The organism is Neorhizobium sp. LMR1-1-1.1, assembly GCF_040675795.1.
In the GTDB taxonomy this organism is placed as follows: Bacteria; Pseudomonadota; Alphaproteobacteria; order Rhizobiales; family Rhizobiaceae; genus Neorhizobium; species Neorhizobium cellulosilyticum.
The window spans coordinates 794765-907465 of sequence record NZ_JBEGHE010000001.1 but is presented as its reverse complement, the minus strand read 5'-3'; the positions used below and the strand labels follow the sequence as shown (position 1 = coordinate 907465).

Sequence of the window (112701 nt, the reverse complement as noted above, 5' to 3'; positions counted from 1 at the left end):
GTCATAGGCCACCTTCTCGAAGCCGAGCGGCATGTAATAGGGCGGATCGCCGATCAGGATCACGCCTTCGGAACCCTTGCGCTTTGCCGCTTCGATCGCGATCCGCACCAACTCCCGGCCGATGCCCATGTTCTTGTGTGTCGGCCGCACGGCAAGCGGCCCGAGCATGTGACCCTTCACCGTGCCGGCCAGAACCGGGGTCATGCGAACGGAAGCAATCGTCTCGCCGTCATCGGCACAAATGAAGGAAAGCGACCGGTCATGCGGCCCCTGCTCGCGGATTCGCGCGGCGGCGCGCACATGACGGCCTGGCCCGAAAGCTTCCTCATTGATCAGCTCGATCGCCGCATCATGCGATGCGTCTTCCGTCAGATAGACGAGATCGTGCTTTGCCAGAGATTTCCGGGCGACAAGGTGCAGAGAGGCAGATGAAGACATGGGAGAACCGAAGCCGTAAAAATGAGCGGACAGGACATGCGAAATCGATGACGCCTCGTCTGGCGTCTTGGTCGATCTTCAGCGTCGTCGCAGTGCCCGTGCTTCGGTCATGTAATTGAGGTATCCCACAAAAATGTGAAAAGCCAACTAGCAGGATTTTTTTCACCCGTCCAATGCAAAAACGCACTGTTCGAAAAATTGCGTCTCGCAATCTCAAGCCCTTGCCGTATCTATCCGGGAAACAAGAAGGAGAGCGCCATGGGCAGGCTCGTTGACGGCAAATGGCAGGATGTCTGGTACGATACGAAGGCAACCAAGGGGCGTTTCGAGCGATCGCAATCGCAGTTTCGCAACTGGGTCACTGCGGATGGCGCAGCTGGCCCATCCGGTAAAGGCGGTTTCAAGGCCGAAGCCGGACGTTATCATCTCTACGTCTCATACGCCTGCCCCTGGGCACACCGCACGTTGATCTTCCGCAAGCTCAAGAAGCTGGAAGACCTCATATCCGTTTCGGTGGTCGATTACCTGATGCTGGAAAACGGCTGGGAATTCAAGAACCGCGACGGCGCAACCGGCGACGATCTCTTCGGCACCGATTATCTCTATCAGGTCTATCTCAAAGCCGATCCGCATTATTCCGGCCGCGTGACCGTACCAGTTCTGTGGGATAAGCAGCAGAATACCATCGTCTCGAATGAAAGCGCCGAAATCATCCGCATGATGAACAGCGCCTTCGATGGCCTGACCGGCTCGGACCTCGATTTCTATCCCGCCGACTTGCACGAGGAAATCGACTCACTCAACGCGATCGTCTACGACCGGGTCAATAACGGCGTCTACAAGGCGGGATTTGCGACGTCACAGGAAGCCTACGAGGAAGCCGCCAAGTCGCTGTTCGAAACGCTCGACACGCTGGATCGGCGCCTCGAAACAAGCCGCTATCTGTTCGGCGACAAGATTACCGAAGCCGACTGGCGCCTGTTCACCACGCTTTTGCGCTTCGATCCCGTCTATGTCGGCCACTTCAAGTGCAACATTCGCCGCATTGCCGATTATCCGAACCTTTCCGGATATTTAAGAGATCTTTATCAGCATCCCGGCATCGCCGAGACTTGCAACCTCGCCCATATCAAAGGCCACTACTACGGCAGCCACAAGACCATCAATCCGACCGGCATCGTTCCTATCGGACCAGCACTGGATCTCGAGGCAGCTCATGGTCGCGAGAGACTTGGGGGCTGAAACGCTCCGTAGTCTTCACCAACATCACCGACCGGTCGCCTGGCCGCGACAAAGATATTCGCCTTGAGAGACCGTCGGCATGGGCCGGGCCGCAAAACTGGATTGAATTTTACTAATTTAGAGATTTATTGACAATGCAAATGGCCGGTTCATAGTCCCCGATCGCAATTATGCACTTGGAGGCCCCAATGACCAATCGCACCATCATTCTTGCATCCTTTGCTCTGCTCGCCTCTGCAGCTTTCGTGACCCCGGCGTCCGCACTCACAATGAAGGAATGCAGCGTCAAGTATCAGGCCGCCAAGGCTGACGGTTCCGCCAAGGACGTCAAATGGAACGACTACCGCGCCAAGTTCTGCGGCGCAGACGCTGCCGCCGAAGACGCAGCCGACGACAAGGAAGTTGCCGCGACGACAGAGAAGGAGCCGGCAAAGGCAACAACCAAGGCCCCGAAGAGCGTCGTTTTCCCGAATGCGATCGACAAGAAATATTCGAGCGAGACGCCTGCCAAGGCCCGGCTCAAGACCTGCGTCGACACCTATCACAAGAACAAAGACGACGGCACGCTCGGCGACCTCAAGTGGATCCAGAAAGGTGGTGGTTACTGGAGCCTGTGCAATACGGCTCTGAAAAGCTGACGCCGATCGCAAGCCCACAACATCATCCCCCACCGTCTCGGACAACCGCTCCGAGGCGGCGGATAATCAGGCCCGTCACCAGAAATCCCCGCGCTCGGCCTCTCCGCTCAACTCTCGCAGCCGCCTGAGCGTCGCATCCGTCACGTCCTCCGGCAGCGCGTCCAGCGCAAAGAACCCGCTTTCGGCAATCTCCCGGTCGGGCAGACGCGGAGCCGTCTGCTCGACATTGACCCTGTAAAACAGCACATGGTCGCGCTTGCTGGCCCTGCGGTTGTAGTAGACGTTCAGGAGATCGGGCTTTTCGGTCATTACCAGATTGCCCTCTTCTCGCAATTCCTTGACCAAAGCCTCAAGCGCCGTTTCGCGATGTTCCATCCCGCCACCCGGCAGATACCAGCCCGGAACATAGGTATGACGCACCAGAAAGATCTCGCCCTGCGCGTTGAAGCAGGCTGCGCGAACACCCATCGTCATCCCGCGGGAAACAAGGAAAAAACGATGCAGCAGCCAGACCACGATACGCGTCCGCCATGTCCCGATCTCAGCTATGCCGGTAGCGCCCATCTGCTCTCCGCTCCGCTCGCGTAAATTTCATAACGAATTTCCGTTTCGTGCGTTATGTCTGGGCCATGTTCAAATTCGCCCATATTTCCGACATCCATCTGGGACCGCTGCCGAAACTGTCGGTTCGGGAACTCATGTCCAAGCGTATCACCGGCTTCATCAACTGGCATCGAAACCGGCGCAAGCATCTGTTCGTCAATACACTCGATCTTTTGCTGAGCGATCTCAAGACCCGCCATCCCGATCAGCTCTTCATTACCGGTGATCTGGTCAATCTTGCGACCAAGATCGAGACCCGACTGGCAAGGGAATGGCTGGACACAATCGGAGATCCTGAAGACACGACCGTCGTGCCCGGAAACCACGACGCTTACGTACCCGGTGCCCATGATAAATCGGTCGCGGCCTGGTACCCGTTCATCAAAAGCGATGATGACCCGGGCGAGTGGCCGAAAGACGACCATATATTCCCAACCTATCGCCAGCGCGGGCCGCTGGCTATCATTGGCTGTTCGACATCCAACGCCACACCTCCCTTCTCCGCGTCTGGCTTTTTCAGCCCGAGACAGGCCCGCGAGACAGTCAATCTTTTGAAAAAGGCCGGTGAGGAAGGTCTGTTCCGCGTCGTCCTGATCCATCATCCACCGATCCAGGGAGCTGCATCCTCGCATAAACGCATGATCGGCATCCGACGCTTTGCCGCGGCCATTTCGACCGGCGGCGCCGAACTGATCCTGCATGGGCATACACATCTCAACACCGTCTACTGGCTGAAGACCCATGATCGGCCGGTGCCTGTCGTCGGCATCGCCTCGGCCTCACAAGGTCCCGGCGGACACAAGCCGCGCGCCGCCTACAACCTCTTCAACCTGTCCGGCAAGGCGGGAGCATGGAACCTCAGTTGCGAGCGTTATGGACTGACCGAAAGCGGCGACAGCATCCATCTCGACGAGACCAAGATCTTTTACGGTGAGGCACCGTTACAGTTCTCGGTGGAGGAAGCGGCAAGAGTTCTGCAAGGTTAGGAGATGCTTGTTGCAGAATCGTCACAATCGATTCATAGTTAGTACCTTCAAGCATTCATTCGAATGAGAGCAAAAAGGCCATATTCCTCTGATGAATCCGCCAGCAGTTTCAACCGATATCCGTCGTGACCTTGTGGCTTTGCTGCCGCGGCTGCGGCGGTTCGCCCAGACGCTGACCGGAGATGCGAATGCAGCGGACACCCTCGTGCGCGAAGTCTCTGCCCGCGTCATTCTCAAAAGCCATCACTGGAAAGGCGAATGCCGGTTGGAAAGCTGGGTGTTCAATCAGATCAGGATCGGCTGGAGCGACGAGGTTCGCAAGCGCAACCGCCAGGAACCGCTCTCAAAGCAGAATGCCGAAGCAACTGGCGTTAGCGGCTGTGAATCCAAGGCGTTCCTCGGCATGCCTGAGGGTCTGGCAAGTACGCTTCTTCTCGTTGATGTCGAAGGTTTCGATTATTCTGAGGCAGCATCGATCCTCGGCGTCACACCGGAACTGGTCTCATCACGCCTTTGTGCCGCACGATTGGCACTTTCCTCCCAACCGCCTGGTTTTGCGGAAAAGAGAGCGTGACTATGGCAAATAAGGAGCCATCGGCGATGGAACGTCGTCTTTCCGCGTTTGTCGATAGCCAGGTGTCTGATACGGAGCGTCAGGATGTCGAATCCCTGCTCGTCAACGATCCGCATGCCCGCGCACTGCACGACGATTTGAAACGCGGCAGCCAGACCGGCCGACTTCTTCTCGAAGAAATGCTCAAGGAGCCGGTGCCGCTCGATCTCGTCCGCAGCATCAAGAACGCCCCCCTTCCCCGCAAGGCGGTACGGCTTCCAGGATCCTCCCGCCGCAACCGGGCCTTTCGTCCTTCGGGCCTGCAGGCTCTGTCGGCCTGCGCCCTGACGCTCTTGGTTGGCGGCAGCCTGGGCTACATGATCGGCGCTCGACCGGATGGCTCTCATGCGCCGCAAGCATTGGCAAGCCCGGCATTTCAGCAACGCGACTGGCTGGACGATATCGTTTCCCATTTCCGCCTCTACAGCCGCCAGCAGAACCGGCTGGTGGAAATCGGTGCGGACAGGCCGGCCGATATCCTCGAATGGCTGACCACCGGAACCGGCGTCGGCTTCCGCATTCCGGACCTCACCGATAGCGGGCTTGCCTTCGTCGGCGCACGTCTAGTCACCGCTGAAAACACCCCGACCGGCGTACTTTTTTATCGCCGCACCACCGGCGACAATGAAGGCGACATTCTGGCCTTGACCTTCTCAAGAGCGCGGCCAGAAACGACCAAGCCGATTGAGGACATCCGCCTCGACACCAGCCTCGTATCCTGGAGCACCCCGCTTGCGACTTATGTGATCGTCGCCCCGTCTTCGGCCGCCGATCTCGACGAGATCGCGGCAAAGGCTGCCGGTCTCATCTGACGACCATTCAAGCTCAACAAAAAAGCCGCTGCGGTTTCCCGCAGCGGCTTTTTGATTTAATGCGGAACGAGAGGCGCCTAGCGCGCCCTCTCCTCCAGAACCCGGTTTGCCGCGGAAACGATCGCATCGAGCGAGGCCGTGACGATATTCGTGTTGACGCCGGCACCGAACAGCTTGCCACCCGGATGCTGCATCTCGACATAGGCGATAGCCGAAGCGTTCGAGCCGTGCTGCAGCGAGTGTTCGGAATAATCATTCACCGACAGGTCGATGCCGAGATAGATCGACAGCGCATTGATGAACCCGTCGATCGGCCCGGTTCCCTTGCCTTCGATGCGCTTGGTCTCGCCATTGTCGATAATCTCCGCCGCAACGACCCGCACGCCCTTGTGGTGAGGCTCGGACGGATATGTGTGGTGATCGACGAACTTCAGACGCGCACCGGACTGCTCCACATAACGCTCCATGAAGCGCTCGTGGATGCGCTTCGAAGACAGTTCCTTGCCCTCTTCATCGGTGATCCGCTGGATGTCCTCGCGGAATTCCACCTGCAGGTTGCGCGGCAGGTTCAGGCCGTAATCCTGGCTCAGGATATAGGCAATCCCCCCCTTGCCCGATTGCGAGTTGATGCGGATGATCGCCTCATAGGAACGACCGACATCCTGCGGGTCGATTGGCAGGTATGGCACTTCCCATACAGGGTGGTTAGCGACCTTGATCGCCTTCATCCCCTTGTTGATCGCATCCTGATGTGAGCCGGAGAATGCGGTGTAGACCAACTCGCCAACGTAAGGATGGCGCTCGGGGATGACCATCTCGTTGGAATATTCGTAGACTTCCTTGATCCGCTCGATGTCGGAGCAATCCAGTTCCGGATCGATGCCCTGCGTGAACATGTTCAGCGCCAGCGTCACGACGTCGACATTGCCGGTGCGCTCGCCATTGCCGAACAGCGTGCCCTCGACGCGGTCCGCACCCGCCATCAATGCCAACTCGGTCGCGGCAATGCCGGTACCGCGGTCGTTATGCGGATGAACCGAGATGATGACGTTTTCGCGGTTGTCGATATTGCGGCACATCCATTCGATCTGGTCGGCATAGATGTTCGGTGTCGCCATTTCCACGGTCGACGGCAGGTTGAGGATCAGCTTGTTGTCGGCCGTCGGCTTCACCACCTCGATCACCGCGTTGCAGATCTCCAGAGCCACATCCAGCTCGGTACCGGTAAAGCTTTCCGGGGAATATTCAAAACGGTAACCGCCGCCGGCCTTCGCCGCCATGTCGGTGATCATCTTTGCGGCATCGACGGCAATCTGCTTGATACCGTGCACATCCTTGCCGAACACCACGCGGCGCTGCAGTTCGGACGTCGAGTTGTAGAAGTGGATGATCGGCTTGTGTGCGCCTTCCAGCGATTCGAACGTGCGGGTGATCAGCTCCGGACGGCACTGCACCAGCACCTGCAGCGATACATCTTCCGGCACGCCACCCTCTTCCACGCACCAGCGGGCGAAATCGAAATCGGTCTGCGATGCGGACGGGAAGCCGATCTCGATTTCCTTGAACCCCATGTCCAGAAGCAGCTTGAACATCCGCGCCTTGCGGTCATGGCCCATCGGGTTGACCAGCGACTGGTTGCCATCGCGCAGGTCGACCGAACACCAGATCGGCGCCTTCTCGATCGCCTTCGACGGCCAAGTGCGGTCCGGAATGTTGATCGTCGGATAGGCGCGATACTTCACGCCCGCGGACTGCATGCCTTTTGCCGATGCGGAAATCTTGTTGTCCATGTCTTCGTCCTTCACTCGCATCCGCAGGAGCATTTTGGCTCGATGCCGTTCTCGACCATCCGACTGCGGATTTTGGACCTCTTGTGGTCCGGTTTCATTATCTGGGATTTGATGCGAGGAGCACTTACGCCGGCTGGCTTTTCGGCCGCCGGGCGCTCCTCAACGGACCCGGCAACCGAGTGTAAGGTCGAGGCTAAGAAGCGAGAGAGGCGCGAAAACCGTCGCCCCGGCAGCGGTGCTGCGGGCGGCAAAACGGTCAAACATGATCGCGCCTGTCATGGTCATGGGGAGATGTATAGCGATACATCAGCCATCCGGCAAGAACGGCTTTCGCGCTTCCGGTACGCCTCCGGTCAGGCGGATTTCTTCATCACCTTAGAAAGGCCGATCATCACGGCACCGGCCACAAGCCCCCAGAAAGCCCCGGAAATCCCGGCAAATGTGGCGCCCGAAGCAGTGACGAGGAAGGTGATCGCAGCGGCTTCGCGGGTCTCGGGCTCGCGCCATGCAGCAAAGGCTGCATTCGAAAATGCGCCGATCAATCCGAGGCCCGCGACCGCCTGCAACAGAATCGGTGGTGCCATCGAGACGAAGGCGATAATCCCCCCGGCGATCAGCCCGAGCACCGTATAGGTCGCTCCGCCGATAACGGCTGCCCAATAGCGCCGCTTGGGGTCGGGATGCGCGTCCTCGCTGGCGCACATCGCCGCCGTGATTGCCGCAAGGTTCACCGGCACGCTACCGAAGAAAGCGATGATGGTCGAGAATATGCCGGTCGAGGCGAACAGCGGTCCCGGCGGCGGCTCATAGTGATGTGCCTTCAGGATCGCGATGCCCGGAATATTCTGCGATGCCATGGTGACGATGAACAGCGGCAACCCCACCGAGATAAATCCGTGCCAGGTGAAGAGAGGCGGCACCCAGATCAGGTTCGGATGGATCGCAGCGCCAATCTGGCCGAACACGTCATCGGGCAGATCGATGCCGAAGACCAGCACAAGCGCGAAGGCACCGAGCGCCGCCGGCACCGCCCAGAGCCGCCAGCGCGAGACCACGACCATCCAGGTCAGCACGATCGGCAGCCCGAGCGCGGCATTGAAGGCGACGGCATTCACCGGCGCAAGGCATAGGCTGAGAAGAATGCCCGCCAGCATCGCATTGGCAATCGGCGCCGGGATCTTGCGGATCATCTGCCCGAGCGGCCGGAACAGGCCGGAAAGCGTGATCATCACGCCGCAAAGCACGAACGCCCCGACCGCCGCAGGAAACCCGCCCTCGATCGCGCCGGTCGCCGCCAGAAGCGCACCGCCGGGCGTTGTCCAGGCCATCATGATCGGCATCCGGTGGCGAAGCGAAAAGAACACCGTGAGCACGCTTTGCGCAATGCAGACAGCCAGCAGCGCCGACGCAATCTCTTCAGGCGATGCGCCCATCGCCTGAAGGCCCTGCATGATGACGGCAAAGGAGCTGACGAAACCGACAAAGGCTGTCAGCAGCCCCATCGTCAGTGCCGAGGGAGAAAAGTCCTTGAGCATGGGTATCCGAAAAGCCTGGCAAGGGATGGAAATCTGATCCCTGCAGATCAAAATCCTCAGCTCCTTGCAAGCCTCGTCACGTCAAAACCGTTCGCCGAAGACAAACACGGTCAGAGAAGCCACTCGCTGGTTTGTGCAGCGGATCCGGCATTCGTTGCCTCTAGGTCATCGAGCGAATAGGCGCGGATATAGTCGATGTTCATTTCCGACCCGTCGGGCAGCCCATCCGAAGGTGTGCCCGCCATGCCGCCGATCGCCAGGTTGACGATCATGTACATCGGATCGTGCATGTCGTCGGGAGTATCCGTCTGCGCCACCGCTACATCGTCGAAATACCAGGTGATGTGATCCTCGTCCCACAACAGACCGTAGGTGTGAAACCCTTCCGTATCGGCCACCGCAACGTTGTTGATGACCGAAGTCTGCTTACCGGTTTCGTTCGAATGAGCCGAAAGGATCAAGGTATTCGGGTCCTGTCCGCGCATTTCGATCACGTCCAGTTCCGGCGGCCATGAACCGTCCTCGGGCAACAGCCAGAAGGCGGGCCATGCCCCCTGCTCGTCCGGCATGTCGGCGCGGATTTCGAAATAGCCGTAGGTCTGCGCGAAGGACGCATGGGTCGTCAGCATGCCAGACGTGTAGTCGTAACCTTCGACGTCGCCGGAAAGCGCATCGGGAGTCTGTTCTGCTCGGATCGTCAGCACGCCGTCTGTCACCGAGAACGGATTTGCCGACGCTGTCGGTCCGTATAGAGGATTGACGTACCATTGCTGCTCGCCATTGGTATGCAGCGACGCCCCCTTTTCCGGCGCCCACCAGTATTTCGCTTCCCACACACCGTCCTGACCATCGTACAGGGATAGCGAATTGAAGTCGTCGTTGAAGGTGAGCGTCAGGTTCGATCGATCGAGGTTGAGTTCGAACTGGTCGGCGCTGAGATCGTCAGCTGTCGTATTGGCCAAGACGACGCTTTCGCCATTGCCCAGATTGAGCCAGAGATTCGTCCCCTGCTGGGAGGATTGATTGATCAGTTGATCGAATGACGTGACGCCGTAACCATCGAGCCGGATCGTATCATCGCTGCTGAAGTCGGTAATGAGATCGGTCCCGTTGCCCTTGGAAATGATGAACGTATCGGCGCCACCGCCACCGATCAGCACATCGTTTCCTGCCCCGCCATCGATCGTCTGGCGGGTCGATCCGCCTCGGATGATATTGTCGGCGGAATTACCGAAAGCATAACGGTTGTCGCCGGTTACCCGCAGATTCTCGAAATTCTCCGGAAGAGTGTAACTCATCCAGGTATCAATCGTGTCCACACCTTCGCCAGGCTTTTCCTCAGCCCGATTGATGCTGGAATAGAGATAGTAGATGTCGTCACCGGTTCCACCCGTCATCGTGACGTTGACGGAACTGTCGCCCCACATGGAATCATTGCCTGCGGTCCCGTACTGGATCGGTCCGGAGCCCGTTGCGGAAAACCAGGCAGTCGAGCCTGCGCTGTAATAAAGTGCGACACCAAGCGCATTCGAAATGGAGTTCGTCATTGAAACTGCTCCTGTTTGAGTGGCTATCCTCCAAGTTCCTCCCACCCACAGCCTAACAGCCTCACCCGCTCAGATTTTCAATAACGCGTCATTTTCCCGGACAAACGGGCTACACAGTTAAGCCCGGCCTAACAGGCAGCCTTTTCTTATCGAATTGAAACACCTGTGCGCAATTGGAACAGCTGGCCGGCGCCGTGCGCCGCAATCGGCACACGGCGCCGTAAACGCCTGCATCCTCGTTTGCAGACGCCGGCCCGCCGGTCATCAGCGCTTCGCGATGATGACCTCAAGATAGTCACTGGGTACTACCATCGTCCCATCCTCAGCCCGATTGAAGCTTTCGATGAGGTCAAGCAGGTCTCTTTCCAGGACGGCCTGCTTCTCTGTTGGCAAGGCACTGAAAGCCTTGTGTACCGGCCCGTACCAGGTGCGGAACACCTCGACCCAGTGGCCTGGAGAACGGTAGCGGAAGACGAAAGTCTCCCGGCTTGCGGAAACGCCTGCCACAGAACCGAACAGTTCGTTCAATCGATCGGTTGTCCCCCAGAGCGACGGTGGGCGCAGGCCTGCCGGAGGCGGCACGTGCCGGCCGATCGTCTTGAACACCTGCCCGATAAAACTGTCCGGCGTCCAGTTCGCAAGACCAATACGCCCTCCCCTGCGGCATACCCTCAGCAATTCAGAAGCCGCTTTTTCCTGGTCCGGCGTGAACATCACTCCGAACGTGGAAAGCACGACATCGAAGTGATTATCGGCAAAGGGTAGCGCCTCGGCATCGGCCGTCTGAAAATTGACGCTGAGCCCTTCCGCCTCGGCGCGTCGCCTGCCTTGTTCCAGAAGCGTCGGCACGTAATCGGTCGAGCTGACAATGCACCAACGCCGTGCCGCTGCGAGCGTCGCATTGCCGTTTCCGGCAGCGACATCCAGCACCGTTTCGCCGGCCCTCAGATCAAGCGCCTCGCAAAGCCTCTCGCCGACGATCTGCAGGGTCGTGCCGACGACCGCGTAATTGCCCGAAGCCCAGGCGCCTTGCTGGCGCGCCTTGACCGCGTTGAAATCCGCTCCCGCTGGCGCGGCGGGATGCGCAAGGTCCAGATTTGCTGTCTGCATTGTCTTTCCTCCCATGTCGAAGAGCCCGATGACGCGGGCAATAATTGGAGGATGCTTCAGTCTATGCCGGTTGCTCCAGTGTAGAAAATGAACCGGACCCGATACAAAAAATGCACCGGATCAGCAGGTGGCAAAAGAACTGCGCACCATCCAGTCATCAATCCGCGAGGCGATGTCTGCGTCGCCGATCAATGAAATTCGCCCCTGTTCAATCTCCGCCTTCAGGCCCGAAAGCCCCATCCACGCCGCCGTCATCGCCTTCAGTTCGGCGGTGACATAAAGATCGACATCGTAACCCGGATCGATCAGGCAAAGGTCGATCGGCTGCCCCGGCTTGTTGACCAGCCAATAGTGACGTTCCTCCCGAGGCAACTCGGGGTAATTGAACTCGATGACGCTGCGCCTGCGCTTGGGCAGCGCTTCGGCATCGATCTTGCGGCGCATATTCCACATCAAAAGCCGCGCATCGAGATTTTCGAGCGTCACATCGGCGTCGACATTCCGGTGTGCCCAGCGACCAAGCTCCCGAACGATAGGGCCAAGCTCGTCTGCAATCCTGGTGGTGATATAGGTGATCTCGCCGGTTCGCTCGTTTGCCGAGCGGGTCACCAGCCCGCTCACCTCCATTTGCTTAAGTCGCTTGGACATCAGCGTCGGCGACATACCGGGCACGCCGCGGCGGATTTCGTTGAAATGCGTTGAGCCGGACCACATTTCGGAAAGCAGCAGCAATGTCCAGCGCGGCTCGATAAGTTCGCAGGCTTTGGCGATCGGGCAAAACTGATTGTATCCGTCGTCCTTCATCGCCAAACCTCCCGGCAGGAAAGTATGCGCCTCTGGGTTTGCACGGTCCAGTCCATAAACTGTAGCGCGCAGCGAAAAACAAAACACGGAATGGATGCAGACAATCACTGAAGCAATATTCAATCTACAGTAAAGTGACCATATTTCACGCCAAACGACGGTTAGAAAAGCATAATATTAAAGTTTCTCTGCAACTCTTTGCCATCATGAGACCGGAATATTCGATGGCTACTTTTTCTCATTCGGACAGATCGATGCGGCCGATCCAGAAGGCTTTTGGCCTGAGCTATTTTATTCCCGCAATCGTTGTCATTGCTGCAGTCGCCATCGGATTTGTTCAAGCGGACAACGAAGAGCATGAGCGCTTTCTGGCAGAACAGAGACTTGTTGCCTCCGAGCGCCTTGCGCAGGTTTCCTCTCGCCTGGAAACACAAATTCACGGCAACGTAAACCTCATTCAGGGACTTGTTGCAGCAATCGCCGCCAATCCGAATATGACCCAAGCGCAATTCAGCGCCCTGTCCGAACGTATCTTCAGTGTCCCGTCGCAATTGCGAAACGTAGTAGCGGCTCCAAACCTCGTGGTGCAGAACGTTTATCCATTCGATGAAAACAAGCAATTGATCGGGCAGGACTATAACGCCAACCCGAAACAGTCCGGCTCTGTTTTCGAAGCCATAAAACGGCGCAAGACCACAATTGCAGGTCCGGTGAAGCTCATGCAGGGCGGGCACGGCCTGCTGGCACGCTATCCGGTATTTTCTATTGGAAACGGTCATTTCTGGGGTGTTGTCTCGGCCGTGATCGATGCCGAGCGCTTGTATCGGGACAGCAATATAAACTCCGACCAACAGACGCTCAACATAGCTATCGCGCGCCGACCGCAACCCTCCATCAAGGATGTCTTTGTGGGCGATCCCGCAGTCTTCGTCGACGACGCGGTGCGTACGCGCATCGAACTCGGATACGACACATGGTACCTTGCCGCGGTCCCCAAAGGGGGATGGCTTCAGGAACCACCGGCAATTTTCGTATCCCGGATCTATGCCGCCATGGTTGCCATCGGCATCATTGCGCCGCTGATATGGGCTGGTTTGCTGATGAGGCAGCGGCACCGTAATCTCATCATACTGCAGCAGCGTGAGGAGGAACTGGAGGAAGTCTCACATCGCCTCGGCCTTGCCCTCGACTCCTCCGGCATTGGCGTGTGGGAATACCATCCCGAATCCGGAAAGCTTATCTGGGATCGCCGGATGCGCGAAATGTACTATGGCTCACCGGATCGGGACGCATTTTTCTATGAAGACTGGAAAAAAGCGATCCACCCGGACGATATTCGAGCCGCACAGGAAGAACTGCTCCAGACGGTGGCTGAAGGCGTTCCTTACATCACTCAATTCCGCATCGTGTCTCCGACCGGAGAGATAAGATACATCCGTGCAAATGGCAGGGTCTATAGCACGGCAGGCCGCGAAATGCGGATCGTTGGCGCGAATTGGGATGTGACCAAGGATATGCTGTTGCAAGCAGAATTGCGCGAGGCGCGTTCTCGGGCAGAAGAACAGAATACACAGCTCAGGGCGACGCGCCGGACGCTTGAACATCAATCTCTCCATGATGCCCTGACCGGCCTCCCCAACCGGCGATTTCTGGACCAGTTCATGGAAGCAGGTAGCGGAAAGGCGGAAAAGAGCCATCGATTGGCCTTCATCCACGTCGACCTCGACCGTTTCAAGGAAGTCAACGACACGTTCGGCCACGCCGCTGGCGACGAGGTTTTGAGGCAGACGACAGCACGCCTCCTCGACCTTGTCACACCGGACGAATTCGCCTCACGCGTAGGCGGCGACGAATTCGTCATCGCCACCAGCGGCCCTTGCGTCGAACGTCGCTCGCGCGAACTTGCGCAGGCAATCGTCAGGTCACTTGCCCGGCCGATAGAAATCGGCGGTCACAAGTGCCGTATCGGCTGCAGCGCAGGAATATCCTGCCAGACGGCATCGATGGAGGAGCCTCGCGAACTTCTCGTCAATGCGGACATTGCGCTCTACGAAGCCAAGAAACGCGGGCGCAACCGCTTCGAGATCTTTTCCGACGAACTGCGTATGGCTGCGGTGCTTCGCAAAACGATGTCGGACGAGTTCCTGACGGCACTGGAGCACGATCAGATCGTCCCGTATTTCCAACCCCAGTTTGATGCACGGACGTTGCAGATCGTCGGCGTCGAGGCACTCGCGCGATGGCAACACCCGCAGCGCGGCACTCTTGCACCTGATCGCTTTCTCGATATTGCCGAAAGCCTGAATCGCGCAGCCGATCTTGATGCCGTAATTCTTGAAAAGGCGCTTTTCCAGTCCGTTCGCTGGAAGGCGCTCGGTCTGGATGTGCCGCATCTTTCGGTCAACATATCGGCGCAGAGAATAAAGGACGGCCGCATGTTCGACCGGCTGACAGACCTGCAGTTTTCTCCGGGCAGCCTGTCTTTCGAGCTTCTGGAATCCATCTCATTCGATGACCACGATGAAGACCTGCGTACGGCAATCACTCGGCTTAAGTCGCTCGGTATCGACATCGAAATCGACGACTTTGGCACCGGTCACGCCTCGATCGTGAGCCTGATCGAGCTGGGGCCGAAGCGATTGAAGATAGACCGCAAATTGATCTCGCCGATCGAGGATTCTGCATCCCAGCGCAGACTTGTCGCCTCCATCATCGAAATCGGAAGGTCGCAGGATATCGAGATCGTTGCCGAGGGTGTGGAGACCGGCAAACATATTGAAATTCTGCGCGGCCTCGGATGCCACGTCTTGCAGGGTTACGCTTTTTCCAAGCCCCTTGCCGCTGCCGAGTTCATAACCTTCGTCGAAAACTGGCAAGCGCGGCAATGTGCCGACGGGTAACCGTGCAGGCAAGCCATTTGGGCGCCCTCCGGCTCCAATCTTGCAAGATGAAAGATTTGCAAACCTTGAACACAAAAGCCCCGCCAGCGGCAAGCTGGCGGGGCTTTCTGTTTCAATGATCCGAAGCGCTATCTCAGATTTCGCTCTGAGATGTGACGATCTTCGAGACCAGACCGTAGGAGACGGCTTCCTCTGCAGAGAGCCAGTAATCGCGGTCGATGTCCTTGGCGATCTTCTCTTCGGTCTGGCCGGTGGCCTTGGCAAAGATCTTGATCAGGCGCTCGTTCATCTTGACGATTTCGCGTGCCTGGATCTCGATATCGGATGCCATGCCGCGCGTGCCGCCGGACGGTTGATGGATGAGGAAGCGCGTGTTCGGCAGCGAGATACGGCGTTCCTTCGCCGCGGCTGCATAGATCAGCGCGCCTGCGGAAGCCACCCAGCCGGTTCCGATAACCCAGACCTTCGGCTTGATGAACTTGATCATGTCATGGATGGAATCGCCCGATTCGACGTGGCCGCCGGGGGAGTTCACATAGATGCGAATATCTTCGTCGCTGGCTGCGGAGAGCGCAACGAGCTGCGTATTGACCTTCTGCGCCAGTTCCTGGGTAATCGGACCGTAGATGAAGATCGAGCGCGACTTGAAAAGGTTCGCCTCTGTTTCCTTGCCGAGCGGCAATTCCTTGGTCTTGTCGTCGTTGTCGTCTTCGTCGTTCAGCACAGTCAGTGTCTCCTGCTGGGATTCATGACATCGGACATAATGTGTTCGCGGCCACAAAACAATGGAGAGTGGCCGCAAGCCACGACTAAGGCCGTCTATAAGGTGAATGACGTAGAAACCTTCGGCGACCAGCTGGCAATTGTGGTGGACATCGGAAAGCCCTGCGCCCTATCTTCCATCATATTTTTAAAGTCAGACAGAATCTGAGGGGACCATAATGTTTAGACGCCTTTCGCTCTCCGCCACCATTTTTGCCGCAGCGACAGCACCCGCCTTTGCCCATCTCAATCCGGAAGAGCACGGCTCATTCATGGCCGGCTTCTCGCACCCGCTTTTCGGCATGGACCACATCCTCGTCATGGTCGCGGTCGGACTTTGGGCTACCCAGATTTCTCAAGGTGGCAACAGGAAGGCGCTCTGGATCGTTCCCTCGACATTCGTCGGCACGATGGCGATCGGCTTTGCCCTCGCATTGTTGGGCATTGAACTTCCCTTCGTAGAACCCGCGATCTTGGCCTCCGTCATCGCCCTCGGCCTAGTTGTCGCCATCGCCGTTCGCCTGCCGACGGCCGTTTGTGCTGCAATCGTCGCCGTCTTCGCTCTTTTCCACGGCCATGCCCATGGCGGTGAACTCGGTTCTGCAGGCGCATTCCAGTTCGGCGCCGGCTTTGTCATCGCAACGGCGTTTTTGCACCTCGCCGGCATTGCCGCAGGCCTCGGCATCTCGCGTTTCAGCCCTTATGTCGCCCGCATTCTCGGCGGCATCACCGCGCTTCTCGGCCTGTCGCTCGCATTTGGGGGCTGAAGCAATTCCGGCAAAGGTTGAACCCTGTTCTGCCTTGGCAATCGCACCAAACAGAGAGTTGCGCATTACCGAGATTTAATCTTGCGGCGATTTGAAATGCCGCAATCGCCGCTTACCTCCTTGGACAGCCCAAATGCCCAAGGAGGCAAGAATGTCACCGGAAGAACGCCAGCTTCTCAATTCTCTGTTCGAACGCGTCCGTACCGCCTCGGCAACACCGCGGGATCGGGATGCGGAAGACTTGATCGATCAGGAAACCCGCAAACAGCCCTACGCGACCTATTACCTGGCCCAGGCGGTTGTCGTTCAGGAAAAGGGGCTGGAAGCGGCATCCAACCGTATCCGGGAGCTGGAAGACCGCGTCCATGAGCTGGAAGCCGCGCAGGGCGAAAATCGCCAGGCGGAACAGGGCGGTGGCTTCCTGAGCTCGATCTTCGGATCGCAGCAATCGCGCGCCCAGGCGCCGGTCCAGCAATCGTCCGCTCCAACCTCCGGTCCGTGGGGCGCCCGTCCGACATACGAGGGCCCTCGCGGTTATGACGACGGTTACCGCGCTCCTCCTCCACCCTATGGCGCACAGGCATCCGCCCCTCAACCATCCGGGCCATGGAGCAGCGGCCCCTCCCGCGGACCGTCAGCCGGCAGCAGCTTTCTCACCGGCGCACTCGGCACTGCAGCCGGGGTCGCCGGCGGCATGCTGCTTGCCAACTCGTTGTCAGGCATTTTCAGCAACCACATGGCGGGCGCAGGTCTCGGCAACCCGCTCGCCGGCGCCAGCTCCTTCGGTGCCTCCGAGCAGCCGGCAGTCGAGGAGACCGTCGTCAACAACTATTATGGCGACGACGCGATACGCGAGGCATCGGACAAGTCGGACGATGGCAACAACGACAATGACAACGACGCTTGGCAGCAGGCCGGCTATTCGAATGACGATGCCGATCAGGACAATGGCGACTTCGACAGTAACGACGATAGCTTCGACGTCTGATCGATAAAGCCACCAACGAGAAAGCGCCGGGCAGTGATGCTCCGGCGCTTTCTTATTCCGCCAATGCGGCAGCCTATCCCAGCCCCTCGCTTTGGCTCGGTGCGTTCGTCACTGCAATCGATTCACTGGATCGATTGCTCCGGCTGCGCCGGACCGTTCTTCACCCACGTCCGCGATAGGTCGGTACGCCCTGATCCGGCAGCCACACGCCTTCCGGCACGGCGCCCGTCTGCCAGAACACGTCGATCGGAATGCCACCGCGCGGATACCAGTAAGCGCCGATCCTCAGCCATTTCGGCTGAAGCAATTCGACCAGCCGCTTGGCGATATAGACCGAGCAATCCTCGTGGAAGGCGCCGTGATTGCGGAACGAGGTCAGAAACAGCTTCAGCGACTTGGATTCGACCAGATAGGCATCGGGAATATAGTCGATGACGATATGGGCGAAATCCGGCTGGCCGGTCATCGGGCAGAGCGAGGTGAATTCCGGCGCGGTGAAGCGCGTCACGTAATCCGTGCCCTGGTTGCTGTTCGGCACACGCTCCAGCACGGCCTCTTCCGGGCTCTTCGGTGCGTCTACCTGTTTTCCGAGCTGCGACAGCCCGCTGACATCCGTCATCGTCATTCGCCCATTCCTTCCAGGCTTGTATGTCCTTCGACTTCGACCTTCTGTCCATGGGCGCGCTCACCTTCGGGCTCCACATGAATGGCCAGTGTGGCGCCGGGAATAGCCTCTTTGATCGCATCTTCCAAGCGGTCGCAGATATCATGTGCCTCACCGACCGTCATCGAAGCCGGTACGACCAGATGAAAATCGATGAAGGCGGCCGCTCCTGCCCGCCGGGATCTGAGGTCATGAACCCCGAGCGCACCAGCCGAATGCGCCGTGATCGCATCGCGCACCGCCGCTTCTTCATCCGGCTCCAGCGCCTTGTCCATCAACCCGCCAAGTGAATGCGAGATCACCTTGTATCCCTGCCAGAGAATGTTGATCGCAACGAGAATGGCGAGCAGCGGATCGAGGATCGCATAACCGGTAAAAACCGCGAGGATCAGACCGATAAAGACACCCGCCGACGTCACCACGTCCGACATGATGTGATGACCATCAGCCGCCAGTGCTGGAGAACGATGTGCCGTCCCGACCCGGATTAGGATCGTCGCCCAGATGGCGTTGATGACGCCCGCGACGGCGTTGATCGCAAGCCCCAGCCATGGTGCCTGCATGGCTTCCGGCGAGAAGAGTGCACCCCAGGCCTCCTGAATGATCAGGATAGCAGCAACGATGATCAACACACCCTCGACAACCGCCGAGATATATTCCGCCTTATGATGGCCGAACTGGTGGTCGTGATCGGCCGGCCGCTGCGCGTATCGGATGACGAAATACGCAATGAATGCGGCCGTGACATTGACCAGCGATTCCATGCCGTCGGAAAGCAGTGCCACGGAACCCGTCACCCACCAAGCCAGCATCTTGAGCCCCATCACCCCGATCGAGATGGGAATACCCCAGAATGCGAGCCGCTCGACGATAGCTCGATCTTTGTTAAGCGCCGTGTTCACCGGTTTGTCCTTCATTCGCTGCGCCATGATCCAGACGCCTTTTTGCTGGTGAGAATGACTTGCAGAAGCCATGCCCTGAAACGACGAAACCGCCACGGCGAGCGGTCTCGCAGCAGCGGTTTCGGATGAGTGAGCATATGCCGCAGAGCGTCGGTTTTGTCAAAGCGCTTTCAGGATCAAATCTCCTTGCAAGGAAAACATAACCATTTATATAACGAGTTATATAATATTATGGAGAGGTACGCATGCCTCACGACATCGTCAAAGACTTCGGTTACCTTACCCTGGGAACGAGGCTTCGCCGCCTCGGGGAAATGGTGCAGGCCAATACCCAGCTGATCATGCAGCAGCATGGCATCGATCTGCCTGCAGCACATTATCCCTTTCTTGCAGCGATCGACCGCAACGGGCCGCTGACGGTCGGGGAACTTGCCGATGTCATCGGCATATCGCAGCCGGGCGCCACGCGCACGATCGGCCAGTTGGCGGAGGCAGGATTGCTCGACCTGTCCGTCAGCGATGGAGACCAGCGCCGCAAGCAGGTCTCGCTAACCAAGGCAGGACAGGAGCTCGTCGATTATTCCACCCGCGAAGTCTGGCCGGGCGTCGAAGCCGCCGTCAGAAACCTTTGCACCGATCTCGACGGCTCCTTCCTGGAGCAACTCGCATCCATCGAAGACGGCCTCAAGCACCGCCCGCTGATCGAGCGCATGAATAAAGACAAGGAAACGAAATGACCCACATCCTCGATCGCCCGGCCTGGAACGCGCTGGCCACCGTCCACTCGGCCTTCGCCGAAGGCACCCCGCACGCCAAACGTTATTCTCCCTCGATCGTGCCCTTCGCCGCGATGCAGGACGATACGGCAGAAAGCATCGCCGCAATCAAGGCCCTGCCGCTGACCGGCGAGACGATGGCGTTGGTCGAAGCGGGGCCGATCCCCGCCCTTCCCGGTTTCGAAACCATCATCGATGCCACGCTGGTGCAGATGCTGGCCGACAAGCCGTTCGACAGGATCGAAGAGCCTCGCATCGTAAAACTGGGCGAAGAGGACGCGGCGGATATGCTGGCGCTTGCAACACTCACCAAGCCCGGCCCTTTCACGCTGAAGGCGCAGTCACTCGGCACCTTCTGGGGTATCCGCATCGATGGCCGGCTCGTCGCCATGGGCGGCCAACGCATGCGCCAGCCGGGCTTTGCCGAATTGAGCGGCCTCTGCGTCCACCCGGATTGCCGGGGCAAAGGTCTCGGCAAGCTGATGCTGCGCTTCGTCGCCGGCGAAATTTCCGCCGGCAACGAGGCCGTCTATCTGCATGCCTACAAGCATAACGAGGGTGCTGTCGGCCTCTACCGCTCGCTCGGCTTTGCCATCCGCAGCGACATGAATTTCCGCGTCGTCAAGCGGGCGGAGTAGATCAGTCGAAAAGCAACGCCATCTTGACGCTGTCGATATAATGCCCGTCGATCTTCACCGCATGGCGGGCAATGCCTTCGTGCTCAAAACCGACCTTCTCATAAAGGGCGATGGCGCGAAGATTGTCCGCATGCGCATTGAGTTCGATCCTGCGCAGGCCTGCAGCCCTTGAGGCATCGAGCACGGCGGCAATCAGCCGCCTGCCGAGCCCCCGGTCGCGATAGCCGGGAATGATGCCCATGCCGAGCGTACCGCAATGCGCCTGCGCATCTCGGGCAGCACGCCTGATATCGCACCACGCGACGACCCTGCCATCCGCCACAGCCACCATATGCGGATGACCGCCGGCGATGTTATCGCGAACGTAGGCCAGCGATGCCTCGATCGGCGGCGCCTCAAGAAAGATCAGGTACTTCCGCTCACGCGCAACGATGTCGAGGGCCTCGCGAAATCCCTCGACATGATCTTCCCGTATCGGCTCGATACGGATTTCATCGGTCATATTATGCCGCCTTCGTCTCGCGCTTCCTTGCCAGATGCGCCACGACATTCTCGATCATCCGCATCCCGGCATCGCCGCCCAGCGTCATGATCGATTCCGGGTGAAACTGCACGGCCGCAATCGGCTCCTTGGCATGCTCGATACCCATGATCGTGCCATCCTCACTTTCGGCAGTAATGATGAAATCGCGGTCGAGCGTTGCCGGATCGGCGAAGATCGAATGATAACGGCCGACGGTCACTTCCTTGGAAAGTCCCGAGAAGACGATCCCCGGTTCCAGCACCCGGATACGCGACGGCTTGCCGTGCATCGGGATTGCCAGATGCCGAAGCTGCCCGCCATAAGCCTCGGCAAGAGCCTGCAGCCCGAGGCACACGCCGAAAATCGGCAGGTCCCTCGCCCGCGCCGCCTTGATCGTCGCCTTGCAGTCAAAATCCTTCGGATTGCCCGGTCCGGGCGACAGCACGACGAGATCGGGATCGATCCGGTCGAACACCTCGTCCGGCACCGGCGTGCGCACGGTGGAAACCGTCGCCCCCGTCTGGCGGAAGTAATTGGCCAGCGTATGAACAAAGCTGTCCTCGTGGTCGACGAGCAGGATCTTCACCCCCTCGCCCACACGGGCAACATCGCGGGAAACCTTGCCGGAATTGCCGGCACGCGCATCGCGAATAGCTGAAATCATGGCGGATGCTTTCAGTTCGGTTTCGGCCTCTTCCTCTTCCGGATTGCTGTCGTTGAGCAGCGTCGCCCCGGCGCGCACTTCGGCAATGCCGTCCTTGACGCGAATGGTCCTGAGCGTCAGGCCCGTATTCATGTCGCCGTTGAAGCCGACCATGCCGATCGCCCCGCCATACCATGCGCGCGGGCTGCGCTCATGGCTTTCGATGAATCGCATCGCCCAAAGTTTTGGCGCACCGGTCACTGTCACGGCCCAGGCGTGGGAGAGGAACCCGTCGAACGCATCCATGTCCGGCCGAAGGCGGCCCTCGATATGGTCAACCGTGTGGATGAGCCGCGAATACATCTCGATCTGCCGGCGTCCGATCACCTTCACCGAACCCGGCTCGCAGACGCGGCTCTTGTCGTTTCGGTCGACGTCGGAGCACATCGTCAGCTCCGACTCGTCCTTCTTCGAATTCAACAGCTTGAGGATCTGCTCGCTATCGGAAATCGCATCCTCGCCGCGCTTGATCGTGCCCGAGATCGGGCAGGTCTCGATCCGGCGGCCCGAAACGCGGACGAACATTTCCGGCGATGCGCCGATCAGATATTCCTGATTGCCGAGATTGATGAAGAAGGAATAGGGCGACGGATTGATCGCCTTCAGACGGTTGGAAATCTCCGAAGGCTTGCTGTCGCAACGCTCCATGAACTTCTGGCCGGGAACCACTTCGAACAGATCGCCGCGACGGAAACTCTCCTTCGCCTCGGTGACCAGCTTGGCATATTCGCCCGGCTTGTGATCGCCCTTCGGCGGCGTCACCGTCGTGCGCACGAACGGGTCTGGTGCGATGTCCTGGCCCTTGCCCTCGGTCGTCACTCCACCCTTGGCGAAATCGTAGCGGTCGATCCAGGCCTTGGCCGCATGGTGGTCGACGACGAGGATCTCTTCGGGAAGGAACAGAACCATGTCGCGCTGGTCTTCCGGCCGCTGCATGGCAAGCTTGATCGCGTCGAACTGGAAGGCAAGATCGTAGCCAAAGGCGCCGAACAGGCCGATCGCAGAGTCGGCTTCGGAATAGAAGAGATCGACGATTGCGCGCAAAACGGTAAACACCGTCGGCATCTTCGAACGTTCTTCCTCGGTAAACACGCGAGAGGGCTGGTTAACTGTGAGGTCGAGGCGGCGGGTTGTCCGCTCGCCAAGCGTCAGGTCCTCGACACCGGCGAGCCTGTCGGCAACGAAGCCGAGCAGGACTTCGCCACGCTCGTTATAGGCCTCGATCCACACCTTGCGGCCATTGCAGGTGATCCCGAGCGGCGGGTCGACGATCGCCGTGTCCCAGCGCGTGTAACGGCCCGGATATTCATAGTTCGACGAGAAGACAGCACCGCGGCGCTCGTCCAGCCTGTCGACATAAGACGAGATTGCCGTTGCATATTCCGCCGGACGGCGAGCCCGGCTGACGGTTATGCCGCCTCGCGTCTCGTAGGTCTCGGAACCGTCCTCGCGAATGATCGTCACCATTGTAATGCCCTTGCCTCTTCGATCTGGTTCGCCCGGTTCCCGCAAAGCGGCCAATAAAAAAGCCGCCTCGGTTCTCGGGCGGCTTGGTCTGGTCTTGTCGATGGACATGACTGGTCAAGGCCGCGTTAGCGTGCCCACCACCAGTTACCGTTGTTGTTCATCGAAATCGTCATGGGCGGAATTGTTAGCGTGGCAGGACATACCGCGCAAGCACAAAAATATTGTCCTGTGATGCGACCAAAACAGGTCGATCCGCGTTGCCCCTCTCGCCCGGCATCCGTTGCGCCGAAGCACAGTGCAGAACCGGTCCGGAGGACAGACAGGGAATGAAGCGGTCAACCTTACTCATCGCGCTTGCCGCACCTCTCATGCTTGGTGCAGCCTTGCCGCCCGAACGGCCGGCGCTGCCGGGCAGGAGCGCCGAAATCGTCGAGGTCAACGTCATCGACCGCTTCCTCAAGGATACCGGCATTCGCAAACAGTCTTCGACCAGGGAGAAGGCGAGAACCCGTAGCCGCAACACGTCGCGCAATGCCATCCCCAAACCGCCACCGCTCGCATCCGTTCCCTTACCCATTCAGAAACCGGCCGAAACCGCACACAAGGCGACGCCCGAGCCGCCTTTGGCTGCGGACAAACCGGGTGAGGCCGAAAACCGGAAGTCCGAAGAACAGGCAGCGACACCCGAGACGTATAGCGCTGAAAACAAACCGGCGCAGTCCGACCTCGCCAAGCCCGACGAGAAAGCCGCTTCTTCACCCGCAAAGCCGGAGACCGAAGACCAAACCAAGCCCCCAGTCGTCGAACAACCCTCGACCGCTACCGAACCGGCGCGCGAGGCCGAGGTTCCCACACCGCTTCCCAAGCCCGAAACCGACACTGCGGCCGCCAGATCGGACGGCGCCGAACGCGGATCACCGGAGAAGCCAGCAGAGAAACAACCCGCTCAGGCTGAAACAGAACCTGACGGCAAGCAGGATGAGGCAGGCGAAACGGAAAAGGCCGAGACGCCGCCTCCCCCGCCTCTCGTAAAAGAGGATCCACAGGAGCTGCAGGCCTGCCTGGCCGACCTGAAGGCGATCGGTGCAAAATTCGAAACAAACGATCCTATCGACGACGGCAATGGCTGCGGCATCGAGCATCCGATCGATGTGGCGGAAGTCTTGCCCGGCGTCGATCTCGGCGGCGCGACCATGCGCTGCAAGACGGCGCTTACCATGGCCCACTGGCTGAAAGACACGGTCCAGCCCGCCATGACCATCGCCATGCCGGGCCGCAAGATCGTCGGCCTCGTACCCGGCTCTACCTACCAGTGCCGTTTAAGAAACAGTGCATCGACCGGAAAGATTTCCGAACACGCTCGCGGCAACGCCTATGATGTTGCAGCCTTCAAGCTCGACAATGGCGAAAAGATCGAGATGAAACCGAGAACGGAAGATTCGACGCTGGAAGGCGCATTCCAGCGCACCGCCACTGCCGGAGCATGCCTGCACTTCACCACCGTCCTGTCACCAGGTAGCGACGCATCGCACGAAGACCATCTTCACTTGGACATCCTCGAGCGAAACGGTGGTTATCGCTATTGCCGGTAAAGGGGCTTACTGCTGCGTAACAGTGAAGGACGATCCATTGCCGGCATCGCCGCTCGAAGTGCCTCTCGTCGGAGCAGGCCTCAGATCGAGCACCGGTGAACATATGCGGACGATCCGCGAATATCCGGATTGCGTGACCTTCAACAGACCGCATTCCTCATTGGCATAAGCCGTGCGAACATAATGCCGCTGGCTTTTTGCCGCCGGTGGATAATAGCCCCGAACGAGATCGGCCGCACCGGCAGGCAATACAGCGGCAGCGCCAAACACCATGACTGCGGCGATGGACAGAGAATATTTCCCAAATACGATCGACATGAAACTCTCCGCACGAAATGAACGAGGATCGGTTTTGCCCATCCTGCGCATCATCAATTCCAAATTCAAGCTCAGGTTCCCGCGATGCTTTCCCACAGCTTGATATATTCGTTTCAAACGGCAATCGACCTGAACAATATTATCAGAACAGGCCCTCGATCTGCCCCTCGTCATTGAGAAAGATCCGTTCGGCGGATGGCGACCGCGGCAGACCGGGCATGGTCATGATTTCGCCGGTGATCGCCACGATAAAACCCGCACCGGCGGAAAGCCTCACCTCGCGAACATGCACGACATGCCCCTCCGGCGCGCCACGCAAACTCGGATCGGTAGAGAAGGAATACTGGGTCTTGGCGATGCAGACCGGCAGATTGCCATAACCCTGCTCCTCCCACGCCTTCAGTTGATCCCGCACCGGCTTGTCGGCAGTCACCTCGCCCGCATGATAGATTTTCGATGCGACCGTCTGAATCTTGTCGAAAAGCGGCGTCTCGTCCGGATAAAGCGGCTGGAACTTTGCCTGCCCGCCATCGGCAAGTTCGACCACCTTGTAGGCCAGTTCCTCGATACCCGCCGACCCTTCTGCCCAATGGCGGCAAACGATCGCATCGGCGCCTAGCCTGTCGACATAATCCTTGATCGCGGCGATCTCGGCATCCGTATCCGAAATGAAGTGATTGATAGCGACGACCACCGGTACGCCGAACTTGCGCACATTGGCGACATGGCGGCCGAGATTGGCGCACCCGCGCACCAGCGCCTCGACATTCTCGGCAGAAAGATCTTCCTTCTTCACCCCGCCGTTCATCTTCAGTGCCCGGATGGTCGCGACGATGACGGCTGCATCGGGTTTCAGCCCCGCCTGCCGGCACTTGATGTCGAAGAATTTTTCCGCCCCGAGATCCGCCCCGAATCCTGCTTCGGTGACCACATAATCGCCGAGCTTCAGCGCCGCCTTGGTGGCGATCACAGAGTTGCAGCCATGAGCGATATTGGCGAACGGACCGCCATGCACGAGTGCCGGATTGTTTTCCAGCGTCTGCACCATGTTCGGCTGCATCGCATCCTTCAGCAGCACCGCCATCGCCTTGTCAGCCTTCAGGTCACGCGCGTAGACCGGTGAGCGGTCGAAGCGATAACCGATGACGATCTGGCCGAGCCGGCGCTCGAGATCGCTGAGGTTTTCGGCAAGACACAGGATAGCCATGACTTCGGAGGCAACCGTGATGTCGAAGCCGCCTTCGCGCGGATACCCGTTTTTCGCACCGCCGAGCGACATGACGATTTCGCGCAGCGCCCGATCGTTCATGTCCATCACGCGCCGCCAGGTGATGCGACGGATATCGATATTGAGCTCGTTGCCCCAATAGACGTGATTGTCGATCATCGCCGAAAGCAGATTATGCGCAGACGTGATTGCATGGAAATCACCGGTGAAATGGAGATTGATATCCTCCATCGGCACGACCTGAGCATAGCCGCCGCCGGCCGCCCCGCCCTTGACGCCGAAACAGGGGCCGAGCGACGGCTCGCGCACGCAGATGACCGCCTTTTTTCCGATCCGGTTCAGTCCGTCGCCAAGACCAACTGTCGTCGTCGTTTTCCCCTCGCCCGCAGGCGTCGGGTTGATTGCGGTAACGAGGATCAACTTGCCGTCTCTTTTGCCCTCAAGTGAAGCAATGAAATCGGCGCTTATCTTCGCCTTGTCATGACCATACGGAATGAGATCGTCGGACGAAATCCCGAGCTTTTCGCCGATGACAATGATCGGCTGCTTTTTCGCCGCTCGGGCAATTTCGATATCCGATTTCACATCTGCCATCCGGCTTCCCTCTTGGCGACTGATAGGAACATTTTGTGTGGCATGCTTTACCGAAGCCCGCCCGCACTGTGAATAGCCGGTTTTCGGCGTCAACCGCCGATCCAAAAGAAAAAGGGCGATACGATCACTCGCACCGCCCTCGACTGGAGGCATTTAAAGAAACTGTGTTCAGAACCGCTGGGTCAGAGAGATTTTGAACGAACGGCCCGGCTCGGTGAAGTAGTCCTCGGCTCCCGGCGTAACGTTGGCATCCTTGGTGTTGAGCGCATCCCAGTATTTGCGGTCAAAGACGTTATAGATACCGGCGCGGATGCTCAGACCCTTGACCTGCTGCGGCTCCCACCATGCCGTAAGGTCGACCAGACCATAACCCGGAGCCTTGAAACTTGCCGTGGACTTGTCTGAGACGCCCTTTACCCCGGTCCACAAGGCATCGACGCCCCAGGTTTCGGTTGCATAACCAATGCCGACGATGGCCTTGAGCGGCGCAACCGAGTTGAGATACTGGTCCGTTTCCATGTTGACACCACGCGTAAAGGCCAGGCCGGCGCGGGTATTGAAACCATTTACGAAGCTCTTGTGGACGCTGAATTCTGCTCCGTAGATCTTCGCGCGAGCAATATTCTGGTAACCGGTGACGCCGAACGGAAAGTCAGCGGGATTATATCCGGCATCGGTGATCTCGTCGCTCGTGTAGGATCGGCTATCGATAAAGTTTCGGTAGCGATTGTAGAACAGGTTCACAGAACCACCGAAATCGTCGTCGCCAAGGCGAGCACCGACTTCGAACCCGTTGCTGGTTTCAGGTTCGAGATCCGGATTGCCGATCGACAGATAGCTGCCGACACCGCCATAGGTCAGGTACATTTCGTTGGAAGTCGGGGAACGGAAGCCCATTGCCCATTGACCAAACAGGGTAACGTCCTTGTTGAGTTGATACTCCGCGAGGATCTTGGGCGAGAACGCGCTGTCGCTCGAACCGTTGGGAAGCACCGGCGTTGCAGGATTGCTCAGATAAGCGGGCGTGTCTTTCGGAGAGTGGTCGTACCAGTCGAAACGGATACCAGGCGTCAACGAGAACCCGCTATCGCCGAACACCATCCGGTCTTGTGCGTAAACACTTACCTTCGAGCTATCGACGTCAGGCATATCCGACTGGTTAGTGTGCAGCATGCTGCAGGCGAACGGCGTCGGGATGATCGTGTCGCAAGAGTCAACGCCAGAGGAATACTGCTCCGCCTTGGAGAAGAACAGACTCGTCCCAAGCGTAACTGTATGATTGACCGATCCTGCTTCAAAGCCGCTGTCCAGGAAACCATTGAAGCCGAAGCCAGCCTCGGAGATTTCATTGTTTCGTATGAACGGGCCGGCAAGGCTTCCGAATCGGATCGAATCCTGGCTGGCTACGCGCTCCTGCTTCTGCCAATAGAGCGTTGCTTCGGCGGCGTCGATCAGACCGTCGGTACCGGGTGCCTCGTACTCGTAATCCAGCGACACCCGCGTACGCTCGTTGTCCTCCCCTGACGTATGCTTGCCTCCGGGCCGATAGTTGCCGGTCGCCGTCTGCGCCTGTTTCAGGTCGATATCCTTGTCGAAACGGAACCGTTCCGCCGTCAGCCCGAATCGGTGACCACCCTCGACGTCCTGACGCAGCTTGAACAGCATGTTATACTGATCATAGTCTGCCGGATTGGTTTTGGTACGGTCTCCTCCATAGCCGCCGACGCTACCGCGATTGTCCAGCTCGTGACCCTTTTTATAGCTTCCAAGGAACAGAACGGAGGTATTCTCGATCCGCTTTGCGATCGCCGCGCCGCCATACCAGCTGTGATCCGCGCTGTCGAAACCAGTCCCGACCTTGCCGCCCCAATCCTTGCCTTCGCTGATAAGATCGTCTGGTTCAAGCGTCCTGAACAGAAGCGCTCCGCCAAGCGCACCATCACCGATCCGGCTGCTATCTGCCCCCTTAACGACATTGACGGTGGCAAGGGAGAAGAAGTCTACACTGTCAGCTCCACCACTGGTTCCTCGGGCGTTGTCCCGCAGATAGCTGAGCGGAATGCCATCGACCAAGGTCGTGACGCGATTTCCTTCAAGTCCTCGGATATTTACCGAATTGGTTGCCCGGTTGAAGTTCACGCCAGGATCGATCGATCGGCCGAGATCAGTGATAGACTGAACCTGCTTCTTCTCAAGCTGGGCTTCGGTCGTTTCCGTAGCTGTGGGGGTGTTCTCAGCATCACCTGACTTGGCTACCCTTTTCCCTTTCAAGACAATGGGTTCAAGGGCCGTTCCGCTCTGCTCGGCCTGCTGCGCCGATGCTTCTGCAGCCATCGAAAGCAGCGCGAGAGCGGTGCAGGTGGTAAGGATCGATCGAAGACGCCGGCTGGCCATAGCTATCCCTTTATATGGCCGCACGTCATCACCCCTCGCACGAAAGCACGATGGAAACGGCGGACCAATTTAAAATCTGTCGAAAATGTGGCGGGCAGCTGAAATCTGCCTTATTCATGCCATTAGAAAACATGACTATCGTTGTCAATTATTAAAACATGACTCTATGAATCATGTTTCTGTGATCCACTCCAAGTGATTAAAATGCAACAAAGCACGGCGTATCCGGTCTTGCCGGAACTACCTCTGGCCTATTATGTGAAGCACCCCTGATTAAGCCGGAGCGCACTTGATGAAATCGCTGGAACTGCTGGTCGAGAAGATCATCCTCTCAAGCCGCTGGCTGCTGGTCGTCTTTTACATGGGCCTGGTCGCCGCGCTGGCCGTCTATGCGCTTTCCTTTGCCTTCAAGTTCTGGAAGGTCGCCCAGAACGTCTTCACGCTGGGCGAAGCCGAAATGATCCTCGCCATGCTCGGCCTTATCGACGCAGCGCTCGTCGCAAGTCTTATCGTCATGGTGATGATTTCGGGTTACGAGAACTTCGTCAGCCGCTTCGATGAGGCTGAAGCGGACGTTTCCTTCCTCGGTAAGCTCGATGCCGGTAGCCTCAAGATCAAGGTCGCATCCTCGATCGTCGCGATCTCCTCGATCCACCTGTTGCAGATCTTTCTCAATGCCGCTCAATACACCGATGGGCAGCTGATGTGGTATACGATCATCCATCTTGCCTTCGTCGTCTCCGCCGTTATGCTCGGCTGGCTGGAACGGATCATGGCCGCCACCAAGGCCGACAAGAACGAAGGCAAGCACGAAGCGCATCTTTAATGTACTTTCGCGGCCTTTCGCCACGGGCAGAAGTACCGCCGCAGGAGCAAAGTCTCGAACTGAATAATTGATTCGTAATCCATGTCGCTTATCCGATGCATAGACTGCACTGGAGAAAGACATGACGGTTGGCCGCGAGAATTTGCTTTCCATTAACGGGCTGCGATTGAAGCAGGGGGAAAGGATACTTCTCGTCGAGGATTCCGTCGCGCTCTCGACCTTGCTCACCCAAAGACTGGAAGAGGAAACAGGGGCCACCGTCACACGCTGCGGCTCCCTCTCGGCGGCCCGCAAGAACATCGCCGAAGGCACGTTCCTGCTTGCCCTGACCGGCCTCAACCTCCCCGATGCCCCCAATGGCGAAATCCTCGACATGTTGCTGCAAGAGGAAATCCCGACAATCGTCTTCACGGCAATGTTCGATGCGGACACAAGGGAGCGCTGCACCAGGAAAAAGATCGTCGACTATATCGTCAAGGACGGCACAAAAACGGTAGACAAGGTTGTGCAGACCGTCAGCCGTATCCTTGCCAACAGCGCCCATAAGATACTTGTTGTCGATGACGCCCGCGCCGCCCGTTCGGAACTCTTCGAAATCCTCAGCCGTCAGAATTTCCACGTTCTGGAAGCGCGCTCGGGCAGGCAGGCACTTGAAATTCTGACGAGCGACGAGACGATCGATCTCGTCATCACCGACCACCACATGGCAGACATGGACGGATACGAGCTGACCCGCCGTATTCGCCAGACGCGTAATTCCGAACAGTTGCGCATCATCGGCATTTCGTCCTCGTCGGATCGGCTTCTGTCTGCGAGCTTCCTGAAAGCCGGAGCGTCGGATTTCATCTATCGGCCTTTCGTCCATGAAGAGCTCAAATGCCGCATCGACAACAATGTCGAGACACTGACACAGCTCAATCATCTCCGGCGCCTGGCGGAACAGGATTATCTCACCGGCCTCGCCAACCGGCGCCATTTCTTCTCGACCATGCGCCAGCATGGCAGAGACGCCACGCAAGGCTCGATCGCCCTTCTCGATATCGACCACTTCAAGACCGTGAACGACACCTACGGCCATGATGCCGGCGACGCCGTCTTGCAGGCGATTTCGCTCGTCATGGCTGACATGTGCATTCCGGCAAAGCACATGCCTGCCCGCATCGGCGGCGAGGAATTCGCCATATGCCTGAGCCAGCTGGACGCGTTTCAGGCACACTCCTTCTGCGAAGAACTGCGCAAAAGGATCGAAGAGCGTGTGATCGAGGTCGGTAACCGTTCCATATCAGCGACAATATCCATCGGCGTCGTCGAATTCGAGCCGGGTGAAACCTTTGAGAACCAGCTCAATGCAGCCGACCAGCTTCTTTATCTGGCAAAGGCAAATGGAAGAAATCGGGTTTACTCCACGCTCACGATCCCGGAGGCGATCAATGCGATTGCTTCCGCGGGCGGCTAGGTTGACGTGGGACCGCATTGATCCCTTGGCCACGGGCATCGGCTTCTTGCGTGATGCCTTCCACACCTCATGCAGAATGCTCGATGCATTGCAGCAAGCCATCGCTTCAGAACACTCGGCGAAGCGCAGCTTTCCGGCTTTACGTTAAGAAAAGCGGCCGCGAGCTTATTTTGCCGTGCGCGGCATTTGCCCATAAGTGACTGAAATCAAATAAACAACATGACCACATGTCATAAAAGTTGTTAACTGGTGGGATTTAGACGACTTTCCGCTGGCTATTAAACGTAAGTAGTATATTTATTAACAATAACATAGCTCCTTTGAACCCGAAAAACTGATGATAACTCACGAACGGCAGTCGGTGCTGAGCAGCGAGATATCTGCGGCCCATTCGCAAGAAGGTCTATTCTTGGCCTTGCGACGGGTTACGCATGAATTCAGTTTGCAGCACATCACCTTGCTCTCGCTGAATAATCCCGACGAAAAGCTGCTGTCTCGTATGATTGTGCAAAGCAGCATTCCTGAGCCGTATTTTGCGGAATTCGACCGCAAGCGCCTGCTCGAAAAATGCGCTCTTGCCGATATCATCATCCAGTCGAAGTTACCGTTCTGCTGGTCTATTGGGGATCCGCTTCAATCTCGTCCCTTCCCTGTCGACAGCGCTATCGAAGATCTTCAGCGGCGCTACGGATTGATCACCAGTGTCGCAATGACACTTCATTCACTTGAAGGCGAGCGCTTCATCATGCGCTTTGATGGCGCCCGCCCTCGCCTCACCCAGGTCGAGCTCAACGAGATCGGCATGATCACCCTGCATTCGTTCGATATGTTCGAAAAGATCAGGCGCAACGAACGCAAGGCAACGCCCTCTCCCCTCACAGTTCGCGAACTCGAAGTGGTGCGCTGGACAGCTCAGGGCAAGACCTCGGTCGAGATCGGCCAAATACTCACCTTGTCCGATCACACGGTAAACGCCTACATGACCAACGCCATCAAAAAACTCGATTGTGTCAACCGCACCCAGCTTGTAGCGAAGGCTCTCAGACTTAGGCTTATTGCATAGATCAAAGCAGCCCCGGCTGGAGAAAAACTGAAATTGGCATCCTGGATCGAGCATTCGCGCAAACCTTACGAGGCCCAACACCAGCTTGTCGGCTTGAGCGATAGGGAAGTTCTGGAACTTGTCGGCTCGTTTCGCCTCTGCGGCTTCTGGCGCTTCAACGTCGACAGCGGCCATCTATTCGGCACGATCGAATACTGCCAGATTTTCGGAATTACGCATTGCGACGGACCACTTGATCTTGTCAGGCTCAGTGCGGCCATCCATCCCGATGACCTGACGGTGATGATGGAAACTTTTGAGCGCGCGAGCGCCTCGCAACTGACCTTCCACAATCTCTATCGAGTAAAGACAGACCCCACGAACTTCAAGTTCGTCCGCAGCGTCGGAAAATTCCGCGCAGACGGCGCAGGACAGGGTGACGTCATCGGCATGACATACGAACTCTTCCCACAGGCAAGTACGACGATCGGTTTCATCCCCGACGAAGATCTTCTCAGGGGCTGACCAACTTGCTTTACCTCGTGTCCTCCGAAAGTGTTCACCGCTTTCGGGAAAAAGACATGCGGTAAACGCAAAGAGCGAAACCATGGCAAGCGAATCTGGAAGATTCGCGACAAGCTTTAGCGGTCGAGCACCAGCCGGATCTCCACCAGATTGGAGCGGACCCGTAGGGTATAAAAGCCCATCACCGCAAGATGGGTCGGCATGATCCAGCCATCTTCGGCACCGTTTGAAATGATGGCCGGCTGGATGCGCAGCGCTGCCTGCATCTGTTTCAGCATGTCGGTCCACAACGGAGCGAGATTACGCTCGCGAATGACCTGCGAGAAATCAGCGCCAGCAGCAGACAGAATTGCATAATAGCCGTAAATCTGCCCATAGGCGAACCAGAAACGGTCATCCGCCCGCGTGTCGAACCAACCGCCGTTATAGTTTTCCGAACGCTCGCGAAGGATGGCAGACGTGCCGCCGAGATCGTTCGCCACACGGTCGATGAACTGCACGAGATTGTCGGCGCGGCTGTCGAATGTTGCCGAGCAGTTGCCCAGCTCGGTGTTGAACTTGTGCAGGCTGTTGATCGCCGCCCGATAATAGCTCGGCGTCGGCGTCTTCGGGCCAAACGGGCTCAATCCGAAATACCAGGAATATTCGTCGAACTGCAGATTGCTGCGCGCATCCTGAAGATTGGTATTGACGCCAGAAGTTCCCCGCATCCGCGCCAGCGTATCGACCAGCTCCACCGAGGTGCGGCGCACGGCCTGGTTCACGCCGCGCTGGAACGACGCCTTGTTATCGAGGAAAGGCGTATGGTCCCAGTCCATCCCGAAAAAGCCGAGACGGTAGAGAAGCATGGAGGATATCCACGCATTCTGGTTGACGTTCATGTCGGTGAGATCGGCCGCCGCATCCGCGATAGCGGATGTCTGGCATTGCTTGGCGGCAGCTATACCGGACGTGCCGGCAGTCTGCGCCTGCGCTTGAGCCTCGACACCGGGTACAGGTAACTCCTGGCCGGCAGGCATGTTGCGCTCGTTCCATCGATAGGTGTCAACGAAATTCGGATCGAAGCCGCGCCAGACCTGCGTCTGCCAGATGAAATAACCGTATAAGGCAACGAGCAGCACTGCGAAGATCGCAATCGGACCCTTCACCCAGAGACGGCGTCCCCGATACCAGCCATGCGCCGCCATCAGCGGCCAAATCAACCACGCGACCAATATCCGGACGCCACGCCCGATGGCAGCAGCCACGCCTTTGAAGAATCCGGTGATCTGGTCGCGCATCTAGTCCTCCTGGAAGCCGATCGGTCACCGCTGACATATGATGCCGATCCATCGAGTACAACACTTGCCATAGGCAGGACTGGAACAAATTCGAAAGGGATAACGTCGCACTCCCGTTTCGGAAGGTTTCGTAGCCGATATTTCACGCATCCTCGAAACGCTTGGCAAATGCGATATCGGTCCTCTGCCGGCTGCGATCGAGCCTCGCGCCCGGCAAAAGACCGTTTCCGAGGCGCCAGACCGGCCTGGAAAGGTGCGGATAGGCATCAGGCGAAAGGCTATGCGCCTCCCTTTCACGATCGAAGGAAAGCATGACCGAATAGAGATCGAGAAGGTTCTCGATATCGAAGCCAAGCTTCTGCAAAAGCAGGTTCAGATCGCGCACACCGCTATTAAAGGCACGCGAAACCGGATCGACCAGGCCAATCATGCTTTCGAAAGCCGGACCGTATTCGCTTGCGCCTTCATTCCCTTCGCCGAGCCTCGCTGACACTCCCGCCACGTCGCTCACCTTGAAAGCTGCGAGCATTGTCAGCGCGTCTTCAGCCGCTATCCGCTGGCCGATCACGGTCTGGCGATGCGTCTCGATAAGCCCCGCCAGCCTGTCCGCCCGGCCAAGGATCGTCCGCAACCGCTCGACCCCACCGGCTCTCGCTGCTCGCCTTTCGATCCGGCGGCGCATTGCCTTTCTGGAAAACAAGCCGAGAAACAGGTCACTCGCCAGCGGGGTTTCCCTGTCGTTGAAAATTGCCCGCTGCTCGTCGACGGCAGCGCCGATCTCTGCCACATGTGCCGCGAGTTCGGGATAGACGCTTTTCTGCAGCATAAGCAGTGCCAAGCGTCGCGCGCCAAGTTCGTCAAAAGCGTCGCCTTGCAGCAGCCGCGGCGTGCTCATCGGCCCGGGGATCACTGCCAGCAAATGCGTGCCGGCTTCAACGACAGCTTTCAGACCGGCGCGAATTTCGGCCACCGTGTCCTCGAAGCGAGTGGAACTCTCTACCTTCATCTCTTCCTCCCTACCCGGAGAAAGAAATAGGGCCGCTGCGCATTTTGACGACAGCGGCCCTGCAATAATAACTAGGTGATAAAAAGGGTAATGCTTAGGTGATGAAAAGTTCTGGTTTGAAAAACGGCAAGCTCAGAGACCGAGCTTTGCAATCTCGGCGTCGAGGCGTTCCTTTGCCTTCTTCGGCATCTTGGCGGCCTTGACTGCGTCAATGTTGGATGGTGCGTCACCGACGACAACGAGCGCAATCATGCCCATGCCGAAATGTGGCGTGCACTTGAAGACATAGGCCCCGGCCTGATCGACGGTCACAACCAGATCCTGGCTGATCTTGCCCTTGATATCGGCCACACCTTCCGGAACCAGACCTGGCATGGAAGCCGCATCGTGCCCCTTGTCGACAGAGACAAACTTGATCGTATCGCCCGGAGCGGCCTTCACGGCGGCCGGTTCGAAGACCATTGCCTGACCGTCAGAGCCCTTGTTGAGCATCTTGATCTCGATTTCGGCGGACAGTGCCGGCAAGGCCAGCAGAACCGCGCCAGCAGCCAGCGTGGCGGTCTTCAGTATCGTTCTGATCATCGAATTCTCCTGCGAGGGTCCGCGGCACGACCGCGATGAGTGCGTTTTACCGCTGCAGGACTTTGGCGCTTTGACATTGGTCAATAGAACGAAGCCTCCCCGTTTTTTTAGGGGGCTGGCGCCGAGGGCTTAGTCGCAGCGCATCTTTTCTTCCCAATGCCGCCGGCAAAGTGAAACGTATTTCTCATTGCCGCCCACCTCGACCTGAGCGCCCTCGCGGATCACCTCGCCTGCCCCGTCCACCCTGACGACCATCGTCGCCTTGCGGCCACAATGGCAAATGGTTCGGACTTCCCGCAACTCGTCGGCAATCGCCAGCAGTTCATACGACCCCGGAAACAGCTTGCCCTGAAAATCGGTGCGCAAACCATAGGCCATGACGGGAATACCGACCCGGTCCGAGACCCGCGCCAGTTGCCATACCTGCTCTGCCGAAAGAAACTGTGCCTCGTCGACGAAAACGCAGGCAATCGGTTCCTGAGTGTGCATGTCAGCGATGGCCGTAAAAAGATCATCGTTCTGGCCAAAGGGGATAGCTTCGGAAGAAAGCCCTATGCGTGAAGCGACCTTACCCTTGCCGGCTCGCTCATCCAGCGCAGCGATAAAGATCACCGTGCGCATGCCGCGTTCCCGATAATTGTAGGAGGCCTGCAAGAGCATCGTCGACTTGCCGGCGTTCATCGTCGCGTAATGGAAATAGAGCTTGGCCATGGCTGGCGTTTTCTTACCCTCCGGCGGCAAGCGGAAGACAGGCCGCCGGATAACCACAGATTTTTGCGGGTGGCTCGCGGCCGTTTAGCCGAACAGCGTCACGATATGATAGGTCAGATAGGAGATCAGGGCCGCAGCCGGCATGGTCACGATCCAGGCGATCACGATATTGCCGGCAAGCCCCCAGCGCACCGCTGAGACGCGCCGCGCAGCACCGACACCGACGATCGCGCCGGTGATCGTGTGGGTGGTCGAAACCGGAATGCCAAGCCAGGTCGCACCGAACAGGGTCAGCGCGCCACCCGTCTCGGCGCAAAAGCCCTGCATCGGGTTCAGCCGCGTGATCTTGGATCCCATCGTGTGAACGATCCGCCAGCCGCCGAACAGCGTGCCGAGCGCCATGGCCGACTGGCAGGTGATGACCACCCAGAAGGGCACGTAGAACTCCGACCCCAGATAACCCTGGCTAAACAGCAGCACTGCGATGATCCCCATCGTCTTCTGCGCATCATTGCCGCCATGGCCGAGCGAATAGAGCGAGGCGGAAACGAACTGCATGATGCGAAAGGTCCGGTCGACCGCAAACGGCGTCTGGCGCACGAAAATCCAGGAGACGGTAAGAACCAGCACCAGCGCCAGGAAAAACCCGATTGCCGGCGACAGGAAGATCGCACCCGCGGTTTTCAGGAAGCCACCCCAGACGATCGAGGAAATCCCCACCTTTGCAAGCCCGGCGCCGATCAGACCGCCGACCAGTGCATGCGAAGAACTGGACGGGATCCCGAATATCCAGGTGACGATATTCCAGATGATCGCTCCCATCAGCGCCGCAAAGATGACCGCAGGCGAGACGATGCCCGGATCGATGATGCCGGTTCCAAGCGTTTCGGCCACATGCAGGCCGAAGAACATGAAGGCGATGAAATTGAAAAAGGCGGCCCAGGCCACCGCATATTGCGGCTTCAGCACGCGGGTCGAGACAATCGTCGCGATCGAGTTTGCCGCATCATGCAGGCCATTGAGAAAATCGAAGAACAGCGCGATGCCGATCAATCCGACCAGCAGCGGAAAGGCGAGTGTCAGGTCCATCAAACGTTCTCGATCACGATACCGCTGATCTCATTGGCGACATCCTCGAAGCGGTCGACGACCTTTTCGAGTTCGCCGTAGATCTCGCTGCCGATCATGTAGGCCATGGCATTGCCGGAAGCGCCGTGCCGCTGGAACAGATCCTTGAGACCCTGGTCATGCAGATCATCGGAGCGACCCTCGACCCGCATCACCTCTTCCGCAATCGCGCTGAGCCGCTGCGCATTGGCGCCGAGCTTATCGAGCAGCGGGATGGCTTCCGCAACGAGATGCGCCGCCTTGACGACCTCTTCGCCCATCTGCCGCATCAAGGGATCGAACTCCGACTGCTCGAACAGTCGAATGGTCTTCACCGTCTTGTGCATCATGTCGATCGCATCATCCATCGACTGGATCAGATCCTTGATGTCGCCGCGATCGAAAGGGGTGATGAAGCTGCGACGAACCGCAAGCAGTACGTCGCGGGTAATGTCGTCCGCACGATCCTCGAGTGTGACGATGCGCTCGCAATTCGCCTCGACATCCTTTCCGTTGAGAAGCTCGCCAAGCGCTTCGGCCGCCTCCACGACGGTCCGCGAATGTTCGGAAAACATGTCGAAGAACTTGTCTTCGCGCGGCATCAACTTCCGGAAAATACTCATCATGGCAATAATCCCTGCTGCGGCACCAACATCAGGGCCGTCACAAAACCGTCATAAAAGCCATCGGACGGCTGGAATCAACCGCAAAAATCGGCATTTAAACGAGCATGAAACCTGTCAACAAAGACAAGAAGTCGCAAAACACCAAACAGAGCCCGAAGCCGCGGACACTGTTGCAGCAACTCGCACAGATGCCGGAGAAGCTTTTCAGCGGTGAGTTTCGCCAGCAATACGGCGCGCTCTGCTTTCGCTGGGCGGGTGATGGCAACGCCATCGAGATACTTGTCATCACCTCGCGGGACAGCGGTCGCTGGGTAATTCCCAAGGGCTGGCCGATGAAGAAGAAACAGCCGCATGAGGCAGCAGAGATCGAAGCCTGGCAGGAAGCAGGTGTGCGCGGGGGAGCGCGAAAAAAGCCGGTCGGCCGTTACACCTATCTCAAATGGCTGGACAATGGCGATGTTGCGCCCTGTGTCGTCGACGTTTTTCAAGTCGAAGTGGCGGAGGTGGAGAAGGACTTCAAGGAACGTGGCCAGCGTGAGATTGTCTGGCTTTCACCCAGTGAAGCCGCATATCGCGTCCGTGAAGTCGAACTCAAATCGCTGATCATCGACTTCAAGCCGAAGAAGAAATAGCGCCGCTCAACCCAGAGCGGAAAGGACGAAATCGGCACGCTCGACAACAGAGACCTTCGGCAGGATCATCACCTCATAGCCGAGTTTGGGATAAGCTGCGGCAAGGCGTTCATATTCCGCAACCGCATCATCAAGCGAATGCAGCCGCTCGGCGTCCCCTTCATAGATTTCCGGCCACGGCGGTGTCATGAAAACCGTCGGATGATACGGATGGATCTCATTCAATCGCTCGACCATAGGCTCTCCGGTCACCTGTTCCAATGCGACGGCGGCATCGACCAGCCCGCGATCGAAGAACGTCCAGCCTGTATTCCCGGCAGCAGCCTGCCTGTCGGCAACCGCCATATCGATCGCCAGCCGCGCAAAGGCGGCAAGATCCACCCAGGGCAGCGCTCTCCCCTCGCCTTGCATCTCCTGCCTGACGATCCGTCGTCCCGGCTCCTCGACCACGGAAAATCCACGAGCACCGAGTTCTTCAAGAAGCGTCGACTTGCCTCCACCGGAACATCCGGAAATCACCACGAACCGGTTCATGCATATCCTCCACATGTTGTCGCGACAGCCGTTGCTGGCTAGCATATTTTCGAATGCGGAAAGCCAACGCCTTCCATTTTGGCTTTTCTGAAAAAAGCGACCCTACTTCCCCAAGGACAAAGCAATGCGTTCATCCAAGATCATCCACATCGTCACCTGTCACGCGGAAGGCGAAGTCGGTGATGTCATCGTCGGTGGTGTCGCACCGCCTCCGGGCGATACGATCTGGGAACAGTCGCGCTTTATCGCAAAAGACCAGACCTTGCGGAATTTCGTTCTCAACGAACCGCGCGGCGGCGTCTTCCGCCACGTCAACCTTCTCGTGCCGCCAAAGAACCCGAAAGCCCAGATGGGCTGGATCATCATGGAGCCGGAAGACACGCCGCCTATGTCAGGATCGAACTCCATCTGCGTCTCCACCGTCCTTCTCGACAGCGGCATCATCCCGATGACCGAACCCGTGACGAAAATGGTTCTGGAAGCTCCGGTGGGATTGGTCGAGGTCGAGGCCGAATGCAGGAACGGCAAGGCCGAGCGGATCACCGTCACCAACGTCAAGAGCTTTGCCCAGAAGCTCAGCGCATCGCTCGATGTCCCGGGCCTCGGAACCATCACGGTCGATACCGCCTATGGCGGCGACAGTTTTGTTGTCATCGATCCCGACGAGATCGGCATCGATCTCATTCCAGAAAATGCCCGGCTGATCGCCGAAACCGGCATCAGGATCACCAATGAGGCAAACCGGCAGTTGGGCTTTTCGCATCCGGAAGACATCGGCTGGAACCACATCTCCTTCTGCCTGTTTGCCGGCAAAACATATCATGAGGACGGCGAACTCACGGCGAAATCCGTCGTCGCCATCCAGCCCGGCAAGATCGACCGCTCTCCGACCGGCACTGCCGTCTCGGCACGCATGGCCCTGCTTCACGCACGCGGCCAGATGAAGGAAGGCGAAACCTTGACCGGCATCTCTATCATTGGCACACGCTTCGTCGGAAAGATCGTCAGGGAAACGGAAATCGCCGGAAACAAGGCCATCATCCCCTCGATCACCGGCCGTGCCTGGATAAGCGGCACCTCTCAACTGATGCTCGATCCCTCCGACCCCTTCCCCGGCGGCTACAAGCTTTCCGATACCTGGCCGATGCTCACATAGGTAATCGTCCTCACTCCACCTCACCCAGATGATGGCGAACCCACTTCATTTCCTCAGACGCGGTGCGTCCGAAATGTCGCCGGAAATCTCTCGCAAATTGCGAGGTGCTCGCGTATCCGACCGATGTGGCCACGTCGGTGATCTTGCCGCGGCGCGCAATCATCAGCCTCGCCTCGTGCAACCGCATCGCCTTGACATATTGTATCGGGCTACTGCCGGTCAGCTCCTTGAAATGACTGTGGTAGGACGGCACGCTCATCCCGGCATTGCTCGCCAAGTCTACGACAGAGATGCCTGCGCCGTAGTTCTCCCTGAGAAATTTGAGGCTTCGGACAACGCGTCCTGCTGCCCCGTCCTGCTGCAGAGCCGCGATCATCGCGCCGCCCTGCGGGCCGACAAGCACCCGGTAATGAAGCTCGCGAAGAATGCCGCTCCCCAGAACGGTAACCTCGATGGGATCGCCAAGCGCCGTCAGCAATCGCAGCAACACGTCCGCAATACCGGCATCCATCCGGCTTGAGATCAGGCTTCGCGGTTGGCCTGCTCCGATATCGCCATGCGCCGTAACCAGCGCTGCAATTTCGGCTGCAAGCGCCATGTCGAACTCGACATAGACGGCCAGAAGCGGACGCTCGCTGCTGGCAATCGACCCCATCCTGAACGGCACCGGCATGGAGACGGCAAGATAATGCTCCTCGTCATACAGGTAGACCTGGTCATCGAGCATTCCCTGCTTGCGTCCCTGCAGCACGAACACCGCTCCGGGCCTGTAGAGAACCGGCACGTCATTGAGCACGGTCTCACTCCTCAGCAGCCTCACGCTCTCAAGCCGCGTGGCATTGTAGCCATGGCGGGGAGCAAGCCCAGCGGCAAGTCCGACCAATTTCTCCCGCTCAGAGAGACCCTCATGCTCATTCATAGGAATTGACAATATTATTAGAGAATTCACCGTCGAACTTAGCTTCTCACCATATTATTTGCCAAGTCCACGATCAATCGAGGACGCATCCCATGAGCAACAGGACATTTTTCATCACCGGAGCCAATTCGGGTTTCGGTCTCGCCATTGCAACCGCCGCCCGCGCCGCAGGCCACACCGTCATCGGCACAGTCAGGTCCGAAGCTTCGAGGGCAGACCTTGCCGCGCAGCTGCCGGACATTCACACCGCACTCTGCGACGTCACCGATTTCGACCGCATACCCGCGATCGTCGAACAGGTCGAAAAAGATCACGGCCCCGTGGATGTTCTCATCAACAATGCCGGTTACGGCCACGAAGGCGTGCTGGAGGAATCGCCGATCGAAGAGATGCGGCGCCAGTTCGACGTCAACGTCTTCGGCGCAGTAGCCGTCGCCAAAGCCTTCCTGCCCCGCTTTCGTCGGAGACGCCGTGGTTTCATCGTCAATGTCACCTCCATGGGCGGCATGATCACAATGCCCGGCATAGGCTATTATTGCGGCAGCAAGTTCGCCCTCCAGGGCATTTCGGAAGTCATGCGTGCGGAAATGGCGCCCTTCGGCGTGCATGTCACCACACTTTGCCCCGGCTCCTTCCGTACCGATTGGGCAGGACGCTCGATGAGACGCACCGCAAGGTCGATTGATGACTATGACGCACTGTTCGACCCGATCCGCCAGGCCCGGCAGGAAAAAAGCGGCAGGCAACTGGGTGACCCGGCCAAGCTTGCTGCTGCCGTCCTGACCGTGATCCAGTCCGATGCACCACCACCGCAATTATTGCTCGGCAGCGATGCGCTGAAATTTGTCTCCGAGAGGATCACCCGTCTGCAGCAGGAGATCGATGACTGGAAGGCCGTGACGATCTCGACAGATGGCTGATCGGCCCTGACCGTCTCCGCGTCAGTGAAACGCGCGAACCTCGACCGGCGCCCTGCAGGCAATAGCGGCCTTGCGTCCCCATTCGAGCGCTTCATCCATGTCGGCCGCCTCAAGCACCCAGAAGCCGCCGACATGTTCGCGTGTCTTCAGATAAGGCCCGTCGGTAATCTCGACCTCGCCGCCCGGCCCCGCTTTCACTGATTTGGCAACCGCGACCGGATGCAGGCCGCCGACGAAAAGCCGGATGCCTGCCGCAATCATCTCCTCGTTGAGCACGTCGATATCGCGATGCATCGCCTCGTCTTCGAAGGCGGCGGGATCGTAATCGTCGGGGTGGTGAATGGCGACCAGATAGCGTGTCATGATTTTCTCCTCCAGCAGAGCGGAAGGCATTCTGCCTTCCTTTCACGCGGAGGACGAGCGGCCGGATAAAAATCCGACACGCTGCCTTATAAATCTGGACGTCAGGCCGTCCGGAGCGAGCCCTGATGCACGACGATACGGGCATGGTAGGGAACGCGGGTATAGAGGTCGAGAATATCCTGGTTGACGAAGCGCACGCAACCGGATGATGCCGCCGTGCCGATCGACTTCCATTCCGGCGAACCGTGCAGGCGATAAAGCGTGTCCTGGCCATCCTTGAAGATATAGAGCGCGCGCGCACCGAGCGGGTTCTTGATGCCGGGCTCCATGCCGCCGGCCTTGACCGAATAGCGCGCCAGCGACGGCTGGCGGGCAACCATCTCGTCCGGCACCTTCCACCGCGGCCAGGGCTGCCGCCACTGGATGACGCCCTCGCCTTCCCACATAAAACCATCGCGGCCGATGCTGACGCCATAACGCATCGCCGTACCACCCGGCTCTACGACATAGAGGAATCGGTTGGGGGTATCGACGACGATCGTGTTCGGCTTTTCGCCTGTCGGATCGATAACTCGCTGCCGGTAATATTTCGGGTCGATCTGCTGATACGGTATGGCCGGAAGCTGGTATCCACCGTCTTCCACAGCCGCATAACGCGCCTGCAGCTCTGCCTCATCGGGAGGACCGATCGGCCGTTGCGCTGCGACCGGAACGACATTCGGCTGGCTCGTGGTGCTGCAGCCGGCCAGTGCCGCCGTCATGGATACGGAACCAAGCACGAAGCTTCGCCGCGACAGGGAAAAAGAAGTGGGCATCAATGTTGTTTCCGGGATTGAGCAGATAACGATCAGCTTCTATCCGCCCTGACATGAGTTAGATCAAGTCACAACCGGGGCATCGGGCTTAGCAAGCGCCTCATCGTGACAATTTTGCCGATACCGGACTGAATGTCGCAAATGACCTGTGTCCTGCGGCGTAAACGCGCATGCTTGCTTGCAACAGGAAGTTATTGATAATGGCCGGGAACAAGAAAGAACGGGAGCACTTCATGCGCATCCATAAATCGCTGGCCTTCACCGTCGCCGTCTCTGCCGCTCTATCCGGTTTTGCCGCCAGCGCATCCGCTGCCGAGCCGGCCGCCTGTGGCACCGTCCGCTTCTCCGATGTCGGCTGGACAGACATCACGGCAACCACCGCAACCGCCTCCGTTCTCCTGAAGGCACTGGGCTACCAGACAGACATCAAGGTCCTGTCCGTGCCCGTCACCTATTCGTCGCTGAAGAACAAGGATATCGATGTCTTCCTCGGCAACTGGATGCCGACGCAGGAAGCCGACGTCCGTCCGTTCCTGACCGAAAAGTCGGTCGAATCTTTCGGGCCTAATCTGACCGGCGCGAAATATACGCTTGCCACCAATGCCAAAGGCGCCGAACTCGGCATCAAGGATTTCAAGGATATCGCCGCTCATGCAGACGCTCTCGGCGGCAAGATCTACGGCATCGAGCCGGGCAATGACGGCAACCGCCTGATCCTTGGCATGATCGAGAAGGACACGTTCGGCCTGAAGAAGCTGGAAGTGGTGGAATCCTCCGAGCAGGGCATGCTCGCGCAGGTCGCCCGTGCCGACAAGGCCGGCGATCCGGTCGTCTTCCTCGGCTGGGAACCGCATCCGATGAACGCCAATTTCAAGCTGACCTATCTGACCGGCGGCGATGACGTGTTCGGCCCGAATTTCGGCGGTGCGGAAGTCTACACCAACGTGCGCTCCGGCTTCACCGAGGAATGCCCCAATGTCGGCACCTTCATCAAGAACCTGAAATTCTCGCTGCCGATGGAAAACGAGATCATGGGCGGCATCCTGAATGACGCAGAAGAGCCGGAAGTCGCTGCGACCGACTGGCTGAAGGCCAATGGCGCAGCGATCGAGCCATGGCTGGCCGGCGTCACCACCAAGGACGGCAAGCCGGGCCTTGATGCCGTCAAGGCAGAACTCGGTCTCTGATCGTTCGACTGCAAGGGCCGGTTCTCCGGCCCTTGTCCCCTGCCCGTTTAATATTTTGAGGTGGTACCGGACGTGAACTGGCTACCCGACTGGCTCGTTGACTCGAGTGGAAAGCTGCGCCTGGGCAATTGGGCGAAAAATGCCGTCGACTGGCTGACGGGCAATGCAAGCTGGTTTTTCGACTGGCTGTCGCATATTCTGTCGAAGGTGATCGACGCGCTTCTGGCGGTGCTGCAATATCCGCACCCGTTTCTGCTCATCGCGATCTTCACCGCCCTTGCCTACGGCCTGCGCCGCTCATTCGGCGTCGCAGCCTTCACCTGTCTCGGCTTGTTGCTGATCTACAATCTCGGCTACTGGAAGGAAACGACCGAGACGCTGGCGCTCGTGCTGGCGGCCACCGTAGTCAGCATGGCGATCGGCATACCGCTCGGCATCGCAGCGGCACGGCGTGAATGGATTTATCAGGGCATGCGCCCGGTCCTCGACCTGATGCAGACCATCCCGACCTTCGTCTATCTCATCCCCGCACTCATCCTTTTCGGCCTCGGCATGGTGCCGGGCCTGATTGCCACCGTCATCTTCGCCATTCCCGCACCGATCCGGCTTACCCGCCTCGGCATCATTTCCACGCCGGGGGCGCTCACCGAAGCAGCCGTCGCATTCGGCGCCACATCGGGCCAGGTGCTGCGCAAGGTGGAACTCCCCTACGCGATGCCGCAGATCATGGCGGGCTTGACCCAGACCATCATGCTGTCCCTGTCCATGGTCGTCATTTCCGCGCTTGTCGGTGCAAATGGCTTGGGCGTGCCGGTCGTGCGGGCGCTCAACACGGTCAACATCGCCCGTGGCTTCGAAGCCGGGCTCTGCATCGTCATCCTCGCCATCATCCTCGATCGCCTGTTCAAGAGCGGAAAGGCAGATGCGCCATGACCGTCACCTCGACCCGAGACTGCGTCACATTCAGTAATGTCGACATCGTGTTCGGCAACGAGCCGAAAGCCGCGCTGCCGCTGCTCGATGCTGGCCGAAGCCGCGACGAGATCAGTGCTCAGACCGGCATCGTCGTCGGCGTCTCCAATGCCTCCCTGTCTATCCGCGAAGGAGAAATCCTCGTCCTGATGGGGCTTTCCGGCTCTGGCAAGTCCACGCTTCTGCGCGCAGTCAATGGCCTTGCTCCCGTGGTGCGCGGCAACGTCAGCGTCGCTACACCCGCCGGCCCGGTCGATCCCTACAGGGCCAACGCCCGAACACTGCGCGAACTGCGCATGCACACGGTCTCCATGGTCTTCCAGCAGTTCGGACTTCTGCCGTGGCGGTCGGTTGCCGAAAATGTCGGCTTCGGCCTCGAACTTGCGGGTGTATCGGAAACGGAGCGCAAGCGGCGGGTAGGCGAACAGCTTGAACTGGTCGGCCTCAGCCAATGGGCGGACCGGCGCGTCGGAGAGCTTTCAGGCGGCATGCAGCAGCGAGTCGGCCTGGCCCGTGCCTTCGCCACGGGCGCGCCTATCCTGCTGATGGACGAGCCCTTTTCGGCACTCGACCCGCTGATCCGCACAAAACTTCAGGATGAATTGCTGGAATTCCAGCACAGGTTGAAAAAGACCATCCTCTTCGTCAGCCACGACCTCGACGAAGCCTTCCGCATCGGCAATCGCATCGCCATCATGGAAGGCGGCCAGATCATCCAGTGCGGCACGCCGCAGGAAATCGTCCGCGATCCGGCTGATGATTACGTCGCCGATTTCGTCCGCCACATGAACCCGATCAGCATGCTGACTGCCGGCGACATTATGACGAAAGGCGTCTCGGCCGCGACAAGCGCGGTCCCGATCTCCGCTTCCGCCTCTCCGGATACGCCTCTCGTCGATATCATGGATGGGCTGGCTCGTCAGCGCGGCACCATCGCCATCGTTGATAACGGCAGCGTGGTCGGCTCGATAACCGCCGATGACGTCGTAACCGGCCTCACACGGCATCGGCTGCGCGACAACCGTGGATAGATGAACGTTAACCGCAAGTAGATGGTGCGCAAACTTGACGCGGCAAGGCCTCTTTTGCGGCAGTGAATTAAATGATATGAAAATAAAGCATTATCAAAATTCAAACCTCGAAATTCAACCAGAGAGTGACGGATGGCCGAACAGGCCCAGTTATTGCGCCCGACAGATGACGAGGCACGCGAGCTTGCTCGCACGCTTCTGCGCAGTGCACGCTACATGTCACTCGGTGTTCTTGATCCGGTAACCGGCTTTCCATCCGTGAGCAGGGCATTGACGGCCATCGATCTCGATGGTGTTCCGGTCGTGCTCGTTTCTGCCCTCTCGGGCCATACCAAAGGCCTGAAGGATGATTCTCGTTGCTCGCTGCTTGCAGGCGAACCGGGTAAGGGTGATCCGCTGGCCCATGCCCGTATTACCGTTTTCTGCGAGGCCCAGCCGGTTGGCCGGGACAGCGCAATCCATCAAAGGATTCGCGCGCGTTTCCTGAGACGCCATGCCAAGGCGCAACTTTACGTCGATTTTCCTGATTTCAGGTTTTACCGATTGGTTCCCGTTCAAGCGTCGCTGAACGGAGGCTTCGGGCGCGCCTATGCATTGGGTGGCGAAGATTTGCTTTTTCCGCTCTCGGCAGACGAATCATCGTGGCTGAAACTGCAGAACGAACTGGCAGAAAAGCCTTTGGAAGCTGCGAATTTTGCGCATCGCCTAGGGCTTGGAGACAAGAATTGGAGATTCGGATTGGTTGATCCCGCCGGGATTGACCTCGTTTCGAGCGATGTACTCGTCCGGCACGAGTTTCAGCATCGACTAGACTTGCCGGAAGACGTCATACATTATATCTGCAAATAAACTAAAATGTAGCTTGAACTACCCGAAATTTAGGGGATGTACAAATTCCGCCTGTGCCGCCTAACATCACCGGATAAGAATATTTGGTGAATTGCGCGGCCACTTTGGAGACGAGGTGAAGAGAACTTATGGATAAGGTAGCACTTTCTGAGCATTCAAACGCAGCAGCGGGCCTGCTGTCGGCAATGGCCAACCCCAAGCGGCTGATGATTCTCTGCTGCCTGGTTAAGGGAGAGGTGGCAGTGGGTGCACTGGCGACGCGCGTCGGCTTGAGCCAGTCTGCCTTGTCACAGCATCTCTCAAAGCTTCGCGCACAAAAGCTGGTAAAGACCAGGCGCGACGCACAGACGATCTATTATTCCAGCTCTTCGGAATCGGTGCTGAAGATCCTCGACAGTCTTGAGGACATCTACATTGCCGCCGAGCGGAAAACCTCCGCAGCTGCATAATCCTTTTGGATCGGTCTAAAAAGATGCCCGGGCAACACCCGGGCTTTTTTGCTTTTGTGCATCAAGATCGCACAACAAGGGGTTGTCTGATTGATATCGAATACACCGGGCATCGCTTGATCTCCCGCGTCGCTTCGTGGCGAGATCCAACAGCGCCCTGCGAGTAGTGCTGAATTTGCAGACGCAGGTCATCCCCACATCTCTTCAACCTCGCCTTGAAATATCCCCACCGAAGTGTCGCAGTTTCGGTTATCTTCTTGCGCGACGGCCTCAAGATTTCTACAAAAATTGCTGCCGGATGCGCGAGCCAAACATGGCCGCGCTGAGGCCGAGGTTTTGTACGTCCAATCCTGCACGCCGCGTTTGCGGCTGCGGCAGGACGCGCCGAACGTCGTGAACGGCGGCCAGGGAGGCCCGCCAAAGAATTCTGCCGATGCCCCAAGGAGACAGACATGACATTGAAGACAATCACGGCAGCACTTGCTGCCTCGCTGGCCTTTGCGCCGATAGCTCATGCCGACATCACCATCGGCCTCATCGCACCGCTGACCGGCCCGGTCGCCGCTTACGGTGATCAGGTCAAGAATGGCGCGCAGACGGCCGTTGACGACATCAACAAGGCAGGCGGCATTCTTGGCGAAAAGGTCGTGCTGAAACTCGCCGACGACGCCGGCGAACCGAAGCAGGGCGTCTCCGCCGCCAACCAGATCGTCGGCGAAGGCATTCACTTCGTCGTCGGCCCGGTCACCTCGGGCGTTTCCATTCCCGTTTCCGACGTCCTTGCCGAAAACGGCATACTCATGGTCACCCCGACCGCAACCGCGCCGGATCTCACCAAGCGTGACCTCGCAAACGTTCTGCGCACCTGCGGCCGCGATGACCAGCAGGCCGAAGTTGCCGCCAAATACGTGCTCGACAAGCTCAAGGACAAGCGCGTCGCCATCATCAACGACAAGGGCGCTTACGGTAAGGGCCTCGCAGACGCCTTCAAGGCAACCCTGAACGCCGGCGGCACCACCGAAGTGGTCAACGAAGCCGTTACCCCCGGCGACAAGGATTTCGGCGCGCTGACCGCCCGCCTGAAGTCGGAAAAAGTCGATGTGATCTATTTTGGCGGCTACCATCCGGAAGGCGGACTTCTGGCCCGTCAGCTGCGTGATCTCTCGCTCAATGCCCAGATCATCGGCGGCGACGGCCTGTCGAACTCCGAATACTGGACGATCGGCAACGAAGCGGCAGCCGGCACGCTCTTCACCAACGCATCCGACGCCCTGAAGAGCCCGGATTCGAAGGCCGCAGCAGATTCGCTCGCCGCCAAGAACATCCCGGCCGAAGCCTTCACGCTGAATGCCTACGCCGCTGTCCAGGTCATCAAGGCCGGCATCGAAAAGGCAAAGACCGCCGAAGACGCAGAAGCCGTGACCGCAGCCCTGAAGGACGGCTCCGCCATCCCGACCGCCATCGGCCAGCTCACCTACGGCGAAACTGGCGACCTCACCTCGCAGAGCTTCTCGCTCTACAAGTGGGAAGGCGGCAAGATCGTCGCCGCCAAGTAATCGGATCCAAAAAAACACTCAGCGGGCGCCTTCGGGCGCCCGTTTTCGTTTGGGGTTCATCACCGCCACAGGGAAACCCATCAGCCCCCTGCGACATCACTCCACCGGCACGACCAGCCCGCGTTTCAGCGTCTTCAGCACCACGCTGGTGGTGAATTTGCGGATATTCGGATTGAGCTCCATCATCCGGTCGGCCAGCGCATCGAAGTGATCCACCGACTGAGCAAGAATCACAAGCGTATAATCCCCTCGCCCGGACGTGCCCCAAGCCTCCTGCACCTCCGGCGTCTCCGCCACCCAGCGCTGGAAAGGCGGCAGAAGCTCGGGCCGGTCACGCTCCAGTTCCACCTCGACCAGCATCGAGACAGCGCCGCCGACTTTCTTCGGATCGACAATCGAAACATCGCGCAGGATCACCTTGTCCTCGCGCAGCTTCTGCAGCCGCCTCTGTGCCGAGGACGGCGACAGTCCCACCTGCTCGGCGAGCTCGCTCAGCGTGATGGTAGCGTCCTGCTGCATCAGCCTGAGGATATTACGGTCCGCCTTGGTCAACGCCATGGGTAATTTTCCCATCTCAAATCGCTAATCGGGAGATATTTCCGCATACTCCGATATCTTTAGGAATAACGCCAGCTTTTCCTTGCCATGCTTTTGAAATGACTCAACAACAGCTCGCTCCCTCCGCCGACGGCATTCTGGCCGCCTCCCGCGCCATTGATCCGGTTTTTACCAAAAGCCCGCTAATCCAACAGCAGACGGCCAATGACGAACTCGGCCTGCGGCTGTTCGCCAAGGTGGAAACGCTCAACCCTATCCGCTCCTTCAAGGGCCGCGGCACCGACTGGTGGATGCAGAACGAGCAGCCTAGCGATCATCCGGTCGTTTCCGCCTCGGCCGGCAATTTCGGCCAGGGCCTCGCCTATACAGGCCGGGCGCAGGGCCGCAAGGTGGTGATCTTCTCCGCCACCACTGCCAATCCCGGCAAGGTGGAGGCTATGCGCCGGCTCGGAGCGGAGGTGAGGCTCGAAGGCGATGATTTCGATGCAGCCAAAGCTGCCGCCCGCGCCTATGCCGAGATCAACGGCTGCCCCTTTGTCGAAGACGGCGCCCTGCGCACCATCGCCGAAGGTGCCGGCACGATCGCGCTGGAAATCACCGAACGCCTGTCGCAAGAGGGCGTCGCCCTCGACGCCATCATCGTCCCGCTCGGCAATGGCGCACTGCTGACCGGCATCGGCACATGGATCAGAGGCAAGGCGCCAGCCTGCAAAGTGATCGGCGTCGTGGCCGCCAATGCGCCAGCGATGAAACACTCGTGGGAAACCGGCCGAGTGATCTCGACGGAGACGGCAGATACTGCCGCCGACGGCATCGCCGTGCGCGAATGCGTTTCCTATGCGCTGGATTGCATGAAGACGACCGTCGATGAGATCTGGGCAGTCAGCGAGGAGGCGATCCGCAGCGCGCGAGATTTCTCTCTCACCCATTACGGCCTCGTCGTCGAAGAGGCAGGCGTTGCCGGCCTTGCAGGCCTGATCGAGAACGGCGTCAGCCTCAAGGGAAAGACCGTCGCCACGATACTCTGCGGCGGCAATGTCAGGGTCACTGCGCCATAAACAGGGTATTTCCGGTTCCCTCTCCCCGTTTTCACATTGAAGGGCTAAGTAGGGGGAATCGAAACTGCCAGGAGCCCCCCCATGACCACGCGTCTCGAAACCCTCATAGATCAGGGCACCGGCCGCGAGCCCGCGGATATCGTGCTGAAAGGCGGCAAATTCTTCGATCTCGTCACCGGTGAGCTTGTCGCCTCAGACATCGCCATCTGCGGCGATCGTATTGTCGGCACTTGCGGCGATTACACCGGCAAGACCGAGATCGACATTTCCGGAAAGATCGTCGTCCCCGGCTTCATCGATACGCATCTGCATATCGAAAGCTCTCTCGTCACGCCCCACGAATTCGACCGCTGCGTCCTGCCCTATGGCGTGACGACCGCGATCTGCGACCCGCACGAGATCGCCAATGTCATCGGTGAAGAAGGCATCCGCTATTTCCTCGATTCATCTCTCGAAACGATCATGGATATCCGCGTCCAGCTTTCCTCCTGCGTGCCAGCCACGCATCTGGAGACGGCCGGCGCCGATCTGCCGATCGAAAAGCTCCTGCCCTTCCGCGATCATCCAAAAGTCATCGGCCTTGCCGAGTTCATGAATTTTCCGGGCGTCATCCATAAGGATCCAATCTGCCTCGCCAAGCTCGATGCCTTTTACGGCGATCACATCGACGGCCACGCCCCGCTGCTGCGTGGAAATGATCTGAACGGCTATCTTGCCGCCGGCATCCGCACCGAACACGAAAGCACCACCGCCGAAGAAGCGCTCGAAAAGATCCGCAAAGGCATGCACGTGCTTGTCCGCGAAGGCTCGGTCTCCAAGGATCTCGAAGCCCTGATGCCGATCATCACCGAGCGCTTGTCGCCCTATCTGGCGCTTTGCACCGACGACCGCAATCCGCTCGATATCGCCGAACAGGGCCATCTCGACTACATGATCCGCACAGCGATCAAGGCGGGCGTCGAACCGCTCGCAATCTATCGCGCCGCCTCGATCTCGGCAGCAAAAGCCTTTGGCCTCACCGATCGCGGCCTCGTCGCGCCCGGCTGGCGCGCCGATCTCGTCATTGTCGACACGCTCGAAAACTGCAAGGCAGAAATCGTTTTCTCCGCCGGCCGCCGCGTGACCGACGAGCTCTTCGCCACCCGCAAGCCGATCGCCCCAGTCGGCCTCGACAGCGTCAAGGCGCGTCCCGTACAGGCCATGCAGTTCGGCGTCCCCTATTCCGAAGCCGAAACCCCGGTCATCGGCGTTATGCCTGGAAAGATCATCACCGAACACCGCCGCTACCGCCTTCCCGCCGCCGGCAACCAGGCGGGCGTCGATCTTGACCGCGACATCATCAAGGTCGCCGTCATCGAGCGCCACGGCAAGAACGGCAACCACGCCAACGGCTTCGTCCAGGGCTTTGGCCTGAAGAAGGGCGCGATCGCCTCCACAGTCGGCCATGACAGCCACAATATCTGCGTCGTCGGCGTATCCGAAGACGACATGGCGCTCGCCGCCAACCGGCTGGGAGAAATCAACGGCGGCTTCGTCGTCGTCGAGGACGGCAGGGTCACCGGCGAGATCGCACTCCCAATTGCCGGCCTGATGAGCCTCGAACCGTATGAGTGGGTTCGCGACACGCTGCACGACTTGAGAAAACACGCCTATGCTCTTGGAACGACTCTGGAAGAACCTTTCCTGCAGGTGGCGTTTTTGCCCTTGCCCGTGATCCCGCACCTGAAGATTTCGGACAGGGGCATGGTCGATGTCGACAAGTTCCAGCTGATTTAAGGGGCCCAAATTCGCCTCACCCAAAGCCCCTCATCCGCCTGCCGGCACCTTCTCCCCGCAAGCGGGGAGAAGGACACCAGCCGCAACCTCAGTGCCGAAATCGGCCACGTCCCCTCTCCCCGTCATTACGGGGAGAGGGTTAGGGTGAGGGGCAAACCACAGCAGCGTCCGCCTACCCCATAAAAAACGCCAGCAGATCGGCATTGATGATATCCGCATGGGTCGTCGCCATACCATGCGGCAGCCCGTCATAGACTTTCAGCACCCCGTTCTTCAGAAGCTTGGACGAGAGCGGCGCGGAATCCTCGAACGGCACGATCTGGTCATCCGTCCCGTGCATGACCAGCACCGGAACATCGATCACCTTGAGGTCTTCCGTAAAATCCGTCTCCGAAAACGCCTTGATGCAGTCGTAATGGGCCTTGGTGCCACCCATCATGCCTTGCCGCCACCAGTTGCGGATCACCCCTTCGGAAACTTCAGCACCCGGCCGGTTGTAGCCGTAGAAAGGCCCGGTCGGAATATCGAGAAAGAACTGCGCCCGGTTGGCGGCCTGCGCCGCGCGAAACCCGTCGAACACCTCGAGCGGCAATCCGCCGGGGTTCTTCTCGCTCTTGACCATGATCGGTGGCACCGCCCCGATCAGTACCGCCTTGGCAACACGCCCCTGCGGCTGGCCGAACTTGGCGACATAGCGCGTCACCTCCCCGCCTCCAGTCGAATGGCCGACATGGATTGCGCCCTTCAAGTCGAGATGCGCCGCAAGTTCCGCCATGTCGGCGGCATAGGTGTCCATCTCGTTACCGGTTTCCGTCTGGCTGGAACGCCCGTGCCCGCGCCGGTCATGCGCGATCACTCTATATCCGTCGTGAAGGAAGAACAGCATCTGCGCATCCCAGTCATCGGCGGACAACGGCCAGCCATGATGGAAGACGATCGGCTGGGCGTCCTTCGATCCCCAGTCCTTGTAAAAGATCTGCGTGCCGTCCTTGGTGGTGATGAAACTGCTGCTCATGATTTTCCCTCAAGTTGATCTGGCAAAATGCATGCGAAGTCTTTTATTGCGGCACGTGGCTGTCCCAGCCCCCGGCGCGGCGTCACGATATGACGGCTTGTCGCGTTTGGGAATTGGTACGAAGGGCTGAAATGCGAACTCAGTTCCTCTACTTCGCAAATATTAAACCAATCGGTTGACAATCAAAATAAAGAGGTACACATTCAACCACATGGTTGAATTATACACCCACAAGATCGACACCGTCTTCCATGCGCTGAGCGACGCCACCCGTCGCCATATGCTGCGCGAGTTGACGCGAGGCGAACGCACGGTCGGGCAGCTGGCAGAACCGCACGCCATGTCGCTTGCGGCCGCATCGAAACATATCAAGGTGCTGGAAGGCGCCGGTCTGGTGCGGCGGGAAATCCAGGGCCGCATCCATCTCTGCCGGCTTGATCCCGGTCCGCTCGCCACCGCACATGAATGGCTCTCTTTCTACGAACATTTCTGGACGACTCGTCTGGATGCGCTGGAGCACCTGCTGAAGCAGGACGACGCTCGCAAGGCCGATCAAAACGCCAAGATGCCCCCATCGAAACCTGGAAATGACACCTGAATCAAAACTGGGAGAAGACCGATGAACAGCATGAATCTATTGGAAAAATATGGAACCTTGACGGCACCTGCCGAGATCACCATTCAGCGCAAGCTGCCCGGCCCAATCGAGCGGATCTGGGATTACCTGACCGATAGCGACCTGCGCCGCCAATGGCTTGCCTCCGGCATCATGCCGGAAACACCCGGCGGCACATTCGAACTCGTCTGGCGTAACGATGAATTGACCGATGGAGCGGAGGCACGCCCGGAAGGTTTTCCGGAAGAACAGCGGATGACCAGCGATATCCTCCTCTTCGACGCCCCCCACCGCTTGGCCTTCACCTGGCCGCCCCGCGGCGAAGTAGCGATCGAGTTGAAGGCGATAGGTTCGGACGTCCTTCTCACCCTCGTCCACAAGCGCATTTCCGACCGCAAAAACATGACCATGGTCGGCGCCGGCTGGCACATGCATCTCGATATTCTTGCTGCCAAGGCCTCCGGCCGCAAACCGGAACCTTTCTGGCAGGGCTGGCTGAAACTGCGGGAGGAATACGAACGGCTTATCCCCGAATGAAACGTAGAAACTCGAAAACACCACGCCCCGCAGCCTCGCTGCGGGGCTTTTCTTTACCCCGAAAAGCCAAGGGGTCTTGAAGATGTCATCTACGTCAGGCAATAGGCCCCTTCAAGTTTTAGAAGAACCGTAAGAAGGCCGATCACGCGAAATGCTGCAGACTCCCTACTACCTCATCGACAAGTCCAAGCTGCTCCAGAACATGGAACGGATTGCCACTGTGCGTGAGAAGTCGGGCGCCAAGGCATTGCTGGCGCTGAAATGCTTCGCCACCTGGTCCGTCTTCGATTTCATGCGCGACTACATGGACGGCACGACCTCCTCGTCGCTCAACGAAGTCCGCCTCGGCCATGAGCGTTTCGGCAAGGAAACCCACGCCTATTCGGTCGCCTATGCCGATTACGAGATCGACGAGGTCGTGTCCCACGCCGACAAGATCATCTTCAACTCGATCGGCCAGCTGCAGCGGTTCGAGAGCCAGTCCTCCGGCATCACCCGCGGCCTGCGCCTCAACCCCGGCGTATCCTCTTCCAGCTTCGACCTCGCCGACCCGGCCCGCCCCTTCTCGCGTCTCGGCGAATGGGATCTCGCCAAGGTCGAACCGGTCATGGACATGATCACCGGCTTCATGATCCACAACAACTGCGAGAACAAGGATTTTGCCCTGTTCGACCGCATGCTCGGCGATATCGAACAGAAGTTCGCACCGCTGCTGAAGAAGGCCGAATGGGTCTCGCTCGGCGGCGGCATCCATTTCACCGGCGATGATTACCCGGTCGACCAGTTTGCCGAGCGCCTCAAGCGTTTCTCCGGCGAATATGGCGTGCAGGTCTATCTCGAGCCGGGCGAAGCCTCGATCACCAAATCGACGACGCTGGAAACCACCGTCCTCGACACGCTTTACAACGGCAAGAACCTTGTCGTGGTGGATAGTTCCATCGAAGCGCACATGCTGGATCTCCTGATCTATCGTGAGAATGCCAAGGTTCACCCCAACCAGGGACCCCATCGTGCGATGGTCTGCGGCAAGTCATGCCTTGCCGGAGACATCTTCGGAGAATTCGACTTCCCCGAAGAGGTAAAGGTCGGCGACCGCATCTCGTTCCAGGATGCTGCCGGCTACACGATGGTCAAGAAAAACTGGTTTAACGGCGTGAAAATGCCGGCAATCGCCATCCGGGAACTGGATGGCAGCCTCAGGACGGTCCGTGAGTTTGACTACACGGACTACGAACAGAGCCTTTCCTGACCAGAAAGGGCCAAAGGGCCCACAGGACAAGACTTTCTGACGATTGGACGCAAGGAGTGGTCCCCAGAATGAAAAAGAACGTGCTCATCATCGGCGCCGGCGGCGTCGCACAGGTCGTTGCCCACAAGTGTGCGCAGAACAACGATGTCCTCGGTGATATCCATATCGCATCGCGCACCAAGTCCAAGTGCGACGCCATCATCGCTTCGGTTCACGAAAAGAAGGCGATGAAGCAGGAAGGCGTGCTCGAAGGTCACGCGCTCGACGCGCTCGACATCGAAGCCACCAAGGCCTTGATCACCAAGACCGGCAGCCAGATCGTCATCAACGTCGGCACCGCTTTCTTGAACATGTCGGTGCTGCGCGCCTGCATGGATACCGGCGTCGCCTATATCGACACCGCCATCCACGAAGAGCCGAACAAAATCTGCGAGACCCCGCCGTGGTACGGTAACTACGAGTGGAAGCGCGCCGCCGAATGCGAGGAAAAGGGCATCACCGCCATCCTCGGCGCCGGTTTCGATCCGGGCGTCGTCAACGCCTATGCGCGTCTCGCCAAGGACGAGTACCTTGACACCGTCACCGACGTCGACATCGTCGACATCAATGCCGGCAGCCACGGCAAGTATTTCGCCACCAACTTCGACCCGGAAATCAACTTCCGCGAATTCACGGGCGTCGTTTATTCTTGGCAGGGCGGCGAATGGAACGTCAACAAGATGTTCGAAATCGGCAAGGACTACGACCTGCCGGTCGTCGGCACCCGCCGCGCCTATCTCTGCGGCCATGACGAAGTCCATTCGCTGGCCAAGAACATGGACGGCGCCGACGTGCGCTTCTGGATGGGCTTTGGTGATCACTACATCAACGTCTTCACCGTCCTGAAGAACATCGGCCTTCTCTCCGAGCAGCCGGTGAAGCTGGCGAACGGCGATGAAGTCGTGCCGCTCAAGGTCGTAAAAGCCTGCCTGCCCGACCCGTCCTCGCTCGCGCCGGAATACGAAGGCAAGACCTGCATCGGTGACTTCGTCAAGGGCATCAAGGACGGCAAGGAACGCACGGTGTTTATCTACAACGTCGCCGACCACAAGGAAGCCTTCAACGAAGTGGGCTCCCAGGGCATTTCCTACACCGCCGGCGTTCCCCCGGTCGCAGCAGCAATGCTAGTCGCCACCGGCGAATGGGATGTGAAGAAGATGGCCAATGTCGAAGAACTGGCGCCGCGCCCGTTCCTCAACATCTTGAACAAGATCGGCCTGCAGACCTGCATCCGCGACGAACAGGGCGAGCGCGAACTGCATTTCGACTGAGATGCGGCGATTGCCTGAATGATAGAATAACAAAGGCCCGCGATCGCTCGCGGGCCTTTCCATTTGATAGGTCGTCATCCTCGGGCTTGTCCCGAGGATCTACTGCCGTTTCGGTTCTGGCGATGTGCTCAGATCCTCGGGACAAGCCCGAGGATGACGAGCGGGGCAAACTGGCGCGCCTTCCAAGTTAGCCTTCACACCCGCGCACAAAACACATCAACCGCATCCAGCACCACCGCATCATTCTCCAGCCGCGAGACGAACCCCGGCATGTCCAGTGGCGTCACAAAAGCGAACCGCTCAGGCAGCGTGAACTTCTGCTTCTCTCGCGTCAGGTTGAACACGAACAGCAGCCGCTCCCCGTCCTTCTCCCGTGTGAAGGCCAGCAGATTCTGGTTGGTCTCGATGAATGCCATGTCGCCATCGACGAGCGAGGCATGCGCCTTGCGGAAGGCGAGCGTCGCCCGATAGTGAGCGAGCACGGATGTCGCCAGCCTCTCCTGCACATCGACCGCGCGGGCGGCATGCTCATTCGGCACCGGCAACCATGTCGTGGAACCCTCGGTAAAGCCCGCATGAGGAGCCTTTGCCTCCCACACCATCGGCGTACGGCATCCGTCGCGGCCCTTGAAGGCCGGCCAGAAGCGGATGCCATAGGGATCGCGCAGATCCTCGAAGGCAAGCTCCGCTTCGGTCAGCCCCAGTTCCTCGCCCTGATATAGGCAGATCGAACCGCGCAAGACCGAAATCAGGCTGATCGACAGCTTGGCGACCCGATCCTGTTCCTCAGACGTCTCGATGAAACGGGTGACGTGACGGATGACATCGTGATTGGAAAAAGCCCAGCAGACCCAGCCTTCGCTCACCGTGTCCGCCACCGTCGTCATGATCTTGCGGATGTAACCCGCATCGAAGGCAGGGCCCAGAAAGTCGAACGTGTAGCACATATGCAGCTTGTCGCTGCCGGTCGTATATTCCGCAAGGGTTTTCAGCGAGCGCGGTCCATCACCCACCTCACCCACGGTCATCCGGTCATCATAGGTATCGAGCAATGCCCGAAGCCGCTTCAGGAAAGCGATATTTTCCGGCTGCGTCTTGTCGTAGAGATGGTTCTGCATCGAATACGGATTGGTATCGGTCTCCATGCCCGCGCCATCGGTGTCATAGACCATCGGCGGGTTGTTCCGCAGTTGCTTGTCGTGGAAATAATAGTTCACCGTATCGAGCCGGAACCCGTCCACCCGACGATCGAGCCAGAATTTCACCGTATCCAGCAGCGCGTCCTGAACTTCGGGATTGTGGAAGTTGAGATCCGGCTGCGAAATCAGGAAATTATGCATGTAATATTGCTTGCGCACCCCATCCCATTCCCAGCCCGGCCCGCCGAAGATGGAGAGCCAGTTGGTCGGCGCGGTCCCATCCGGCTTCGGGTCGGCCCAGACGAACCAGTCGGCTTTGGGATTGGTGCGACTGGTGCGGCTTTCGATGAACCACGGATGCCGGTCGGATGTGTGGGAGATTACCTGGTCGATGATGACCTTGAGGCCCAGCCGGTGCGCCTCGTCCATCATCTCGTCGAAATCGGCAAGCGTGCCGAACATCGGGTCGACATTGCAATAATCGGAAACGTCATAGCCCATATCGGCCATCGGCGAGGTGAAGAAGGGCGACAGCCAGATTGCATCGACGCCGAGCGAGGCGACATGGGCCAGACGCCGGGTAATGCCCTTGATATCGCCCAGTCCGTCGCCGGTCGTGTCCTGGAATGAACGCGGATAGATCTGGTAGATCACCGCCCCGCGCCACCAGTCCGTGCCTGCGCCTACGGCTTTCTTCTGCACTTCCGTCGCCATACGATCATGCTCCCTTATGCGATGTTCCAGCCCCAACCTAGAGCCCCTGCGACAAAAGACAACGCGTATTGAGCCCCCCGCACGGACTTGTCAGACACGGTGCGAAAGCTTATGCGACCACAGGACTTTACCGGAGGGACGATATTTTGGCAGGCAGACTTCTTTCTATTGGCGAATGCATGGTGGAACTGTCGCAGGCGGGTGAAGGCCTGCTGCGTAAGGGCTTTGCCGGCGATACGTTGAACACGGCCTGGTATGCCCGCGCCTGCTTCCCTTCAGACTGGTCGATCGACTATTTCACCGCAGTCGGCGATGATCCGATGTCGAATGAAATGCTCGCCATGATGGACGGCGCCGGTATCGGCACCAGCCAGATCCTGCGCATTGCCGGCAAGACGCCCGGTCTCTACCTCATCACATTGAAGGACGGAGAGCGCACCTTCAGCTACTGGCGCGACACGGCTGCAGCAAAGAAGCTGGCCGACGACGCCGATCACCTGCGTGCCGCGATGGAGAGTGCTCAGATCATCTATTTCTCCGGCATCACGCTTGGCATTCTGGCAGCGGAAGCAGTAGATACGCTTCTCGCAGAAGCCCGCCGTGCCAAGGCATCCGGCAAGACGGTCGTCTTCGACCCGAACATTCGCCCGCGCCTGTGGCCAAACAAGAACTATATGCTGAAGACGATCGAAGACGGCGCCCGCGCCTCGACGCTCGTATTGCCGAGCTTCGACGATGAAGCCGTTCATTTCGGCGACAAGGATGTGGCCGCAACGATTGCCCGCTACAAGGCACTGGGTGTCGAGAACGTCGTGGTCAAAGATGGCCCAGGTGGTGTTACGCTGGCATTCGGTTCCACGCCCGTCGACCACGTCCCGTCGGTCAAGGTCGACAAGGTCGTCGACACGACAAGCGCCGGCGACAGCTTCAACGGCGGTTTTCTGGCCAGTCTCGCCAAGGGCGGCACGCCGTCAGAAGCAGCCGCTTACGGTGCCGCTGTCGCATCCACCGTCATCTGCCATCACGGCGCACTGATCAGCCCTGACCTGCTGCCGAAGTAACAAAGAACATTAGAAGAGAAGAGACGGTCAGAAGCCGATCGTCTCTTCGAACTCGTCCCAGGACTGGTACATCGCATAACGGCCGATGCCACGGATCGGAATATGCCCGTAATAGGGTGAAAGCTGCAGTTCGGAGAAAAGCTCGCTACGCTTGGCAACCGCACCGACATAGATCGCCGATGCAAGCCCGGTGCGGTTGGCGCCATGTTCGCAGTGTATCAGGATCGGCTTTTCTGCCGTCCTCATGATTTCGGCCAGCCGTTCGCTCTGCTCGACCGGCACGAATCTTCCGGAGCTTAGCGGAAAATCGATCAGCGTTACGCCGTTCTCTTCGGCCGACGCCTTCTCTTCCTCATACCAATCCCCGCGGCGCTCATTGCGCAGGTTTATGATCGTCTTGACGCCGTATCGCGTCACCGCTTTATCAATCTGCGCGTCACCCGGCTGGCCTGAGCGGTAAAGCTCGCCCGGAATGACTTCATGGAAATTACCGATCATCTGGTTGACGCCCATATGGATGCCGATAGCGGCAATCGGGGCGATAAGAACGGCAGCGGCAATCTTGATCAAACGCAGGGTCACTAAAGTCACTCACAACATCATATGCCGCTGAGATAAGACTTCACCTGCCGCACTGCAAACACGAAATGACGGTGCGTGTCGTTTAACCAGATGAGAAGGCGATGAGGAGCGCCATGCAACGACCTTCAGGGCATGCTTCATCCGCCTGTCATGAACTTTGCCGATAGAGGGCTGTAACCGCATCCTTTCGCGCGAGTCGCCAAGGAAGCGACCACCAGATCGGCAACGAGGCTTTGGGCCACGCATGACCAGAATTACCATCGTGACAGATGCGTGGTACCCACAGGTAAACGGCGTCGTCCGCTCGATCGAGAACACCAACCGCGAACTGCATTGTGGAACCAGCGGACAAAAGCCTGCATCCAGCGGATCGGAACCGGAAAGCGGGCTGCCACATATTCGGGAAAGCGGGTGTGGTAGCTGGTCGAAAAGGGCATGCCATTCTTCAGGCACCAGCGGCGGGCCATCAGTCCGAGCGGCCCCTCGGTCGCGATATGCACGGCGGTCGGCAGGGTCTTTTCGATTGCGCCAGCGACCTGCGCAAAGGTGGTGACCGAAAGCCGGATTTCTGGATAGGTGGGGCAGGGGATATTGTGAAAATCCTTCGGCGTGACCATGACCACCTCTACGCCCATGCGGGTCGCGACCGCAAGCCTCGAGCGTGAACTTTCGAGGATAGGCATCCGCAATCTCCTGCGCTGGAGCCGTGGCATCGACCAGACCACGTTTCACCCGATGAACCTCGAGGAACGTCCCTTCGACCTCCCTCGCCCTATTTTCCTGACCGTCGGCCGCGTTGCGGTCGAGAAAAACCTTCCCGCCTTCCTCGATCTCGACCTGCCCGGCTCGAAGGTCGTGGTCGGTGATGGCCCAGCCCTGGCTGAACTGAAGAAACGTTATCCGAACGTCCTTTCTTTACCGGCATGAAGACCGGTGAGGATCTCGCCCGCGCCTATGCCCAGGCGGACGTGTTCGTTTTCCCGTCCAGGACCGATACGTTTGGCAACACCATTCTCGAAGCGCTGGCGAGCGGCGTTCCCGTCGCAGCCTATCCGGTCATGGGACCGGTCGACATTATCGAGCAAGGTTCCGGCGCAGGTGCGCTGGATGACGATCTCAAGGCCGCATGCCTGAGAGCACTCGGTTGCCGTCGCGAGGACGCAAGCCGGCTTGCCCGCAGCTACACCTGGGAAGCGGCCTCGAAACAGTTTCTCGGCAATGTCCTCAAAGCCCAGGCCAACCGTGCGTTGCCCGCAGCGGAATGAACTGCCATCATCGCAGATGCGATAGGCACTTCAACGAGTTTCAGGATTACAGCGGTTCAGCCGCCATTCCCGTCACGCTGGCGAAAATAGAAAACACTGCCGACACCAAGACAGATAGCCGCGACGAGACCCACTGCAATCATGATGACCCTCCCGATCATGAATCGGCGCTGCAAGGCAGCCCGATCGAAATCCGGCTTGCAGGTCCTCCAACCGCACAAGCCAGAGATGCAGTGCATCACGATTTACTAAAAAGTGCAAGCTGACGCCCTGATGGTTGACCTCAGCGATATCGGGAGCGGTTCAGATCCGCCAGTGAAGAAGCTTAGCGCTTCTTCCTGCGGTTCTCGAACGGGTTGTCACCTGCCTTGAAATGGATGCGGATCGGTACGCCCGGCATCTGGAAATCATTGCGCAATCCGTTGATCATGTAGCGGATATAGCTTTCCGGCAACGCATCTGGACGTGTGCAGGACACCATGAAGGCCGGCGGGCGCGCCTTAACCTGGGTCATGTATTTCAGCTTCAGACGGCGGCCGGACACTGCCGGTGGCGGATGCTGGACCTGCGTTCCTTCCAGCCATTTATTGAGCTTGGCCGTCGAGATGCGCTTGTTCCAAACCTTGTCGGTGGCGACGATTTCCTGCATCAGCTTGTCGAGGCCATAGCCCGTCTGGCCGGAAATCGGCACAGCACGTAGGCCGCGCGCCTGCGGCAAGAGCCGTTCGGTCTTTTCGCGCAACTCGGCCAGAACCGCCTGCGGATCTTCGATCAGGTCCCACTTGTTGAAGGCGAGCACGGCAGCGCGACCTTCACGCAACACGAGGTCGGCCAGCTGCAGATCCTGCTTCTCGAACGGGATCGTCGCATCGAAGACGATGACGACGGTTTCGGCAAAGCGGATCGACCGAAGCGAATCCGCGACCGAGAGCTTTTCGAGTTTTTCAGTCACCCGCGCCTTGCGACGCATCCCGGCGGTATCGAACATCTTGATCGTGCGACCGCGCCAGTCCCATTCGACCGAGATCGAATCGCGGGTAATCCCCGCTTCCGGCCCGGTCAGAAGCCGGTCTTCGCCGAGGAACCGGTTGATCAGCGTCGACTTTCCGGCATTCGGGCGGCCGATAATGGCGACGCGCAGCGGCTTGGTCTCGTCATATTCGGCATCATCGTCAGCCTCGTCGCCGAGAACGGAATCCCTGACGTCGACATCCGTGATCGCCTCGTCGCCGTCACCGTCTTCCGGGAACGCTCTTTCCCGGCCGATCGCCTCGACGATTGCGTCGCGCAGGTCGATCATGCCCTGGCCGTGTTCGGCGGAAATCGGAACCGGCTCGCCAAGGCCCAGCGTGAAGGCATCGTAGAAGCCGCCATCCGATCCCTTGGCTTCGGACTTGTTGGCAACCAGCACGACCGGCTTGCCGGAGCGGCGCAAAAGCTCGCCGAAAGTCTTGTCGAGCGGTGTCAGTCCGGACTTGGCATCGACGACGAACAGCGTCAGATCCGCCTCGTCGATCGCGGCTTCCGTCTGGGCGCGCATACGGCCTTCGAGCGTATCGGCACCGGCCTCTTCCAGACCGGCCGTATCGATGATGGTGAAACGCAGGTCAACGAGCTTCGCATCGCCCGGACGACGGTCGCGGGTAACACCCGGCGTGTCATCGACAAGCGCCAGCTTCTTGCCAACCAGACGGTTGAAAAGCGTGGACTTGCCGACATTCGGACGTCCGACGATGGCGACGGTGAAGCTCATAGTGTTTTCCTCAAGCCCTTATCCGCAACGGAATTAGGGCGCCTTGCCGGTGGCGGCGATATTGTCGAGCATGATTTGCGCGCGGTTGACAACATTGCGAGGCGCGCCCGCATCGTTTACGATTTGCTGGAACCACTGCTTGGCCTGCGGCATGTTTCCGGCCTTGTAGGCGGAAAGGCCGAGCGCTTCGCGTGCGGAATTGGCCAGAACATGGCCCTGCGCCGAAAGGATTTCCGCTTCGGCCGCAACCTGCTCGTAAGTGCCGGTATCGACCAGAATGAAGGCGGCGCGCATCTTGGCGAGATCGCGGACAGCCTGTGGCGCTGCATTGTCGTTTCCAACTTGGCGGTAGATCTCGACGGCAGCAGCCGCATCACCCTTGGCCTGCTGCACGGAAGCTGCGCGCATCTTTGCGAGTACCGGATAGGCGCCCGTGCCATCCTTCTCGATTGCAGCGAGGGCTGAAAGCGCCTCGTCGTTCTTGCCTTCCGAAGCAAGCGTCAGAGCCGCGATGAAGCGGTCGCCAGACTGCGAAGAGGCATGGTTGTCCCAATATTCATAACCGCGCCAGGCGGCCGTACCGATGACGATCGCCACCGCGACACCAATCGCGATCCGGCCGTAACGCCTCCAGGCGTTCTTCAGCTGGTCTGAGCGAAGCTCTTCGTTCACTTCACGGAAAAAACTGTCGTCGTTATGCGCCATCGAAGTCTCCGGCCCGCGTCAAGGGGCCAATCCTGGGTCGGTCGTCCGGCCAAAGCTCCGCCTGAGGCAAACAATTGGTCGGGAAAGCGCCTTCTAGCCTATTTTCCTTAGGATGTAAGGCCCCCCATGCAAAACGAGGAAGCTTATTGAAGCAACGCACTGATAAAGCTCGAAACCCACCGATCACGGACGCGTTACTCTGCCCCTTGCCGCCACAATCAATTAGCGTATGCTTTCGAAGGCGAAATTTCGCGCAATGACATGCATCTCTGGACATGACGGCCAGTGTTTAGCTCTTATTGCCGCCTTCGTGCCGACAGACTGCATCTCGTCATTGCGATCGCTCAGAGGAGACTCGGGAGGTCGGCTCGATGCAAAGAGTTTACGCAGCTCTGGCTTTTGCCACACTGGCTATGTTTATGTGTCCACTATCTGCAGAGGCCGGCGATTGGTTAGATTGGCAGTGGTACGGCATCACCGGCCCCTGTGACGATAAGTGTGCCGTTATGGTTTTCGGGGGCAAGTTTGTCGAAACACCCATGGAGGACATCTTTCTCCGAGGTGATCTCTCCCCTTTCAACTGGGATTACGGCGACAGCGGTTTCATCGGCCTGTCCGCATCCCGTACGGTCGCGAGCTTCTGGCGGGAACGTTTTGCGATCGAAACCGAACTCGGTGTCGGCAAGCGGTTTGGCAGCATGCACGAATCCGAAGTGTGGGCGGCCCTGTTTCTCCGCTACAGCGATTTCCCCTGGAATGATTACATCTACACGACCATAGCTGCCTCCACCGGCCTCAACTACGCCAGCGGTATTTCGCAGGAGGAAAAGGCCCGCGCAGGCAATGATCGCGGCGACCGGCTGCTGCATTATCTCGCCCCGGAAATCACCTTCGCATTACCTGAGAACAAGTCGAGAGAGCTTGTCATCCGCTTCCATCATCGGTCCGGTGGCTATGGTTTGGTCAGCGATGCAGATGGTGGCGTCCAGTATTTGACGATAGGGCTTCGGCTGCGGTTCTGATGCCGTCGATTGCAGATAAGCGGCATCCACTGTGTAGGCAATCAAAGCTTCGCCTTATTCGCTGGTCAAGAGCACTCGGATATTGCCAGTTCATTCGTAGAATCAGGAAATAGTGATGCGTCTTCGACCCTTGGCCACCCTGCTTGCCGCACTCACCTTATCGACAGGTGCAATGGCGCAAGATGTGGGGCAAAGGCCAAAGCAGTTGCTGATGATCTCCTTTGACGGTGCGGGCTCGAATGCCCTTTGGCAGCGTAGCCGCGATTTTGCCCGCAACAACAACGCCCATTTCACCTATTTTCTTTCCTGCACACTGGTCATCCCACGCGCCGACAAGGCCCGGTATCAGGGGCCGGACAAAAAAGCCGGCCGCTCCAATATCGGTTTTGCCCAAGATATTCCCGAGGCCAAGGAACGTCTCGGCCATATCTGGCAGGCGCATCAGGAAGGCCACGACATATCGAGCCATACCTGCGGCCATTTCGACGGCAAGGACTGGTCCGAGGCCGAATGGCGGCAGGAAATGGCGAGCTTTCACGATGTGATGACCAATGCCTGGAAGGCGATCGGCGCATCGTCCGACGAGCCGCAGGGCTGGCGCGAGTTCATCGACAACGACATTCGCGGTTTCCGCGCGCCCTATTTCTCCACCAGCGCCGGCATGACGGAGGCTGAGAAGAAGACGGGCTTCCAGTATGACGCAAGCCTCGTCACCAAGGGACCAATGATGCCGGAGACCAAAGGCGACCTTATCCGCTTCGGCCTGCCGCTGATCCCCGAAGGTCCGCAACAGCGGCCGATCATCGCCATGGACTACAATCTCTTCGTCCGCCACTCGGCCGGCATCGACAATCCCAGCCGCTCGGCGGAATTCGAGGAACGTGCCTATTCCGCCTTCCGCGCCGCATTCGACAAGCAGTATGACGGAGATCGCATTCCCATGCAGATCGGCCTGCATTTCGTCGAGATGAATGCCGGCGCCTATTGGCGGGCGATGGAACGGCTCGCCTCGGAAGTCTGCAACAAGGCCGATGTCGCCTGCGTCAGCTATACGGAAGCGATCCGTATGCTGGGTGAGCGCCATTCGTCACCGGCAAACGCCAGCAATTCCGCCGGATAATCGCTATTTGCTGCACTGCCGCAAAATTGCCGCTCACGCGATATTTATCTCTTGTCCCTAGTCTCGGTAGCTTACGCCGCTTCCGACCATCTCCTGCGCACGGTATTACAATTTCATGACACGATTGATGACGTCACGCCTGATCAAGCTTCTGCCATGGCTGGCGCTCGCGGCCATCATCTTTGCAACGGTCTCGCCGATACGCCTGCGCCCGCAGGATTTCGCCTCGGTGGACATCGATCGCGCTGGTGCATTTGCCGCCATGGCGCTGCTTTTCATGCTGGCCTACCCGCGGCAATGGCTGCTTTGCGGCATCCTCGTCATCCTCGGCGCCGGAGGCATCGAATTGCTGCAATACCTGTCGCCGACCCGGCATGCCCATCTCGACGATGCAGTGGTCAAGGCCGCAGGCGCTGCTATCGGCTGCCTGATGGGCTGGGCGTTCAACCGCATGATCGCCCGTTTTCGCGCCCCCGTCGCGGCCTGACCGATCTTCTACCCAATCGTGGACAAATGCCGCAATCAGGCGTTCCGGCATTCCAGATTTCAACAACTTACATATTTTTCATCCCCGCCCCGTCCCCGCCCCCCCAAACCCGCGCGATAATCGGCGCGTCATCGGATGGGAAACCGGCTACGCGAACCGGCCTCCTCAACGGGTTCGAAGAGCCAGGTTCCGGTGATGGTCGCAGACGGTGTGAGCGGAGAGCCTGACAAGTCCTCCATAATTCATCCGAAGCGGTCGGGGCAGGCAAAACCTGAACCACAAAATGCAATCGAATATCCGCCTGCCTCATTCCCGAAAGGGTCAGATCGCACCGGCCATCCCCCCATGATGCGGCCGCGCGATCCCCTCAAAACGCAGAACCGCGCCGGATCGACAAATCCGGCGCGGCCAAAACTGCGTGGTCTCTCCGACTTGGATCAGGTCGGCTTGTTCGCCGCCATCTCGCCACCTTCGGCTTCGCGCTGAAGATAACGCTGGTCGATATCCGGCAGCGGACCACCGTCGATCGCAGCCTCGAATGCCTTCAGGCGCTTGTGGATCGAAAGCAGCTCGATGATCGTCGTCCAGGAATTGACCAGATACTGGAACGAATTCGTCACCTGGCCGAAGGCCGTGGCGATCTGCTGGTAGATACCGTAGGTGATCTTGCCCGCAACGATCGTCGGAACCAGCATCAGGAGCAGGAAGACGGCGTCCGCCTGAATGTAGAAATAACGAGCGACGTTGAAATAGAGGTAATGCCAGTACATGCGGAAATAGTTCTTCCGCACATTGCCATAGAGCTCTTTCACCGTCAGCGGCTGGGCGCGATCCGCATGATCTTCGCCATAGACCAGCTCCTTACGATAGGCGGCCTCGACGCGCTGATTGCGAAAGTTGAGCCCCGGCAGCTTGATGCCGACGGTCGCCAATAGAACGGTACCGAAAACAGACCAGATGATAGCCAGCCAGAACAGGGCATGCGGCACCTCGCCGATGATCGGCAGTTCGGAGACGTAGCTCGACAAGCCAAACAGAATCGGCAGGAAGACGACAAGCGTCATAACCGAGTTGATCAGCGTGATGCCGAGGCCTTCCAGAGTAGCCGAGAAGCGCATCGTATCTTCCTGAACACGCTGCGAGGCACCTTCGATATGCCTGAGTTTTTCCCATTTCGACATATAGAAGTCGTTCATCGCCGTGCGCCAACGGAAGATGTAATGGCTGGTAAAGAAGTCGGTCAGGATGGAAACGCCCATGCTGAGGAAAGCGATCTTGGCGAAGATGATCTGCAACTCGTAAAAGTCCCAAGCCGTGATGCCTGGCTGTTTTGACAACGCGTTTTGCAGGAGATCACCGAATGGACGCCGGAAGTTGTTGATGACGACAGAAATTTGAACACCGAAATACGTGACCGCGATGATCAGCAGCGATCCCCATATCGACCAGTACCGCCACGGATTATCTTTGGCGATCAGGGTCCAGACGGCACCGAATAACACGAGGCAGGACGCCATATAGGCGTAGAAAAACAGATTGGCCGGCACCAGGAAATAGGTGAGGTCGTAAGGCTCCTGTTCCGGCATGACGTAGCCGAAGGAAGCCCCCAGACCTTCAAAGATGAAATACCAGGCGAGAATGGCCACGAAAGCAAAAACTACCGCGGAAATGAAGAAAAATTTCGGGCGGGGAAAGAAGGAATGGAACACGGAGCGGGTGCTTTCCTGAGTTCGGAGCTGCGGGGTGCGGTGTTAGGGCGCGAAATTATGGCAATCGCGTGGATGCGGCAATGGCCGCACCGCTTTGTTACGCATTTGTAACCACGTTCCTACTCAAGGAATACGTTTCGCCACGATTGCCGCCAGCACGACGCAGACGATGAGCACGCCCGTCGCGATCAGCGTCGGAAGCGCGAAACTGCCGCTCTTCTCAGCAGCCCAGCCTGCCACCAGCGGGCCGACGATCTGCCCGACGCCAAAAGCCGCCGTCATTGCGGCAAGCGCCCGGCGCGGGCTTTCAGGCGCAAGCTTGCCGCCCAGCTGCAACCCGTAGGCGGTAATCACCATGAAGGTTGCGCCGAGCAGCAATCCGCCAAACAGCGCACCGGCGGTCGGTGGCAGAAGAACCGAACAGACAACACCGATAGCAAGCACCGTCATCGCCACCGTGTAGGATCTGGCAAGCCCGGCACGGACTGCCAGCGGATGCCAGACGAGAAGTGACACGGCAGCCGCGCAGCCGGTCACGAACCATGCGAGAAATTCGATCACCGGCCCCGCATCCCCCTGCCTTGCGATCGTCACCAGGAATGTCGCGGTAATCACATAACCGAAGCCGAACAGGCCATAGGATGTCGTCAGCAGCACCAGCGGCAGTTTCCATCTGAGCGCAGGCTCCACCCGACGCTCCGTCATGCCATGCGGGCGCGGCAGCATCCATTGCACGACAAGCACCGCCGCAAGTGTGATCGCGGCACCCGCCAGCCAGTTGATCCGCCAGCCATGCGCCGCATCACCCGCCGATGTATTGACGACCAGCGCCAGCGCCGAGGATAGCGCGATCCCCGCCCCCACGCCGCCGAAATGCAGGAAATTCACGACATGCCCTCGGCTGCCGCAGTTTCGTGCAAAGGGAAGCACGATAGACGAGGTCAGGATCATCGCCAGCGCGCTCGCCAGGCCTGCGAGGAAGCGAATCGCCACGAATGCCGGCACGGAGGTGGTGAGCGCCATCGCCGCCAGCAGGATCGCGGTCGCCATCAGCGAGGACAAAGCGATCATTCTTTCACGCCCGGCCGCCCAGCCCTGCCCCGCCAAAATCGCGCCGGCCAGATATCCGGCAAAATTGCCCGCGGCGATATAACCCGCATCGGCCGACGAAATCGGAATGCCTGCAATCATGCCCGGCAGGACCGGCGTGTAGAAGAAGCGGCCGAAGCCCATGGCCGCAGCCATGGCGATTGCGCCGGAAAGGCCGACGAGACGAAGGTTCAAGCGAGCGGTCGTGTCCATGGCATGCTTATGGCAGCGCAACATAGGCCGCACAAATCAGCATTATTCATCGTTGTCGGAATATTTTGAATGATTCTACGCGAAAAGCAGGTGCAGTAACGAATTGGTGCGCCGCATGCGGTCATTTGTCTTGTTGTTGACACGAATGATCGTCATTGTCTGCTTCGTGCCAAATCAACAGACGGGAGGCGCAAAATGGATCGTGACCTGACCGTATCGGAAGTGCTGGTGGACCCGCTGATCGCGCAGCTGCGCAAGGCGGACCTGATCGGCAATGCCGCATTCGCTCAACTGATGGAAAGTGCCGCTCGCATTCATGCGCGCCGCTCGATCGATACTCTAGGCGAAGAGCGTGTGAGCGCCTTCTATTGCGCTATCGAGGCGGCCAATCGCGCCGAATCCTGCGTTCGCTAAAAACGTTTCCGGTCGCCGCTTTCGCCGCGACCGGCTTATGACAATCCTTAATTCGCCAATGTCAGGATAAGCGGCCCGCTCTTGGTCGCGACGATCGTGTGTTCGTATTGCACGGTCGGTGCGTTCGGGTCGCTGTAGAGCGTCCACGGATCGTCATTGTCGCCATCTTCCGCCCATGTGCCGCCGAGCGAAAGAAACGGCTCGACGGTAAAGACAAGGCCCTCCTCCATGATCCGGCGCTCGCTCTTTTCCGGCCAGGTCGGAATTTCCTTCGGCTCGTCATGCAGGGTCAGGCCGATGCCGTGGCTGGAAAGATTGGTGATCAGCGTATAGCGGTTCTTCTTGGCAAACGCGCCGATCGCATTGCCGATACCTGCGATCTTGTTGCCGGCCTTGACCTGCTGCAACCCGGTCCAGAGCGCGCGCTTGCCGTCGCGGCAAAGCTTTTCGATCTCGCGGCGAACCGGCGGCACCGCATAGGATGCGCCGCAATCGCCGAAGAAACCGTCCTTCACGGCAGAAACGTCGATATTGACGAGATCACCTGCCTTGATCACCCTGCCGCCCGGAATGCCATGCGCAACCTCTTCGTTGACGCTGATGCAGGTCGCACCGGGAAACTGGTAGCAGGTCTCGGGCGCCGATTGCGCGCCGTTATCCTCAAGCAGCTTGCGGCCGATATCGTCCAGTTCCTTGGTGGTGATCCCAGGCTCCAGTGACTTCGCCATCGTCTCCATCGCCTGGGCGCAGAGCCGGCCGATCGCTTTCAGCTTGTCGAGTTCATCTTCACTGGAGATTACCATTGCGGGTCGTTTCCTTGTCTTCGTCTTTTTAGTTCGCCTGCGATGTGGCCCGCTCAGCCGATCCGGTCAATTCCTTTCTGACGATCGGCGCCACCTTCGTGCCGTAAAGCTCGATGCCGCGCATGATCTGGTCGTGCGGCATAAGCCCGATCGCCATCTGCAGCAGGAACCGGTCCATCTTGAACACGCTGTGGGCGGCAATGATCTTTTCGGCCACCAGTTCCGGCTCGCCGACGAAAAGATTGCCAAGCGCAGAGCGAGCCTGATCGAAATGTGCCCGGCTCGTCGGGCCCCAGCCCCGTTCGCGGCCAAGCCGGTTCATCACCTCGGACTGCGGACCGTAGAACTGGTCTGCCGCGGCCTGCGTCGTATCGGCAATGAAACCGTGGACATTGATGCTCGTCTTCAGCTTCGCCGGATCGTGGCCGGCATTCTCGCCTGCTTCGCGATAGAGATCGGCAAACGGCTTGAAGCGCGGATATTCCCCGCCGATGATCGCGATCGCCAGAGGCAGGCCGAGCGAACCGGCACGCACCACCGATTGCGGTGTGCCACCAACGGCGATCCAGACCGGTAACTGCTCCTGCAACGGCCGCGGATAGACACCGTGCCTGTTGATCGGCGCGCGCATCTGTCCCTTCCAGCTGACGATCTCCTCGTCGCGAAGTTTTAGCAGCAGATCCAGCTTTTCGGTGAAGAGTTCGTCATAATCTCCCAGATCGTAGCCAAACAGCGGGAAGGACTCGATGAACGACCCGCGCCCGGCCATGATCTCGGCGCGCCCGCCGGAAATCAGGTCGACGGTCGAAAACTGCTGGAATACCCGAACCGGATCGTCGGAACTCAGCACCGTGACGGAACTGGTCAGCCGGATATTCCTGGTGATCGCGGCCGCTGCAGCAAGCACCGTCGAAGGCGAAGAGATCACGTAATCGGAACGGTGATGTTCACCCAGCCCGAAGACGTCGAGCCCCACCTCATCGGCAAGCTTGATCTCCTCAAGAAGATTTTTAAGCCGCCTTGCGCCCTCGACACCCTTGTCGAGAGCGGCCGCGTCCATATCGCCGAATGTATGAAGCCCGAGTTCCATGGAAGATCCTGTCATCTGGACAAAAGGATAAATTGGGATGTTTCCATGCTTCAGATAGAGACCCGCGGCCTCAAGCGCAAACCGCAAACAATCGAACTTACCGTTCGACAAATTCGATAGCTGGCCTAAGTTCCGCTGACAGATCACTGACAATCATCAAGTTCCAAACGGATCCCTGTTCGCTCAGTCGGGAGATGACATGAGCTTCTTCGAAAGCCTTCTCGTCCTGATCCTCGTAGCGATCATGCTCCTGCAGGTGTCGCGGCGGCTGAGGATGCCTTATCCCTCGATGCTGGCGCTGGCGGGCGCGGCCGTGGCGCTCATTCCGGGCACGCCGGTGATCAACATCGACCCGGCAACCGCACTCGCCTTGTTCATTGCCCCCGCCCTTCTCGATGCAGCCTTCGACTTCCCGCTCGGCACGGCCAAGCGCTTCTGGCTGCCGCTTGTCGCCTTCGCCATCGGTGGCGTCATCGTTACCGCCGCATCCGTCGCCTGGGTCGGTTCCACCTTTGCCGGCCTGCCGATTGCGGCGGCCGTGGTGCTCGGCGCGATCGTCGCCCCGCCGGATGCGGCAGCGGCAACAGCAATGCTCTCCGCCGTGTCCATTCCACGCGAAACCGACACGATCCTGCGCGGCGAAAGCCTGTTCAACGATGCCGCCGCCCTGCTGATCTTTGATGCGGCGCTGGCGATCCAGTCGGCTGGTCATCTCGATACCGAAGTCGGGCTGCATCTGGCGCTCGCGGTCCCCGGCGGCATCATCTTCGGCATTCTCGCCGCCCGCCTGATCCGCCGCCTCACTCGGTCCGTCAGCGGCACGCTCGGCGGCAATGTCATGCAATTTGCCCAGACCTTTCTGCTCTGGATCATAGCGACACGGCTGCATCTCTCCGCCGTTCTCGCCGTCGTCGCCTGCGGCATGACGCTGGCACAGATGTCGGAGGCGCGTTCGTCGGCCCGCATGCGGGTCCAGTCCTATGCGGTCTGGAGCGCCGCCGTCTTCGTGCTCAACGTCATGGCCTTCCTGCTGATGGGCATGCAGGCGCGCGCCATCCTGTCCGACATGGAGCCCGGCCATCTGGGCGATGCCATAACCTTCGCCGGTCTTGTCGTCGTCACCGTCATCGTCGTCAGACTGATCGTCTGCATCGGCTTCAACCGCATCCACGCCTATTACGCCCGTCGCGCCGGCCGGCCCGAACCGGCCACCATGAAACAGGCGGTGCTTGCCGGCTGGTGCGGCATGCGCGGCCTCGTCACGCTCGCCACAGCCTTTGCCCTGCCGGCAGACTTCCCCCAGCGTGACATGGTCGTACTCGCCGCCTTCGCCGTCGTTCTTGCAACGCTCGTGGCGCAGGGACTGACACTCATCCCGCTGATAAAATGGCTTGGCCTCGACCGCACGGCAGACAGCCTGCGCGAGGTGACGAAACTGCGCGCCCATATCGCCCGGGCCGGTTTCATGAAGCTCGAAACCGCCACCGGCCCGGAAGCCGAGATGCTGCGCAACAATTTCAAGCTGGAAAAGCACGGCAACCTGCATGCGGAAGGCGCGACCGCGCTCGCCACCTATCGCCGGCTGGCGCTCGATGCGATCAATGCCCAGCGCGAAGTCCTCGAACAATTGCGCGAGGACAACAAGCTCACCGTCGACGAATACAATCTCTTCCTCGAGGAGATCGACTGGCGCGAGCTTTCCGTCCTGCCGGAAGAGGATCGCCGGATCCAGGAAATCTGAGGCGAACCCGGCGACTGAATCATTTTATCAGCCTGCCGGGATATCCATTTGAAACGACTCCGAATTCCTCAGATCATTTTCGCCACCTCAGCCATCTGATCAGCAACGATCCCCCAGCCTTCTTCGAAGCCCATTTGCTGATGCGCCTTCATGTCCTCTTCGTTCCAGTGAACCGCAGTCGCGGTATAGGCATCGGTGAACACCAGCTTGCGGCCCGGCACAATCTCCAGATAGACGCCCGGATTGGGGATTTTCTCGCCGTTCGGACCTTCCATCAGCACGAAACTTTCGCCGCCCGGTCGAAGGTCCGAGCGCGCTTCGGTGACTTTCCAGGGAAGCGGGCAGAACCACTCGCCGAACCGCTCCGGCGTCGTCCACACCTTGAAGAGCTTTTCGGCGGATACGTCGAATTCGCGGGTAAGCTGCAGCGCATAGCTGGCGGTCATGGTTCTGTCTCCCTTCTGAAATCCTGTTCATCGCATCGGATGGTGAACCTAGGACGAAGGAGAAGACAGGAAACCGACAGGTCGGGAGATTTTTTCTCCGGCCCTCAATGACTATCGCAGATAATGGATATGCGGTCGCGCGTGATGCGGCGAAGTCTCCACCCGTGCATCGACCGAGAAGACGTCGCGCAGCAGTTCCTGCGTCAGGATCTCTTCCGGCGCACCCGACGCGACGATCCTGCCCTTTTGCATGACGATCAGCCGGTCGCAGAACATCGCTGCGTGGTTGAGGTCATGCAGCGCGATGATGCTCGTCACCGGCAGACTGGAAACCAGCCGCATAAGGCTGATCTGGTGCTGGATGTCGAGATGGTTGGTCGGCTCGTCGAGAATGAGCTCCTGCGGCGATTGCGCCAGCGCACGGGCGATATGTGCCCGCTGCTTCTCGCCACCGGAAAGGCTCTGCCAACGGTCGTGGCGCTTCTCGATCATGCCGGCACGCTCCAATGCCTGCGCTACCGCATCGTCATCCGCCTTCGACCAGCCGGAAAACATCGAGCGATGCGGAAACCGCCCGAGCTTCACCACATCGATGACCTTGAGATTGGAATTGGTCGTCGCATGCTGTTCGACGAAGGCGACACGCTGCGCCATCGCGCGGCGGCCGATGCTTTTGATATCCCGGCCTTCGAGCGTGACGCTGCCCGAATGCGGCTTCTTCAGCCCTGCAAGCAGCCGTAGAAGCGAAGTTTTGCCGGAACCGTTCGGCCCCAGAAGCCCGAGCATCTGGCCGGGCTGCGCTTCGAAGGAGACGCTGTCGAGAATGGTCTTGGCACCGATCTTCCAGGTGAGATTTTCGGTCCTGATGCTCATGACACCCTCTGGAAACGATAGAGGATAACCGCAAAGAACGGCACGCCGACGAGTGCGGTGACGACACCGATCGGCAGGACCTGCTGCGGGATCAGCGCCCTTGAGGCGATATCAGCCAGCACCATGAAGATCGCCCCGACGACCGCACAGGCCGGCAGCAGCCGGATATGCAGCGGCCCGACGACGAACCGCGCCGCATGCGGCACGACAAGGCCGACGAAACCGATCGTGCCGACCATAGAGACGATCGTCGCCGTCATCATGGCGGTGAGCGCAAAAAGAATGATCCGCGCCCAGGCGACATTGACGCCGAGCGAGGCTGCCGCCTCATCCCCGAAGGCAAAGGCATCGAGCACCCGCGCATAACACAGGCAGACGATCAGACAGATACCGACGACAACCGAGACCAGCATGAATTCCGGCCAGCGCACGCCGCCGAAACTGCCGAGCAGCCAGAACATCACGTCGCGCGCCTGCTGCGCATTGCCGGATGTCGTGACGATATAGGAAGTTGCAGCATTGAAAAGCTGCGAGGCTGCGACACCGGCAAGAATGGTGCGATCCGCCCCGCCCCGCGTGCCGTTGGACAACAGCGCCACGAAGAAGAAGGCAGCAAAGGCGCCCGCGAATGCACCGGCAGACAACGACACCGTACCGGCACCCAGCCCGAGAATGACGATCGCCACCGCCCCTGTCGAGGCGCCGGCGGAAATGCCAAGCACATAGGGCTCCGCCAGTGGATTGCGCAGCAGCGACTGCATGATCGCGCCGGACAGAGCCAGTCCCGCGCCGCAGAAAGCCGCGACCAGCGCGCGGCTGAGACGGTAATCCCAGATCACCGTCTCATGGATGCGGTTGAGTTCGATCGCCGTCCAGCCCAGCCGATTGCTTATCGCCGCGTAGGTGGTCGACAGCGGGATCGGCAGATCGCCTATCCCGACACTGACACCGACGACCAGCGCGATCGCCGCAAGCGAGACCAGCAACAGTGCCGAAAACACGACGAACTGCTGGCCCTGGGAATGTATCGAACGGCGATCCTCGCTCACTTCAGGAGACCAAGTGCCTTGAGCTGTTCGGCCACCTGTTCAGCTCCATAAATGGTGCGCACGGTCGGGTTCATCGCCTGACCGTCCATCACAACCAAAGCCTTATTCTTGACGGCCTGGATCTGGCTGACGGCCGGATCGGTGGTCAGGAACTTGATCTTGGCTTCCGGCTTGTCGAGTTCCCAGCGGTTGCGGTCGAGATTGGCAACGACGATGACGTCGGGATTGGTGGCAATGATGCTTTCCCAGCCGAGCGTCGGCCATTCCGCTTCGGTCTTGATCGCACTTTCGCCGCCAAGCAAATCGGCGATGAAACCGGACGCACCGTTCTTGCCGCCGAGATAGGCGTCAGCGGTCGGCGACGGGCTGGAGAACCAGAAGACGTAGGAGAGCTTCTTGCCGTCCTTGGAAACGCTGGCGCGCAAGTCGGCCTCGCGCTTCTTGAAATCGTCGATCAGGGCCTGGCCGCGATCCGTAACGTCAAAGATCTGCGAAAGCTCGGAGATTTCCTTGTAGAGCAGGTCCATGTTCCACAGATGCTCTCGGCTGCCATATTCGTTCTTCACTTTTTCGGTGGAGAGGCATGTGCTCGGCGAGATGTAGGACGGCACGCCGACCTTGTCGAAATCCTCGCGCTTGGCAACCTTGCTAGTCGGACCGATCAAACTCGGCAGCGCGGCGGCGACGAAATCCGGGTTCTGCGCCAGAATGCTCTCGAAGGTCGGGAATTCGACGGTCAGAAGCTTGACCTTCGCATTGGCGGCCTCAAGCTGCGGCAGCACCTTGCTCGGCCAGAATGCCGTGCCGACCATCTTGTCCTCGAGGCCGAGCAGCAGCAGGATTTCCGCGCTGTTCTGGCCCAGACCGACTGCCCGCTCCGGAGCCTTGTTGAAGGTAACCGATGCACCGCAATTGTCGATCGTCAGTGGATAGGTAGTGGCGGCATTGGCCGGGCTCATGGCAAGCAGGCTCAGACCCGCGCAGAAGCCGGATACGGCCAGAATGGACTTGGATACAGTCACGACGGTGTTTCCTGAGTTAGTGGCGCGACAATGCGCCCCCGCGCTATATCCACGAGCCGGAATTGAAACAAGACAGTTTTCATCATCTTTTTTACTGCGACACTGCGCCATCCTGACAAAATGCCGCATCGCCCACTTGTCGCTAAAACATATTTCCCTTATTCACCGCGCCGGGAGGAGCAACAAACAGTTTTGAGGTTCCCGTTGCCTTCCAGCAAGAACACCCCATCCAAAGCCTCTGCAAGCGGTCTCAACCTGAGCCGTCGCCAGCTTCTCGGTTCAGCAGCCGGCGGTGCGGCCGTCGTCAGCACCACTGCAATCCCCGCCTGGGCACAGGCAAGCTCCGACAAGACGGTCGACGTCCTTCTCGTCGGCGGCGGCATCATGAGCGCCACGCTCGGCGTGCTTCTCTCCGAACTTGAGCCGACCTGGCAGATCGAAATGATCGAGCGCCTCGACAACGTGGCGATGGAAAGCTCCAACGGCTGGAACAATGCCGGCACCGGCCACTCCGCTCTTGCCGAGTTGAACTACACGCCGGAAGATTCGAACGGCAACGTCCAGATCGCCCGCGCCGTCGGCATCAACGAGCAGTTCCAGATCACCCGCCAGTTCCTGGCGCACCAGATCGATGCCGGCGTTCTGAAGGACCCGCGCTCCTTCATCAACTCCACCCCGCACATGAGCTTTGTCTGGGGTGACGAGAATATCGAATTTCTCGGCAAGCGCTTCGAAGCGCTGAAGGCGAGCCCGCTGTTTGCCGGCATGCAGTTCTCGACCGATCAGGCAGAGATTGCCAAATGGGTTCCGCTAATGATCGAAGGCCGCGACCCGGCCCAGAAGCTCGCCGCCACCTGGAGCCCGCTCGGCACCGACGTCAACTTCGGCGAGATCACCACGCAATATGTCGCATCGCTGAAAAGCCGCGACACGTTCAAACTGCACACCAACTCGGAAGTCACCGCGATCGAGAAGAATGAGGACGGCACCTGGACCGTCTTCTTCGACGATACCAAGAGCGGTTCGGCCGGTTCGATCAAGGCGAAGTTCGTCTTCCTCGGCGCAGGCGGCGGCGCGCTTCCGCTGCTGCAGATGTCCGGCATTCCGGAAGGCGACGATTATGCCGGTTTCCCGGTCGGCGGCTCCTTCCTCGTCTGCGACAATCCGGAAATCGTCAACCAGCACCTCGCCAAGGCCTATGGCCAGGCGGAAACCGGTGCTCCGCCGATGTCGGTCCCGCATCTCGATACCCGCGTCTTCGACGGCAAGCGCCACATCCTGTTCGGACCTTTCGCCACCTTCTCGACCAAATTCCTCAAGGACGGTTCGCTGTTCGACCTGCCCTCGACGATCACGCTCGACAACATCTGGCCGATGGCCAAAGTAGGCACCGACGAGTTTGCGCTGGTCCAGTATCTCGCCGGCCAGCTGATGATGTCCGACGACGACCGTCTGGCCGAACTGCGCAAGTATTTCCCGAACGCCAAGGCTGAAGATTGGCGCTTCTGGCAGGCCGGTCAGCGCGTCCAGATCATCAAGAAGGATGCAGAAAAGGGCGGCGTGCTGAAGCTCGGCACAGAGATCGTCGCTGCCGAAGACGGCACGATTGCGGCCCTGCTCGGCGCATCTCCGGGTGCTTCGACCGCAGCGCCGATCATGCTCGACGTGCTGAAGAAGGTCTTTGCCGAAAAGCTCAAGACCCAGGAATGGCAGGACAAGCTGCACACGATCGTTCCGAGCTACGGCAAGAAGCTCAACGAGAACCCGGACATGCTGGTCCGCGAATGGGCAGCGACCGAAGAGCGCCTGCAGCTCGCCATCAAGGCCCCAACGATCGACCCGGCAGCCTACGGCCAGCCGGCAGCGACCGCCCCGGCCGGCGAAGTCAAGAAGGTTCCCGATATCGCCCTCTAAGCTGTGGAATATCTCGAAAGAGACTGGAAACGGCTCCGCTCACGCGGGGCCGTTTTGCTTTCTGGCTCCACAACACTACCTTTCACCGCCAGAGACCGATGAACGACGCAAGGCGGCCCATGAAGGCGATCCAGTTCGAAGCCGAGGTCATCCACTGGCGTGGCCCCGCCCCTTTTTTCTTCGCCCCGCTCCCGAAGTATGAGGCCGACGAAATCGCCCGCCTGTCAAAGCTCCTCACCTATGGCTGGGGCATGATCCCGGTAGACGTTAAGATCTCCGGTACCGAATTCTACACGGCACTCTTCGTCAAGCAGGGCACCTATTTCCTGCCCTTGAAGGATGCCGTGCGCAAGAAGACCGGCATTACCGCCGGCGACATCATCTCGGTCGTGATGACGCTGCGTCCGCCGAAGCGCTGAACATCCCACACAGAACCTTTCCGTCGAAGGGACCTTTCGTACAGCTCTGGCACCTTATTCGCCTGCTAAGGTCGTGCCCTCGCGAAGAATTTGTCGATGTCTTTCGCCCGCGCTTCCATCCATCTCCAAATCCAGACCATCGCCAGCATTGTGAAAAGCCAGCCGAAGACGACATCTGAAAGGAAATGGGCGCCGAAGAGAACGCGATTAAATGCAATAAACAAAAGACACGGCGTCAGAGCAATCGCCGCGATCCGGCGCAGCTTTGCAGGAACGAGCACCAGAAGAGAAAGCGCAGCAGCAGCAGCAGCAGCCTCTCCGGATGGGAAGGAGCAGTTACGAACACATGCGGCGGAAAACTGTAATACTGGCGTAAAGTCCGCGTTCCCGCCGAATTCGACCAAATCTCGAGGACGCGCTCGACCGATTAAGACTTTCAGGATTTCAACAACGATGATCGGGCCAACGAAAAAGCTCAGGAGAACGAAGAGTGGTTTGTGGGGTTGGCAGAACCGGTATCGTCTTGGCAGGAAGATGTGCAAGCCGATAAGTAGCAGCATTGCAATGATAATGCAGATCAGGCTCTGGCGGCTGAAATCCCTCAGCCCTTTCAAAACCGGTTGTTCCGTCAGAACGAAGACCGCGCCATTGGCAAACCAGCGCGACACAGCCAGATCGATCGTCGGAAATATCATGAAAACAAAGCTAACGCAGATTATCGACCTGGCGATGACGGTCAACGCTCGATTGACGCCTGTTTGGGGGGCGTACCGCCACAGGTCATCGGACGCTACGGACAAGTAGCTGTTTTCTGTTCTTCGCATGCCGGTCTCTCCTGACTGTGGGACAGCGGCTAGGTGGAACCCGAGTGTCAAGAAACGGCGAAGATCGGATCAAGGACCTGTCCGGAATCGGTTATCCGTCCGTCTGAGGATTGTCCGCAATTACGGAAGCCCATATTGTCCGACGTATTGGCGGCGCAATGTAAAATAGATGAATGGCCGCAAGGCGTTAAAATGAATAACAATCTTGTTCTCATCGTCGAGGATGAGCCGGCAATAGCAAAGATAATTGAAGGATATCTGCTGCGTGAGGGCTTCAGAACCGTGCAGGCCGCTGACGGTGAAACCGCCCTGCAGCATCACGCACTTCTGAAGCCAGACATTGTATTGCTAGACGTACGCATTCCCAGAATAGACGGGTTTGGTGTGCTGGCCCGCCTTCGACAAACGAGTTCCACGCCGGTCATCATGGTCACGGCTCTTGCAGACGACATTGATCGCTTGAGCGGATTACATTTGGGTGCCGACGATTACGTTGTGAAACCGTTCAACCCGCAGGAAGTCGTTGCGCGGGTCAAGGCTGTTCTGCGGCGAGTTTTGGGAGAGCGGCAGGACGCCATTCGCCGTTTCCGTACGATAGAGGTAGATTTCGGCAGCTACGCGGTCTTCATCAACCGGGGCGGGCAGCGTGTCCCCTTGTCCCTCACGCTCAGCGAATTCCGGATTCTCGCACACATGATCCGTCACCCGACCCAGGCATTCGGACGTGCCGATATCCTTGACGCATGCTTGCCTGAAAGTGACGCGCTTGTGCGGACTGTAGACACCCATATTTCCAACCTTCGACGCAAGTTGGAAGAGATCGGAGAAACTGGTTTCTTCCCTGCCGTGCGCGGTGTCGGCTATCGTTTATCCGATCCCCAATGAATATAAGAAAATACAGCGCCCTGCCGCTCGCCACCCTTACTGCGATCGTGATTGCAACAATGCTCATGCTGAGCGTCGGCATCGCCTATCTCGGCGTCACATCGTATTCCAAATACCTAGACGAGAGCATTAACGACGGTCTTCCGCCGGAAGCAGCGGCCGCATACAGGATATTGAATGAGGGTCGGGTTCCGGATGAGGCCTCCCTCAAGACCCTTGTTGAATATTTTGACGCGCAGGCAGCTCCGGCGGATTTCAAAATTCAGATTGCAGCTCTGATATGCGGCCTGCTTTCGGCCCTGGTCTGCGCCGTTATCGGCATCTTTCTGGCGAGACGGATCGCACGCCCACTGGAAGATCTGACGATTGCCGCCGAAGCCCTCAAGTCTGGCGATTTTTCAGCTCGCGTCTCTGCGTCATCGAGCGGGACTTCCGAAGTATCAAGCCTTGTCGAGACATTCAACGCGCTGGCGACAAGCCTCGAAAGGATGGAAGAAAGACTGCATTTCAACAACATGGCGGTTGCGCACGAGCTGCGTACACCGCTTACCATCCTGCAAGGCGCGTTGCAGGGCATGCTCGACGGCGTTTTTCCATTGGATCGAAAAATCTTGGCCGATCTTCTGCTTCAGGTGGAAGGTCTGGGGAAGATTGTGGAAGACTTGCGCACCCTGTCGCTGGCTATCGGTCAGCAACTCGTGATGCAACGCCAGATTCTCGATGTGGCGGAAATCGTGGAGAACGTTCTCTCGGCGGCCAAGCCCATGCTTGACGCCAGCAGGTTGGAGGTCGAAACAGGCCTGCACCCCGCCCCCATATCCGCAGACCCCTCACGGATTCGTCAGGCCGTTCTGGCGCTCATGGAAAACGTAAGCCGCTATGCTGAAACCGGCGGTTGGCTGCGTTGTGAGACAGAGCGACTGCCGGACGAAAGCGTAATCATCCGCGTGCTTGATCGCGGCCCCGGTTTTCCCGAGGATATGGAGGCGGTTGCCGTCAATCCATTTTGGAGAGGTGATCCGTCCCGGTCACGCGAAACGGGCGGCACGGGGCTGGGTCTTTCAGTTGTAAAAGCCATTGCAGTTGCTCACGGCGGGCATCTGGAACTCGAAAATCGGCAAGGCGGAGGGGCTATGGTTACCATCCACCTGCGTCCTTAATAGAGAGCGGATCGTGGGCCTGCACCGTTCAACGATCGAGCGCAGGTTTCAACGAATCTAATTTCGTCAGCTCAGTGTGACGGTAAAACTCTCGACTAGACGGTCTGAGTCATCGGCGTGTTCAGCTTGTCCAGTTGCTGGCGAATATGGGCGCATTCGGCCGGCGAATTGGCGAGCGTGATCGCCCGGTCGAAGGCAATTCGCGCCTCCCCACTCTTGCCTGTCTGCATCAGCAAGGCGCCGCGCACACCGTGGAAATAAAAATATCCGTCGAGCTTCTCCGCAAGCGGTTCGATCAGGTCCAGCGCCGCATCCGGCCCCTTGAGCTTGGACAGGGCAACGGCCCGGTTGAGTGTTATGACAGGTGATGGCGCGAGCTTTTCCAAAAGTTCGTAAAGCAGCGTGATCTCACCCCAGTCGGTCTCCTCCGGGTGGCTAGCGCGCGCATGCAGCGCCGATATCGCCGCCTGGACCTGATAAGGTCCGGGCTTGCGATGGCGGATCGCCTTGTCGAGCATGGCGAGTGCTTCCGTGATCAGTTGCCTGTCCCAGCGGCTGCGGTCCTGATCTTCGAGCAGCACGATCTGGCCCTCGTCGTCGAACCGGGCCCCGGCACGCGAATGCTGCAGCAGCATCAGTGCGGTCAGCCCCATGACCTCCGGCTCGGCTGGAAAGATCCGCAGCAGCAGCCGAACAAGTCTTATCGCCTCATCACAGAAGGCAGCGCTCTCCGGATTGGTGATGCCGGCGGAATACCCTTCGTTGAAGACCAGATAAATCATCGACGTGACGGTCTTCAGCCGTTCGGCGCGCTCATGTACATCCGGTGTTTCGAAGGCGACGCCGGCCTTGGCGACGCGCCCCTTGGCGCGGGTAATCCGCTGCTCCATGGCGCTCTCGGACACTAGGAAAGCGCGGGCGATCTGCGGCACCGTCAGCCCCGAGACGATCCGAAGCGCGAGCGCGATCTGCTGAGTATTCGGCAGGTCCGGATGGCAGCAGATGAACATCAGTCGCAAGATATCGTCTCGGTAATGCGCATTATCGAGACGGTCGGCGATATTTTCTTCCGCATCGGAGAGATCGGAAAACGCCGCCTCTTCCGGCAGCGGCTCATTCTTGGCCCGTTTGCGGATCTGGTCAACGCCGCTATTGCGCCCGACAAAGATCAGCCAGGCGGCGGGATCACGTGGCGGCCCCTTGTCGGGCCATGTGCGGATTGCGCGAAGGCAGGCCTCCTGAAACGCTTCCTCCGCCATATCCAGATCACGGAAATAGCGCAAAAGCGCCCCGAGTGCCTGCGGCCGCGCCGCCGTCAGCGCCAGTTCGATATAGGCGAGATCCGTCATGACGATCCGCCTTCCGCCGTTTTGATCTCGTTCGGATGGAATACATAGAAGGGCCGGATTTCGTAGGAACTCGAACCGGGATTGACCGCTGACAGCTCTTTCGAAAAGGCCACCGCTTCATCGAGACTGTCGAACTCGGCGGTATAAAAACCGAGCAGCACCTCCTTCGTTTCGGCAAACGGGCCGTCGAGCACCAACGGTTCGTCCTTGCCCTTCCTGACCGTGGTTGCCGCCGTCGTCGGCATCAGCCGCCCGACCGGGCCAAGCTTGCCGGCCTTCGCCAGCGGCTCCTGCACCGCATGAAGCCTCTCCATGACGGAAGCCTCCTCTTCCTTCGACCAGGCAAAAACGGTTTCCTCATGGGCGTAGCACAGGATGGCATACAGCATATTTCTCTCCTTCTCCCTTGGAAGACGAGAAGGTAACCACCGATCCGACAGTGTGCATCAGAAAAACTGGATGTCGCATTTATTGGCAATATCTGCGACAATAGAGATTACGACGAAAGGACAGGCAATGGCGTCGGAAAGCATTCACGTCCGTGTAACGGGCAAGCTTCAGGATCATATTCGCCAGCAGACAGGCGAAAATGGACTTTATGAAAATGCCAGCGAGTATATTCGCGCGCTGATCCGCAAGGATATCCAGAAAAACGACGATGCCTGGGACTGGCTGAAACAACATATCGAACCCGGATTGCGGGCCGACGAAAGCGAGTTCAGAGAGGTATCTGCGGCAGACGTCATTCGCCGTAACAAGCGAGCCTAAATTGGATGGCCGCCTATCTTTTCTACACTACGGCAGACGCGGCTCAGGACCAAATTTGGCAGGATACGGTCTCGACCTGGGGAGAGGCACAAGCCGAAACCTATATCATCGGCCTGCATCGCCATCTCGAAAGAATCTCCCGACAGAAGTCCCTCTGGCGTCGCCTGCCGTCATCGCTGTCCGCTCCCAAAGATCTCACTATCGACGTCTGGTTCAGCCGCTACAAGCATCACTATATTATCTTCCGCCAACTCTCGGGCGGTCGCATCGGTGTCATCAGCATTCTGCATGAACGAATGGATTTGCCGGTGAGATTGGCAGAGGATTTATTACGCATCTCCCCTCAGGACACGAATGAGTCTTGAAGCTCGAATGACATGTGAGGAAACTGCCCATGACCGATCTTTCCGCCTTCCCCATCACCTCCAAATGGCCGCCAAAGGATAAGGGCGTGCTGCAGCTTTATTCGACCCCGACGCCGAACGGCGTGAAAGTGTCGATCATGCTGGAGGAAACCGGGCTGGCCTATGAGCCGCATTTCATCAATATCGGCGCCGACGAGACTTGGGAGCCAGAATATCTGTCGCTCAATCCCAACGGCAAGATCCCGGCCATTCTCGATCCGAACGGTCCGGACGGCAAACCGCTGGCGCTATTCGAAAGTGGTGCGATCCTGATCTATCTGGCGGAAAAGACCGGTAAGCTTCTGCCTGCAGATCCGGCAAAACGCTACGAGACGATCCAGTGGGTGATGTTCCAGATGGGTGGCATCGGCCCGATGTTCGGCCAGCTCGGCTTCTTCCACAAATTCGCCGGTAAGGATTTTGAGGACAAGCGCCCGCGCGACCGCTACGCCAAGGAAAGCGCCCGGCTGATCCGTGTGCTCGAAACGCGGCTGGAAGGTCGCGACTGGGTCATGGGTGACGAATACACGATCGCCGACATTTCCATGCTCGGCTGGGTGCGTAACCTGATCGGTTTCTACGGCGCCGGTGAGCTTATCGCTTATGACGAGCTGAAGAACGTGCCGAAATGGCTGGAACGTGGGCTTTCTCGTCCGGCCGTGCAGCGTGGCCTGGAAATCCCGAAACGCCCCGCCTGATATCCTCTGAGAACGGCTGACTTCACAACCGCCCTGCGCTATCTCCTTCACCCAAGATGGAGGAGATAGCCATGCCACAGATGAAACTGCCCGCCGAAGGCTCCTGCCGCTGCGGCAAGGTGCGTGTGAAGATCACTGCCCCGCCAATGATCACCATGGCCTGCCATTGCAGGGGCTGCCAGAAGATGAGCGCCAGTGCCTTCTCCTGCTCGGCAGCAATCCCCACCGCCGGTTTCGAAGTGATCGCCGGCGAACCGGTAATCGGCGGTGCGCATGGCGATGACATCCACCACTACCACTGCCCGCGCTGCAAGAGCTGGATCTTCACCCGCATGGTCGGCATGGACTTTTTCGTCAACTTGCGTCCAACCATGCTCGACGATGCCTCATGGTTCGCCCCCTTCGTTGAAACCTACACCTCGACGAAATTCCCCTGGGCACAGAGCGGTGCGGTGCACGGTTACCCGGAATTCCCGCCGCTCGATGCCTTCGAAGGGCTGATGACGGAATTCGCACAATGGAACAATGCAGACGGCAGCAAGGCAGAAATATGACAATGTTTATGGATATATATTAAGCCTAATATTCAGTAACTCGTCAGAAACCAAGCCCTAATATTTGCCTGCAGGCCCGGCACGTTATTCACGAGTTTGTAAATTATCGGACGTGAATATCCTCCACGATTTGATGGGGGCATTCATGATCTGGCGTCGGTTTCAGGCTTTCCGTGCGGATGCGCGCGGAAACGTGGGCATGATCTTTGGCTTGGCTATGGTGCCGCTGATCGCACTCGGCGGAGCGGGCGTCGATGTCGCCCGTTATGAGACGATCCGCGTCGAGCTTCAGGATGGGCTAGATCGGGGCGTGCTCGCAGCCGCATCGCTGACGCAGACCCGCGAGGCCAAGGCCGTGCTTCAAGACTACCTGAAGAACCTGAGCTATGCCAATGAAGTCAATCTCGATTTCGAGCGGCAGAACAGCCTCAACCAGCGCATCGTCAAGGCCTCCGCCAGCTATACGATCGACACGTCCTTCATCAAGCTCGTCGGCGTTGACAAGCTGACGGTGAGTGCCGTCTCGACTGCGCAGGAAGCCAAGCAGAATATCGAAATGTCGCTGATGCTCGATATGTCCGGCTCGATGATCAGCAACAACCGGATCAAGAACCTGAGAACGGCGGCAAAAGCCTTCATCGACCAGATGCTGACCGACGACACCAAGGAATACACGACGATCAGCATCGTGCCTTACGCCGGCCATGTGAATGTCGGTGCAGCGGTGTTCGACAAGCTGGGCGGCAAGCGCGACCACTCCAACTCCTCCTGCTTCGAGCTTGGCGAGACGAATGCCGCCTATGGCGCCGACCCGATGGTCTTCAAGAGCGCCGCCCAGGTGCCGCATTTCACCCACTGGAATTTCGGCAGAACCGACATGCGCCCCTGGTGGTGTCCGATGGAAAGCACCTCGATCACTTATCTTTCCAATGATGCAACCGCACTGAAGACCAAGATCGACGCACTCGAAATGCATGACGGCACCGGCACCCAGAATGCCATGCAATGGGGCTATACGCTGCTCAACCCCTCAGCCAAGAGCGTCTTTGCAGCGGTGCTGGCGGCCGGAAAGATGGACAGCAAGTTCTCCGATCGACCCGCCGCCTTCAATGATGCGGATACGATGAAGGTTATCGTGCTGATGACCGATGGAGCGATTACCGAGCAGTTTCGGCCGAAGGATTATAGCCGCCCGGTAACCCAGAAGCCGGACAACAAGGAAATATCCTCCTCCTCCACTAACGCGACGCGCCTTGCCAATGTCTGCACCACGGCCAAGTCGAAAGGTGTCACCATCTTCACCATCGGTTTTGAAGTGTCAGGCAATGCGACAACGCAGATGACCAACTGCGCCACCAGCCCCGCGCACTACTACCCGACATCCGGCTCAAACATCACCGATGCCTTCAAATCGATCTCCATTTCGATCAAGAAGCTGAGACTGACCCAGTGACCCGCCGGCTTCGCCTTCATCTGGCCGACAGGAGCGGCAGTGCCGCCGTCGAATTCGCGCTGCTGGTACCGCTCGTTCTCGCTCTCCTGTTTTCCGTGCTTGAGGCCGGCTGGATCATGACGCAGTCGATCATGCTCGACCGTGGTCTCAGCCGCGCATCGCGCGCCGTGCAGATCGGCACGACCGCGATGAGCTACACCCAGTACAAGCAAAAGGTCTGTGACGAAGCCTTCATCCTGGCCAATTGCGAGAAAGCGTTGCGGCTGGAACTGACGCCGATCGATACAGCAGCGGACTTCCCCACCTCGGACACGCCTTGCGTCGACCGAAGCGTAGCGATCGATCCGGTCACCACCTATCATGCGGGGCAGACCTCGCAGCTTGTCTTCGCCCGTGCCTGTTTTGTCGTCGATCCGATGATTCCGGGGATCGGCTACGGGCTTTCCGTGCCGAAAGACAATACCGGCGCCATGCGCCTCACCTCAAGCTTCGCCTTCGTCAACGAGCCGATATGACCAGACAGTTTTACGCAAAGCGCCTCCTGTCGAACGAGGCCGGCACGTCCGGCATCGAATTCGCCCTGACCGTTCCGATCATCATCCTGCTGTTTCTAGGCGCACCGACGCTCTATGACCTGCTGCGCTCCTATAACCGGATCGTCGAGGCAAATGGCATCGTGGCGGATATCGTTGCGCGCCAGATGACGATGGACGATACCTTCTTCACCAAGACCTATGGCACCTTTGCCGCGTTGCAGGCAGACAAGTCCATGCCGAACGCGCTGCGCATCACCAGCGTCATCTGGAAGAATGGAAAATACACCGCTGACTGGACGAAAAAGGCAGGCACGACAGCTCTGCTGCCCACACAGAAGCTGGACACGACCACCTTGCCAACCATCCCTTCCGGTGACTCGATCATTTTCGTTGAGGGCATAACGCAATATACCGCGCTCTCCGCCCTGTTCGGCTTCGGAACCATCACCTATTCGGAAAACGCCTTCACACGGCCTCGCTTCACCGCTGTCGTCAAAGGCTCCTGATCGGCATCACAATCACTGGCAACGACTGCGCGAAAACGCTTGCCGCAATTACGAATGCGCATAATTTACATATAAAAACAATAAATTACCATCTTCCACACAAACTGCGGTCACCCCTTTGTGACCGCACGCATCATCGAATTGACACACAAATTAACCTCTCGCTAACCGTGGAAGCCTTGTATGGCCTCTCAATTTGCTAGGCCCATCTCCCGGGTCTGTTCGTGTTTTTTTGTGGAGATATCATGCGCACCAAAACTGCAGCTCTTGCACTCGCCCTCACCCTCGTCTCGGCAGCCGCCGCCAGTGCGGCACAGCCCACCCGAATCAAGCAGTTCGAAGCCTGGGGCGTATATTCCTATAGCAACAATGGCCGCACCAGCTGTTATGCCCTGTCGGTTCCAACCAGTTCCGCACCCTCCAGCGTCAATCACGGCGACAATTTCTTCCTGATCTCCCCGCAGGGCCAATCCTACATGCCGCAGGCGATCATGGGTTATGCGCTGAGACAGGGTTCGGATGTCACGGTTGCCGTGGATAGCGAGAGGTTCGATCTTGCTCCTCGCGACAACACGGCATGGGTGCGCGACCAGAGCCGTGAGCCGGTATTGGTCAATGCGATGCGTGGCGGAAGCCGGATGACGGTACAGGCAACCTCCGGCCGAGGCACCGCCACCAACTACACCTATTCGCTCAGCGGCGTGACCGCTGCGCTGCAGGAAGTGAGCAAGTGCCGCTGATGACACCGGCTTGAGCATCAGCAGAACGGAGCTGCACGCCAGTATGACACGGACAGGAATTCGCCGCGGCCTTGTCGCCGTCACGCTGGCGGCTGCGCTCTGCCTTCCTCTTTCAGCCAGGATAGAAGCCAGCGAAGTACAGTCTGCAATTGCGGCCGGCAGTCTTGGTGCAGGGTTCAGAACCGGCAGGGTGACGGGTTACCCCGTCCCCCGCTTTGCATCGATCAAATCCGCAAATGCCCATATGCGCGTCGGCCCGTCGACGGATTATGCGACCAACTGGGTCTATTCGGCCCGTGGATTGCCGCTCGAGATCATCGAGGAATATGGCAACTGGCGGCAGGTCAGGGATCAGGACGGAACCAGCGGCTGGATGTTTGCGCCTCTCCTGTCAGGCAGACGCACGGCCGTGGTCGGCCCGTGGATGGCAAAATCCGTCAAACTGCATGACGCACCTCGCCCGTCGGCTTCGGTGATCGCCGAACTCGCCCCATCCGTGCGATTGAACATCCGCAACTGCGACGGTTCATGGTGCGATGTGTCGCTGCAGACACGTCGCCTGTCAGGTTACGTCGCCCAAGCGGATCTCTGGGGCGTCTATCCGCACGAGCGGGTGGAGTAACCTGCTAGCGCACGACGAAGCAGTCGATTGACCGGTTCTGCAGAACCGAGCAGGCTCGCGCGGCAGCGTCTCGATCGACAAATCCTGTCAGGCGGGCGCGAAAAACTTCACGGCCACCCGAACTCGATCCCTGGACGCTTGGTGCGATCTGGCCGAAATCGGCAAGCAGCGGCAATGCCGAATTCAGCGCACCCGTGGCTGCGGCCTGGCTTCCGGCCGCCGCGATCTGGATATCCCAAAGCGGCCCGCCCTGCTGGATGACGTTTTGTACTGGTGCAGCCTGCGGAACCGTGACGTAAGGCGTAACGCTTGCAGCGTTCGCCGTTGTCCCGCCAAGAATGATTTCGGTGCGCGGTCGAGGTGTCGGCGCATTGGAGGTGAAGGCCGCAACGCCCTCGGCAGGACGTTTCTGCTGGCCCGAAGTCGCGACAGCAACACCCGGAAGACCGCCGCCCGGCAAAGCCTGATCGAGCAGTTCCGCCATGCGGTTGTCGCGCTGGCGCGCCGTATTGCCACCAAGCACGACGCCGATATAACGCCGCCCGTTGACCACGACGGCGCTGGCGAGATTGTAGCCCGATGCGTTGACGAAGCCGGTCTTGATGCCATCCATGCCCGGATAGCGATACATCAGGTTGTTATGCCCTTTGATCGTGCGCCCGCGAAAGCTGAAGGAGCGCTGCGAGAAGATCTTGTATTCCCGCGGGTAATCACGGATGAGCGACAGCGCCAGCACCGCCATGTCGCGCGCCGTCGTCACCTGTGCGTTGTCCGGCAGACCCGATGCATTTCGAAAAACCGTATTACGCATGCCGAGCTGACGCGCCTTTTTCGTCATCAGTACGCCGAAACGCTCTTCTGAACCGCCGAGATGATCGCCCATGGCGGCAGCCGCGTCATTGGCGGAGCGGATTGCCATGCCATAGACCGCCTCGCGCACGGTAATCGTCTGGCCTGCCGGTACGCCGAGTTTAAAGGGAATTTTCGACGCTGCATTCTTCGTCATGACGATCCTGTCGTCCCAGCGAAGACGGCCGGTGCGCAAAGCCTCGAAGGTCAGATAGAGGGTCATCATCTTCGTCAGCGAGGCCGGATGATTGATGGTCTCCGCATTCTGCGAGGCAAGCACCTTCCCGCTCTGCACATCATAGATGTAATGCGCATAACCGGCCTCGGCCGTCCGGCTGATTGAAAGAAAGGCGCCTGCCATAAACACGAACGCCATGATCCGCCGGATTAGAAGCATTTGCTCCCCCTCGTTACTGCGGCCCATGAATACTGACCCAACATGGTGCGAAAATGACCTGATCCGAAATTAAATCAAGTTCTTGACCTATGGTTAATTTGCTCGCCCACAACTCGTTTCAGCCGCAAAATACTGATCCCGTATCATAATACGACAAGGGCTGTGAATGTTTGCATTTTAACGAAATGGTTAACCTGAACTTTAAAGCCCACTTTCTAGCTTGCCCCCGAATCCAATCTCCAGAGGAGGAAAGCTCGGAATGATTCCGATGTCTTCGAGGCTGACCCGCATGGTGCAAACGTCTCTGACCATCAAGGTCTTCGCGATTTGCTTCGTGTCCGTGCACGTACCGCTACTGGTGTTCATCGTCTATCTTGCGGGGGGCAATGGGGCAGAGCCCGAACCGGTCCTGCTTCTGCTTCTCGCCGCCACGGTGGCGGGAACGACCATATGCCTCCTGAGCCTCTGGTGGATGATCCGCCCGCTCAGCCAACTGGCGCAAGCAATCAAGATCTACCGCGCCAACGGCACTCCTGTACGTATGCAGATAGATCGCAAGGACGAGATCGGCCTTCTGGCATCGACGGTGACGGCCATGGTGGCGGAAACCGAAACGCTTATGAACAAGCTGCGCCACCAGGCCATGACCGACCTCCAGACAGGCCTCGGCAACCGCCGCTGGCTGAACGAACGCGCCGCCGAAGAGCTGGCACGCGCCGAACGGCAGGGAGAGCCGTTGTCGATCATCGTGCTGGACCTCGACCGCTTCAAGGGTATCAACGACGGCCACGGCCACGAGACCGGCGACCGGGTACTGGTGGCAACCGGCGAAATCGTCAGAACCTGCCTTCGCCCCTATGATCTTGCAGCGCGTATCGGCGGCGAGGAATTCTGTATTCTCTTGCCGCGCACCTCGCTCGACGATGCGGAAGCAATCAGCGAACGGCTGCGCGCGGCAATGGCGGCCACCACCGTACCGCCATTGCGCCAAGGCCGGATGACGGCAAGCTTCGGCATCTGCGCCGCCGGTCCCGGCGACCGGCTGCCTGACATGCTATTACGAGCCGATTTCGCCCTCTACGAAGCCAAGCGTGATGGCCGTAACTGCATCAGACGTGCACACGACACCAATACCGAAGAAGCAATCGCATCCGCAAAACTGGCACCGGCAAAGGCCGCGTCTCCGGTCAACGGTAAACACATCCTCTGACGCTCTGAACGCCGTCTGGCAACTGACCGTTGCCAGATTAGCGACTTTGCGCATAACGTTCCGGCGCGGTGAGGGAGACACCGCGCTCTAGGCGTTCTTGGGAGGAACAGCATGAACAGATCCGTGGTTATCACCGGCTCCACCAGCGGAATAGGCCTCGGCATTGCAAAGGCATTTGCGGCCGCGGGCGACAATGTCATCATCAACGGGTTCGGTGACAAGGACGAGATCGAGGCGATCCGTTCGTCGCTCGATGCGGCGGGCTCCGGCACGGTTCTCTATCATCCCGCCGACATGACGAAACCGGTCGATATCGAAGACCTGATCCTGACGGCACGCGACAGCTTCGGCACGCTCGATGTTCTGGTCAACAATGCAGGCATCCAGCATGTCGCAAGGATCGAGGAGTTTCCGCCGGAAAAATGGGATCAGCTGATCGCCATTCTCCTGTCATCGGCCTTCCACACGATGCGCCACGCAATCCCGCTGATGAAAACCGCAGGCAAGGGCCGGATCATCAACGTCGCCTCCGCCCACGGCCTCGTCGCCTCCCCGTTCAAGTCGGCTTATGTGGCCGCCAAGCATGGCATCATGGGCCTGACCAAGACGGCGGCGCTGGAGCTTGCGCAGGAAAACATCACCGTCAACGCGATCTGCCCCGGCTTCGTGCTGACGCCGCTGGTCGAAAGGCAGATTCCCGATCAGGCACGCGAAAAGGGCATCAGCGAGGAAAGGGTCAAGGACGAGGTGATGCTGCGGCTGCAGGCGACCAAGGAATTCGTCGGCATAGACGAAGTGGCGGCCGCCGCGATCTATCTCGCTAGCGATGCGGCAAGGAGCATCACGGGCACACACATCTCCATCGACGGCGGCTGGACGGCGCAGTAAGCTGCCCCTCATTCCTGTCCTTGTGACAGGAATCCAGCCACGCGAAGTCCTTTGCGTGAAAAAGACTGTTTTGCGCCGCAGACGCGACGCTGCTGGATTTCTGTGACAAGCACAGGAATGAGGGTAAACTAATCGGCCCGCGAACAGCCAAAATGGCGACCGGGTGATTCTTGACTGGGAGCCGGCAACGGCGGACGAAGGAGACCGATGAATTCAGCCATCCGCTTCATCCTCAACGGGGAAGACGTGACCCTTGGAGATTTCTCACCCACGGACACGCTTCTGGATCATCTCCGCCTGACGCGGCGGTTGACGGGGACGAAGGAAGGATGCGCCGAAGGCGATTGCGGTGCCTGCACCGTGCTGGTCGGCCGCCTGACTGAAACCGGCCTGCGCTACGAAGGCGTCAACGCCTGTATCAGGCTCCTCGGCTCCATGCACGGCACCCATATCGTGACGATCGAGCATCTGGCGGCATCGGACGGAACCCTGCATCCGGTACAGCAGGCGATGGTCGACTGTCATGGCTCGCAATGCGGCTTCTGCACGCCGGGCTTCGTCATGTCGCTTTACGGCCTTTGGCTTTCCAACGAAAATCCGAGCCGGGCCGAAATCGAAAGCGCGCTGCAGGGCAATCTCTGTCGCTGCACGGGTTACGAGCCGATCGTCAAGGCGGCCGAACAGGTGGCGAAGGCGCGGCCGAGCTCGCTCTTCGACCCGTTGGAACGTGACCGCACCGAGATCATGGCAAAGCTCTGGTCGATCCGCTCGGCCATGGAGACCGTCGTCATCGAAAAGGACGGAGCGCGCTCAATCATCCCCGCATCACTCGAAGCTTTTGCCGAGGCGCTCGCAGATGAACCGCAAGCCACAATCGTCGCAGGCGCGACCGATGTCGGCCTATGGGTGACGAAGCAGATGCGCAGGCTCGACCCGGTCATCTTCATCAATCACCTCCCCGAGCTGCAGACCATCACCGTCGAGCAGAGCGGCATCACCATCGGCGCAGGCGTGAGCTACTCCGAGGCGCATGGTTTTCTAGAAGCGGTCATCCCCGCATTTGGCGCGCTGATAGATCGTATTGGTGGCCAGCAGGTGAGGAACGCCGGCACGATCGGCGGCAACATCGCCAACGGCTCGCCGATCGGTGACACGCCGCCGCCGCTGATTGCACTCGGTAGCCAACTGACGCTGCGTTCCCATTCCGGCCGCCGCACCATGCCGCTCGAAAGCTATTTTCTGGACTATGGCAAACAGGACCGCATGGCCGGTGAATTCGTCGAGAAGATCAGCGTGCCGCGCCCGCCGGAAAACGCCCATTTCGCCGTCTACAAGATTTCCAAGCGTCGCGACGAGGATATTTCCGCACTGTGTGGCGCCTTCAACCTGACGCTCGACATGGACGGCCATGTGGAAAATATCCGCATCGCCTTCGGCGGCATGGCGGCAACCCCGAAACGGGCGGTCCATGTCGAACAGGCGCTGATTGGCAAGTCCTGGCGATGGGAGACGATCGCCGCCGCTGGCGAGGCCTTCGATCAGGATTACCAGCCGCTGACCGACTGGCGTGCAAGTGCGCAGTATCGCAGCCTGACGGCCAGGAACCTGCTCACCCGCTTCTTCCTGGAGACGGCAGGGGCCCCTGCACAATTGCAGCGCTTCGAGATGGAGGAGGTGTAGGATGGACAAGACCTCCTTTGAGATGAAGCCTGCGATCGACGGGCCGATGCATGTGTCGCGCAAACATGATTCAGCACATAAGCATGTGACCGGAACCGCCGAATATATTGACGATATTCCCGAACCGGCAGGCACGCTGCATGGCGGGCTTGGCCTTGCCGACAGGGCGCATGCGAAAATCCTTTCGATCGATCTCGATGCCGTCCGCGCCGCCCCCGGTGTTGTCTGGGTGATGACCGCCGAAGACATTCCCGGCGCAAACGACGTCGCCTCAACCGGCAAGCATGACGAACCGCTACTCGCGACCGATCTCGTCCAGTTCCACGGCCAGCCGATCTTTGCCGTTTTTGCCGAGACGCGTGACGAGGCACGCCGTGCAGCAAGGCTTGCGAAGATCGAGTACAGCGACCTCCCCCATTGGACGGATATCGACAGTGCGCGGGAGAACGGCGCGCCTCTTGTCACCGAACCGATGACGCTCAGGCGCGGTGAGCCTGAAACCGAAATCGAGAAACCGCCCCTTCGAATTCAGGCCTCGATGAATATCGGCGGTCAGGAGCACTTTTATCTCGAAAGCCATATAGCCTTTGCCATTCCCGGCGAAGACGAGGACGTAACGGTCTGGTCATCCACCCAGCATCCGAGCGAGGTTCAGCACATGGTGGCGCATGTGCTCGGCGTTTCCAATCACGCGGTTGAGGTCAAAACCCGGCGCATGGGTGGCGGCTTCGGCGGCAAGGAAACCCAGAGCAACCAATTTGCGGCTCTCGCCGCCGTCGCGGCGAAGAAATTGAACCGGGCGGTAAAATTCCGCCCTGACCGCGATGAAGATATGTCGATCACCGGCAAGCGGCACGATTTCCGCGTCGATTACGACGTCGCCTTCGATGAGAAAGGCAGGATCCACGCGGTCGACGCGACCTATGCCGCGCGTTGCGGTTATTCCGCCGATCTCTCCGGCCCGGTCACCGACCGCGCCCTCTTTCATGCAGATAGTAGCTATTTCTACCCGCATGTGCGCCTCACCTCGCAGCCTTTGAAGACCCATACCGTCTCCAACACAGCCTTTCGCGGCTTCGGTGGGCCGCAGGGCTTGCTCGGCGGGGAACGGATCATCGAGGAGATCGCCTATGCGGTCGGCAAGGATCCGCTCGAAATCCGCAAGCTGAACTTTTACGGCCAGCGCGGATCGGGCCGCACGGTGACGCCCTATCATCAGGATATCCATGACAATGTGATCGCCCGCATTGTCGATGAGCTTGTGGCCTCATCCGACTACAAGAAACGCCGCAAGGCGATCCTGAAATTCAACGAGACAAGCCCGGTCATCCGCAAGGGCATCGCGCTGACGCCGGTGAAATTCGGCATCTCATTTACGTTGACCGCCTACAATCAGGCAGGCGCGTTGGTGCATGTTTATTCGGACGGTTCCATCCACCTGAACCATGGCGGCACCGAAATGGGCCAGGGCCTCTATACCAAGGTGGCGCAGGTCGTGGCCGATTGTTTCCAGGTCGATATCGACAGGGTAAAAATCACCGCGACAACGACCGGCAAGGTGCCCAATACCTCGGCAACAGCTGCCTCGTCCGGCTCGGACCTAAACGGCATGGCGGCCTATGACGCCTGCCGCCAGATCAAGGAAAGGCTGATCGAATTCGCCGCACGGCAATGGCAGGTCAATCGCGACCGGATCGAGTTCCTGCCCAACCGGGTAAAGATCGGCAACGAGATCGTCCCCTTCGACACCTTCATCAAGGCCGCCTATTTCGACCGGGTACAACTGTCGGCCGCCGGCTTCTACAAGACGCCGAAGATCCACTGGGACCGCGCCGCTGGCCGTGGCCATCCCTTCTATTATTTCGCCTATGGCGCAGCCGTCTCGGAAGTCTCGATCGACACGCTGACCGGCGAGTATATCGTCGAGCGCACCGACATTCTTCATGACGTCGGAAAGTCGCTCAACCCTGCCCTCGACATCGGTCAGATCGAAGGCGCCTTCGTTCAGGGCATGGGCTGGCTGACCACGGAAGAACTGTGGTGGGACGCCAAGGGACGCTTACGCACCCACGCGCCCTCCACATACAAGATCCCGCTTGCTTCCGACCGGCCAAAAATCTTCAATGTGAAGCTCGCCGAATGGTCGGAAAATGCGGAACCGACGATCGGTCGTTCCAAGGCGGTCGGCGAACCGCCCTTCATGCTGGCCATCTCGGTTCTCGAGGCGATCTCCATGGCGGTCGCAAGCGTTGCCGATTACGCCATCTGCCCACGCCTCGACACCCCTGCGACACCGGAGCGGGTGCTTATGGCGGTGGAACGGATGAAAGCCTTATAAAAACGCTTCGATATTTCGCTGCCGAGGCCTATTTTTACGGGTGAGGAGCGAAATATCGAGGAGGCAGACATGACCATCACCATTCGTGCCGAACGTGCGGGCGACGAAGACGTGATCCACGACCTGACGCAGGCCGCATTCGCGCCCATGTCCTACAGTGCAGGAACCGAAGGGGCGATCATCCGGGCGCTTCGCGCCCGCGGTGACCTGACGCTTTCACTGGTGGCGGAAGACAATCACGAGATCATCGGCCATGTCGCCTTTTCACCCGTCACGATCGACGGCCATTACGACGACTGGTTCGGGCTTGGGCCGATTTCTGTGAGAGCTGACCGGCAGAAACAGGGTATCGGCCACGCGCTGATCCGAGAAGGGATCCATAAGTTGAAGGCGCTAGGCGCCAAAGGCTGCGCCCTGGTCGGAGATCAGGCGGTCTATCAGGGCGTCGGCTTTGTCAGCGACGGACGGCTGACCCATGAAGGCGTGCCGGATATCTATGTGCAGCATCTCACGCTTTCGGGCCATGCGCCCCATGGAGTGCTGACCTTTTCACCGGCTTTCGCAGTAAAACAGTGAACAGACAGCTAAATATTCGGAAGGATAGCTGCACGAAAACGTGCCTTTTCGGTTGCAACACCCATACCAAAGTATATCCACGATAAACATCAACACAATATCGGATAACAGGCGCTCCGGTATGATGGACCCATTGAAGATGCGAAGCCAAGGAACCTGATGATCCTCGGTTCACCGCATGAAAGAGGTCCGAAAGATGATCCCTGTCTCGTTGCAGCAAATGCCGCCCGTCGCCCGACCTGCCTTCAACGGGGATACCGCACCGGGCCGGGTGCACTATCTGCCGGGGCCGATCCCCACGATCGAACAGATCCTGTTGAAGCAGGCCGATCGCTACGCCGCGACGGGCAACGAAGCCGACAATCTGCTGAACGCACTCAAGCAGGACAACCACAATATGGAAGTCATGCTCTCGCAGCTTGCGGCACTCGCGGGCAGCCCGAGCTGAAAACAGCAATCTGATCCTTGCCTCCCCGTCCCCTCCTCGAAAGGGATCGGATTGCAGAAGGCCGGCGGCTCCTCCCACCGCCGGCCTTCACACTGATAAATGCAGAAGCAGAACCTCGTTTAGGATGCCAGGGCTTCCTGCTGCATCTCGATCGAAACCAGTTTGTCACGACCGCCGCGCTTCGCATCGTAGAGCGCCTTGTCCGCCGATGCGATCATGTCGGAAAAGTCTGCAAACCCGGGTTCGGCAAACGCCATTCCAGCACTGACGGTGAAATTCGCCGCGAGGTGGCCGTCCCAATTGAAGTCCACGCTGGTAAAATTGGCCCTGATGCGCTCGACAATCGCGATTGCTTCATTGGCTTTCAGGTTAGGCAGGAACAGCACGAATTCCTCTCCGCCCCAGCGTCCCGCAACATCCGTGGCGCGGATGGAAGTGCGAAGAACCTCCGAAAAACGGACAATGACGTCGTCTCCGGCGTCGTGACCGAAGCGATCATTGACGCTCTTGAAGCCATCGAGGTCGAAGATCGCCATCGAGGAAAGCTTGGTGACATTGGCGCTCACGCTCTGCAACACACTTGCGCGAAACGCCCGGCGATTGAGAAGGCCGCTCAGACTGTCTGTTTCGGCCAGCCGCTTGAGATCGTTCTGGTAACGGACGTGATCGGAAATATCCCGGATGACGGCCACCATCATCGGCGCACCGGCAGCAGACGTTCTCAGGATGGTGATGCCGAGGTTGATTTCCGTGCCATCCTTACGGCAGCCGACAATGGTCGCACTTCGCTGCCCCATATAGCGAGCCTCGGTATTTCCCGACTGAAACCCGGCCACAAGTCTTTGGTGGAAGCCATGAACCCGTTCGGGCAGCAGGACTTCCAGAGGCTTGTCCAGTAGTTCTCCGCTTTGCCAACCGAAGATGCTTTCGGTGGCAGGATTACAGAGGCGAATGATGCCATGGTCATCGATGCCGATAATGCCATCGGCGATCTCAAAGACGATTTTCCTGTAGATATCCTGGGAGGCTGGAATCAGCGAGGCAATCGATGCTCTCTTGGTCATAGTATCCCGTCGTATACTTGTAGGACGCGCAGCATTTATCAAAAATCAAGTTTGCGCCGGCAAACATCTAAGGCGAAATTACTGATATATTTTTAATAGAATTTCCCGCGTTATGACCGGCAATACAGATGTTTCCCGCAATAATTGCGAAGAAAAATGCACGATGCAGTCAGTCGCGATGATGCTATGTTCTCCTTCATGAGCGAACATTCCCTCTCCAGCTTTCTCGCGCGCAACGGATCGGTTCTCGTCGACGTAATTGAGACGAGAGGCTCGACGCCGCGAGAAGCTGGCACCTATATGCTTGTGGCGGACTTCGAGATCTGGGGCACAATCGGCGGCGGCCAGTTTGAATACATGGCGATCGACAATGCCCGCGCGATCCTGAGGGGCGGCGGCGAAACAATCATGGACATTCCGCTCGGCCCGGAGATCGGTCAATGTTGCGGCGGCCGCACGAAACTCCGCTTCTCTCTCGTGACGCCAGCGATTGCCAAGGCGCTGGAGCATCGGCTGTTGCGTGAGCGGGACGAGCGCACGGCGGTCTATCTGTTTGGTGCAGGCCATGTCGGCCTTGCGCTCGCAACCGCGCTTATGCCCCTGCCCTTTGCCGTAACAGTCGTCGAGACGCGCAGACAGGCGCTGGAAGGCCTGTCCTCGGGAGTGACAGCGCGCCTCACGGCCATGCCGGAAGCGTTCGTGGATGACATTCCGGCCGGTGGCGCGGCGGTTATTCTCACCCACGATCACGCGCTGGATTTCCTGATCGCCGAACGCGCCCTGGCGAGGCAGGACCTGAATTATGTCGGGATGATCGGTTCTGCCACCAAACGGGCGACCTTCTCCCACTGGCTGCAACGCCAGCAAGGCGAGGAGACAAGAAAACAGGAGACCGCCGCGATGATGTCCCGGCTTGTCCTGCCGATCGGCGGTTCCGCCATCAGAGACAAGCGTCCGCAAGTGATCGCTGCCCTCGTTGCCGCAGAATTGCTGCAACACCTGCCGCTGTCGGCATCGGCAACACTTTCAGAGCGGCAGATCGCGGCCGATTGAACGCCGCCTGTCTTGCCAGAAAGCCTCGCCGCGTTCCGGCAATGGCGGTTGGAAACCGATATCGCCATGCAGCTCTTCCGGCAGCGTCGGCGCAACTCTGCTGTTGGCCCTCAACAGGCGACGGATGAAGCCGGCAAGATGCATGCGAAGACGTTGCGGGAAAGCGGGGCGGGAGAACGATGGCGGAGCCTCTGTAACAGGCAAAGAATTCGCGTTTGCGGACGGCATGTTCTGCTCCACATCGGTTGTTGAAACTGTCTTGATGGATCCAGCAATGCCGCCGATTGCGGGAGTTTTCCAATTCGAATACAGTCGGCCGCGATAAAGACAGCTTATCGCTGAAGGCACACGAGATGAAACTGTCGCGCCAGCTTCCGTTGAATGCCCTGCGGGTCTTCGAGGCGGTCGCACGGCTGCAGAATTTCACCCGGGCAGCAGAAGAACTCGGCATGACGCAGACAGCCGTCAGCTACCAGATCAAGCTTCTCGAGGAACATCTCGGCGACACAGTCTTCATCCGCAAACCGCGGGCTCTGCAACTGACCGAGACCGGCACACATCTACTGCCGAAAGTGGCCGAAGCTTTCGACCTGCTGGCAGAGGCGATGCAGGCGGCCCGGCACACCATCGATGCCACGCTTGACATCCACTCTCCGCCAACATTTGCGTCTCACTGGCTATCACCTCGCCTCGCCGGTTTTCGCGCACGCCACCCCAATATCGGCGTGCGCCTACTGCGCATGATGGACGCTTCGGAAAAGCAGGGCACGGTACCGGACATCACCATCAGAATTTCGGCCAAGCCGCCCGAAAACCTCGTCTGCCATCCGATCATGCGCCTTCGCTATTCTCCCATGCTATCTCCAGAACTTGCTGCCAGCATCGGGGGAATCCATGAACCGGCGGACCTCCTGAAATTACCCTGGATCTCCGAAATCGACGGCGCCTGGCTGGACTGGTTCGAAAGTGCCAAGATCAGCCCAGCCTCGATCCGTCCGACAAGCCTTGATGCGCTCGGCGCACAGGATATCGAAGCCAGGGCGGCGATATCCGGCCATGGCGTGGCGATGCTCAGTCCCTTTTTCTTTCGTGACGATCTTTCGGCGGGTCGTCTGATCCAGCCCTTCGACCTGTCCGCCGGCGACGGCAAGACCTATTGGCTGGCCTATCCGGCCGCAAGGCGCAACATGCGGAAGATCCAGGCATTCAGGCAATGGATCGAAGAGACCATGGCAACCGATCTCGCGGACCACGCTCTGCAAACCTTGCTTCCCGAAGCGCGCCCCGCAACCGCCTGACCCGTTGTTCGCCTCAAAGCGAATGCGGCGCTCTCTCGATAAGATCCCAGGCGCTCGACCGGCAAGACCGGTCGACCGTGCTTGGCGACACTCGTCCGTCAAGCATGCCCAAATCCCGCAGATCATGCTCGCTCAAAGCCTCCTCATCAGCATGATTGGTCGCACCGGCATGGATACCGAAAAACACAACTGCCGGACTTTCACTTCTGTCTTTAAGGCGCAGAAAGCCCGTCAGCAAACCATTGGCCATGGTCGCATCTCCTTGTCTCACCATCATTCAACTGATGTCTATGATTGGAAGATGCGCCGGATTATGATGTATTTCCAACGAAACATCCGTCTGCATGCATAAAGAGATTTGATCCATGAAGATGTCGAAGCAATTTCCGCTGAACAGCCTGCGCGTCTTCGAAGCGGCGGCCCGGCACATGAGCTTCACCCGTGCAGGCGAGGAACTCGGGCTGACGCAGACGGCCGTCAGCTATCAGATCAAGCTTCTGGAAGACACATTGGGAGAGCAGTTTTTCCTGCGTCGGCCGCGGCAGGTGATGCTGACGGATGCCGGCGCAAGGCTTGCCCCAAAGATCACCGCGGCCTTCGAAATGATCGACGAGGCCCTTGCCGGCACCAAGAATCAGTCCGACAGCACTTTGATCATTCACACGACGGCGACCTTCGCAGTGCGCTGGCTGGCACATCATCTCGGCACCTTCCAGCTCGAAAATCCGGGGGTTGCGGTCAGACTGGAAACCTCGCAGGAAATGGTGGATTTCACCCGCACCGAAGCCGATATTGCGATCCGCAGCGGCAGCGGCAAGTGGCCGGGCCTGAAATCACATTTCCTGATGAAGAGCGATTTCACCCCGATGCTGAGCCCGGCTTTGGCAGAAACAATCGGTGGCGTTCATGAGCCGGCAGATATCCTGAAGCTCAGGATCATCGATCCCGGCGATGTCTGGTGGTCGCACTGGTTCGCCGCGGCAGGCCTGCCCGAGGAAGAGCTTCACGGCCGACCGATAAGCCGCTTCGGCGCCCAGACCATCGAGGCGGCAGCTGCGATCGCCGGCCAGGGCGTCGCAATCCTCAAACCGGAGTTTTATGCCGATGACGTGGCGCTCGGCCGCCTGATCCAACCCTTTGACTTGAGGGCAACGGACGGCAGCGATTACTGGTTCGCTTATCCCGAGACACGTCGACACTCGAAAAAGATCAGCGCCTTCCGGGATTTCATGCGCAGGATGATGCCGACATTTCGCGACTGATCACCGCCGCGGGCAATATCAGTAGCTCATGTCGGGTGCATAGAAACAGCGCAGCGTATCCTCGGTCGGATAGAGGCAGAGGTGATATTCCTCATCCTTCGACCGACGCGCCTCGCTCTGCGGCATCGTGAAGTGATGCGGCCGCGTGATCAGCCTGTGATCTCCAGGACCGAGCGATATTTCGTACCCCTGATTGGTAATCTTGACGTTCCGCGTCGAGATCATCTGGCAGTCGCCGCTCTTGCTGTCGCCGTTGCAGCAGTAACCGTCATATTTCCATTTTACGCCCATGGGACTGTGGGCTTCGTGAGCAGCGGCGGGAAACGCCCCGGCACCGGAGAAGAACGCAATCATCACACCTGTAGAAATGCATCGCCTGTGTTTGGGCATCAGCCTGTTCTCCGTTGATGGATGTCATCCCCGGCAGCGTGACGGACGCAATACCCGGCACTGCCGGTTGAATTCGCAACTGCTACAATACCCGAGTCGCCTTAGCCGGCTAAGCCCCAAATTGGTGCAATGCACAATTATCTTGTTTGGCGACTTCGAAGGCACATTGGGGCCGCCGATCAACGCCCTGTCACATCGCCCGGTTCCAAAGCGGGAACAGAATCCATCTGGCGGGGGCGAAGCTCTTGTTCAATTCGACGACGAACTGAGCAAGAGTTGAGTTCCGGTGATCGGCGACATCGCCTATCCTTCGCCAACATCCGGAAGGGAGGATTTGCCATGTCAATCCGCAGCCGCGCGATCCTTGGCCTTGTTCTGCTGGCAATCGTTGCCGGCCCTGCGCACGCCCAGGATGCAGGAAGCCCTGCCACAGGGCGATCGATCTTCGACCTCATTCCGGCAGATTCCACCACCGAGCACCTGCTGAAAACGCCCAGCGGCGATCTCCGCTACAGGGCGACCGCCGGAACCATGGACCTGTTCGGCCAGACCGGCGCAAAAAACGCCAGGATCTTCTATACGGCCTATACCGTTCCGGACGCGAAAACGCCCCGCCCCGTCACCTTCGCTTTCAATGGCGGCCCGGGTGCGGCCTCAGCCTATCTGCATCTCGGCCTGATGGGACCCAAGGTCGCCAATCTCGGCAGCCGCAAGGAGGACGGCACGACGCCGGCGCTTCAAGACAATCCGGAAAGCTGGCTCGGCTTCACCGACCTCGTCTTCATCGATCCGGTCGGCACCGGATGGAGCCGGGCTGCGCCCGACGCGCAAGGCGCCTTTTATGGTGTAAGGCAGGATGCCGAGAGCCTGGCCAAGTTCATCGCCCTCTACACCCAGAAGAACAACCGCCTGTCCTCTCCAAAGTATCTTGCCGGGGAAAGCTACGGCGGCTTCCGCGCTGCGAAGGTGGCGAAGGCCCTGAAGGACAGCCAGGGCATTCTGGTCTCCGGCATTGTCATGGTCTCGCCGATGATCGATGGCCGCTTCCTGATGGCCGCGGATACCGACCCAGTCACCGCAGCCCTGCAACTGCCATCGCTGGCAGCCGCCGAGCTTGAACGCAAGGGAGAATTCTCGGCAGAGAAGGTTCAGTCCGCCGAAACCTATGCGATGAGTACCTATCTCGTCTCGCTTGCAGGCCCCGCACCATCCGGAACTGAAGCAGAGGCGCTTTACGCACGCGTTTCGGCCCTGACGGGACTGCCGGTCAATATCGTTGCCCGCAGCCGCGGTTTCGTCAGTTCGGCATATCGGACGGAGGCTGCCGGGGACGGCCGGATCGTCAGCCTTTATGATGCATCGGACATCGTGGCGGACGCCTATCCGGAACGCTCGAACGTTACCAATGACGACAACATTCTGGACGGATATACGCGCGCCTATGGCGCACTCTTCGCCGCCTACGCGAGGAACGACCTGCGCTTCGAAAACGACATGACCTATACGCTGCTGAACGGCGAAGTTAACCGCCAATGGGACTGGGACGGCCGCCGGTCGAATGCCTCGGCATCTGACGACATCCGTGATCTGCTCTCGGTCATCCCCTCTTTCAGGCTCTCTGTCCTGCACGGCTACAGCGACATCCTGACACCCTATGGCGTCTCGAAATTCATTCTGGACCATCTGCCCGAACAACTCGCCAGAGGACGCACCGAACTGAAACTCTATCGCGGCGGCCATATGTTCTACAGCGATCCCGGCTCGCGGCGGCAGGCAAACGAGGACATGCGGTCGTTTTACATCGGCGCCGATGCCGCACCGGATTGAGCAGGCACGGGGCTGCGGTCAGCGCGCCAGTCCGAACTGGATTTCTATTCTGTGATAGAAACTGCCGGCACCATTCCAGCCATGATAGATTTCGCGACTTTCGCCGGAATAGATGTAGCGCGACCTATCCAGCTCGGCGATGAGCGGCGCATAACCTTGGGTAAAAAGCGTCCTCAGAGATCCTTGATAAACCCGGCTTGCCACCATGATCGGCTCAAGATGGATGAGTTCGACCTTACCATGATAATCTGCAGGCATCTTTATCGGACAGCATATTTCCCAGTCGAAAAACGTCTTTCCGTCCTTGGGAAGGTTGTAGGATATGAACAGCCATGGACCATCGATTTCCAACCCCTCCTCAATCATATTTTTCTGCATGTTTGCGGAGCAGTCGGCTGCCACCTGCCTGATATCCGGTATGCGCAGCCGGCGTTTTTCGCGCAGCACCCACAAATCCGGCGTTTCCTTGATATCCATAGTTTGAAATCCAGCAAGATCAGAGTTTCTGTTCGCCGTCAGTAGATTGCCCAGAGAAACGGGGCCAATGGAAAGGCGAAATAGTGTTCTTTATTGCGCACCGAGGCTTCGATTTTTTAGCATCGTTTTCCAACGGAGCTTGCCTCATGCTTTTAGCCGCCGGCTAAGGCTTCTTGGTCACCTGCTTTTAGATCTTTGCTTGTCTCGTGCAACGACACGGGTCATATGTCCTGCCTGCGTCCTCCTGCCCCTTCCCTCCTCTCGTTTTTTTCCTCACACTCACGAGTCGGGAACAAAAAGAACGGGAACAACCCAATGTATGAATATGCCATAGCCTGGGAATGGCTGAGTTTTGCCGTGCGCTGGCTGCACGTCGTCACCGCGGTCGCCTGGATCGGCTCGTCTTTCTATTTCATCGCACTCGATCTGGGGCTGGTAAAACGACCGCATCTGCCGCCGGGCGCCTATGGCGAGGAATGGCAGGTCCATGGCGGCGGCTTCTACCATATCCAGAAATATCTGGTCGCACCGGCCCAGATGCCGGAGCACCTGACCTGGTTCAAATACGAGAGCTATTTCACCTGGCTTTCCGGCTTCCTTCTGCTCTGCATCGTCTATTACGGCGGCGCCGAACTTTTCCTCGTCGACCGCACAGTGATGGAACTGGAAAACTGGGAGGCGATCTGTCTGTCGCTGGCTTCGCTCTCGATCGGCTGGCTGTTCTACGACCAGCTCTGCAAGTCGAAGCTCGGCAACAACACCTGGGGTTTGATGATCCTGCTCTATATCCTGCTGGTCATCATGGCCTGGGGTTATACGCAGATCTTCACCGGCCGCGCCGCCTTTCTGCATCTCGGCGCCTTTACCGCCACGATCATGTCGGCCAACGTGTTTTTCATCATCATTCCCAACCAGAAGATCGTCGTCGCCGACCTGATCGCCGGACGCACGCCGGATGCCAAATACGGCCGCATCGCCAAGCAGCGGTCACTGCACAACAATTACCTTGTTCTGCCGGTGATCTTCTTCATGCTGTCGAACCACTATCCGCTGGCCTTCGCCACCCATTTCAACTGGGTGATCGCCTCGCTGGTCTTCCTGATGGGCGTCAGCATCCGGCACTGGTTCAACACCACCCATGCCAGGAAGGGCAAGCCGACCTGGACATGGCTGGTGACGGTGATCCTCTTCGTCCTGATCATCTGGCTGTCGACCGTACCGAAACTGCTGACCGGCGAGACCGAAACGGCATTGTCACCCGTGAGCCAGAAATTCGCCTCCAACGCGCATTTCGAAGCCGCCCGCGATGTCGTCATGGCGCGCTGCTCGATGTGCCATGCGGCAGAGCCCGTCTGGGACGGCGTTCCCTTCACGCCCAAGTCGGTGAAACTTGAAACCGACGCGGAGATTGCCAGCCATGCGCGGGAAATCTATATCCAGGCAGGACGAAGCCACGCCATGCCGCCCGGCAATATAACGGATCTTACGCCGGACGAGCGCAAGCTGCTGGTTGCATGGTATGAAAGCGCCATCGCCTCGCAATAGAGTTCACCGACCCAAGGTTCACATGACAGACACCCTCATCCGCGGACGCCTCCTGTCCTTCAAGCGCGCGCCTCAGTCTCTGACCGATAGCGACAGCTATCTTTACGAAGATGACGGCGGCCTGCTGGTCGATGCCGACGGAAAGATCACCGCGGTGGGGGATTATGCCAGGGTGAAGGCCGCCGCGCCGGAGGATGTGGTCGAGATCGACCATCGGCCACATCTGATCCTGCCGGGCTTCATCGACACCCATGTGCATTTTCCGCAGATGCAGGTCATCGCCTCCTATGCCGCGAACCTGCTTGAATGGCTGAACACCTATACGTTCCCGGAGGAATGCCGCTTCGTCGAGAGCGAGCATGCGACGCGCATCGCCACACATTTCTACGACGAGTTCCTGCGCCATGGCACGACGACGGCCGTCGCCTATTGCTCCGTCCACAAGACCTCCGCCGACGCCTTCTTTGCCGAAGCCCTGAAGCGCAACATGTGCATGGTCGGCGGCAAGGTGATGATGGACCGCAACGCCCCGCAGGGCCTGCTCGACACGCCGGAAATGGGCTATGACGAGACCCGCGCGGTGATCGAAGAATGGCACGGCAAGGGCCGTAACCACGTCGCCATCACTCCCCGCTTCGCCATCACCTCGACGCCGGAGCAAATGTCGGCGACGCAGGCGCTGGCACAGGAATTCCCGGACCTTTTCATCCAGACGCATCTGTCGGAAAACCGCGAGGAAATCCGCTATACCTGCGAGCTTTATCCGGAAGCGAAGGACTATACGGACATCTACGCCCGTTATGGCCTGCTCGGGAAAAAGACCCTGCTCGGCCACGCAATCCATCTGTCGGAGCGGGAAATGGATGTCCTGTCGGAAACCGGCAGCATCGCCGTGCACTGCCCGACTTCGAACCTCTTCATCGGGTCCGGCCTGTTTCCGCTGCGGCCGATGACACGCCGCGAAAAGCCGGCGCGCATCGCAGTCGCCACCGATATCGGCGGCGGCTCCAGCTATTCGATGCTGAGAACCATGGACGAGGCCTACAAGATCCAGCAGATTTTGGGCGAGCGGCTGAACCCGCTCGAAAGCTTCTACATGATGACCAGGGGCAATGCCGAGGCGCTGTCGATGGAAACCGATATCGGCACGCTGGATCTGGGCTCCGTGGCCGACCTCGTCATCCTCGATGCAGCCTCCACGCCGGCGATGAAACTGCGCATGGAAACGGTAAGCACGCTGCCCGAAGAACTTTTCCTGCTGCAGACCATGGGCGACGACCGTGCCGTGGTAGAGACCTATGTGGCCGGCAAGGCGATGAAGAGCGGGCTTGTTGCACCCAATTCGGGAGCATGATTTTCTCAATGCGAATAATCTCCCGCCGCACGCTGAGACTATTTGCTGAAAGCCCCAAGGGCCAGAAGGGCGGCCCGGCATTGAAAGCCGCGCTGGATACCTAGTTTCATGAAATACAAAAAGCTGAATGGCGGTCAACCGCCGACATAAAGAAGCAATACGCACATTCCAGCATCATCAATGCGGAGCGTATCGTCTTCAACATAAAGGGAAACGACTACAGGCTAATTGCTGCGGTGGACTTTAAGGTGGGAGCAGTCTGGATCAAATGGATCGGCACCCATCGCGACTACGACCATATCGATGCTGCAACGGTGGAACATGAGTGAGCTGAAACCCATCCGCAACGAAGCCGACTATGACGACGCAATGGCTTTGTTGAAAACCCTATGGGGTGCAGAGATCGGCACGCCCGAAGGCGATAAGCTTGACCTGCTTGTAACGCTTATTGATGATTATGAAAGCCTTCATCATCCGATCGATCTTCCCGACCCCATCGATGCCATAATTTTCCGGATGGAGCAGGAGAATCTGACGCGCAAAGATCTTGAACCACTGCTCGGCAGCCGCGGCAGGGTGGCTGAAATTCTCAATCGCAAACGACCGCTTTCTCTCGACATGATCCGCCGCTTGCATGCCGAACTGGGAATTCCGGCCGAGATTCTGATCCGGCCCATTCGAGCGACAAAAGACGCGGCCTGAGCGGCTAATCACCTTCGTGGCCCGACGCTCATACGAGGCCATAAAATGCCGGAACGGCATAGAATTCGTCTTCCTTCGTCTCTCCCATATGCTACCTGTCTGATATCAATTTCAGGAGGAACCGATTATCATGTCCAAGCCGCTTACCATCGCCGATCTGAAGACAATGGCCCGTCGCCGGGTGCCTAAAATGTTCTTCGATTATGCCGATAGCGGCGCATGGACCGAAGGTACCTACCGCGCCAACGAGGATGATTTTTCGAAGATCAAGCTGCGTCAGCGCGTGCTGGTCGACATGACCAACCGCTCGCTGGCGACGACCATGGTCGGGCAAGATGTCTCGATGCCTGTCGCGCTCGCACCAACGGGCTTGACCGGCATGCAGCATGCCGATGGCGAAATGCTGGCAGCCAAGGCCGCGGAAGAATTCGGCGTGCCCTTCACCCTGTCGACCATGAGCATCTGCTCGATCGAGGATGTGAAATCAGTCACCAGCAAGCCCTTCTGGTTCCAGCTTTACGTGATGAAGGATCGCGGTTTCATCGAGCGCCTGATCGGTCGCGCCAAGGCGGCCGGTTGCGGCGCGCTGGTCGTCACAGCCGACCTGCAGATTTTGGGCCAGCGCCACAAGGACCTGCGCAACGGCCTTTCCGCTCCGCCGAAATGGACGCTGAACAGCGCGTTCCAGCTGGCCACCAAGCCATTCTGGTGCCTGGACATGCTGCAGACCAAGCGCCGCGGCTTCGGCAATATCGTCGGCCATGCAAGCAATGTCTCCGACCTCTCCTCGCTTTCGGCATGGACGGCCGAACAGTTCGACCCGCGGCTTTCCTGGGACGACATCCGCTGGATCAAGGACCTGTGGGGCGGCAAGCTGATCATCAAGGGCATTCTGGACGAGGAAGACGCACGTGCTGCCGCCGATACCGGCGCTGACGCCCTGATCGTCTCCAACCACGGTGGCCGCCAGCTCGACGGAGCCCCGTCCTCGATCTCGATGCTGCCAAAAATCGTCGATGCGGTCGGCGACCGGATGGAAGTGCATTTCGATGGCGGCATCCGCTCTGGACAGGATGTGCTGAAGGCCGTGGCCCTCGGCGCCAAGGGCACCTATATCGGCCGCCCCTTCCTCTATGGCCTTGGTGCCATGGGCAAGCCGGGCGTGACGACGGCGCTCGAAATCATCCGCAAGGAGATGGACATCACCATGGCGCTTTGCGGCAAGCGCGATATCAAGGATTGCGGTACGAACATCATCGCCTCGTCGCCCTTCTGATTTGGGATAATGCCCAAAGCCGTTTAGTATGCCTTCTCGATGCAGCGGGGGCTGAATGAGCGGCTTTGGGCGGTATTTTGCAGCGGCGATCATGACTGCCGCGATGCTTTGCGGAGAGAGCGTCTCTGCGGCTGAAAATAGCGACACCAGGCGCGAAGAAGCGGCCTGCCTCTACGAGAGATCTGTCGGCGGCAAGCCGGTCTGCATCCGCAAGGATTTCTTCAATACGGATCTTTGCAGCGCGATCGAAAGATCGGCCAATAGCCACGCCATTCCACCCGACTTCTTCGCGCGTCTTATCTGGCGCGAAAGCCTGTTCCGCCCCGAAGCCGTCAGCCATAAGGGGGCGGAAGGTATCGCGCAGTTCATGCCATCGACGGCCAGGATGCGCGGCCTCGGCAACAGCTTTCATGTCCTCGACGCGCTGGACGCTTCCGCCGCTTACCTGAAGGAAATGAGCATCCGTTTCGGCAATCTCGGTTTTGCGGCTGCGGCCTATAACGCCGGGGAGAACGGCTTTTCCCGCTTTCTCGCCTCCGACAGACTGCCGATCGAAACACGCGACTATGTCTTTGCCATCACCGGAACGCTGATCGAGACCTGGCGTGACGACCCGCCGGAAATCGCGGCCCCGCCTCTCGACAATGAGCAATCCTTTCAGGAGGCCTGCACGATGCTGGCCTCAACCCGTCGGATGACGGAACCGGTGCTGACCACTTCCGCCGACTGGGCACCCTGGGGCGTTCAGTTGGCAGCCCACCATCGCCCCGCTGTCGTCGACCGGCTGTTCACCCGCGTGATTCTCGGTCTGCCGGCACCGCTGAATGAGGAGCGGGCGCTGATCGTCAGGCAACGCGGCGGCAATTTCGGGTATCGCCCGCGTTATGCCGCAAGGATCGGACGCGAGACGCGGCAGGAGGCGACAAAACTCTGCGCCGCGA

114 protein-coding genes and 2 pseudogenes (2 of these 116 only partly in view) are annotated in these 112701 nt (G+C 58.9%); 67 read left to right on the top strand and 49 right to left on the bottom strand.

Annotated elements, in window-relative coordinates; translation table 11 throughout:
- Positions 1–396, bottom strand: partial view of a GNAT family N-acetyltransferase gene (locus tag MRBLMR1_RS04270; protein ID WP_148145926.1) — the 5' portion only. It extends 105 nt beyond the left edge of the window; the window shows 396 of its 501 coding nt (coding positions 1–396); its start codon is at positions 394–396; the stop codon falls past the left edge of the window.
- Positions 397–696: 300 nt separating this feature from the next.
- Between MRBLMR1_RS04270 and MRBLMR1_RS04265 the strand changes: the two genes are divergently transcribed.
- Both MRBLMR1_RS04265 and MRBLMR1_RS04260 read left to right on the top strand, forming a co-directional pair.
- The gene (locus MRBLMR1_RS04265) at positions 697–1680 is read left to right on the top strand and encodes a glutathione S-transferase family protein (protein ID WP_148145615.1); all 984 of its coding nucleotides are present in this window, start codon (positions 697–699) and stop codon (positions 1678–1680) included.
- 188 nt (positions 1681–1868) lie between these two features.
- On the top strand, positions 1869–2318 hold the full coding sequence (locus MRBLMR1_RS04260; protein WP_148145616.1) for a hypothetical protein: 450 nt from the start codon (positions 1869–1871) through the stop codon (positions 2316–2318).
- Between the two features lie 75 nt (positions 2319–2393).
- Here the strand turns inward: MRBLMR1_RS04260 and MRBLMR1_RS04255 are convergent, their stop codons facing one another.
- The gene (locus tag MRBLMR1_RS04255) at positions 2394–2882 is read right to left on the bottom strand and encodes an NUDIX domain-containing protein (protein WP_148145617.1); all 489 of its coding nucleotides are present in this window, start codon (positions 2880–2882) and stop codon (positions 2394–2396) included.
- 65 nt (positions 2883–2947) lie between these two features.
- Here MRBLMR1_RS04255 and MRBLMR1_RS04250 point away from each other — a divergent pair, with 65 nt between their 5' ends.
- The 3 genes from MRBLMR1_RS04250 to MRBLMR1_RS04240 all read left to right on the top strand — a co-directional run bounded on the left by MRBLMR1_RS04250 (position 2948) and on the right by MRBLMR1_RS04240 (position 5332).
- A complete protein-coding gene (locus MRBLMR1_RS04250; protein ID WP_148145927.1) occupies positions 2948–3907 on the top strand; it encodes a metallophosphoesterase family protein in 960 nt (319 codons plus the stop codon).
- A 91-nt stretch (positions 3908–3998) separates the two neighbouring features.
- On the top strand, positions 3999–4481 hold the full coding sequence (locus tag MRBLMR1_RS04245; RefSeq protein WP_148145618.1) for a sigma factor-like helix-turn-helix DNA-binding protein: 483 nt from the start codon (positions 3999–4001) through the stop codon (positions 4479–4481).
- Positions 4478–5332, top strand: a complete 855-nt coding sequence (locus tag MRBLMR1_RS04240) for an anti-sigma factor family protein (protein ID WP_148145619.1) — start codon at positions 4478–4480, stop codon at positions 5330–5332. Before MRBLMR1_RS04245 ends, MRBLMR1_RS04240 begins: the two co-directional genes overlap by 4 nt.
- 77 nt (positions 5333–5409) lie before the next feature.
- On the opposite strand, the gene leuA is transcribed toward MRBLMR1_RS04240, so the two are convergent.
- The 5 genes from leuA to MRBLMR1_RS04215 all read right to left on the bottom strand — a co-directional run bounded on the left by leuA (position 5410) and on the right by MRBLMR1_RS04215 (position 12118).
- On the bottom strand, positions 5410–7122 hold the full coding sequence (gene leuA, locus MRBLMR1_RS04235; protein ID WP_148145620.1) for a 2-isopropylmalate synthase: 1713 nt from the start codon (positions 7120–7122) through the stop codon (positions 5410–5412).
- Between the two features lie 353 nt (positions 7123–7475).
- Entirely contained in the window at positions 7476–8657 is a 1182-nt protein-coding gene (locus tag MRBLMR1_RS04230) for a benzoate/H(+) symporter BenE family transporter (protein WP_148145621.1), read from the bottom strand.
- A gap of 110 nt (positions 8658–8767) precedes the next feature.
- On the bottom strand, positions 8768–10204 hold the full coding sequence (gene eglC, locus MRBLMR1_RS04225; RefSeq protein ID WP_148145622.1) for an endo-1,3-1,4-beta-glycanase EglC: 1437 nt from the start codon (positions 10202–10204) through the stop codon (positions 8768–8770).
- A gap of 264 nt (positions 10205–10468) precedes the next feature.
- Positions 10469–11314: a class I SAM-dependent methyltransferase gene (locus tag MRBLMR1_RS04220; protein WP_148145623.1), complete on the bottom strand. Its 846-nt coding sequence runs from the start codon at positions 11312–11314 to the stop codon at positions 10469–10471.
- Between the two features lie 120 nt (positions 11315–11434).
- Complete coding sequence (locus MRBLMR1_RS04215) at positions 11435–12118, bottom strand: winged helix-turn-helix transcriptional regulator (RefSeq protein ID WP_148145624.1); 684 nt, start codon at positions 12116–12118, stop codon at positions 11435–11437.
- 224 nt (positions 12119–12342) lie between these two features.
- Here MRBLMR1_RS04215 and MRBLMR1_RS04210 point away from each other — a divergent pair, with 224 nt between their 5' ends.
- Positions 12343–15018, top strand: coding sequence for an EAL domain-containing protein (locus MRBLMR1_RS04210; RefSeq protein WP_183685207.1), 2676 nt, complete (start codon positions 12343–12345; stop codon positions 15016–15018).
- Positions 15019–15151: 133 nt separating this feature from the next.
- Here MRBLMR1_RS04210 and MRBLMR1_RS04205 read toward each other — a convergent pair whose 3' ends face one another.
- The gene (locus MRBLMR1_RS04205; RefSeq protein ID WP_148145928.1) at positions 15152–15739 is read right to left on the bottom strand and encodes an ATP-dependent Clp protease proteolytic subunit; all 588 of its coding nucleotides are present in this window, start codon (positions 15737–15739) and stop codon (positions 15152–15154) included.
- A gap of 220 nt (positions 15740–15959) precedes the next feature.
- Here MRBLMR1_RS04205 and MRBLMR1_RS04200 point away from each other — a divergent pair, with 220 nt between their 5' ends.
- A complete protein-coding gene (locus tag MRBLMR1_RS04200) occupies positions 15960–16547 on the top strand; it encodes a HupE/UreJ family protein (RefSeq protein WP_148145626.1) in 588 nt (195 codons plus the stop codon).
- Between the two features lie 151 nt (positions 16548–16698).
- Positions 16699–17535 (top strand): DUF2076 domain-containing protein, encoded by an 837-nt coding sequence (locus MRBLMR1_RS04195; protein WP_148145627.1) that lies wholly within the window; start codon positions 16699–16701, stop codon positions 17533–17535.
- A gap of 160 nt (positions 17536–17695) precedes the next feature.
- Here MRBLMR1_RS04195 and queF read toward each other — a convergent pair whose 3' ends face one another.
- Both queF and MRBLMR1_RS04185 read right to left on the bottom strand, forming a co-directional pair.
- A complete protein-coding gene (queF, locus tag MRBLMR1_RS04190; protein ID WP_148145628.1) occupies positions 17696–18160 on the bottom strand; it encodes a preQ(1) synthase in 465 nt (154 codons plus the stop codon).
- The gene (locus MRBLMR1_RS04185; protein ID WP_500063716.1) at positions 18157–19128 is read right to left on the bottom strand and encodes a cation diffusion facilitator family transporter; all 972 of its coding nucleotides are present in this window, start codon (positions 19126–19128) and stop codon (positions 18157–18159) included. Before MRBLMR1_RS04185 ends, queF begins: the two co-directional genes overlap by 4 nt.
- A gap of 218 nt (positions 19129–19346) precedes the next feature.
- On the opposite strand from MRBLMR1_RS04185, the gene MRBLMR1_RS04180 reads away from it, so the two are divergent.
- Both MRBLMR1_RS04180 and MRBLMR1_RS04175 read left to right on the top strand, forming a co-directional pair.
- Positions 19347–19838 carry a MarR family transcriptional regulator gene (locus MRBLMR1_RS04180; RefSeq protein ID WP_148145630.1) on the top strand — a complete coding sequence of 164 codons (492 nt, stop codon included), beginning with the start codon at positions 19347–19349 and terminating at the stop codon, positions 19836–19838.
- The gene (locus MRBLMR1_RS04175) at positions 19835–20515 is read left to right on the top strand and encodes a GNAT family N-acetyltransferase (protein WP_148145631.1); all 681 of its coding nucleotides are present in this window, start codon (positions 19835–19837) and stop codon (positions 20513–20515) included. The genes MRBLMR1_RS04180 and MRBLMR1_RS04175 overlap by 4 nt, the downstream gene beginning before the upstream one ends.
- Before the next feature lies 1 nt (position 20516).
- Here the strand turns inward: MRBLMR1_RS04175 and MRBLMR1_RS04170 are convergent, their stop codons facing one another.
- Positions 20517–21017, bottom strand: a complete 501-nt coding sequence (locus MRBLMR1_RS04170; protein ID WP_148145632.1) for a GNAT family N-acetyltransferase — start codon at positions 21015–21017, stop codon at positions 20517–20519.
- A 1-nt stretch (position 21018) separates the two neighbouring features.
- The gene (locus MRBLMR1_RS04165; protein ID WP_500063713.1) at positions 21019–23208 is read right to left on the bottom strand and encodes an anthranilate synthase; all 2190 of its coding nucleotides are present in this window, start codon (positions 23206–23208) and stop codon (positions 21019–21021) included.
- A gap of 326 nt (positions 23209–23534) precedes the next feature.
- Here MRBLMR1_RS04165 and MRBLMR1_RS04160 point away from each other — a divergent pair, with 326 nt between their 5' ends.
- A complete protein-coding gene (locus MRBLMR1_RS04160) occupies positions 23535–24800 on the top strand; it encodes an extensin family protein (RefSeq protein WP_148145634.1) in 1266 nt (421 codons plus the stop codon).
- 6 nt (positions 24801–24806) lie between these two features.
- On the opposite strand, the gene MRBLMR1_RS04155 is transcribed toward MRBLMR1_RS04160, so the two are convergent.
- From MRBLMR1_RS04155 to MRBLMR1_RS04145, 3 genes are all read right to left on the bottom strand, one after another.
- A complete protein-coding gene (locus tag MRBLMR1_RS04155; RefSeq protein ID WP_148145635.1) occupies positions 24807–25118 on the bottom strand; it encodes a hypothetical protein in 312 nt (103 codons plus the stop codon).
- 142 nt (positions 25119–25260) lie between these two features.
- Positions 25261–26940, bottom strand: a complete 1680-nt coding sequence (locus MRBLMR1_RS04150; RefSeq protein ID WP_183685209.1) for a formate--tetrahydrofolate ligase — start codon at positions 26938–26940, stop codon at positions 25261–25263.
- A gap of 168 nt (positions 26941–27108) precedes the next feature.
- Complete coding sequence (locus MRBLMR1_RS04145; RefSeq protein ID WP_183685210.1) at positions 27109–29334, bottom strand: TonB-dependent hemoglobin/transferrin/lactoferrin family receptor; 2226 nt, start codon at positions 29332–29334, stop codon at positions 27109–27111.
- 292 nt (positions 29335–29626) lie between these two features.
- Here MRBLMR1_RS04145 and MRBLMR1_RS04140 point away from each other — a divergent pair, with 292 nt between their 5' ends.
- From MRBLMR1_RS04140 to MRBLMR1_RS04125, 4 genes are all read left to right on the top strand, one after another.
- Positions 29627–30160 (top strand): TIGR00645 family protein, encoded by a 534-nt coding sequence (locus MRBLMR1_RS04140; protein ID WP_183685211.1) that lies wholly within the window; start codon positions 29627–29629, stop codon positions 30158–30160.
- A gap of 121 nt (positions 30161–30281) precedes the next feature.
- Positions 30282–31616 carry a diguanylate cyclase gene (locus MRBLMR1_RS04135; protein WP_148145639.1) on the top strand — a complete coding sequence of 445 codons (1335 nt, stop codon included), beginning with the start codon at positions 30282–30284 and terminating at the stop codon, positions 31614–31616.
- A gap of 337 nt (positions 31617–31953) precedes the next feature.
- Complete coding sequence (locus MRBLMR1_RS04130) at positions 31954–32679, top strand: helix-turn-helix transcriptional regulator (RefSeq protein WP_148145640.1); 726 nt, start codon at positions 31954–31956, stop codon at positions 32677–32679.
- A gap of 33 nt (positions 32680–32712) precedes the next feature.
- Positions 32713–33183, top strand: a complete 471-nt coding sequence (locus MRBLMR1_RS04125) for a diguanylate cyclase (protein WP_148145641.1) — start codon at positions 32713–32715, stop codon at positions 33181–33183.
- Between the two features lie 116 nt (positions 33184–33299).
- Here MRBLMR1_RS04125 and MRBLMR1_RS04120 read toward each other — a convergent pair whose 3' ends face one another.
- From MRBLMR1_RS04120 to MRBLMR1_RS04095, 6 genes are all read right to left on the bottom strand, one after another.
- Positions 33300–34463: a DUF2333 family protein gene (locus MRBLMR1_RS04120; RefSeq protein WP_148145642.1), complete on the bottom strand. Its 1164-nt coding sequence runs from the start codon at positions 34461–34463 to the stop codon at positions 33300–33302.
- A 142-nt stretch (positions 34464–34605) separates the two neighbouring features.
- Positions 34606–35469: a hypothetical protein gene (locus MRBLMR1_RS04115; RefSeq protein ID WP_148145643.1), complete on the bottom strand. Its 864-nt coding sequence runs from the start codon at positions 35467–35469 to the stop codon at positions 34606–34608.
- Positions 35470–35601: 132 nt separating this feature from the next.
- Positions 35602–36051 (bottom strand): pseudoazurin, encoded by a 450-nt coding sequence (locus MRBLMR1_RS04110; RefSeq protein ID WP_148145644.1) that lies wholly within the window; start codon positions 36049–36051, stop codon positions 35602–35604.
- 129 nt (positions 36052–36180) lie between these two features.
- Positions 36181–36762: a thymidine kinase gene (locus MRBLMR1_RS04105; protein ID WP_148145645.1), complete on the bottom strand. Its 582-nt coding sequence runs from the start codon at positions 36760–36762 to the stop codon at positions 36181–36183.
- A gap of 84 nt (positions 36763–36846) precedes the next feature.
- Entirely contained in the window at positions 36847–37851 is a 1005-nt protein-coding gene (locus tag MRBLMR1_RS04100; protein ID WP_148145646.1) for an inorganic phosphate transporter, read from the bottom strand.
- A complete protein-coding gene (locus MRBLMR1_RS04095) occupies positions 37851–38495 on the bottom strand; it encodes a DUF47 domain-containing protein (RefSeq protein ID WP_148145647.1) in 645 nt (214 codons plus the stop codon). Before MRBLMR1_RS04095 ends, MRBLMR1_RS04100 begins: the two co-directional genes overlap by 1 nt.
- A gap of 104 nt (positions 38496–38599) precedes the next feature.
- Here MRBLMR1_RS04095 and MRBLMR1_RS04090 point away from each other — a divergent pair, with 104 nt between their 5' ends.
- Entirely contained in the window at positions 38600–39127 is a 528-nt protein-coding gene (locus tag MRBLMR1_RS04090; protein ID WP_183685213.1) for an NUDIX hydrolase, read from the top strand.
- Between the two features lie 6 nt (positions 39128–39133).
- Here the strand turns inward: MRBLMR1_RS04090 and MRBLMR1_RS04085 are convergent, their stop codons facing one another.
- Complete coding sequence (locus MRBLMR1_RS04085) at positions 39134–39661, bottom strand: AAA family ATPase (RefSeq protein ID WP_148145648.1); 528 nt, start codon at positions 39659–39661, stop codon at positions 39134–39136.
- Between the two features lie 124 nt (positions 39662–39785).
- Between MRBLMR1_RS04085 and MRBLMR1_RS04080 the strand changes: the two genes are divergently transcribed.
- Positions 39786–40817 (top strand): trans-3-hydroxy-L-proline dehydratase, encoded by a 1032-nt coding sequence (locus MRBLMR1_RS04080; protein ID WP_148145649.1) that lies wholly within the window; start codon positions 39786–39788, stop codon positions 40815–40817.
- Between the two features lie 10 nt (positions 40818–40827).
- Here the strand turns inward: MRBLMR1_RS04080 and MRBLMR1_RS04075 are convergent, their stop codons facing one another.
- Positions 40828–41751, bottom strand: coding sequence for an AraC family transcriptional regulator (locus tag MRBLMR1_RS04075; protein ID WP_500064034.1), 924 nt, complete (start codon positions 41749–41751; stop codon positions 40828–40830).
- Between the two features lie 77 nt (positions 41752–41828).
- On the opposite strand from MRBLMR1_RS04075, the gene MRBLMR1_RS04070 reads away from it, so the two are divergent.
- Positions 41829–42656, top strand: coding sequence for an oxidoreductase (locus MRBLMR1_RS04070; protein ID WP_148145651.1), 828 nt, complete (start codon positions 41829–41831; stop codon positions 42654–42656).
- A 21-nt stretch (positions 42657–42677) separates the two neighbouring features.
- Here MRBLMR1_RS04070 and MRBLMR1_RS04065 read toward each other — a convergent pair whose 3' ends face one another.
- Both MRBLMR1_RS04065 and MRBLMR1_RS04060 read right to left on the bottom strand, forming a co-directional pair.
- Positions 42678–43019 carry a YciI family protein gene (locus tag MRBLMR1_RS04065; protein ID WP_148145652.1) on the bottom strand — a complete coding sequence of 114 codons (342 nt, stop codon included), beginning with the start codon at positions 43017–43019 and terminating at the stop codon, positions 42678–42680.
- Between the two features lie 101 nt (positions 43020–43120).
- Positions 43121–43834 (bottom strand): L,D-transpeptidase, encoded by a 714-nt coding sequence (locus MRBLMR1_RS04060; RefSeq protein ID WP_148145653.1) that lies wholly within the window; start codon positions 43832–43834, stop codon positions 43121–43123.
- A 233-nt stretch (positions 43835–44067) separates the two neighbouring features.
- Here MRBLMR1_RS04060 and MRBLMR1_RS04055 point away from each other — a divergent pair, with 233 nt between their 5' ends.
- From MRBLMR1_RS04055 to MRBLMR1_RS04030, 6 genes are all read left to right on the top strand, one after another.
- Entirely contained in the window at positions 44068–45021 is a 954-nt protein-coding gene (locus tag MRBLMR1_RS04055; RefSeq protein WP_148145654.1) for a choline ABC transporter substrate-binding protein, read from the top strand.
- A gap of 72 nt (positions 45022–45093) precedes the next feature.
- The gene (choW, locus tag MRBLMR1_RS04050) at positions 45094–45954 is read left to right on the top strand and encodes a choline ABC transporter permease subunit (protein WP_183685214.1); all 861 of its coding nucleotides are present in this window, start codon (positions 45094–45096) and stop codon (positions 45952–45954) included.
- Complete coding sequence (gene choV, locus MRBLMR1_RS04045; protein ID WP_148145656.1) at positions 45951–47024, top strand: choline ABC transporter ATP-binding protein; 1074 nt, start codon at positions 45951–45953, stop codon at positions 47022–47024. Before choW ends, choV begins: the two co-directional genes overlap by 4 nt.
- Positions 47025–47156: 132 nt before the next feature.
- A complete protein-coding gene (locus tag MRBLMR1_RS04040) occupies positions 47157–47873 on the top strand; it encodes a HugZ family protein (protein WP_148145657.1) in 717 nt (238 codons plus the stop codon).
- Positions 47874–48001: 128 nt separating this feature from the next.
- On the top strand, positions 48002–48322 hold the full coding sequence (locus MRBLMR1_RS04035) for an ArsR/SmtB family transcription factor (RefSeq protein ID WP_112456745.1): 321 nt from the start codon (positions 48002–48004) through the stop codon (positions 48320–48322).
- A gap of 452 nt (positions 48323–48774) precedes the next feature.
- Positions 48775–49878, top strand: a complete 1104-nt coding sequence (locus tag MRBLMR1_RS04030) for a branched-chain amino acid ABC transporter substrate-binding protein (protein ID WP_148145658.1) — start codon at positions 48775–48777, stop codon at positions 49876–49878.
- Positions 49879–49974: 96 nt separating this feature from the next.
- Here MRBLMR1_RS04030 and MRBLMR1_RS04025 read toward each other — a convergent pair whose 3' ends face one another.
- Entirely contained in the window at positions 49975–50436 is a 462-nt protein-coding gene (locus MRBLMR1_RS04025; RefSeq protein ID WP_183685215.1) for an Lrp/AsnC family transcriptional regulator, read from the bottom strand.
- A gap of 98 nt (positions 50437–50534) precedes the next feature.
- Here MRBLMR1_RS04025 and MRBLMR1_RS04020 point away from each other — a divergent pair, with 98 nt between their 5' ends.
- Both MRBLMR1_RS04020 and ade read left to right on the top strand, forming a co-directional pair.
- Entirely contained in the window at positions 50535–51494 is a 960-nt protein-coding gene (locus MRBLMR1_RS04020) for a pyridoxal-phosphate dependent enzyme (RefSeq protein ID WP_148145660.1), read from the top strand.
- Between the two features lie 81 nt (positions 51495–51575).
- A complete protein-coding gene (ade, locus tag MRBLMR1_RS04015) occupies positions 51576–53270 on the top strand; it encodes an adenine deaminase (RefSeq protein WP_148145661.1) in 1695 nt (564 codons plus the stop codon).
- A gap of 172 nt (positions 53271–53442) precedes the next feature.
- Here ade and MRBLMR1_RS04010 read toward each other — a convergent pair whose 3' ends face one another.
- Complete coding sequence (locus tag MRBLMR1_RS04010; RefSeq protein WP_500063702.1) at positions 53443–54285, bottom strand: alpha/beta fold hydrolase; 843 nt, start codon at positions 54283–54285, stop codon at positions 53443–53445.
- A 211-nt stretch (positions 54286–54496) separates the two neighbouring features.
- Here MRBLMR1_RS04010 and MRBLMR1_RS04005 point away from each other — a divergent pair, with 211 nt between their 5' ends.
- The 4 genes from MRBLMR1_RS04005 (at position 54497) to MRBLMR1_RS03990 (ending at position 57997) form a co-directional block, all read left to right on the top strand.
- Positions 54497–54883 (top strand): metalloregulator ArsR/SmtB family transcription factor, encoded by a 387-nt coding sequence (locus MRBLMR1_RS04005; protein ID WP_148145663.1) that lies wholly within the window; start codon positions 54497–54499, stop codon positions 54881–54883.
- 21 nt (positions 54884–54904) lie between these two features.
- Positions 54905–55438, top strand: coding sequence for an SRPBCC family protein (locus tag MRBLMR1_RS04000; protein ID WP_148145664.1), 534 nt, complete (start codon positions 54905–54907; stop codon positions 55436–55438).
- Between the two features lie 151 nt (positions 55439–55589).
- Positions 55590–56687, top strand: a complete 1098-nt coding sequence (locus MRBLMR1_RS03995; protein ID WP_148145665.1) for a carboxynorspermidine decarboxylase — start codon at positions 55590–55592, stop codon at positions 56685–56687.
- Positions 56688–56755: 68 nt separating this feature from the next.
- Positions 56756–57997, top strand: coding sequence for a saccharopine dehydrogenase family protein (locus MRBLMR1_RS03990; RefSeq protein ID WP_148145666.1), 1242 nt, complete (start codon positions 56756–56758; stop codon positions 57995–57997).
- Positions 57998–58191: 194 nt separating this feature from the next.
- Here the strand turns inward: MRBLMR1_RS03990 and bglA are convergent, their stop codons facing one another.
- On the bottom strand, positions 58192–59850 hold the full coding sequence (gene bglA / locus MRBLMR1_RS03985; RefSeq protein WP_148145667.1) for a beta-galactosidase BglA: 1659 nt from the start codon (positions 59848–59850) through the stop codon (positions 58192–58194).
- Between the two features lie 146 nt (positions 59851–59996).
- Between bglA and MRBLMR1_RS03980 the strand changes: the two genes are divergently transcribed.
- A complete protein-coding gene (locus MRBLMR1_RS03980; protein WP_148145668.1) occupies positions 59997–60911 on the top strand; it encodes a sugar kinase in 915 nt (304 codons plus the stop codon).
- 27 nt (positions 60912–60938) lie between these two features.
- On the opposite strand, the gene MRBLMR1_RS03975 is transcribed toward MRBLMR1_RS03980, so the two are convergent.
- A complete protein-coding gene (locus MRBLMR1_RS03975; RefSeq protein WP_500063699.1) occupies positions 60939–61502 on the bottom strand; it encodes a dual specificity protein phosphatase family protein in 564 nt (187 codons plus the stop codon).
- 374 nt (positions 61503–61876) lie between these two features.
- Positions 61877–62110 (bottom strand): annotated as a pseudogene (locus MRBLMR1_RS03970) (glycosyltransferase); the annotation flags it as partial.
- 19 nt (positions 62111–62129) lie between these two features.
- Here MRBLMR1_RS03970 and MRBLMR1_RS03965 point away from each other — a divergent pair.
- Positions 62130–62758: pseudogene (locus MRBLMR1_RS03965) on the top strand (glycosyltransferase); the annotation flags it as partial.
- Positions 62755–63024 (top strand): hypothetical protein, encoded by a 270-nt coding sequence (locus tag MRBLMR1_RS03960; RefSeq protein WP_148145670.1) that lies wholly within the window; start codon positions 62755–62757, stop codon positions 63022–63024. The pseudogene MRBLMR1_RS03965 and the gene MRBLMR1_RS03960, both read left to right, overlap by 4 nt.
- Before the next feature lie 59 nt (positions 63025–63083).
- Here the strand turns inward: MRBLMR1_RS03960 and der are convergent, their stop codons facing one another.
- A complete protein-coding gene (der, locus tag MRBLMR1_RS03955; RefSeq protein ID WP_148145671.1) occupies positions 63084–64511 on the bottom strand; it encodes a ribosome biogenesis GTPase Der in 1428 nt (475 codons plus the stop codon).
- A gap of 33 nt (positions 64512–64544) precedes the next feature.
- Positions 64545–65216, bottom strand: coding sequence for a tetratricopeptide repeat protein (locus tag MRBLMR1_RS03950; protein ID WP_148145672.1), 672 nt, complete (start codon positions 65214–65216; stop codon positions 64545–64547).
- A gap of 371 nt (positions 65217–65587) precedes the next feature.
- On the opposite strand from MRBLMR1_RS03950, the gene MRBLMR1_RS03945 reads away from it, so the two are divergent.
- The 3 genes from MRBLMR1_RS03945 (at position 65588) to MRBLMR1_RS03935 (ending at position 67845) form a co-directional block, all read left to right on the top strand.
- Positions 65588–66238 (top strand): hypothetical protein, encoded by a 651-nt coding sequence (locus tag MRBLMR1_RS03945; protein WP_500063696.1) that lies wholly within the window; start codon positions 65588–65590, stop codon positions 66236–66238.
- 115 nt (positions 66239–66353) lie between these two features.
- Positions 66354–67358 carry a polysaccharide deacetylase family protein gene (locus MRBLMR1_RS03940; RefSeq protein WP_148145674.1) on the top strand — a complete coding sequence of 335 codons (1005 nt, stop codon included), beginning with the start codon at positions 66354–66356 and terminating at the stop codon, positions 67356–67358.
- Between the two features lie 127 nt (positions 67359–67485).
- Positions 67486–67845, top strand: a complete 360-nt coding sequence (locus MRBLMR1_RS03935) for a VanZ family protein (RefSeq protein WP_148145675.1) — start codon at positions 67486–67488, stop codon at positions 67843–67845.
- A 437-nt stretch (positions 67846–68282) separates the two neighbouring features.
- On the opposite strand, the gene sbmA is transcribed toward MRBLMR1_RS03935, so the two are convergent.
- Both sbmA and MRBLMR1_RS03925 read right to left on the bottom strand, forming a co-directional pair.
- Positions 68283–69554, bottom strand: coding sequence for a peptide antibiotic transporter SbmA (sbmA, locus tag MRBLMR1_RS03930; RefSeq protein WP_148145676.1), 1272 nt, complete (start codon positions 69552–69554; stop codon positions 68283–68285).
- Positions 69555–69677: 123 nt separating this feature from the next.
- On the bottom strand, positions 69678–70856 hold the full coding sequence (locus MRBLMR1_RS03925) for a YbfB/YjiJ family MFS transporter (protein WP_500063693.1): 1179 nt from the start codon (positions 70854–70856) through the stop codon (positions 69678–69680).
- Between the two features lie 195 nt (positions 70857–71051).
- On the opposite strand from MRBLMR1_RS03925, the gene MRBLMR1_RS03920 reads away from it, so the two are divergent.
- Positions 71052–71270, top strand: a complete 219-nt coding sequence (locus tag MRBLMR1_RS03920; RefSeq protein ID WP_148145678.1) for a hypothetical protein — start codon at positions 71052–71054, stop codon at positions 71268–71270.
- Positions 71271–71317: 47 nt separating this feature from the next.
- Here the strand turns inward: MRBLMR1_RS03920 and map are convergent, their stop codons facing one another.
- A complete protein-coding gene (gene map / locus MRBLMR1_RS03915; RefSeq protein WP_148145679.1) occupies positions 71318–72073 on the bottom strand; it encodes a type I methionyl aminopeptidase in 756 nt (251 codons plus the stop codon).
- 28 nt (positions 72074–72101) lie between these two features.
- On the bottom strand, positions 72102–73163 hold the full coding sequence (locus MRBLMR1_RS03910) for an LLM class flavin-dependent oxidoreductase (protein WP_148145680.1): 1062 nt from the start codon (positions 73161–73163) through the stop codon (positions 72102–72104).
- 199 nt (positions 73164–73362) lie between these two features.
- Between MRBLMR1_RS03910 and MRBLMR1_RS03905 the strand changes: the two genes are divergently transcribed.
- On the top strand, positions 73363–74904 hold the full coding sequence (locus tag MRBLMR1_RS03905; protein WP_148145681.1) for a cation:proton antiporter domain-containing protein: 1542 nt from the start codon (positions 73363–73365) through the stop codon (positions 74902–74904).
- A gap of 68 nt (positions 74905–74972) precedes the next feature.
- Here the strand turns inward: MRBLMR1_RS03905 and MRBLMR1_RS03900 are convergent, their stop codons facing one another.
- The 4 genes from MRBLMR1_RS03900 to MRBLMR1_RS03885 form a co-directional block, all read right to left on the bottom strand.
- Complete coding sequence (locus MRBLMR1_RS03900) at positions 74973–75350, bottom strand: SRPBCC domain-containing protein (RefSeq protein ID WP_500063690.1); 378 nt, start codon at positions 75348–75350, stop codon at positions 74973–74975.
- 111 nt (positions 75351–75461) lie between these two features.
- Positions 75462–76223 (bottom strand): ABC transporter ATP-binding protein, encoded by a 762-nt coding sequence (locus MRBLMR1_RS03895; RefSeq protein WP_148145683.1) that lies wholly within the window; start codon positions 76221–76223, stop codon positions 75462–75464.
- Positions 76220–77251: an iron ABC transporter permease gene (locus tag MRBLMR1_RS03890; protein ID WP_148145931.1), complete on the bottom strand. Its 1032-nt coding sequence runs from the start codon at positions 77249–77251 to the stop codon at positions 76220–76222. Before MRBLMR1_RS03890 ends, MRBLMR1_RS03895 begins: the two co-directional genes overlap by 4 nt.
- Positions 77252–77268: 17 nt before the next feature.
- Positions 77269–78294 (bottom strand): ABC transporter substrate-binding protein, encoded by a 1026-nt coding sequence (locus MRBLMR1_RS03885; RefSeq protein ID WP_500063688.1) that lies wholly within the window; start codon positions 78292–78294, stop codon positions 77269–77271.
- Between the two features lie 204 nt (positions 78295–78498).
- Between MRBLMR1_RS03885 and mqo the strand changes: the two genes are divergently transcribed.
- Together mqo and MRBLMR1_RS03875 are read left to right on the top strand one after the other, a co-directional pair.
- Positions 78499–80208, top strand: coding sequence for a malate dehydrogenase (quinone) (gene mqo / locus MRBLMR1_RS03880; RefSeq protein ID WP_500063686.1), 1710 nt, complete (start codon positions 78499–78501; stop codon positions 80206–80208).
- A gap of 98 nt (positions 80209–80306) precedes the next feature.
- Positions 80307–80627 carry a DUF1905 domain-containing protein gene (locus MRBLMR1_RS03875; RefSeq protein WP_500063684.1) on the top strand — a complete coding sequence of 107 codons (321 nt, stop codon included), beginning with the start codon at positions 80307–80309 and terminating at the stop codon, positions 80625–80627.
- A gap of 65 nt (positions 80628–80692) precedes the next feature.
- Here the strand turns inward: MRBLMR1_RS03875 and MRBLMR1_RS03870 are convergent, their stop codons facing one another.
- Positions 80693–81451: a phosphatase PAP2 family protein gene (locus MRBLMR1_RS03870; protein WP_210297825.1), complete on the bottom strand. Its 759-nt coding sequence runs from the start codon at positions 81449–81451 to the stop codon at positions 80693–80695.
- Between the two features lie 192 nt (positions 81452–81643).
- Here MRBLMR1_RS03870 and MRBLMR1_RS03865 point away from each other — a divergent pair, with 192 nt between their 5' ends.
- Together MRBLMR1_RS03865 and MRBLMR1_RS03860 are read left to right on the top strand one after the other, a co-directional pair.
- The gene (locus MRBLMR1_RS03865; protein WP_148145935.1) at positions 81644–82336 is read left to right on the top strand and encodes a response regulator; all 693 of its coding nucleotides are present in this window, start codon (positions 81644–81646) and stop codon (positions 82334–82336) included.
- A 65-nt stretch (positions 82337–82401) separates the two neighbouring features.
- Positions 82402–83496: an ATP-binding protein gene (locus tag MRBLMR1_RS03860; protein WP_500063682.1), complete on the top strand. Its 1095-nt coding sequence runs from the start codon at positions 82402–82404 to the stop codon at positions 83494–83496.
- Positions 83497–83591: 95 nt separating this feature from the next.
- Here MRBLMR1_RS03860 and MRBLMR1_RS03855 read toward each other — a convergent pair whose 3' ends face one another.
- Positions 83592–84845, bottom strand: coding sequence for an RNA polymerase sigma factor (locus tag MRBLMR1_RS03855; protein WP_148145686.1), 1254 nt, complete (start codon positions 84843–84845; stop codon positions 83592–83594).
- Positions 84842–85234 carry a YciI family protein gene (locus MRBLMR1_RS03850; protein ID WP_148145687.1) on the bottom strand — a complete coding sequence of 131 codons (393 nt, stop codon included), beginning with the start codon at positions 85232–85234 and terminating at the stop codon, positions 84842–84844. Before MRBLMR1_RS03850 ends, MRBLMR1_RS03855 begins: the two co-directional genes overlap by 4 nt.
- Positions 85235–85361: 127 nt before the next feature.
- On the opposite strand from MRBLMR1_RS03850, the gene MRBLMR1_RS03845 reads away from it, so the two are divergent.
- The 9 genes from MRBLMR1_RS03845 (at position 85362) to MRBLMR1_RS03805 (ending at position 91126) form a co-directional block, all read left to right on the top strand.
- Complete coding sequence (locus MRBLMR1_RS03845) at positions 85362–85613, top strand: ribbon-helix-helix domain-containing protein (RefSeq protein WP_148145688.1); 252 nt, start codon at positions 85362–85364, stop codon at positions 85611–85613.
- Between the two features lie 5 nt (positions 85614–85618).
- Positions 85619–85978, top strand: coding sequence for a type II toxin-antitoxin system RelE/ParE family toxin (locus tag MRBLMR1_RS03840; RefSeq protein WP_148145689.1), 360 nt, complete (start codon positions 85619–85621; stop codon positions 85976–85978).
- A 29-nt stretch (positions 85979–86007) separates the two neighbouring features.
- Complete coding sequence (locus MRBLMR1_RS03835) at positions 86008–86715, top strand: glutathione S-transferase N-terminal domain-containing protein (protein WP_148145690.1); 708 nt, start codon at positions 86008–86010, stop codon at positions 86713–86715.
- A 71-nt stretch (positions 86716–86786) separates the two neighbouring features.
- A complete protein-coding gene (locus MRBLMR1_RS03830) occupies positions 86787–87269 on the top strand; it encodes a GFA family protein (RefSeq protein ID WP_148145691.1) in 483 nt (160 codons plus the stop codon).
- A 199-nt stretch (positions 87270–87468) separates the two neighbouring features.
- Entirely contained in the window at positions 87469–88722 is a 1254-nt protein-coding gene (locus tag MRBLMR1_RS03825; RefSeq protein WP_183685218.1) for a TadE/TadG family type IV pilus assembly protein, read from the top strand.
- On the top strand, positions 88719–89237 hold the full coding sequence (locus tag MRBLMR1_RS03820; protein ID WP_500063678.1) for a TadE/TadG family type IV pilus assembly protein: 519 nt from the start codon (positions 88719–88721) through the stop codon (positions 89235–89237). Before MRBLMR1_RS03825 ends, MRBLMR1_RS03820 begins: the two co-directional genes overlap by 4 nt.
- Entirely contained in the window at positions 89234–89764 is a 531-nt protein-coding gene (locus MRBLMR1_RS03815; protein ID WP_148145694.1) for a hypothetical protein, read from the top strand. The genes MRBLMR1_RS03820 and MRBLMR1_RS03815 overlap by 4 nt, the downstream gene beginning before the upstream one ends.
- Before the next feature lie 245 nt (positions 89765–90009).
- Positions 90010–90504 carry an invasion associated locus B family protein gene (locus MRBLMR1_RS03810; protein ID WP_148145695.1) on the top strand — a complete coding sequence of 165 codons (495 nt, stop codon included), beginning with the start codon at positions 90010–90012 and terminating at the stop codon, positions 90502–90504.
- Between the two features lie 43 nt (positions 90505–90547).
- Positions 90548–91126, top strand: a complete 579-nt coding sequence (locus MRBLMR1_RS03805; protein ID WP_148145696.1) for an SH3 domain-containing protein — start codon at positions 90548–90550, stop codon at positions 91124–91126.
- 4 nt (positions 91127–91130) lie between these two features.
- On the opposite strand, the gene MRBLMR1_RS03800 is transcribed toward MRBLMR1_RS03805, so the two are convergent.
- Positions 91131–92372, bottom strand: a complete 1242-nt coding sequence (locus MRBLMR1_RS03800; RefSeq protein WP_183685220.1) for a D-alanyl-D-alanine carboxypeptidase — start codon at positions 92370–92372, stop codon at positions 91131–91133.
- A gap of 259 nt (positions 92373–92631) precedes the next feature.
- Here MRBLMR1_RS03800 and MRBLMR1_RS03795 point away from each other — a divergent pair, with 259 nt between their 5' ends.
- The 6 genes from MRBLMR1_RS03795 to MRBLMR1_RS03770 all read left to right on the top strand — a co-directional run bounded on the left by MRBLMR1_RS03795 (position 92632) and on the right by MRBLMR1_RS03770 (position 99512).
- On the top strand, positions 92632–93582 hold the full coding sequence (locus MRBLMR1_RS03795; protein WP_148145698.1) for a GGDEF domain-containing protein: 951 nt from the start codon (positions 92632–92634) through the stop codon (positions 93580–93582).
- 111 nt (positions 93583–93693) lie between these two features.
- The gene (locus MRBLMR1_RS03790) at positions 93694–94470 is read left to right on the top strand and encodes a 3-hydroxybutyrate dehydrogenase (protein WP_148145699.1); all 777 of its coding nucleotides are present in this window, start codon (positions 93694–93696) and stop codon (positions 94468–94470) included.
- A 207-nt stretch (positions 94471–94677) separates the two neighbouring features.
- Positions 94678–96150 (top strand): xanthine dehydrogenase small subunit, encoded by a 1473-nt coding sequence (xdhA, locus tag MRBLMR1_RS03785; RefSeq protein WP_148145700.1) that lies wholly within the window; start codon positions 94678–94680, stop codon positions 96148–96150.
- A 1-nt stretch (position 96151) separates the two neighbouring features.
- On the top strand, positions 96152–98488 hold the full coding sequence (gene xdhB / locus MRBLMR1_RS03780; RefSeq protein ID WP_148145701.1) for a xanthine dehydrogenase molybdopterin binding subunit: 2337 nt from the start codon (positions 96152–96154) through the stop codon (positions 98486–98488).
- A 75-nt stretch (positions 98489–98563) separates the two neighbouring features.
- A complete protein-coding gene (locus MRBLMR1_RS03775) occupies positions 98564–99064 on the top strand; it encodes a GNAT family N-acetyltransferase (protein WP_500064033.1) in 501 nt (166 codons plus the stop codon).
- 178 nt (positions 99065–99242) lie between these two features.
- Complete coding sequence (locus tag MRBLMR1_RS03770) at positions 99243–99512, top strand: hypothetical protein (RefSeq protein WP_183685222.1); 270 nt, start codon at positions 99243–99245, stop codon at positions 99510–99512.
- Between the two features lie 119 nt (positions 99513–99631).
- Here the strand turns inward: MRBLMR1_RS03770 and MRBLMR1_RS03765 are convergent, their stop codons facing one another.
- Positions 99632–100576, bottom strand: a complete 945-nt coding sequence (locus MRBLMR1_RS03765; protein WP_148145704.1) for a sensor domain-containing diguanylate cyclase — start codon at positions 100574–100576, stop codon at positions 99632–99634.
- A gap of 198 nt (positions 100577–100774) precedes the next feature.
- Here MRBLMR1_RS03765 and xdhC point away from each other — a divergent pair, with 198 nt between their 5' ends.
- Positions 100775–101629: a xanthine dehydrogenase accessory protein XdhC gene (gene xdhC, locus MRBLMR1_RS03760; RefSeq protein ID WP_148145705.1), complete on the top strand. Its 855-nt coding sequence runs from the start codon at positions 100775–100777 to the stop codon at positions 101627–101629.
- On the opposite strand, the gene MRBLMR1_RS03755 is transcribed toward xdhC, so the two are convergent.
- Positions 101603–101857, bottom strand: a complete 255-nt coding sequence (locus MRBLMR1_RS03755; protein ID WP_148145706.1) for a hypothetical protein — start codon at positions 101855–101857, stop codon at positions 101603–101605. The two genes, xdhC and MRBLMR1_RS03755, sit on opposite strands and share 27 nt — an antisense overlap.
- A 125-nt stretch (positions 101858–101982) precedes the next feature.
- On the opposite strand from MRBLMR1_RS03755, the gene MRBLMR1_RS03750 reads away from it, so the two are divergent.
- Complete coding sequence (locus MRBLMR1_RS03750; RefSeq protein ID WP_148145707.1) at positions 101983–102927, top strand: LysR substrate-binding domain-containing protein; 945 nt, start codon at positions 101983–101985, stop codon at positions 102925–102927.
- Between the two features lie 13 nt (positions 102928–102940).
- On the opposite strand, the gene MRBLMR1_RS03745 is transcribed toward MRBLMR1_RS03750, so the two are convergent.
- A complete protein-coding gene (locus MRBLMR1_RS03745; RefSeq protein ID WP_183685223.1) occupies positions 102941–103177 on the bottom strand; it encodes a hypothetical protein in 237 nt (78 codons plus the stop codon).
- 115 nt (positions 103178–103292) lie between these two features.
- Here MRBLMR1_RS03745 and MRBLMR1_RS03740 point away from each other — a divergent pair, with 115 nt between their 5' ends.
- Positions 103293–104189, top strand: coding sequence for a LysR substrate-binding domain-containing protein (locus MRBLMR1_RS03740; protein WP_148145708.1), 897 nt, complete (start codon positions 103293–103295; stop codon positions 104187–104189).
- A gap of 18 nt (positions 104190–104207) precedes the next feature.
- On the opposite strand, the gene MRBLMR1_RS03735 is transcribed toward MRBLMR1_RS03740, so the two are convergent.
- The gene (locus MRBLMR1_RS03735; RefSeq protein ID WP_148145936.1) at positions 104208–104543 is read right to left on the bottom strand and encodes a hypothetical protein; all 336 of its coding nucleotides are present in this window, start codon (positions 104541–104543) and stop codon (positions 104208–104210) included.
- Positions 104544–104918: 375 nt separating this feature from the next.
- Between MRBLMR1_RS03735 and MRBLMR1_RS03730 the strand changes: the two genes are divergently transcribed.
- Positions 104919–106406, top strand: a complete 1488-nt coding sequence (locus MRBLMR1_RS03730) for a S10 family serine carboxypeptidase-like protein (RefSeq protein WP_148145709.1) — start codon at positions 104919–104921, stop codon at positions 106404–106406.
- An 18-nt stretch (positions 106407–106424) separates the two neighbouring features.
- On the opposite strand, the gene MRBLMR1_RS03725 is transcribed toward MRBLMR1_RS03730, so the two are convergent.
- Positions 106425–106883 carry a hypothetical protein gene (locus MRBLMR1_RS03725; protein ID WP_148145710.1) on the bottom strand — a complete coding sequence of 153 codons (459 nt, stop codon included), beginning with the start codon at positions 106881–106883 and terminating at the stop codon, positions 106425–106427.
- 315 nt (positions 106884–107198) lie between these two features.
- Here MRBLMR1_RS03725 and puuD point away from each other — a divergent pair, with 315 nt between their 5' ends.
- The 6 genes from puuD to MRBLMR1_RS03695 form a co-directional block, all read left to right on the top strand.
- Positions 107199–108428, top strand: coding sequence for a urate hydroxylase PuuD (gene puuD / locus MRBLMR1_RS03720; RefSeq protein ID WP_148145711.1), 1230 nt, complete (start codon positions 107199–107201; stop codon positions 108426–108428).
- A 22-nt stretch (positions 108429–108450) separates the two neighbouring features.
- Positions 108451–109782 carry a guanine deaminase gene (guaD, locus tag MRBLMR1_RS03715; protein ID WP_148145712.1) on the top strand — a complete coding sequence of 444 codons (1332 nt, stop codon included), beginning with the start codon at positions 108451–108453 and terminating at the stop codon, positions 109780–109782.
- Between the two features lie 113 nt (positions 109783–109895).
- Positions 109896–110111 (top strand): type II toxin-antitoxin system HigB family toxin, encoded by a 216-nt coding sequence (locus tag MRBLMR1_RS03710; RefSeq protein WP_500064032.1) that lies wholly within the window; start codon positions 109896–109898, stop codon positions 110109–110111.
- Positions 110104–110484, top strand: coding sequence for a helix-turn-helix domain-containing protein (locus MRBLMR1_RS03705; protein WP_148145713.1), 381 nt, complete (start codon positions 110104–110106; stop codon positions 110482–110484). The genes MRBLMR1_RS03710 and MRBLMR1_RS03705 overlap by 8 nt, the downstream gene beginning before the upstream one ends.
- A gap of 130 nt (positions 110485–110614) precedes the next feature.
- A complete protein-coding gene (locus MRBLMR1_RS03700; RefSeq protein ID WP_148145714.1) occupies positions 110615–111760 on the top strand; it encodes an alpha-hydroxy acid oxidase in 1146 nt (381 codons plus the stop codon).
- A gap of 55 nt (positions 111761–111815) precedes the next feature.
- A protein-coding gene (locus MRBLMR1_RS03695) for a lytic transglycosylase domain-containing protein (protein ID WP_500063671.1) crosses the window boundary here: on the top strand, positions 111816–112701 show its 5' portion. The gene runs 44 nt beyond the window's last position; the window shows 886 of its 930 coding nt (coding positions 1–886); it begins with the start codon at positions 111816–111818; its stop codon lies beyond the right edge, outside the window.

Coding starts and splice junctions, on each gene's coding strand:
- MRBLMR1_RS04230 (WP_148145621.1), bottom strand. CDS start 8,657: ATGCTCAAGGACTTTTCTCCCTCGGCACTGACGATGGGGCTGCTGACA.
- MRBLMR1_RS03725 (WP_148145710.1), bottom strand. CDS start 106,883: ATGGATATCAAGGAAACGCCGGATTTGTGGGTGCTGCGCGAAAAACGC.
- MRBLMR1_RS03700 (WP_148145714.1), top strand. CDS start 110,615: ATGTCCAAGCCGCTTACCATCGCCGATCTGAAGACAATGGCCCGTCGC.
- MRBLMR1_RS04175 (WP_148145631.1), top strand. CDS start 19,835: ATGACCCACATCCTCGATCGCCCGGCCTGGAACGCGCTGGCCACCGTC.
- MRBLMR1_RS04255 (WP_148145617.1), bottom strand. CDS start 2,882: ATGGGCGCTACCGGCATAGCTGAGATCGGGACATGGCGGACGCGTATC.
- MRBLMR1_RS03790 (WP_148145699.1), top strand. CDS start 93,694: ATGAACAGATCCGTGGTTATCACCGGCTCCACCAGCGGAATAGGCCTC.
- leuA (WP_148145620.1), bottom strand. CDS start 7,122: ATGGACAACAAGATTTCCGCATCGGCAAAAGGCATGCAGTCCGCGGGC.
- MRBLMR1_RS04110 (WP_148145644.1), bottom strand. CDS start 36,051: ATGATCAGAACGATACTGAAGACCGCCACGCTGGCTGCTGGCGCGGTT.
- MRBLMR1_RS03945 (WP_500063696.1), top strand. CDS start 65,588: ATGCAAAGAGTTTACGCAGCTCTGGCTTTTGCCACACTGGCTATGTTT.
- MRBLMR1_RS04105 (WP_148145645.1), bottom strand. CDS start 36,762: ATGGCCAAGCTCTATTTCCATTACGCGACGATGAACGCCGGCAAGTCG.
- MRBLMR1_RS04070 (WP_148145651.1), top strand. CDS start 41,829: ATGAGCAACAGGACATTTTTCATCACCGGAGCCAATTCGGGTTTCGGT.
- MRBLMR1_RS04010 (WP_500063702.1), bottom strand. CDS start 54,285: ATGAGCAGCAGTTTCATCACCACCAAGGACGGCACGCAGATCTTTTAC.
- bglA (WP_148145667.1), bottom strand. CDS start 59,850: ATGGCGACGGAAGTGCAGAAGAAAGCCGTAGGCGCAGGCACGGACTGG.
- MRBLMR1_RS04265 (WP_148145615.1), top strand. CDS start 697: ATGGGCAGGCTCGTTGACGGCAAATGGCAGGATGTCTGGTACGATACG.
- MRBLMR1_RS03805 (WP_148145696.1), top strand. CDS start 90,548: ATGACACGGACAGGAATTCGCCGCGGCCTTGTCGCCGTCACGCTGGCG.
- MRBLMR1_RS04210 (WP_183685207.1), top strand. CDS start 12,343: ATGGCTACTTTTTCTCATTCGGACAGATCGATGCGGCCGATCCAGAAG.
- MRBLMR1_RS04065 (WP_148145652.1), bottom strand. CDS start 43,019: ATGACACGCTATCTGGTCGCCATTCACCACCCCGACGATTACGATCCC.
- MRBLMR1_RS04220 (WP_148145623.1), bottom strand. CDS start 11,314: ATGCAGACAGCAAATCTGGACCTTGCGCATCCCGCCGCGCCAGCGGGA.
- MRBLMR1_RS04100 (WP_148145646.1), bottom strand. CDS start 37,851: ATGGACCTGACACTCGCCTTTCCGCTGCTGGTCGGATTGATCGGCATC.
- MRBLMR1_RS03990 (WP_148145666.1), top strand. CDS start 56,756: ATGAAAAAGAACGTGCTCATCATCGGCGCCGGCGGCGTCGCACAGGTC.
- eglC (WP_148145622.1), bottom strand. CDS start 10,204: ATGACGAACTCCATTTCGAATGCGCTTGGTGTCGCACTTTATTACAGC.
- MRBLMR1_RS03895 (WP_148145683.1), bottom strand. CDS start 76,223: ATGAGCATCAGGACCGAAAATCTCACCTGGAAGATCGGTGCCAAGACC.
- MRBLMR1_RS04155 (WP_148145635.1), bottom strand. CDS start 25,118: ATGTCGATCGTATTTGGGAAATATTCTCTGTCCATCGCCGCAGTCATG.
- map (WP_148145679.1), bottom strand. CDS start 72,073: ATGGTAATCTCCAGTGAAGATGAACTCGACAAGCTGAAAGCGATCGGC.
- der (WP_148145671.1), bottom strand. CDS start 64,511: ATGAGCTTCACCGTCGCCATCGTCGGACGTCCGAATGTCGGCAAGTCC.
- MRBLMR1_RS03750 (WP_148145707.1), top strand. CDS start 101,983: ATGAAACTGTCGCGCCAGCTTCCGTTGAATGCCCTGCGGGTCTTCGAG.
- MRBLMR1_RS04030 (WP_148145658.1), top strand. CDS start 48,775: ATGACATTGAAGACAATCACGGCAGCACTTGCTGCCTCGCTGGCCTTT.
- MRBLMR1_RS03855 (WP_148145686.1), bottom strand. CDS start 84,845: ATGACGGATCTCGCCTATATCGAACTGGCGCTGACGGCGGCGCGGCCG.
- MRBLMR1_RS03935 (WP_148145675.1), top strand. CDS start 67,486: ATGACGTCACGCCTGATCAAGCTTCTGCCATGGCTGGCGCTCGCGGCC.
- MRBLMR1_RS04020 (WP_148145660.1), top strand. CDS start 50,535: ATGACTCAACAACAGCTCGCTCCCTCCGCCGACGGCATTCTGGCCGCC.
- MRBLMR1_RS03940 (WP_148145674.1), top strand. CDS start 66,354: ATGCGTCTTCGACCCTTGGCCACCCTGCTTGCCGCACTCACCTTATCG.
- MRBLMR1_RS03875 (WP_500063684.1), top strand. CDS start 80,307: ATGAACGACGCAAGGCGGCCCATGAAGGCGATCCAGTTCGAAGCCGAG.
- puuD (WP_148145711.1), top strand. CDS start 107,199: ATGTATGAATATGCCATAGCCTGGGAATGGCTGAGTTTTGCCGTGCGC.
- MRBLMR1_RS03770 (WP_183685222.1), top strand. CDS start 99,243: ATGAAAGAGGTCCGAAAGATGATCCCTGTCTCGTTGCAGCAAATGCCG.
- MRBLMR1_RS04130 (WP_148145640.1), top strand. CDS start 31,954: ATGATAACTCACGAACGGCAGTCGGTGCTGAGCAGCGAGATATCTGCG.
- xdhB (WP_148145701.1), top strand. CDS start 96,152: ATGGACAAGACCTCCTTTGAGATGAAGCCTGCGATCGACGGGCCGATG.
- MRBLMR1_RS04115 (WP_148145643.1), bottom strand. CDS start 35,469: ATGAAGGTAGAGAGTTCCACTCGCTTCGAGGACACGGTGGCCGAAATT.
- MRBLMR1_RS03905 (WP_148145681.1), top strand. CDS start 73,363: ATGAGCTTCTTCGAAAGCCTTCTCGTCCTGATCCTCGTAGCGATCATG.
- MRBLMR1_RS04060 (WP_148145653.1), bottom strand. CDS start 43,834: ATGCCCACTTCTTTTTCCCTGTCGCGGCGAAGCTTCGTGCTTGGTTCC.
- MRBLMR1_RS03840 (WP_148145689.1), top strand. CDS start 85,619: ATGGCCGCCTATCTTTTCTACACTACGGCAGACGCGGCTCAGGACCAA.
- MRBLMR1_RS04090 (WP_183685213.1), top strand. CDS start 38,600: ATGAAACCTGTCAACAAAGACAAGAAGTCGCAAAACACCAAACAGAGC.
- MRBLMR1_RS04200 (WP_148145626.1), top strand. CDS start 15,960: ATGTTTAGACGCCTTTCGCTCTCCGCCACCATTTTTGCCGCAGCGACA.
- MRBLMR1_RS03920 (WP_148145678.1), top strand. CDS start 71,052: ATGGATCGTGACCTGACCGTATCGGAAGTGCTGGTGGACCCGCTGATC.
- MRBLMR1_RS04080 (WP_148145649.1), top strand. CDS start 39,786: ATGCGTTCATCCAAGATCATCCACATCGTCACCTGTCACGCGGAAGGC.
- queF (WP_148145628.1), bottom strand. CDS start 18,160: ATGACGATGACGGATGTCAGCGGGCTGTCGCAGCTCGGAAAACAGGTA.
- MRBLMR1_RS03995 (WP_148145665.1), top strand. CDS start 55,590: ATGCTGCAGACTCCCTACTACCTCATCGACAAGTCCAAGCTGCTCCAG.
- MRBLMR1_RS03735 (WP_148145936.1), bottom strand. CDS start 104,543: ATGATTGCGTTCTTCTCCGGTGCCGGGGCGTTTCCCGCCGCTGCTCAC.
- MRBLMR1_RS03900 (WP_500063690.1), bottom strand. CDS start 75,350: ATGACCGCCAGCTATGCGCTGCAGCTTACCCGCGAATTCGACGTATCC.
- MRBLMR1_RS04135 (WP_148145639.1), top strand. CDS start 30,282: ATGACGGTTGGCCGCGAGAATTTGCTTTCCATTAACGGGCTGCGATTG.
- MRBLMR1_RS03740 (WP_148145708.1), top strand. CDS start 103,293: ATGAAGATGTCGAAGCAATTTCCGCTGAACAGCCTGCGCGTCTTCGAA.
- MRBLMR1_RS04040 (WP_148145657.1), top strand. CDS start 47,157: ATGGCCGAACAGGCCCAGTTATTGCGCCCGACAGATGACGAGGCACGC.
- MRBLMR1_RS03755 (WP_148145706.1), bottom strand. CDS start 101,857: ATGCCGTCCGCAAACGCGAATTCTTTGCCTGTTACAGAGGCTCCGCCA.
- MRBLMR1_RS04170 (WP_148145632.1), bottom strand. CDS start 21,017: ATGACCGATGAAATCCGTATCGAGCCGATACGGGAAGATCATGTCGAG.
- MRBLMR1_RS04035 (WP_112456745.1), top strand. CDS start 48,002: ATGGATAAGGTAGCACTTTCTGAGCATTCAAACGCAGCAGCGGGCCTG.
- MRBLMR1_RS03705 (WP_148145713.1), top strand. CDS start 110,104: ATGAGTGAGCTGAAACCCATCCGCAACGAAGCCGACTATGACGACGCA.
- MRBLMR1_RS03925 (WP_500063693.1), bottom strand. CDS start 70,856: ATGGACACGACCGCTCGCTTGAACCTTCGTCTCGTCGGCCTTTCCGGC.
- MRBLMR1_RS04165 (WP_500063713.1), bottom strand. CDS start 23,208: ATGGTGACGATCATTCGCGAGGACGGTTCCGAGACCTACGAGACGCGA.
- MRBLMR1_RS04055 (WP_148145654.1), top strand. CDS start 44,068: ATGCGCATCCATAAATCGCTGGCCTTCACCGTCGCCGTCTCTGCCGCT.
- MRBLMR1_RS04195 (WP_148145627.1), top strand. CDS start 16,699: ATGTCACCGGAAGAACGCCAGCTTCTCAATTCTCTGTTCGAACGCGTC.
- MRBLMR1_RS03815 (WP_148145694.1), top strand. CDS start 89,234: ATGACCAGACAGTTTTACGCAAAGCGCCTCCTGTCGAACGAGGCCGGC.
- MRBLMR1_RS03800 (WP_183685220.1), bottom strand. CDS start 92,372: ATGCTTCTAATCCGGCGGATCATGGCGTTCGTGTTTATGGCAGGCGCC.
- MRBLMR1_RS04120 (WP_148145642.1), bottom strand. CDS start 34,463: ATGCGCGACCAGATCACCGGATTCTTCAAAGGCGTGGCTGCTGCCATC.
- MRBLMR1_RS04145 (WP_183685210.1), bottom strand. CDS start 29,334: ATGGCCAGCCGGCGTCTTCGATCGATCCTTACCACCTGCACCGCTCTC.
- ade (WP_148145661.1), top strand. CDS start 51,576: ATGACCACGCGTCTCGAAACCCTCATAGATCAGGGCACCGGCCGCGAG.
- MRBLMR1_RS04000 (WP_148145664.1), top strand. CDS start 54,905: ATGAACAGCATGAATCTATTGGAAAAATATGGAACCTTGACGGCACCT.
- MRBLMR1_RS03950 (WP_148145672.1), bottom strand. CDS start 65,216: ATGGCGCATAACGACGACAGTTTTTTCCGTGAAGTGAACGAAGAGCTT.
- MRBLMR1_RS03810 (WP_148145695.1), top strand. CDS start 90,010: ATGCGCACCAAAACTGCAGCTCTTGCACTCGCCCTCACCCTCGTCTCG.
- MRBLMR1_RS03745 (WP_183685223.1), bottom strand. CDS start 103,177: ATGGCCAATGGTTTGCTGACGGGCTTTCTGCGCCTTAAAGACAGAAGT.
- MRBLMR1_RS04215 (WP_148145624.1), bottom strand. CDS start 12,118: ATGAAGGACGACGGATACAATCAGTTTTGCCCGATCGCCAAAGCCTGC.
- MRBLMR1_RS03795 (WP_148145698.1), top strand. CDS start 92,632: ATGATTCCGATGTCTTCGAGGCTGACCCGCATGGTGCAAACGTCTCTG.
- MRBLMR1_RS04140 (WP_183685211.1), top strand. CDS start 29,627: ATGAAATCGCTGGAACTGCTGGTCGAGAAGATCATCCTCTCAAGCCGC.
- MRBLMR1_RS04025 (WP_183685215.1), bottom strand. CDS start 50,436: ATGGCGTTGACCAAGGCGGACCGTAATATCCTCAGGCTGATGCAGCAG.
- MRBLMR1_RS04160 (WP_148145634.1), top strand. CDS start 23,535: ATGAAGCGGTCAACCTTACTCATCGCGCTTGCCGCACCTCTCATGCTT.
- MRBLMR1_RS03765 (WP_148145704.1), bottom strand. CDS start 100,576: ATGACCAAGAGAGCATCGATTGCCTCGCTGATTCCAGCCTCCCAGGAT.
- guaD (WP_148145712.1), top strand. CDS start 108,451: ATGACAGACACCCTCATCCGCGGACGCCTCCTGTCCTTCAAGCGCGCG.
- MRBLMR1_RS04185 (WP_500063716.1), bottom strand. CDS start 19,128: ATGGCGCAGCGAATGAAGGACAAACCGGTGAACACGGCGCTTAACAAA.
- MRBLMR1_RS04085 (WP_148145648.1), bottom strand. CDS start 39,661: ATGAACCGGTTCGTGGTGATTTCCGGATGTTCCGGTGGAGGCAAGTCG.
- MRBLMR1_RS03860 (WP_500063682.1), top strand. CDS start 82,402: ATGCTGAGCGTCGGCATCGCCTATCTCGGCGTCACATCGTATTCCAAA.
- MRBLMR1_RS04250 (WP_148145927.1), top strand. CDS start 2,948: ATGTTCAAATTCGCCCATATTTCCGACATCCATCTGGGACCGCTGCCG.
- MRBLMR1_RS04180 (WP_148145630.1), top strand. CDS start 19,347: ATGCCTCACGACATCGTCAAAGACTTCGGTTACCTTACCCTGGGAACG.
- MRBLMR1_RS04245 (WP_148145618.1), top strand. CDS start 3,999: ATGAATCCGCCAGCAGTTTCAACCGATATCCGTCGTGACCTTGTGGCT.
- xdhA (WP_148145700.1), top strand. CDS start 94,678: ATGAATTCAGCCATCCGCTTCATCCTCAACGGGGAAGACGTGACCCTT.
- xdhC (WP_148145705.1), top strand. CDS start 100,775: ATGAGCGAACATTCCCTCTCCAGCTTTCTCGCGCGCAACGGATCGGTT.
- MRBLMR1_RS03865 (WP_148145935.1), top strand. CDS start 81,644: ATGAATAACAATCTTGTTCTCATCGTCGAGGATGAGCCGGCAATAGCA.
- MRBLMR1_RS03835 (WP_148145690.1), top strand. CDS start 86,008: ATGACCGATCTTTCCGCCTTCCCCATCACCTCCAAATGGCCGCCAAAG.
- MRBLMR1_RS03870 (WP_210297825.1), bottom strand. CDS start 81,451: ATGCGAAGAACAGAAAACAGCTACTTGTCCGTAGCGTCCGATGACCTG.
- MRBLMR1_RS03910 (WP_148145680.1), bottom strand. CDS start 73,163: ATGGAACTCGGGCTTCATACATTCGGCGATATGGACGCGGCCGCTCTC.
- choV (WP_148145656.1), top strand. CDS start 45,951: ATGACCGTCACCTCGACCCGAGACTGCGTCACATTCAGTAATGTCGAC.
- MRBLMR1_RS03960 (WP_148145670.1), top strand. CDS start 62,755: ATGAACTGCCATCATCGCAGATGCGATAGGCACTTCAACGAGTTTCAG.
- MRBLMR1_RS04005 (WP_148145663.1), top strand. CDS start 54,497: ATGGTTGAATTATACACCCACAAGATCGACACCGTCTTCCATGCGCTG.
- MRBLMR1_RS03850 (WP_148145687.1), bottom strand. CDS start 85,234: ATGCTGTATGCCATCCTGTGCTACGCCCATGAGGAAACCGTTTTTGCC.
- MRBLMR1_RS04260 (WP_148145616.1), top strand. CDS start 1,869: ATGACCAATCGCACCATCATTCTTGCATCCTTTGCTCTGCTCGCCTCT.
- MRBLMR1_RS03845 (WP_148145688.1), top strand. CDS start 85,362: ATGGCGTCGGAAAGCATTCACGTCCGTGTAACGGGCAAGCTTCAGGAT.
- MRBLMR1_RS04150 (WP_183685209.1), bottom strand. CDS start 26,940: ATGGCAGATGTGAAATCGGATATCGAAATTGCCCGAGCGGCGAAAAAG.
- MRBLMR1_RS03830 (WP_148145691.1), top strand. CDS start 86,787: ATGCCACAGATGAAACTGCCCGCCGAAGGCTCCTGCCGCTGCGGCAAG.
- MRBLMR1_RS03730 (WP_148145709.1), top strand. CDS start 104,919: ATGTCAATCCGCAGCCGCGCGATCCTTGGCCTTGTTCTGCTGGCAATC.
- MRBLMR1_RS04095 (WP_148145647.1), bottom strand. CDS start 38,495: ATGATGAGTATTTTCCGGAAGTTGATGCCGCGCGAAGACAAGTTCTTC.
- MRBLMR1_RS03825 (WP_183685218.1), top strand. CDS start 87,469: ATGATCTTTGGCTTGGCTATGGTGCCGCTGATCGCACTCGGCGGAGCG.